The 112,018-nt window shown below is 71.6% G+C and carries 92 protein-coding genes and 2 pseudogenes; 52 read left to right on the forward strand and 42 right to left on the reverse strand.

Annotation, left to right across the window (positions count from 1 at the left end; all coding sequences use genetic code 11):
* Positions 1-379 precede the first annotated feature (379 nt).
* The 3 genes and pseudogenes from ACIQZO_RS33100 to ACIQZO_RS33110 all read right to left on the reverse strand — a co-directional run.
* Positions 380-820: a hypothetical protein gene (locus ACIQZO_RS33100; RefSeq protein ID WP_403633456.1), complete on the reverse strand. Its 441-nt coding sequence runs from the start codon at positions 818-820 to the stop codon at positions 380-382.
* Positions 821-899: 79 nt separating this feature from the next.
* Complete coding sequence (locus ACIQZO_RS33105; protein ID WP_403633459.1) at positions 900-1,466, reverse strand: recombinase family protein; 567 nt, start codon at positions 1,464-1,466, stop codon at positions 900-902.
* A 76-nt stretch (positions 1,467-1,542) separates the two neighbouring features.
* Positions 1,543-1,692 (reverse strand): annotated as a pseudogene (locus tag ACIQZO_RS33110) (1-aminocyclopropane-1-carboxylate deaminase); the annotation flags it as partial.
* Positions 1,693-1,921: 229 nt separating this feature from the next.
* Here ACIQZO_RS33110 and ACIQZO_RS33115 point away from each other — a divergent pair.
* Positions 1,922-2,119 (forward strand): superinfection immunity protein, encoded by a 198-nt coding sequence (locus ACIQZO_RS33115; protein WP_403633462.1) that lies wholly within the window; start codon positions 1,922-1,924, stop codon positions 2,117-2,119.
* Between the two features lie 81 nt (positions 2,120-2,200).
* On the opposite strand, the gene ACIQZO_RS33120 is transcribed toward ACIQZO_RS33115, so the two are convergent.
* The 3 genes from ACIQZO_RS33120 to ACIQZO_RS33130 form a co-directional block, all read right to left on the reverse strand.
* Positions 2,201-2,791: an N-acetylmuramoyl-L-alanine amidase gene (locus ACIQZO_RS33120; protein ID WP_403633464.1), complete on the reverse strand. Its 591-nt coding sequence runs from the start codon at positions 2,789-2,791 to the stop codon at positions 2,201-2,203.
* Positions 2,792-2,919: 128 nt separating this feature from the next.
* Positions 2,920-4,116: a globin domain-containing protein gene (locus ACIQZO_RS33125; RefSeq protein WP_403633467.1), complete on the reverse strand. Its 1,197-nt coding sequence runs from the start codon at positions 4,114-4,116 to the stop codon at positions 2,920-2,922.
* 162 nt (positions 4,117-4,278) lie between these two features.
* On the reverse strand, positions 4,279-4,734 hold the full coding sequence (locus ACIQZO_RS33130) for an RrF2 family transcriptional regulator (protein ID WP_403633469.1): 456 nt from the start codon (positions 4,732-4,734) through the stop codon (positions 4,279-4,281).
* A gap of 236 nt (positions 4,735-4,970) precedes the next feature.
* Here ACIQZO_RS33130 and ACIQZO_RS33135 point away from each other — a divergent pair, with 236 nt between their 5' ends.
* The 4 genes from ACIQZO_RS33135 (at position 4,971) to ACIQZO_RS33150 (ending at position 8,870) form a co-directional block, all read left to right on the forward strand.
* Entirely contained in the window at positions 4,971-6,377 is a 1,407-nt protein-coding gene (locus ACIQZO_RS33135) for a family 2B encapsulin nanocompartment shell protein (protein WP_403633472.1), read from the forward strand.
* A 5-nt stretch (positions 6,378-6,382) separates the two neighbouring features.
* Positions 6,383-7,426 carry a family 2 encapsulin nanocompartment cargo protein polyprenyl transferase gene (locus ACIQZO_RS33140; RefSeq protein ID WP_403633475.1) on the forward strand — a complete coding sequence of 348 codons (1,044 nt, stop codon included), beginning with the start codon at positions 6,383-6,385 and terminating at the stop codon, positions 7,424-7,426.
* Positions 7,427-7,545: 119 nt separating this feature from the next.
* The gene (locus tag ACIQZO_RS33145; protein WP_403633478.1) at positions 7,546-8,148 is read left to right on the forward strand and encodes a GNAT family N-acetyltransferase; all 603 of its coding nucleotides are present in this window, start codon (positions 7,546-7,548) and stop codon (positions 8,146-8,148) included.
* Positions 8,149-8,282: 134 nt separating this feature from the next.
* Positions 8,283-8,870, forward strand: a complete 588-nt coding sequence (locus ACIQZO_RS33150; RefSeq protein ID WP_403633480.1) for a dihydrofolate reductase family protein — start codon at positions 8,283-8,285, stop codon at positions 8,868-8,870.
* A gap of 241 nt (positions 8,871-9,111) precedes the next feature.
* On the opposite strand, the gene snpA is transcribed toward ACIQZO_RS33150, so the two are convergent.
* Complete coding sequence (gene snpA / locus ACIQZO_RS33155) at positions 9,112-9,780, reverse strand: snapalysin (protein ID WP_403633483.1); 669 nt, start codon at positions 9,778-9,780, stop codon at positions 9,112-9,114.
* A gap of 210 nt (positions 9,781-9,990) precedes the next feature.
* Here snpA and ACIQZO_RS33160 point away from each other — a divergent pair, with 210 nt between their 5' ends.
* On the forward strand, positions 9,991-10,926 hold the full coding sequence (locus ACIQZO_RS33160; protein ID WP_403633485.1) for a LysR family transcriptional regulator: 936 nt from the start codon (positions 9,991-9,993) through the stop codon (positions 10,924-10,926).
* A 16-nt stretch (positions 10,927-10,942) separates the two neighbouring features.
* Here the strand turns inward: ACIQZO_RS33160 and ACIQZO_RS33165 are convergent, their stop codons facing one another.
* Positions 10,943-11,752, reverse strand: a complete 810-nt coding sequence (locus ACIQZO_RS33165; protein ID WP_403633670.1) for a hypothetical protein — start codon at positions 11,750-11,752, stop codon at positions 10,943-10,945.
* 154 nt (positions 11,753-11,906) lie between these two features.
* Here ACIQZO_RS33165 and ACIQZO_RS33170 point away from each other — a divergent pair, with 154 nt between their 5' ends.
* Together ACIQZO_RS33170 and ACIQZO_RS33175 are read left to right on the forward strand one after the other, a co-directional pair.
* Positions 11,907-12,875: a DUF4097 family beta strand repeat-containing protein gene (locus tag ACIQZO_RS33170; RefSeq protein ID WP_403633486.1), complete on the forward strand. Its 969-nt coding sequence runs from the start codon at positions 11,907-11,909 to the stop codon at positions 12,873-12,875.
* A gap of 1 nt (position 12,876) precedes the next feature.
* Complete coding sequence (locus ACIQZO_RS33175) at positions 12,877-13,809, forward strand: helix-turn-helix transcriptional regulator (RefSeq protein WP_403633489.1); 933 nt, start codon at positions 12,877-12,879, stop codon at positions 13,807-13,809.
* Between the two features lie 103 nt (positions 13,810-13,912).
* Here the strand turns inward: ACIQZO_RS33175 and ACIQZO_RS33180 are convergent, their stop codons facing one another.
* From ACIQZO_RS33180 to ACIQZO_RS33195, 4 genes are all read right to left on the reverse strand, one after another.
* On the reverse strand, positions 13,913-14,485 hold the full coding sequence (locus ACIQZO_RS33180) for a Clp protease N-terminal domain-containing protein (RefSeq protein ID WP_403633492.1): 573 nt from the start codon (positions 14,483-14,485) through the stop codon (positions 13,913-13,915).
* A complete protein-coding gene (locus ACIQZO_RS33185; protein ID WP_403633495.1) occupies positions 14,485-14,694 on the reverse strand; it encodes a helix-turn-helix domain-containing protein in 210 nt (69 codons plus the stop codon). The genes ACIQZO_RS33180 and ACIQZO_RS33185 overlap by 1 nt, the downstream gene beginning before the upstream one ends.
* Before the next feature lie 73 nt (positions 14,695-14,767).
* Positions 14,768-15,730 carry a zinc-binding dehydrogenase gene (locus ACIQZO_RS33190; RefSeq protein WP_403633498.1) on the reverse strand — a complete coding sequence of 321 codons (963 nt, stop codon included), beginning with the start codon at positions 15,728-15,730 and terminating at the stop codon, positions 14,768-14,770.
* 141 nt (positions 15,731-15,871) lie between these two features.
* On the reverse strand, positions 15,872-17,074 hold the full coding sequence (locus tag ACIQZO_RS33195; RefSeq protein ID WP_403633500.1) for an NADP-dependent malic enzyme: 1,203 nt from the start codon (positions 17,072-17,074) through the stop codon (positions 15,872-15,874).
* A gap of 525 nt (positions 17,075-17,599) precedes the next feature.
* Here ACIQZO_RS33195 and ACIQZO_RS33200 point away from each other — a divergent pair.
* The 3 genes from ACIQZO_RS33200 to ACIQZO_RS33210 are packed head-to-tail and all read left to right on the forward strand — an operon-like array spanning position 17,600 to position 20,307.
* A complete protein-coding gene (locus tag ACIQZO_RS33200; RefSeq protein WP_403633502.1) occupies positions 17,600-18,562 on the forward strand; it encodes an ABC transporter substrate-binding protein in 963 nt (320 codons plus the stop codon).
* A 39-nt stretch (positions 18,563-18,601) separates the two neighbouring features.
* The gene (locus ACIQZO_RS33205; RefSeq protein WP_403633504.1) at positions 18,602-19,543 is read left to right on the forward strand and encodes an ABC transporter permease subunit; all 942 of its coding nucleotides are present in this window, start codon (positions 18,602-18,604) and stop codon (positions 19,541-19,543) included.
* A complete protein-coding gene (locus ACIQZO_RS33210; RefSeq protein WP_403633506.1) occupies positions 19,543-20,307 on the forward strand; it encodes an amino acid ABC transporter ATP-binding protein in 765 nt (254 codons plus the stop codon). The genes ACIQZO_RS33205 and ACIQZO_RS33210 overlap by 1 nt, the downstream gene beginning before the upstream one ends.
* 100 nt (positions 20,308-20,407) lie before the next feature.
* Here the strand turns inward: ACIQZO_RS33210 and ACIQZO_RS33215 are convergent, their stop codons facing one another.
* Positions 20,408-21,205 (reverse strand): methyltransferase domain-containing protein, encoded by a 798-nt coding sequence (locus ACIQZO_RS33215; protein ID WP_403633508.1) that lies wholly within the window; start codon positions 21,203-21,205, stop codon positions 20,408-20,410.
* 82 nt (positions 21,206-21,287) lie between these two features.
* Here ACIQZO_RS33215 and ACIQZO_RS33220 point away from each other — a divergent pair, with 82 nt between their 5' ends.
* Positions 21,288-21,917: a CGNR zinc finger domain-containing protein gene (locus tag ACIQZO_RS33220; protein ID WP_403633511.1), complete on the forward strand. Its 630-nt coding sequence runs from the start codon at positions 21,288-21,290 to the stop codon at positions 21,915-21,917.
* Here the strand turns inward: ACIQZO_RS33220 and sodX are convergent.
* Complete coding sequence (sodX, locus tag ACIQZO_RS33225) at positions 21,821-22,246, reverse strand: nickel-type superoxide dismutase maturation protease (protein ID WP_403633513.1); 426 nt, start codon at positions 22,244-22,246, stop codon at positions 21,821-21,823. The genes ACIQZO_RS33220 and sodX overlap by 97 nt on opposite strands.
* A gap of 171 nt (positions 22,247-22,417) precedes the next feature.
* Here sodX and sodN point away from each other — a divergent pair, with 171 nt between their 5' ends.
* Entirely contained in the window at positions 22,418-22,813 is a 396-nt protein-coding gene (gene sodN, locus ACIQZO_RS33230; RefSeq protein ID WP_030009413.1) for a superoxide dismutase, Ni, read from the forward strand.
* 107 nt (positions 22,814-22,920) lie between these two features.
* Here sodN and ACIQZO_RS33235 read toward each other — a convergent pair whose 3' ends face one another.
* Together ACIQZO_RS33235 and ACIQZO_RS33240 are read right to left on the reverse strand one after the other, a co-directional pair.
* On the reverse strand, positions 22,921-23,499 hold the full coding sequence (locus tag ACIQZO_RS33235) for an HD family hydrolase (protein WP_403633515.1): 579 nt from the start codon (positions 23,497-23,499) through the stop codon (positions 22,921-22,923).
* Positions 23,500-23,511: 12 nt separating this feature from the next.
* Positions 23,512-24,054, reverse strand: coding sequence for a flavoprotein (locus tag ACIQZO_RS33240; RefSeq protein ID WP_403633518.1), 543 nt, complete (start codon positions 24,052-24,054; stop codon positions 23,512-23,514).
* A 99-nt stretch (positions 24,055-24,153) separates the two neighbouring features.
* Here ACIQZO_RS33240 and ACIQZO_RS33245 point away from each other — a divergent pair, with 99 nt between their 5' ends.
* From ACIQZO_RS33245 to ACIQZO_RS33255, 3 genes are all read left to right on the forward strand, one after another.
* Positions 24,154-25,335, forward strand: a complete 1,182-nt coding sequence (locus ACIQZO_RS33245; RefSeq protein WP_403633520.1) for a helix-turn-helix domain-containing protein — start codon at positions 24,154-24,156, stop codon at positions 25,333-25,335.
* A 91-nt stretch (positions 25,336-25,426) separates the two neighbouring features.
* On the forward strand, positions 25,427-25,909 hold the full coding sequence (locus ACIQZO_RS33250) for a hypothetical protein (RefSeq protein ID WP_403633522.1): 483 nt from the start codon (positions 25,427-25,429) through the stop codon (positions 25,907-25,909).
* Complete coding sequence (locus ACIQZO_RS33255; RefSeq protein ID WP_403633525.1) at positions 25,906-26,205, forward strand: hypothetical protein; 300 nt, start codon at positions 25,906-25,908, stop codon at positions 26,203-26,205. The genes ACIQZO_RS33250 and ACIQZO_RS33255 overlap by 4 nt, the downstream gene beginning before the upstream one ends.
* 87 nt (positions 26,206-26,292) lie before the next feature.
* Here the strand turns inward: ACIQZO_RS33255 and ACIQZO_RS33260 are convergent, their stop codons facing one another.
* A complete protein-coding gene (locus ACIQZO_RS33260) occupies positions 26,293-26,487 on the reverse strand; it encodes a DUF6104 family protein (protein ID WP_403633528.1) in 195 nt (64 codons plus the stop codon).
* Between the two features lie 129 nt (positions 26,488-26,616).
* Here ACIQZO_RS33260 and ACIQZO_RS33265 point away from each other — a divergent pair, with 129 nt between their 5' ends.
* The 7 genes from ACIQZO_RS33265 (at position 26,617) to fxsT (ending at position 39,339) form a co-directional block, all read left to right on the forward strand.
* Positions 26,617-28,731: a trypsin-like peptidase domain-containing protein gene (locus tag ACIQZO_RS33265; protein WP_403633530.1), complete on the forward strand. Its 2,115-nt coding sequence runs from the start codon at positions 26,617-26,619 to the stop codon at positions 28,729-28,731.
* 40 nt (positions 28,732-28,771) lie between these two features.
* Complete coding sequence (locus ACIQZO_RS33270) at positions 28,772-29,821, forward strand: AAA family ATPase (RefSeq protein ID WP_403633532.1); 1,050 nt, start codon at positions 28,772-28,774, stop codon at positions 29,819-29,821.
* Between the two features lie 6 nt (positions 29,822-29,827).
* The gene (locus ACIQZO_RS33275; protein ID WP_403633535.1) at positions 29,828-33,115 is read left to right on the forward strand and encodes an SAV_2336 N-terminal domain-related protein; all 3,288 of its coding nucleotides are present in this window, start codon (positions 29,828-29,830) and stop codon (positions 33,113-33,115) included.
* Between the two features lie 99 nt (positions 33,116-33,214).
* On the forward strand, positions 33,215-33,409 hold the full coding sequence (gene fxsA, locus ACIQZO_RS33280; protein WP_403633537.1) for an FxSxx-COOH cyclophane-containing RiPP peptide: 195 nt from the start codon (positions 33,215-33,217) through the stop codon (positions 33,407-33,409).
* Between the two features lie 138 nt (positions 33,410-33,547).
* Positions 33,548-34,960, forward strand: a complete 1,413-nt coding sequence (locus tag ACIQZO_RS33285) for an FxsB family cyclophane-forming radical SAM/SPASM peptide maturase (RefSeq protein ID WP_403633540.1) — start codon at positions 33,548-33,550, stop codon at positions 34,958-34,960.
* A complete protein-coding gene (locus ACIQZO_RS33290; RefSeq protein ID WP_403633542.1) occupies positions 34,957-36,213 on the forward strand; it encodes an aKG-HExxH-type peptide beta-hydroxylase in 1,257 nt (418 codons plus the stop codon). The genes ACIQZO_RS33285 and ACIQZO_RS33290 overlap by 4 nt, the downstream gene beginning before the upstream one ends.
* 63 nt (positions 36,214-36,276) lie before the next feature.
* On the forward strand, positions 36,277-39,339 hold the full coding sequence (gene fxsT / locus ACIQZO_RS33295; RefSeq protein ID WP_403633545.1) for an FxSxx-COOH system tetratricopeptide repeat protein: 3,063 nt from the start codon (positions 36,277-36,279) through the stop codon (positions 39,337-39,339).
* 561 nt (positions 39,340-39,900) lie between these two features.
* On the opposite strand, the gene ACIQZO_RS33300 is transcribed toward fxsT, so the two are convergent.
* The gene (locus ACIQZO_RS33300) at positions 39,901-40,110 is read right to left on the reverse strand and encodes a hypothetical protein (protein ID WP_403633547.1); all 210 of its coding nucleotides are present in this window, start codon (positions 40,108-40,110) and stop codon (positions 39,901-39,903) included.
* Positions 40,103-40,285: a hypothetical protein gene (locus ACIQZO_RS33305; protein WP_403633549.1), complete on the reverse strand. Its 183-nt coding sequence runs from the start codon at positions 40,283-40,285 to the stop codon at positions 40,103-40,105. The genes ACIQZO_RS33300 and ACIQZO_RS33305 overlap by 8 nt, the downstream gene beginning before the upstream one ends.
* A 189-nt stretch (positions 40,286-40,474) precedes the next feature.
* On the opposite strand from ACIQZO_RS33305, the gene ACIQZO_RS33310 reads away from it, so the two are divergent.
* A complete protein-coding gene (locus ACIQZO_RS33310) occupies positions 40,475-41,725 on the forward strand; it encodes a hypothetical protein (RefSeq protein WP_403633550.1) in 1,251 nt (416 codons plus the stop codon).
* 10 nt (positions 41,726-41,735) lie between these two features.
* A complete protein-coding gene (locus ACIQZO_RS33315) occupies positions 41,736-42,290 on the forward strand; it encodes a GNAT family N-acetyltransferase (protein WP_403633552.1) in 555 nt (184 codons plus the stop codon).
* A 68-nt stretch (positions 42,291-42,358) separates the two neighbouring features.
* On the opposite strand, the gene ACIQZO_RS33320 is transcribed toward ACIQZO_RS33315, so the two are convergent.
* The 4 genes from ACIQZO_RS33320 to ACIQZO_RS33335 form a co-directional block, all read right to left on the reverse strand.
* The gene (locus ACIQZO_RS33320; protein ID WP_403633555.1) at positions 42,359-46,270 is read right to left on the reverse strand and encodes a multifunctional oxoglutarate decarboxylase/oxoglutarate dehydrogenase thiamine pyrophosphate-binding subunit/dihydrolipoyllysine-residue succinyltransferase subunit; all 3,912 of its coding nucleotides are present in this window, start codon (positions 46,268-46,270) and stop codon (positions 42,359-42,361) included.
* A gap of 271 nt (positions 46,271-46,541) precedes the next feature.
* Complete coding sequence (locus ACIQZO_RS33325; protein WP_403633673.1) at positions 46,542-47,612, reverse strand: ATP-binding protein; 1,071 nt, start codon at positions 47,610-47,612, stop codon at positions 46,542-46,544.
* Positions 47,613-47,647: 35 nt separating this feature from the next.
* Positions 47,648-48,388, reverse strand: a complete 741-nt coding sequence (locus ACIQZO_RS33330) for a response regulator transcription factor (protein ID WP_403633557.1) — start codon at positions 48,386-48,388, stop codon at positions 47,648-47,650.
* Positions 48,389-48,612: 224 nt separating this feature from the next.
* Complete coding sequence (locus ACIQZO_RS33335; protein WP_403633559.1) at positions 48,613-50,370, reverse strand: glycoside hydrolase family 3 N-terminal domain-containing protein; 1,758 nt, start codon at positions 50,368-50,370, stop codon at positions 48,613-48,615.
* A 140-nt stretch (positions 50,371-50,510) separates the two neighbouring features.
* Between ACIQZO_RS33335 and ACIQZO_RS33340 the strand changes: the two genes are divergently transcribed.
* Positions 50,511-51,200, forward strand: coding sequence for a TetR family transcriptional regulator (locus ACIQZO_RS33340; protein ID WP_403633561.1), 690 nt, complete (start codon positions 50,511-50,513; stop codon positions 51,198-51,200).
* A gap of 40 nt (positions 51,201-51,240) precedes the next feature.
* Here the strand turns inward: ACIQZO_RS33340 and ACIQZO_RS33345 are convergent, their stop codons facing one another.
* Positions 51,241-51,822, reverse strand: coding sequence for a hypothetical protein (locus ACIQZO_RS33345; RefSeq protein WP_403633564.1), 582 nt, complete (start codon positions 51,820-51,822; stop codon positions 51,241-51,243).
* Between the two features lie 36 nt (positions 51,823-51,858).
* Between ACIQZO_RS33345 and ACIQZO_RS33350 the strand changes: the two genes are divergently transcribed.
* The 5 genes from ACIQZO_RS33350 to ACIQZO_RS33370 all read left to right on the forward strand — a co-directional run bounded on the left by ACIQZO_RS33350 (position 51,859) and on the right by ACIQZO_RS33370 (position 58,204).
* Positions 51,859-53,241 (forward strand): hypothetical protein, encoded by a 1,383-nt coding sequence (locus tag ACIQZO_RS33350; RefSeq protein ID WP_403633567.1) that lies wholly within the window; start codon positions 51,859-51,861, stop codon positions 53,239-53,241.
* Between the two features lie 129 nt (positions 53,242-53,370).
* Positions 53,371-54,306 carry a sulfurtransferase gene (locus tag ACIQZO_RS33355; RefSeq protein ID WP_403633570.1) on the forward strand — a complete coding sequence of 312 codons (936 nt, stop codon included), beginning with the start codon at positions 53,371-53,373 and terminating at the stop codon, positions 54,304-54,306.
* A gap of 63 nt (positions 54,307-54,369) precedes the next feature.
* Complete coding sequence (locus ACIQZO_RS33360; protein WP_403633573.1) at positions 54,370-55,134, forward strand: DUF4097 family beta strand repeat-containing protein; 765 nt, start codon at positions 54,370-54,372, stop codon at positions 55,132-55,134.
* Positions 55,135-55,228: 94 nt separating this feature from the next.
* Complete coding sequence (gene lon, locus ACIQZO_RS33365) at positions 55,229-57,634, forward strand: endopeptidase La (RefSeq protein ID WP_403633575.1); 2,406 nt, start codon at positions 55,229-55,231, stop codon at positions 57,632-57,634.
* A 129-nt stretch (positions 57,635-57,763) separates the two neighbouring features.
* Positions 57,764-58,204: a MarR family winged helix-turn-helix transcriptional regulator gene (locus ACIQZO_RS33370; protein ID WP_030013696.1), complete on the forward strand. Its 441-nt coding sequence runs from the start codon at positions 57,764-57,766 to the stop codon at positions 58,202-58,204.
* Between the two features lie 39 nt (positions 58,205-58,243).
* On the opposite strand, the gene ACIQZO_RS33375 is transcribed toward ACIQZO_RS33370, so the two are convergent.
* The gene (locus tag ACIQZO_RS33375) at positions 58,244-59,017 is read right to left on the reverse strand and encodes a protein phosphatase 2C domain-containing protein (protein ID WP_403633577.1); all 774 of its coding nucleotides are present in this window, start codon (positions 59,015-59,017) and stop codon (positions 58,244-58,246) included.
* Positions 59,018-59,414: 397 nt separating this feature from the next.
* Here ACIQZO_RS33375 and ACIQZO_RS33380 point away from each other — a divergent pair, with 397 nt between their 5' ends.
* From ACIQZO_RS33380 to ACIQZO_RS33400, 5 genes are read left to right on the forward strand one after another with little or no spacing between them, the layout of a single operon-like run.
* Positions 59,415-62,450 carry a nitrate- and nitrite sensing domain-containing protein gene (locus ACIQZO_RS33380; protein ID WP_403633580.1) on the forward strand — a complete coding sequence of 1,012 codons (3,036 nt, stop codon included), beginning with the start codon at positions 59,415-59,417 and terminating at the stop codon, positions 62,448-62,450.
* Positions 62,447-62,932: a roadblock/LC7 domain-containing protein gene (locus ACIQZO_RS33385; RefSeq protein WP_403633582.1), complete on the forward strand. Its 486-nt coding sequence runs from the start codon at positions 62,447-62,449 to the stop codon at positions 62,930-62,932. Before ACIQZO_RS33380 ends, ACIQZO_RS33385 begins: the two co-directional genes overlap by 4 nt.
* Positions 62,929-63,318, forward strand: coding sequence for a DUF742 domain-containing protein (locus ACIQZO_RS33390; RefSeq protein WP_403633585.1), 390 nt, complete (start codon positions 62,929-62,931; stop codon positions 63,316-63,318). The genes ACIQZO_RS33385 and ACIQZO_RS33390 overlap by 4 nt, the downstream gene beginning before the upstream one ends.
* A 7-nt stretch (positions 63,319-63,325) precedes the next feature.
* Positions 63,326-63,934, forward strand: a complete 609-nt coding sequence (locus ACIQZO_RS33395) for a GTP-binding protein (RefSeq protein ID WP_403633588.1) — start codon at positions 63,326-63,328, stop codon at positions 63,932-63,934.
* Between the two features lie 26 nt (positions 63,935-63,960).
* A complete protein-coding gene (locus ACIQZO_RS33400) occupies positions 63,961-65,250 on the forward strand; it encodes a styrene monooxygenase/indole monooxygenase family protein (RefSeq protein ID WP_403633590.1) in 1,290 nt (429 codons plus the stop codon).
* Here the strand turns inward: ACIQZO_RS33400 and ACIQZO_RS33405 are convergent.
* The 5 genes and pseudogenes from ACIQZO_RS33405 to ACIQZO_RS33425 all read right to left on the reverse strand — a co-directional run bounded on the left by ACIQZO_RS33405 (position 65,172) and on the right by ACIQZO_RS33425 (position 68,371).
* Positions 65,172-66,359, reverse strand: coding sequence for a C40 family peptidase (locus ACIQZO_RS33405; protein ID WP_403633677.1), 1,188 nt, complete (start codon positions 66,357-66,359; stop codon positions 65,172-65,174). The genes ACIQZO_RS33400 and ACIQZO_RS33405 overlap by 79 nt on opposite strands.
* Positions 66,360-66,538: 179 nt before the next feature.
* Positions 66,539-66,940, reverse strand: a pseudogene (locus ACIQZO_RS33410) (RNA polymerase subunit sigma-24); the annotation flags it as partial.
* A complete protein-coding gene (locus ACIQZO_RS33415; RefSeq protein WP_403633592.1) occupies positions 66,919-67,386 on the reverse strand; it encodes an alpha/beta hydrolase in 468 nt (155 codons plus the stop codon). The gene ACIQZO_RS33415 and the pseudogene ACIQZO_RS33410, both read right to left, overlap by 22 nt.
* A 119-nt stretch (positions 67,387-67,505) precedes the next feature.
* Entirely contained in the window at positions 67,506-67,964 is a 459-nt protein-coding gene (locus tag ACIQZO_RS33420) for an SHOCT domain-containing protein (protein WP_403633594.1), read from the reverse strand.
* Positions 67,964-68,371, reverse strand: coding sequence for a DUF6325 family protein (locus ACIQZO_RS33425; RefSeq protein ID WP_403633597.1), 408 nt, complete (start codon positions 68,369-68,371; stop codon positions 67,964-67,966). Before ACIQZO_RS33425 ends, ACIQZO_RS33420 begins: the two co-directional genes overlap by 1 nt.
* 106 nt (positions 68,372-68,477) lie before the next feature.
* Between ACIQZO_RS33425 and ACIQZO_RS33430 the strand changes: the two genes are divergently transcribed.
* Both ACIQZO_RS33430 and ACIQZO_RS33435 read left to right on the forward strand, forming a co-directional pair.
* Positions 68,478-69,848, forward strand: coding sequence for an FtsW/RodA/SpoVE family cell cycle protein (locus ACIQZO_RS33430; RefSeq protein ID WP_403633599.1), 1,371 nt, complete (start codon positions 68,478-68,480; stop codon positions 69,846-69,848).
* Entirely contained in the window at positions 69,845-71,302 is a 1,458-nt protein-coding gene (locus ACIQZO_RS33435; RefSeq protein ID WP_403633602.1) for a penicillin-binding transpeptidase domain-containing protein, read from the forward strand. Before ACIQZO_RS33430 ends, ACIQZO_RS33435 begins: the two co-directional genes overlap by 4 nt.
* A gap of 108 nt (positions 71,303-71,410) precedes the next feature.
* On the opposite strand, the gene ACIQZO_RS33440 is transcribed toward ACIQZO_RS33435, so the two are convergent.
* Positions 71,411-72,541: a ferritin-like domain-containing protein gene (locus ACIQZO_RS33440; protein WP_403633605.1), complete on the reverse strand. Its 1,131-nt coding sequence runs from the start codon at positions 72,539-72,541 to the stop codon at positions 71,411-71,413.
* Between the two features lie 168 nt (positions 72,542-72,709).
* Between ACIQZO_RS33440 and ACIQZO_RS33445 the strand changes: the two genes are divergently transcribed.
* From ACIQZO_RS33445 to ACIQZO_RS33455, 3 genes are all read left to right on the forward strand, one after another.
* Entirely contained in the window at positions 72,710-73,639 is a 930-nt protein-coding gene (locus ACIQZO_RS33445; protein ID WP_403633608.1) for a diiron oxygenase, read from the forward strand.
* Positions 73,640-73,965: 326 nt separating this feature from the next.
* Positions 73,966-74,679 carry a TetR/AcrR family transcriptional regulator gene (locus ACIQZO_RS33450; RefSeq protein ID WP_403633611.1) on the forward strand — a complete coding sequence of 238 codons (714 nt, stop codon included), beginning with the start codon at positions 73,966-73,968 and terminating at the stop codon, positions 74,677-74,679.
* 10 nt (positions 74,680-74,689) lie between these two features.
* On the forward strand, positions 74,690-74,959 hold the full coding sequence (locus ACIQZO_RS33455) for a hypothetical protein (RefSeq protein WP_403633613.1): 270 nt from the start codon (positions 74,690-74,692) through the stop codon (positions 74,957-74,959).
* A gap of 450 nt (positions 74,960-75,409) precedes the next feature.
* Here the strand turns inward: ACIQZO_RS33455 and ACIQZO_RS33460 are convergent, their stop codons facing one another.
* From ACIQZO_RS33460 to ACIQZO_RS33470, 3 genes are all read right to left on the reverse strand, one after another.
* A complete protein-coding gene (locus ACIQZO_RS33460) occupies positions 75,410-76,576 on the reverse strand; it encodes a histidine kinase dimerization/phospho-acceptor domain-containing protein (RefSeq protein WP_403633616.1) in 1,167 nt (388 codons plus the stop codon).
* Between the two features lie 137 nt (positions 76,577-76,713).
* Positions 76,714-77,463 (reverse strand): hypothetical protein, encoded by a 750-nt coding sequence (locus ACIQZO_RS33465; RefSeq protein WP_403633619.1) that lies wholly within the window; start codon positions 77,461-77,463, stop codon positions 76,714-76,716.
* A gap of 184 nt (positions 77,464-77,647) precedes the next feature.
* Positions 77,648-78,355, reverse strand: coding sequence for a hypothetical protein (locus ACIQZO_RS33470; protein WP_403633622.1), 708 nt, complete (start codon positions 78,353-78,355; stop codon positions 77,648-77,650).
* Between the two features lie 186 nt (positions 78,356-78,541).
* On the opposite strand from ACIQZO_RS33470, the gene ACIQZO_RS33475 reads away from it, so the two are divergent.
* Complete coding sequence (locus ACIQZO_RS33475; RefSeq protein ID WP_403633625.1) at positions 78,542-79,366, forward strand: nuclease-related domain-containing protein; 825 nt, start codon at positions 78,542-78,544, stop codon at positions 79,364-79,366.
* 178 nt (positions 79,367-79,544) lie between these two features.
* Here the strand turns inward: ACIQZO_RS33475 and ACIQZO_RS33480 are convergent, their stop codons facing one another.
* On the reverse strand, positions 79,545-80,699 hold the full coding sequence (locus ACIQZO_RS33480) for a Ku protein (protein ID WP_403633627.1): 1,155 nt from the start codon (positions 80,697-80,699) through the stop codon (positions 79,545-79,547).
* Between the two features lie 31 nt (positions 80,700-80,730).
* Between ACIQZO_RS33480 and ligD the strand changes: the two genes are divergently transcribed.
* Together ligD and ACIQZO_RS33490 are read left to right on the forward strand one after the other, a co-directional pair.
* On the forward strand, positions 80,731-81,627 hold the full coding sequence (ligD, locus tag ACIQZO_RS33485) for a non-homologous end-joining DNA ligase (protein ID WP_403633630.1): 897 nt from the start codon (positions 80,731-80,733) through the stop codon (positions 81,625-81,627).
* Entirely contained in the window at positions 81,627-82,511 is an 885-nt protein-coding gene (locus ACIQZO_RS33490) for an ATP-dependent DNA ligase (protein WP_403633680.1), read from the forward strand. The genes ligD and ACIQZO_RS33490 overlap by 1 nt, the downstream gene beginning before the upstream one ends.
* A gap of 125 nt (positions 82,512-82,636) precedes the next feature.
* Here ACIQZO_RS33490 and ACIQZO_RS33495 read toward each other — a convergent pair whose 3' ends face one another.
* The 3 genes from ACIQZO_RS33495 to ACIQZO_RS33505 form a co-directional block, all read right to left on the reverse strand.
* Entirely contained in the window at positions 82,637-83,032 is a 396-nt protein-coding gene (locus tag ACIQZO_RS33495) for a DUF6479 family protein (protein WP_403633633.1), read from the reverse strand.
* Positions 83,033-83,047: 15 nt separating this feature from the next.
* Positions 83,048-83,698: a hypothetical protein gene (locus tag ACIQZO_RS33500; RefSeq protein ID WP_403633636.1), complete on the reverse strand. Its 651-nt coding sequence runs from the start codon at positions 83,696-83,698 to the stop codon at positions 83,048-83,050.
* A gap of 1,349 nt (positions 83,699-85,047) precedes the next feature.
* Complete coding sequence (locus tag ACIQZO_RS33505) at positions 85,048-86,592, reverse strand: hypothetical protein (RefSeq protein ID WP_403633639.1); 1,545 nt, start codon at positions 86,590-86,592, stop codon at positions 85,048-85,050.
* 118 nt (positions 86,593-86,710) lie between these two features.
* Here ACIQZO_RS33505 and ACIQZO_RS33510 point away from each other — a divergent pair, with 118 nt between their 5' ends.
* A complete protein-coding gene (locus tag ACIQZO_RS33510) occupies positions 86,711-88,069 on the forward strand; it encodes a tyrosine-type recombinase/integrase (RefSeq protein ID WP_403633642.1) in 1,359 nt (452 codons plus the stop codon).
* Between the two features lie 333 nt (positions 88,070-88,402).
* The gene (pglW, locus tag ACIQZO_RS33515) at positions 88,403-92,800 is read left to right on the forward strand and encodes a BREX system serine/threonine kinase PglW (protein ID WP_403633644.1); all 4,398 of its coding nucleotides are present in this window, start codon (positions 88,403-88,405) and stop codon (positions 92,798-92,800) included.
* Positions 92,801-92,825: 25 nt separating this feature from the next.
* Here the strand turns inward: pglW and ACIQZO_RS33520 are convergent, their stop codons facing one another.
* The 3 genes from ACIQZO_RS33520 to ACIQZO_RS33530 are packed head-to-tail and all read right to left on the reverse strand — an operon-like array spanning position 92,826 to position 96,188.
* Positions 92,826-94,283, reverse strand: a complete 1,458-nt coding sequence (locus ACIQZO_RS33520) for a hypothetical protein (RefSeq protein WP_403633646.1) — start codon at positions 94,281-94,283, stop codon at positions 92,826-92,828.
* Complete coding sequence (locus tag ACIQZO_RS33525; protein WP_403633649.1) at positions 94,280-95,665, reverse strand: KGGVGR-motif variant AAA ATPase; 1,386 nt, start codon at positions 95,663-95,665, stop codon at positions 94,280-94,282. The genes ACIQZO_RS33520 and ACIQZO_RS33525 overlap by 4 nt, the downstream gene beginning before the upstream one ends.
* 49 nt (positions 95,666-95,714) lie before the next feature.
* Complete coding sequence (locus ACIQZO_RS33530; protein WP_383900160.1) at positions 95,715-96,188, reverse strand: hypothetical protein; 474 nt, start codon at positions 96,186-96,188, stop codon at positions 95,715-95,717.
* Between the two features lie 160 nt (positions 96,189-96,348).
* Between ACIQZO_RS33530 and pglX the strand changes: the two genes are divergently transcribed.
* The 6 genes from pglX (at position 96,349) to ACIQZO_RS33560 (ending at position 111,510) form a co-directional block, all read left to right on the forward strand.
* Positions 96,349-100,101, forward strand: coding sequence for a BREX-2 system adenine-specific DNA-methyltransferase PglX (gene pglX, locus ACIQZO_RS33535; protein ID WP_403633653.1), 3,753 nt, complete (start codon positions 96,349-96,351; stop codon positions 100,099-100,101).
* Between the two features lie 659 nt (positions 100,102-100,760).
* On the forward strand, positions 100,761-104,693 hold the full coding sequence (locus ACIQZO_RS33540) for a PglY protein (protein ID WP_403633656.1): 3,933 nt from the start codon (positions 100,761-100,763) through the stop codon (positions 104,691-104,693).
* Positions 104,694-104,704: 11 nt separating this feature from the next.
* Complete coding sequence (gene pglZ / locus ACIQZO_RS33545; protein WP_403633658.1) at positions 104,705-107,533, forward strand: BREX-2 system phosphatase PglZ; 2,829 nt, start codon at positions 104,705-104,707, stop codon at positions 107,531-107,533.
* Positions 107,530-108,861, forward strand: a complete 1,332-nt coding sequence (gene brxD / locus ACIQZO_RS33550; RefSeq protein ID WP_383900165.1) for a BREX system ATP-binding protein BrxD — start codon at positions 107,530-107,532, stop codon at positions 108,859-108,861. Before pglZ ends, brxD begins: the two co-directional genes overlap by 4 nt.
* The gene (locus ACIQZO_RS33555) at positions 108,858-111,002 is read left to right on the forward strand and encodes a DEAD/DEAH box helicase (RefSeq protein ID WP_403633662.1); all 2,145 of its coding nucleotides are present in this window, start codon (positions 108,858-108,860) and stop codon (positions 111,000-111,002) included. Before brxD ends, ACIQZO_RS33555 begins: the two co-directional genes overlap by 4 nt.
* Positions 111,003-111,168: 166 nt before the next feature.
* A complete protein-coding gene (locus ACIQZO_RS33560) occupies positions 111,169-111,510 on the forward strand; it encodes a hypothetical protein (protein WP_403633664.1) in 342 nt (113 codons plus the stop codon).
* A gap of 79 nt (positions 111,511-111,589) precedes the next feature.
* On the opposite strand, the gene ACIQZO_RS33565 is transcribed toward ACIQZO_RS33560, so the two are convergent.
* The gene (locus ACIQZO_RS33565) at positions 111,590-111,856 is read right to left on the reverse strand and encodes a transposase (protein ID WP_403633667.1); all 267 of its coding nucleotides are present in this window, start codon (positions 111,854-111,856) and stop codon (positions 111,590-111,592) included.
* Positions 111,857-112,018: the final 162 nt, after the last annotated feature.

Below are 112,018 nucleotides of genomic sequence, written 5' to 3' on the forward strand. Positions count from 1 at the left end.
CACGCTTCCTACGAGCCCTTCACCCGCCCACTCGACCTCCTGGGCATCGCCTGACCAGCACACCTACAAGATTGCTGGACTTTGCAACACCCCTGAGTCGGGAGGCGGGGGAGGTGGCTGCCATGCCTGCCATTGTCGTCGTGCGCCTACGTGGGGTCGCAGGCGGGTCCGGTGACGAAGTGACGGAATGGCGATTAGTTCTGATCAATGCATAGCAACAAAGAAATATCTTATGAGAGGTAACCCGGGCGGTGCGTCATACCGTCACTTCGTCACTCTCGCCGTCGTGGCCGTGCGCCCCTCACAGCCCGCAGAGGACACGAACGGCCCGCCGCTGGGGTTTCCCGGCGGCAGGACGTAAACGGGTCTCATGAGGGCGTCAGTGCCTCTGTGGCTGTGGCTGTGGCGCCAGCGTCGTGGGTCGGGGGTCCTCGCCCACCCAATGGAACCTGAGCCGGGTCAGGACCGGGTCCTTGCAGCCCTGGCCACGGGACGGGAGGAGCGCCACGGAGTGGAGCACGACGCGCAGCAGCATCCGGGCGCGCTCCTGGTCCGCAGCCATCCACGCTTGGTGCAACATCTCGCCGTCCCGCAGGATCGTGATGTCGATGGCGCGGGTCAGTTCGGCCAGTTCCCCTTGAAGGGCGTCCAACTGGCCAGTGATCGCGTCGCGCAACTGGTCGTAGCGCTGCTGACCCTTCAGGCCCTTGAAGCGTCCGTGCACGAAGTGTGCTTCGTCCAGGCTATCCAGCCGGGCCTGAGCGTCGTCTACCGCGAGCGTCAGCTCCGTGCGGCGCACGTCCTTCTCCGGGTCCTCCACGGCCACCAGCGGATGGCCAGATCCACCAAGAGATCGTCGTCGTCCGGCAGGGTGGAGACGCGCGAGATGAAGACGTGCGTCATTGCGTCGTCCGCAGCCTCCACCAACACGGACATGCCCTGGCAGGCGGTCTTGCCCATGTTGATCCGCCGGTAGCAGCGGTACGAGGGGCCGCCCTTGACCATGTCGCCGCAGCCTTGGTCGTCCGGGTGCGAACGCTGGTGTTGTACGACTCGGCGCGCGCCTGTTCGGCCAGCCATGCGAACAGCCCACGGTGCTGCGGCACGGAGCTGTCCAGGCCGTCCATGTGCGCGACCAGCCGGGCGTTGCGGCTCTCGAAGGTGTCCAGCACGTCGCCCACCTGCCGCATCCCGCCACGGCTCAGGCGATCCAGCTTCCACCCCAAGAGGTGACGGACTTCCCCGGCGACCACGGCAGCAATGGCCTTGTCGAACTTCTCGCGCGTGACGCCGGCCTTGAATGCCGAAGCCTCGTCCGTCCAGACCTCCCGGACGGTCAGGCCTTCCCGCTGTGCCCGCTCCCTGAGGTCACGTTCGTGCGCCTTCAAGGTGTCCTTGTTGTCCTGCAAGGTGCTGCGACGCAGGTAGAGGTCACACAACTTGGCCGGGTCGGTCGGTATGCCCATGAGAGTCACCCTAGGTTGGGGTGATCACGGGCCAAACCGACTATTTCTGCTGGTCGGGCCCGCAAACACCAGTGGGTTTACTCTCGGGCAGCTCCGGATGGACGAGGTCGTCCCGCTTGAGCAGGAGCCGTACGCCGTGCCGCGCGAACCTGTCGTCACGGATCTCCGTCAACGGGGACGGCGGTCGCGGCTGCAGGAGTGCGTCAAGGTGCGTCGGGCGGTTCACCCGCCCATTGTGGGCCGCTCCGGCCCGTGACGCCGCACATCGGGGCCGGAGCGCGCGGACGCGGCCCGGGCATCGCGGGTGACGCGCGCGTGATCGGTGACCACCCGCCGGAACAGACAGTGCCCGGTCCGCCCGGCATGCCGCAGAGCCCGGCGGCGAGAGGTTCTTCACGTGCAGTGGGCAATCAGTGATGATGGATCGTCAAATCCGTTGGGCATGGGGGGAATTCATGGGTGCGAGCAGTGATGTGATTCCGTTCGGCGTGGTGGGGCTGTTGGTCATCGTCCTCGCCTATTTCATTCCGACCGCTGTCGCGTTCGGACGAGGGGTGCCCAACAAGGGCTCCGTTCTGGTGGTCAACCTGTTCCTGGGCTGGTCCGTCGTGGGATGGGTGGTCGCGCTCGCCATGGCGGCCCGCAGCAGGTAGCGGTGCTCCGGCGTCGTCCCCGGCGCGGCGGCGGGGACGACGGCCCGGGAGGAGGGCCCGGAGCCGCCGGCCGGCGGCCGGCTACTTCAGGCGCTCGCCGACGCGGGTGCGCATGGCGTCCATGGTGAAGCCCCTCGGGTCGACCTTGCCCGGTTGCCATTCGCGGTGGCCGATCACCGAGCGGGCCGTCCAGCGGTGGTACCGGCAGACGGCCGCCGCGGCGCGGGCGATGGCGTCGAGCTGGACCGCCGGCCAGGGGTCCTCGCCGTCGCCGAGGTTCTCGCACTCGAAGCCGTAGAAGTGGCGGTTGCCGTCGGTGTCCGTCTCGTTGTCCGGCGGGAGCCGCTTCTCGGCGATCACTGCCGCGAGGACGTCGGAGTCGCCGGCTCCCGCGTGGTTGGCGCGGCCGTAGCCGACCAGGTGGACGCGGCCGTCCTTGGCGATCACTCCGTGGCACAGGGGGCCGGGCAGGGCGCTGTGGCCCTCGCGGCAGAGTTCGACGGTGTAGGGGGTGCCGCGGGTGACGGTGTGGTGGATCATCACCCCGTGCACCGGCCCCCAGGGGCCCTTGTGGTTGCGGTTGTGGGTCCGCCAGGCGCCGACTTCGACGACGGTCAGACCCTCGTTCCGCAGTGCGTTGATGAAACGGTCCGCGGACATGGGTGCGGCCATGGCCGCCTCCTTCGTTGCGGTGCGCGACGGACACCGTGTGTGTCCGTATCGTCACCCTCCGGTTTAGTGGAGGTGGCCCTTCCGCGGCTAGTGCATTCGTACGGCGAGCGAGCCGATTCGGCCAGAGGTCAGGCCGATGCGAGCCACAGGTCCGGGCCGAAGACCTCGTAGTGGATGTCGGCGGCCGGCAGGCCCTTGGCGATCAGCTGCTCGCGCACGGACCGCATGAAGGGGAGCGGCCCGCACAGGTAGGCCCGGGTGCCCGGGGCGAGGGGGACGGCCGAGAGGTCCATGCGGCCCTCGCCGTCGCCCGGCTCCGCCGCCTCCTCGTACCAGAAGCGGGCCGAGGCGTCGGCCAGTTTGTGCGTCAGTGCCCGGTGGTCGCCCCGCAGCGGGTGGTCGGCGGGGGAGCGGTCGGCGTGCAGCACGGTCACCGGGGCGGTGTGCCCGGTGTCGGCCAGGTGCTCCAGCATCGAGAGCATCGGGGTGCAGCCGATGCCGGCCGAGGCGAGCAGGACCGGGGCGGCCGAGTCCGCGAGGACCAGGTCGCCGTACGGGGCCGAGATCCGCAGGGTGTCGCCGGTGCGGACGCGGGCGTGCAGATGGTTGGAGACCTCGCCGTCGGGGCCCGCGGCGGCCGGTCCGTGGACCCGCTTGACGGTGATCGCGCGGATGGCGGAGCCGGGCGGGGTGACGAGGCTGTACTGGCGGATCTGGCGGGCGCCGTCCGGGAGTTCGACCTGCACCGAGACGTACTGGCCGGGCCGGTGTGCGGGTGCGGGGGCGCCGTCCGCGGGGGCGATCCGGAAGGTGGCGCAGTCCGCCGTCTCCGTCACCCGGTCGGTGACGGTCCACTCGCGCCACACGTCGCCGGCGACGACCCGCTGCTCGGCGTAGAGGCGCTCCTCCAGGGCGATCAGGGCGTTCGCCATCAGCCAGTAGACCTCGTCCCAGGCTTCGGCGACCTCGGGGGTGACGGCCTCGCCGAGGACCTCGGCGATCGCCGCGAAGAGGTGCTCGTGGACGACGGCGTACTGCTCGCGGGTCACGCCGAGGCTGGCGTGCTTGTGGGCGATGCGGCTGAGCATCACGTCGGGACGGGTGTCCGGGTGGGCGAGGAGGTGGGTCGCGAAGGCGGCGACGGAGCCGGCGAGGGCCTGCTTCTGGAGGCCGGCGTTCTGGTTGCCCCGGTTGAACAGGTCGCGGATCAGCGCCGGGTGGGCCGCGAAGAGCTTGGTGTAGAAGAGCTCGGCTATGTCGCCGATCGCCGCTCCGACGGCGGGCAGGGTGGCTCGTACGGTCGTGCTCGACTTCTCGGACAGCATGCGGAACTCCTCGCGGGATGAGCGTGTGCGCGTGACAGATTGAATTTGCATCTAAGATGCGTATTTTTGATCGAAGAAAGACCGCAGTGGTGCGGACTTCTGTTCGGGCTGCCGCCGGACCGGCTCGGGCGGGCGGCGGTATTCGGCCATCCGGCCCCGGGGTCAGGGGCCGCCCGCCCCCGTCGGCGCCCTGCTCGCAATGCCCAGCAGGAGCGGCCTGGTCGGCGACGCGGCCAGGTCGTTCACCGTCAGCGGGTCCAGCGCGGCGTAGAAGGCCTCCTGGGCCCGGCGCAGCGCGCCGCGCAGGATGCAGGCCCCGCGCAGCGGGCACGGGGTGGTGCCTTCGCAGTCCACGACGTCACCCTCGCCCTCCAGCTCGCGCACCACCGAGCCGACCGGTGCGGCCCGCCCGGCGGCGGTCAGGGCGAGCCCGCCGCCGCGGCCGCGCCGCGCCTCGACCAGGCCGAGGTGCTGCAGCCTGGCGACCACTTTGGCGGTGTGCGTGTAGGGGACCTCCATGGTCGCCGCCACGTCGCGGGTGGTGGGGAGGTCCGTTTCCTCGACGGCCAGGCGCATCAGGACGCGCAGTGCCAGGTCGGTGAATCGGGTCAGCCTCATGGGGTCACCGTAGGGAAAGTGGCATCCCTGATGCAAGTTAAACGGGCGCGAGCGTTGCGCTTGGCCGAAAATGACCGCTCGCGTGGGGCTCGTGAGGCGGGTGGGAGCGGGGAGCGGCCCCAAAGGGTGCCCCGCGCTCGGACGGAGTAGTCCCACCCTTTTGTGTAATGGTCCGACCACGTTCCGTACTGACAGGCTGCACCGGCAGATCCATGGAGTGATCGAAAGGGAAAGACATGTCGGTCCAGGCAGGTTCCGAGTCCGAGGCCCAGACGCCGCAGCGCAGTCTTGGGACGACGGCCGCACGGAACTTGGCAACCACGACCAAGTCCGCGCCGCAGATGCAGGAGATCACCTCCCGGTGGCTCCTGAAGATGCTCCCGTGGGTGTCGGTGCAGGGCGGCACGTACCGCGTCAACCGCAGGCTCAGCTACTCGGTCGGCAACGGCGTCGTGGAGTTCATCAAGACCGGCACCCAGGTCCAGGTCATCCCGGCCGAGCTCGGTGAGCTCCCGCTGCTGCGCGACTACGAGGACCTCGACGTCCTCGGCGAACTCGCCCAGCGGTGCCGGCAGATCGACTTCGAGCCCGGACAGGAGCTCACCTCCTTCGGCAGCCCCGCCGACCAGGTCTTCCTGCTCGCCCACGGCCGCATCGACCAGATCGGCCCCGGCCCCTACGGGGACGACGCCGTCCTGCGGACCGTCGCCGACGGCGCGTACTTCGGCGACGACTCCCTCGTCGATGAAGAATCGATTTGGGAGTACACCGCGCGCGCCGCCACCTCCGGCACCGTGCTCACCCTGTCCCGGCAGGACTTCCAGATCCTCGCCGACCGGGTCGAATCGCTGCGCGCCCACGTGGAGAACGTACGGACCCGGCCCGACCGGGACACCAACAAGTACGGCGAGGCCGCGATCGAGCTCTCCGCCGGCCACCAGGGCGAGGCCGTCCTGCCCGGCACCTTCGTCGACTACGAGGCCCGGCCGCGCGAGTACGAGCTCTCCATCGCGCAAACCGTCCTGCGCGTCCACAGCCGCGTCGCCGATCTCTACAACCACCCGATGAACCAGACCGAGCAGCAGTTGCGGCTCACGGTCGAGGCGCTGCGCGAGCGCCAGGAGCACGAGATGCTCAACAACCGCGATTTCGGCCTGCTCCACAACGCCGACTACGACCAGCGCATCCAGCCGCACGACGGCGCGCCCAGCCCCGACGACATGGACCAGCTGCTCAGCATGCGGCGCGGCTCCAAGCTGTTCCTGGCTCACCCCAAGGCGATCGCCGCCTTCGGCCGCGAGTGCAACAAGCGCGGCATCTACCCGGAGTCGGTGGACATCGGCGGCAACCGGGTGCCGGCCTGGCGCGGGGTGCCGATCTTCCCGAGCAACAAGATCCCGATCAGTGACGCCCGCACCACGTCCATCCTGTGCATGCGCACCGGCGAGGACGAGCAGGGCGTCATCGGGCTCCACCAGCCGGGCATCCCGGACGAGATCGAGCCGAGCCTGTCGGTCCGCTTCATGGGCATCAGTGAGCAGGCGATCATCTCCTACCTGGTCACCGCCTACTTCTCGGCCGCCGTACTGGTGCCGGACGCACTCGGCGTGCTGGAGAACGTCGAGATCGGCCGCTGGCGCTGACGACGGTGAACGCCATCGCGACCGGTGAGGGCCAGGACGCCGCAGCCCTCCTGGAACGGACGAGAGAAACGGTCGACCCGCAGCTGCGCCGCACCGTCGAGAGCCTGCCGGGCTCGATGCGGCGGGTGGCGATGTACCACTTCGGCTGGGAGCACGAGGACGGCAGCCCCGCCGCGGGCGGAGCCGGGAAGGCCATCCGGCCGGCCCTGGTGCTGGCCGCGGCGCAGGCCCTGCGCGACCCCGGGGCGGGGCCGGCCGCGGAGGCCGTACGGGCGGCGGCGGCCGTGGAGCTCGCGCACAACTTCACGCTGCTGCACGACGACATCATCGACAGGGACGTCCAGCGGCGCGGGCGGGCCACGGCCTGGACCGTCTTCGGGACACCGGACGCCATCATCACGGGGGACGCGATGATGGCGCTCGCGCTGCGGCTGCTCGCCGAGGACCCGCATCCGGCCGCGGCGGCGGCCTCGGCCCGGCTCGCGGCCTGCGTCATCGAGCTGTGCGCGGGCCAGCAGGCGGACTGCGCCTTCGAGCAGCGCCCGCACGTCTCGCTCGACGAGTGCCTGGCCATGGCCACCGCCAAGACCGGGGCGCTGCTGGGCTGCGCGTGCGCGCTGGGCGCCCTGTACGCGGGGGCCGGGCCCGACGAGGTCGACGCCATGGACGCCTTCGGTCGGGAGGCCGGGCTGGCCTTCCAGCTGATCGACGACCTGATCGGCATCTGGGGGGACCCGGAGCACACCGGCAAGCCCGCCGGGGCCGACCTGATCGCCCGCAAGAAGTCCCTCCCCGTCGTGGCCGCCCTCACCTCGGGCACCGCGGCGGGCAAGGAGCTGGCCGCGCTGTACGCCGGCCCCATGACCGGGGAACACGTACGCGAGGCGGCCGACGCGGTGGACCGGGCCGGGGGTCGGGACTGGGCGCAGGCCCAGGCCGCGGACCGGATGGGGCGGGCGGTCCAGCAGCTGTCCCGGGCCGTGCCCGACCTCGGGGCGGCGGGCGGGCTGCTGGCGCTCGCGGAGTTCGTGACGCGCCGCACGCGGTGAGGCCGGAGGGTCCGAGGCCTGTTCCGGTACCGCACGGTGCCGGAACGGGCCTTACCGCATTTCCGCGCCAACTCTAGGATCGCTCACGGTTGTTGACACGTGAGTGAAGGGTGTGACCAATGGCGCTGGAGATACGTCAGGCGGATCAGTCGGACCGGGACGCGGTGGCCCGGCTGCTCGACGAGTCCTTCCGTACCGACCCGGTGAGCAGCTGGGTCTTCCCGGACGAGGAGCACCGCGCCGCCGTGCACGGGAAGTTCCTCGGCGTCTTCGTGGACGTGGCGCTGGAGGAGGGCCGGATCGACTACGCCGCGGACGGTTCGGCGGCCGCGCTCTGGCTGCGGATCCCGGCGGGTGACCCGGAGGGGGAGGCCGTCGAGGACGAGGTCCCGGCGCGGATGCGGGCCGTGGCGGATCCGGACAACGAGCGGTGCGAGCTGGTCGGGCGCCTCACGGGCGCGGTGCACCCGACGGCGGAGGAGCACGAGTACCTGCTGATGATCGCGGTCGCCCCGGACCGGCAGGGGCAGGGCCTGGGCGGCGAGTTGATCCGGCCGGTGCTGGAGCGCTGCGACCGCGAGGGGGTGCCGGCGTACCTGGAGGCGAGCAGTGAGCGCAGCAAGGGGCTGTACGAGCGGCTGGGCTGGGAGTGCACGGGGGAGGCGGTGCGGCTCCCCGGGGGGCCGCTGATGTGGCCGATGTGGCGCAAGCCGCGCGGCTGAGAGCAGCGGCTGAGAGCAGCGGAGACGGAGCCGCGGTCCCGCACCGGAGGGAAATCCTTGCGTAAGCACTGCATGTGAAGTACTTTGCTCGACGTGCTCCGGTGCGGCTGCACTGCCCAGTGAAAGAGAATCGCTTGCGCAAGCTCACGTACTTCATCGCCACATCCGTCGACGGGTTCATCGGGGCCCCGAACGGCGACGGCGACTTCTTCTACAGCCAGCTCGACGCCGAGTTCGCCGGTCACCTGGCGGCTGAATACCCCGAGACCATCTCGGCCCAGGGGCGCGTCCACCTGGGCATCGCCGACGCGGCACCCAGGCGCTTCGACGCGGTGATCATGGGGCGCAACACCTACGAGCCGGGTCTGAAGCAGGGCATGACCAGCCCCTACGGCCACCTGCCCGAGCAGTACGTGGTCTCGCGCTCCCTCGCCACCCCGCCGGACCCGCAGGTCCGGCTGATCAGCGGCGACCTCGCGGCCCGGGTCCGCGAGCTGAAGGCCCGCGACGGTCTCGGCATCTGGCTCTGCGGCGGCGCGGACCTCGCCACCCAGCTGATCGACGAGATCGACGAGATCATCGTCAAGACCTACCCCGTTTTCGCGGGCACCGGAATGCCGATGTCCCACGCCGGATTCGGAGTGCGCCCTCTGGAGCTCACCGGGGCAAAGATCTTCGGCGGCGGCCAGGTCATCAGCACGTACACCGTCCTCGGGCGCTGACCCGCCGAACGCACGGAACCGGCCTACCGTGGAGGTATGGCCGGTGAACAGCAGCATCACGCGCACGAGACGGTGGCCCCGCAGGCCGGGCACGAGCAGCAGGCGTGCCCGGCGTGCGGACGCCGCGTCGACACAGTGGTCAGGCGGCGCAAGTCCCTCGGGATCTTCATTCCGGTGTGGAGTCGGGGTCCCTGCCGGAACCCCGACTGCCATGACTACGCGGACCCCGGGGAGAGGTGACTCAGCCCTTGGTGGCGAGATCCTTCGCGCCCAGGCCCGAGGCGAAGCCGTTGGCCCAGAGCTGGTTGACGCGCGCCCGCTCGGCGGAGTTCGGGTTGGCGTTGGTGCACGAGGTGCCCGGGCCGCCGCCCGACATCAGCTCGCTGCACGGGCCCGAGTAGTGGTCCGGCAGACCCAGCACGTGGCCGGTCTCGTGCGCGGTCACCCGGGTGGAGTTGTACTGCTGGTTCTGCCGGTAGTCGAGGAAGATGTAGCCCCGGCCGTGCCCGTCGGTGCTCGCGTACGAGCCGCGTGAGTCGTTGCCCTCGCGGTACGAGAAGTTCCCGCCCGAGGACACCTCCTGCAGCTTGACGTTGGAGACCGACCCGTTCCAGATCTGCGTGGAGCGGGCTATCTGGCTGCGGAAGCTGGGGGCGCTGCGGGTGTTGTACGTGACGGTCACGGCCAGGGCGCCGGGGTTCGCGGCGCGCTGCTCGGCGACCGCGCGCTGCACGGCCTCGAAGAAGGCGGTGTTGGCGGCCGCGTTCTCCGGCGAACGCTCGTACGTGGCGTAGCTGACGGCGTTTCCGGCGGGGGCGGGCGCGGCGGTGGCGGTGGGGACGACACCAAGGGTTGCGGCGAGGCCGAGGCCGACGGTCGTGGCCAGCATGGCCTTACGGGAGTGGCGCATGTGGGGGAGCTCCTACTCGTCCGGTGCGGTGGGGGGTGGGTCTTTCGAACCGGAGTCTGCGGGAGCACGAGTGCCCGGCGGATGATGTCACTGCCCGATAGCGCGGGCCTATCGGCAAGATTTCGGCAGCCCAACTAGCGTGAGAATGGCGGGATTCGGGGGGCTATCGGTGGCTGGTGCGGTCCGTAGGGACCGGCCTACCCTCGGGTCATGGAGCTTGAGGTCAGGCACTTGCGCGCCCTGTGCGCGATCGCCGACGCCGGAAGCCTGCACAAGGCCGCCCGGCAACTCGGCGTGAGCCAGCCCTCCCTGACGACCCAGCTGCGCCGCATCGAACGGGCCCTCGACGGCGAGTTGTTCCTGCGCGAGCGCACCGGCTGCCGGCCCACCCCCTTCGGACGGACCGTCCTCGGCCGGGCCCGCCCGCTGCTCGCCGAGATGGCCGCGCTGGTCGCGGAGGCCCGCGAACTGGCCCACGCCTCCCGGCTGCGCATCGGCTCCACCGCCAGCAGCGCGCTGCCCGGCTGGCTGCGCCGCATCCACCGGCGGCTGCCGGACACCGAGACCTCGCTGGTGGTGGACGTCTCCGCCAACGCGCTGCTCAGGATGGCCGCCGCGGGGCAGCTGGACGTCGCGTTCGTGCACGAGGTGGAGGGCAGCCCGCTGCGGGTGCCGACCGGACTGCAGATCCACGTACTGATGGAGCGGGAACCGCAGTTCGTGTCCATGTCCCGGGACCATCCGGCCGCCGGGCAGGCGGTGGTCTCCTTACGGGACCTGGCCGCCGACCGGTGGATGGTGGACCCCTCGGTCGACGGCGAGTGGGACGGGCTGCGCCGGGTCTTCGCCGGGGCCGGGCTCGACCCGCCGCTCCTGCACGCCGACTACCACACGGCGGCCTCACTGATCATCTCCGGCGAGGCGGTCGCCCCCTGCCAGCCGACCTCCGGGCCGCGCGAGGACATGGCGATCCGGCCGCTCTCGGGGGACCCCCTCGCCGTGCGGCTGCTGCTGGCGACCCGGCCCGGCGCACACGCCGAGGTGTACGAGGACCTGCGCGCGGCCTACCGGGAGGCCGCGCTGCGCACGCCCCCCTACCGGGCCTGGCTCCACCACCACGCGAGCCCCCTGCTGGAGGTGGCGTAACGGCGGACCGTCCGGGTCAGCGCCGCGCGCGGGTCCGGTCGTAGGCCAGTACCCCGGCGCCCTGCGCCAGCAGGAACGCGCCCGCCGCGGCCCAGCCCGCGCTGCGGCGGTGGGCGGCCCAGGCCAGGAGGGGCGCACCGGCCGCCACCTGGGCGGCGCCCAGCAGCCGGGCCCTCGGGCCGCGGATCCACGGACCCAGCGGGCTCCCCTCCGCCGCGTCGAACTCGGCCCGCACCGCGTCGCGCCAGCCCGACCACTCCACCGTCTCGACGCCGGGAGCCATCCGGGCCGCGCCCCGCAGCCGGTCGGCCGGTTCGCCCGGGGTCAGCCCGGCGGGCAGGGTCAGTCCGGCCCGGGTCAGCAGGGCGACCAGGGCGAGCAGCCGGCCCTCCCCGTCGACGGCGGGGTCCGTAGCGGGGCGGGTGAGGCCTTCCAGGTCCGCCAGGTCGAGCACCGGGTCCAGGCCGAGCCGCGCGGACAGGGCCCGCATGGCATCGGGCTCGCCGGCGGGGCGCCCGGCCGCGTCCCATGCGTAGGCGGTGGTGCGCCGGAACCCGCTGGAGAGGGCGAAGCCGGTCCGGCCGTCCTCCCACCACAGGCTCAGCACCGGCCGGTCGGTGCCGATCGCGAGGGCCGAGCCCCAGCCGGCGAGGACCTCCGCCACGCTCTGCGGACCCTCCCGCCACGGCTTGTCCTCGGGGACGAGCACGCTCCATCCGCCTGCCGGGGCGAGCAGCAGGCGGACACGCAACAGGTGTGCCGGGGGTCGGACGGCAAGGGGTTCGGCGCGGCAGAGCAGCAGTCCGCCGGTCACGGTCCGGGAGATTGACATGGGCACACAATAATGCAAAACACCCCAAATGGCGGGGTTTCGGGAGGGCGCTTGACTTCCTTTGACCGCGATATATCGTGTTAACAGAAGACGCGATATGTTGCGTGCGTCGAGCCCGGTCCGTGTACGCACGAGGAGGATCAGCACCATGGCAGAGCAGTCGCCCCAGCCGTCGCCCCAGCCGTCGCCGGCGCCGTCGACGTGGCACTTCGCCGAACCTCGCAAGCTCACCCTCGAGGAGCCGGTCACCGAACTCCGCGTCCGCGTCCTGGGCGGCACGGTCAACGTGGTCGCCGCCGAGGAGGGCCCGGCCCGCCTGGAGGTGACCGAGGTCGACGGACCGCCGCTGTATGTCGTGCAGGACGCCGGCACCCTCACCGTCTCCTACGAGGACATTCCCTGGAACGGCTCGTCGGGACTCAAGGAATGGTTCGAGTCCAAGCCCTGGAAGTCCTGGTCCCGGGTGGCCTCCGGCCGCAAGGCCTGGGAGCGCAGCGCCGCGATCACCCTCACCGTCCCCGCCGGCACCCAGGTCCGCGTGGCGGTCGTCGACGCAGTCTCCTTCGTCTCCGGCATCTCCGGGGGCACCGACGTCAACGGGGTCTCCGGCGACGCCACGCTGGTCGGCCTGTCCGGCCGGGTCAAGGCGCACACCGTCTCCGGCAATGTCGAGGCCCAGTCCGTCACCGGCGACCTCGGCTTCCACTCGGTGTCCGGCGACCTGACCGTCGTGGACGGCGCGGGCGTCACCGTACGGGCCGACTCGGTCAGCGGTGACATGCTCATCGACCTGGACCCCGGCCCGGAGGCCGGCCGTCCCGTGGACATCGCGCTGAACTCCGTCTCCGGCCAGGTCGCGATCCGCCTCCCGCACCCCGCCGACGCCCGCGTCGAGGCCAACACCGCCACCGGTCGCGTCTCCAACGCCTTCGAGGACCTGCGGGTCTCCGGCCAGATGGGCGCCAAGCGGATCACCGGGACCCTCGGCTCCGGGGCGGGCACCCTGCGGGCGACCACGGTCTCCGGCTCGATCGCGCTGCTGCGCCGCCCGCAGGCCGAGGCCGACGCCCCCGCTGCCGCCGACGCCCCGCTCACGCTCGACAAGAAGGTGCTCTGACATGCCGCCCGTCTTCGCCCACGGCCGCCTCCGCCTGTACCTCCTCAAGCTGCTGGACGAGGCCCCGCGCCACGGGTACGAGGTGATCCGCCTGCTGGAGGAGCGCTTCCAGGGCCTGTACGCGCCCTCCGCGGGCACCGTGTACCCGCGGCTGGCGAAGCTGGAGGCCGAAGGCCTGGTCACGCACGCCACCGAGGGCGGGCGCAAGGTGTACTCCATCACCGAGGCGGGTCGCGCGGAGTTGGCCGACCGCGGCGGCGAACTCGCCGACCTGGAACTGGAGATCCGTGATTCGGTCACCGAACTCGCCGCCGAGATCCGCAGCGAGGTCCGGGGCGCGGCGGGTGACCTGCGGCGCGAGATGCGTGCGGCGGCCTCCGCGTCGGCGACCCGGACGACCGAGGAGGAGTCCTGGCAGACCGCCAAGGAGGAGCTGCGCAAGGCGCGGCAGGAGTGGAAGGAACAGGCGCGCCGGGCGAAGGATGAGAGCCGCCGCGCCCGCGAGGAGGCGCAGCAGGCCCGCCGCCAGGCCAAGGAGGCCCAGGAGCGGGCCCGCGAGGAGGTCCAGCGGATCGCGGGCCAGCTGCAGGAGCAGTTCGCCAGGTCCGGCGGTGTCCTGGGCAGCCTGGCCGGGGCCTGGCTCGGCGGTACGCCGGCCGCGGGCCCGGCAGCCGGTGCCGGTGCCTCGGCGAAGGCTGCGGACGCGGAGCGGGCATCGGAGCCGGCTTCGGAGCCGGCTTCGGACTGGGCCGCGGACCTGGCCCCCACCGGTGATCCGGCCCGTGACCTGGACCGGCTGCTCGACCGCTTCCGCGACGAGGTGCGCGATGCGGCCCGGGATCGCGGGGTGACCGCGGCGCAGGTGGCCGAGGCCCGTCGGCACCTGGAGGCGGCCCGCGGCCGGCTGGGAACCGCGTTCGCGGCCAGGCCGTAGTCCGCCCGCGGCGCCGCTGCCGGGGTGCCGCCCCGGATCCCGCGCCCCAAACGCCGGCGAGGCTGGAGAGCGCGGGGCGAGGCTGGATGGGGCGGCGGGGTGGTCAGGCTGCCAGGGTGGTTTCGGCCGTGTTGTAGGTGATGCCGTGGTCCGTCAGGACCTCGGAGACCGTGCCGGGGCGGGAGAGCAGGGCCAGCAGCAGGTGCAGGGTGCCGATGTGGATGTCCTTGCGGCCCAGGGCGATCCGCAGGGACTGCTCCAGCACCTTCTTCGACCCCTCGGTGAAGGGGACGTGGTGGCTGCCGGCGCGGTCGTCCGCGTCCCCGCGTCCCAGGGCCGAGCGGAGCGAGGAGCCCAGGGTCCGCCTGCGGGGCGTCGGCGTCGCGAGGGCGCCCTCGCCGTGGGTCTCCTCGATGCGGGAGACGATCTCGGTGAGGTCGATGCCGAGGCCGGCCAGCGCCTCCTCGTCCGCCCTGGACATTCCGCCCCGCCGGCGGGCCGCCGTGAGATCGGCGGCCACCGCCGCACGGTCCACCCCGAGGGGGTCCAGGGCGCCCAGGGCCAGCAGGGAGAGCAGCAGGTGTTCCTCGGTGACGGTGGCGGCGCCGCTCCGGCGGGCCTCGGTCACGGCCCCGGTCACGGTCGACCGGGCATCGCGGGTGAAGCGTTCGAACATCAGAGCCTCCCGTACTTCTTGTGCACGGCCTGCCGGCTCACGCCCAGCTCGGCCGCGATCTCCTCCCAGGACCACCCCTGCGCGCGGGCGCTGCGTACCTGTACGGCCTCCAGCTGCTCCAGCAGCCTGCGGAGGGCGGACACGGCACGCAGGCCCACGCGCGGGTCGCGGTCACCGGCCCGCTCGGCGAGATCAGTGGCTTCGGTCATGGGTGTCAATGTAGGTTGACGCGGGAGGGTTCGTCAACCCCGGTTGACATTCGGGCGTCAGGACGTCAGGGCGTCAGGGCGTCAGGACGATCTTGCCGAAGAGGTCGCCCGCCTCGAGCTTCTCGAACCCCTCGCGCGCCCGGTCCAGCGGCAGCACCTCGTCGATGACCGGCCGCAGCCCGGTGGTCGCGCAGAAGGCGAGGAGGTCCTCCAGCTCGTCCTTCGAGCCCATCGTCGAACCGACCACCTTCAGCTCCAGGAAGAAGATCCGGGTCAGTTCGGCGTGCGCCGGCCGGTCGCCGCTCGTGGCGCCGGAGATCACCAGGGTGCCGCCGGGGCGCAGAGACTTCACCGAGTGGGACCAGGTCGCGGCGCCCACCGTCTCGATCACGGCGTCCACCCGCTGCGGCAGCCGCGCACCCGGCTCGTACGCCTCCACGGCGCCGAGCTCCACGGCCCGCTTGCGCTTGGCCTCGTCCCGGCTCGTGGCGAAGACCCGCAGGCCGGCCGCCTTGCCGAGGGCGATCGCGGCGGTCGCGACACCGCCGCCGGCGCCCTGCACCAGTACGGAGTCCCCGGGACGGACCCCGGCATTGGTGAACAGCATCCGGTACGCCGTCAGCCAGGCCGTCGGAAGGCAGGCGGCCTCCTCGAAGGTCAGCTCGGCGGGCTTGCGCAGCACGTTCCAGGCGGGGACGGTCACCTGCTCGGCGAAGGTCCCCTGGTAGCGCTCGGTCAGGATCGAGCGGGGCTCGTCCGGGCCGACCCCGTGGCCGCTCTGGCCGATCACGGAGTGCAGGACGACCTCGTTGCCGTCCTGGTCGATCCCGGCGGCGTCGCAGCCGAGGATCATCGGGAGTCTTTCCTCGCCGAGGCCGACCCCGCGCAGCGACCACAGGTCGTGGTGGTTGAGGGAGGCGGCCCTGACGTTCACGGTCACCCAGCCGGGCCGGTCCTCGGGAGCCGGGCGGTCGCCCAGCACAAGGCCGTTCAGGGGCTGGTCACGGTCGATTCGGGCGGCGTAGGCAGCGAACATGCGGCGACGCTACCGCTCGGTAGCCCCGGCATCCACCCCCGTTCCCGTCACACGGCCGTGTCCGCCGTGGGCACCGGGACGTGCAGAGGCCCGACCGGATCGCTCCGGTCGGGCCTCTGTACGTACTGCCCGGGTCCGCGGTCAGACCAGGCGGGCCACGCCGTCGGCCTTGGCCGCGGCGGCGACGGCCGTCGCGACGGCCTCGGCCACGCGCTCGTCGAACGGCGACGGGATCACGTGGTCGGCGGCGAGCTCGTCACCCACGACACCGGCGATGGCGTCGGCGGCGGCGATCTTCATGCCCTCGGTGATCCGGGTGGCGCGCACCTTGAGGGCGCCCGCGAAGATGCCGGGGAACGCCAGCACGTTGTTGATCTGGTTCGGGAAGTCCGAGCGGCCCGTGGCCACGACCGCCGCGTACTTGTGCGCGACGTCCGGGTGGACCTCCGGGTTCGGGTTGGCCATGGCGAAGACGAACGCGTCCTTCGCCATCGAGGCCACCGCCTCCTCCGGGACCGTTCCGCCGGAGACGCCGATGAAGACGTCCGCCCCGTTCAGTGCCGCCTCCAGGGAGCCGGTCTGGCCGGTCCTGTTGGTCAGGCCCGCGATCTCCGCCTTGACGTCCGTCAGGTCGGAGCGGTCCGCGGACACGACGCCCTTGCGGTCGGTGACGCAGACGTCGCCGATGCCCGCGTCCACCAGGATCTTCGCGATGGCGATACCGGCGGCGCCGGCGCCCGAGATCACGGCGCGCAGGTCGCCGAGGGTGCGACCCGTCAGCTTCGCCGCGTTGCGCAGCGCGGCCAGCGTCACGATGGCCGTGCCGTGCTGGTCGTCGTGGAAGATCGGGATGTCCAGCGCCTCCTGGAGGCGGCGCTCGATCTCGAAGCAGCGGGGGGCGGAGATGTCCTCCAGGTTCACCCCGCCGAAGGACGGGGCGAGGCGGATGACCGTCTCGATGATCTCGTCCGTGTCCTTGGTGGCGAGCGCGATCGGCACCGCGTCCACGCCACCGAACTGCTTGAAGAGGATGGCCTTGCCCTCCATGACGGGGAGGGAGGCCTCGGGACCGATGTCACCGAGTCCGAGCACGGCCGTACCGTCGGTGACGACGGCGACCACGTTCGACTTCCAGGTGTACTCGTTCACCAGCTCCGGGTGCTCGGCGATGGCGCTGCACACCTTCGCCACGCCGGGCGTGTACGCGAGGGAAAGGTCATCCTTGTTGGTGACCGGCACTGTGGCCTGGATGGCCATCTTGCCGCCCCGGTGCAGCGCGAACACCGCGTCCGGGTTGTTGTCCGTGACGCTGTCACTGCGAGGGTTGAAGATCTCCGCTGCCACTTCGTGTGACCCCTTAAGTCCTTTGAATCGTTGAGGGTGGCCACTCCTTGTTAAGGGGTGGGCGGGCACCGCGTCCGTACTCCGCGTCAACGGTTGGCCCGTCTCCGCGAAGGGGAGGTCGTACGCGCGGGCGCGCCGCACGCGCGCCCTGAGCCCCGGATGAGGGGTGTAAGGATCTGTTCTACCCGAAGAACGCTCGCCCAGACGAGTCGATTCCCGCTCAACTGTAGGTCCCTTGCCCGGCTTTTGGTGAAAAGTCCAAACCTTGCTGTCCGATGGGCGAGACGGTCCGCAGAAAGTGCGGCAAAAAGGCCAGGTCACGGCAGTATCTGCGGCCTTTAACCCCCTTCTCCGCAGTCCTGTTGGGCTACCCCCATCGCCCGTTATGCGATTTTGACCTGACGGGCACCCTGAATGTCTCAGTCCGAATGGCAAGATGCCGTAATCACACAAGGTCGCGACACTCGATGGTGCGTGTCCGACCGTTTTTCGATGCTTTTCCACCAGCGCCGGAGGAACCAAGCCATGACCGCTAGCACCACCCGTCGTACGACCGCCGCACGGTCCCGGATCGCCGCGGTCGGCGCGATCGCGGTCGCGGGCGCCCTGATCCTCACCGGCTGTGGTGACCAGACGGACAAGGCTTCCAGCACGCCGTCCGGCGCTGCGAACAACAGCAGCGCCCCGCTCTTCTCCAAGCTCCCGAAGAAGATCCAGGACGCCGGTGTCATCAAGGTCGGCACGGACGCCACCTATGCGCCGATGGAGTTCACCGAGGGCGGCAAGATCGTCGGCGTCGACCCCGATGTCGCGGCGGCCCTGAGCAAGCAGCTCGGCGTGCAGTTCAAGTTCGAGTCCGGCACCTTCGACACCCTGATCGGCAGCATGCAGACGGGTCGCAGCGACCTGGTCATGTCCTCGCTCACCGACACCAAGGCCCGTCAGGAGGGCCTGGACGACAAGGGCGCCAAGACCGGTGCCGGTGTCGACTTCGTCGACTACTTCTCCGCCTCGACCGGCATCCTGGTGAAGAAGGGCAACCCCCAGGGCATCAAGACCCTCGACGACCTGTGCGGCAAGACGGTCGCCGTCCAGCGCGGCACCACGTACGAGGAGTCCGCCAAGACCCAGGCCGAGAAGTGCAAGACGGACGGCAAGGGCGAGCTCAAGATCGAGTCCTTCCCGACCGATGCCGAGGCCCAGACCCGTGTGAAGGCCGGTGGCGCCGCCGCCGACCTGAACGACTCCCCGGTCGCCGCGTACATCGCGCAGACCGCGGGTGGCGGCAACGAATTCGAGGCCATTGCCAACCCGACCGACGCCGGTCTCTTCGGCATCGCGGTGGACAAGAAGAACACCGAGCTGCGCGACGCGCTCAAGGAAGCCCTCGACGCGGTCATCAAGGACGGCTCCTACAAGGCCGCCCTGGACAAGTGGAACGCGGGCTCCGGCGCCGTGACCGAGGCCAAGATCAACGCCGGTTCCTGACCTCCGCGTACCACCGCAGCACACTGAAGGGCAGTCACTGTGACTGACAAGCTCGACAAGGTCCCGGACCCGGCGGACACCCCGCCGGCCGGGGCCGTACCCCCCGAGGCGATCCGCGCGATCCCGGTCCGCCACTACGGCCGCTGGATCAGCGCCGTGGTCGTCATCGGCCTGGTCGTGGCGCTCGTCGTCGCCTTCTCGCAGGGCAACGTGCGCTGGGCGACCGTGCCGGAGAAGCTGTTCGACCCGACGATCCTGCGCGGTGTCGTCAACACGGTCTGGATCAGCGTCACCTCGATGGCCCTGGGCCTGGTGCTCGGTGTCCTCTTCGCGGTCATGCGGCTCTCGAAGAACCCGGTGACCAGCACCATCGCCTGGTTCTACATCTGGCTGTTCCGCGGCACCCCGGTGTACGTGCAGCTCCTCATCTGGTTCAACCTCGCCCTGATCTTCCCGCTCCTGAACCTCGGGTTCTACAAGGACGAGATGACGCAGGTCATGACGCCGTTCCTGGCGGCCCTGCTGGGTCTGGGCCTGAACGAGGGCGCCTACATGGCGGAGATCGTCCGCGCCGGCATCCAGTCGGTCGACGAGGGCCAGACCGAGGCCTCGCACGCGCTGGGCATGACCCGGACGCAGACGATGCGCCGTGTCGTGCTGCCGCAGGCCATGCGGGTGATCGTGCCGCCCTCGGGCAACGAGTTCATCAACATGCTCAAAACCTCCTCCCTCGTGGTCGCGGTGCAGTACTTCGACCTGCTGCGCGCGGCCCAGGACATCGCGTCCACGTCGTTCGCGGTGATGGAGATGTTCTTCGTCGCATCGATCTGGTACCTCGCCCTGACCAGCGTGTTCAGCGTCGGCCAGTACTACCTGGAGCGCCGCTACGCCCGTGGCGCGCTGCGGTCCCTGCCGCCGACGCCGCTGCAGAAGATCAAGGCGAAACTGTCCAGCTTCTCGAACCGCAAGGCGGTGGCCTGATGACGACTGCCATGGTGAAGGCCGAGGGCGTCCACAAGTCCTACGGTGCGGCGCACATCCTCAAGGGCATCGACCTGGAGGTCGCTCCGCGTGAGGTGTTCTGCCTGGTCGGTCCGTCCGGCTCGGGCAAGTCGACCTTCCTGCGGTGCATCAACCACCTGGAGCAGGTCAATGCGGGTCGGCTGTATGTCGACGGGCAGCTGGTCGGCTACCGCCAGAAGGGCGACAAGCTCTACGAGCTGAAGGACAGCGAGGTCGCGGCCCAGCGCCGGGACATCGGCATGGTCTTCCAGCGCTTCAACCTGTTCCCGCACATGACGGCCATCGAGAACGTGATGGAAGCCCCCGTCATGGTCAAGGGCGAGTCGAAGTCGGTGGCGCGCGAGCGTGCCGCCAAGCTGCTGGACCGGGTGGGTCTCGGCGACAAGGGCGGGAACTACCCCACCCAGCTCTCCGGCGGTCAGCAGCAGCGTGTGGCGATCGCCCGCGCGCTGGCCATGGAGCCGAAGCTGATGCTCTTCGACGAGCCCACCTCGGCTCTCGACCCTGAGCTGGTGGGTGACGTCCTGGACGTCATGCGCGACCTCGCCGAGTCGGGCATGACCATGATCGTGGTCACCCACGAGATGGGCTTCGCCCGCGAGGTCGGCGACAACCTCGTCTTCATGGACGGTGGCGTCGTCGTCGAGTCCGGCCACCCCCGCGAGGTCCTCGGCAACCCCCAGCACGACCGCACCAAGGCGTTCCTCTCCAAGGTGCTGTAACTCACCGCAGTTGCGCGCACCCGCGGACGGCGAGGGGCGGTACGGGATTCCCGTACCGCCCCTCGGTCGTTTCTCCCGCGGTCCTGACGACCTGAGATTCCTACTTCAGTCCTAGGACCAGCCCGTCCGAGGGGGAGCGCCAGACCGTACGGGCCTCCGCGAAGCCCGCGGCGCGCAGGGTCTCGGTGTGCCAGGCCTCGGAGGGCGTGTCGCCGTCCGCGTGCTCCCCGTAGATCGCGAAGCGCTCCTTCACCTGCTCGGTCAGCGCCGGGTCGGCGCCCGCCAGGTCCCACCACTCGCGCCAGTCCACGGCCCCCGCCGCCTTGGCCCGGTCCATGCCGGCGTGCCGGTGGGTGTGCTCGGCGGCGTCGATGCGCGGGGTGGCCGGGTCGGGCATGTGGTCGGCGTTCATGAACACCCCGCCCGGGGCCAGCAGCGGAGCGAGCTGCCCGTACAGGACGGCCAGGTCCTGGCTCGGCAGCCAGTGCAGGGCGGTGGCCGTCAGGACGGCGTCGTAGGTGGCGTGGGGGAGCGCTGCGGGCCAGTTCGGGTCCTTGAGGTCGGCGGTCACGAAGGTGACCCGCTCGTCCCCCGCGAAGTGCCCCTCGGCGATGGTCAACAGGGCCGGGTCGAGATCGACGCCCGTACTGGTGGCTTCCGGGAACCGCTTGAGGACGCGGTCCGTAATACTTCCCGTACCGCATGCGAGATCCAGCACCCGGGGGGCGGGTCCCACCAGTGCCTCGACCATGTCCAGCATCACCCGGAACCGCTCCTCGCGGTCGGGCATGTACCACTCCTGCTGCCGGTCCCAGCTGTCCTGCCAGGCCTGCCAGTCTGTCGTGCCCGGTGCTCGGCCCGCATCCGCCGCAACCGTTCCGTCCGCCGTATCCGTCATCCCGTACCCCTCCATACGTAATACCCTCGAAGAAGTCTCAGCCGTTACCGGAGACATTAATCCGCAGCCGTAAGGACTACAAGTGGAACTGGCCCATTACTCGGACTTCGCCGTGCGCCTGGTCAACACCGAGGAGCCGGCCCGCAACAAGGACGCGCTCACCTCGGTGGACGCCGTCCGCGACCTGTTCGGCGCCAGTCAGCAGATGGCGCGCCGCGTCACCGACGGTGACGTCACCCGCTTCCGCAACGTCCGCGGCCGGCTGCGCTCCGTCTTCGAGGCCGCCGACGGGGGCGACCACGTCCTCGCGGTCGACCTGCTGAACTCGCTGCTCATGGAGTTCCCCGTCAGCCCCCAGGTCTCGGGCCACGAGACCCTCGACGACGACGGCCGCCCCGACTGGCACATCCACCTCGCCGAGCACCCCTCGAACGCCTCCGCGGGCTACGCCGCCATGGCCGCCATGGGCCTGGCCTTCGCCCTCACCGAGCACGGCCCCGACCGGCTCGGCCTGTGCCAGGCAGCGCCCTGCCGCAACGCCTACCTCGACACCTCCACCAACCGCTCCCGGCGCTACTGCTCCGACCGCTGCGCCACCCGGGCGAACGTGGCCGCCTACCGCGCCCGCAAGCGGCTGGAGGCCGAGGCGTCCGCCCGCAGCGGGCGCAGCGCCGAGACCGCCCAGGACAGCCGGGCCCTCAGCGAACGCTGATCCTCCTCGCGCGGCCGGAAGCGCAGCACCGCCGTCGCCAGCACCAGCTCCCCGGGCACCGGCCCGAAGACGGTGCTGTCGCCGGGCGCCTCGTTGTACGGGTTGTCCCCGAGCACCCACCAGGCACCGCCCGGCCTCCGCTCCACCGCGCGCTTGATCACCAGCAGGTCCTGCTGGAGCGGGTGGCGCAGCACCACGACGCCACCCGGACGGACGGCCGCCCCGTAACGGACCAGCACCTGGTCCCCCTGGTTCAGCGTCGGCGCCATCGACGGCCCCGTCACCTCCACCATCCCGAACTGCTTGCGCGGGCGCCCGATCTCCACCATGCGTGTCCTCCTCGTCACCCCCGCATGCTGCCGCACGGGCCCGTACATTCGCTCACCGGTCCGGCCGCGACCCTGGACTTTTGTCCTAAGCCCATGGGGGCGGCCGCGAAATCCGGTTGTTCAGCGAGTAATCTCCCCCTTGAGAAGACGATCACGAGGAGGACAAACTCCATGCTTTCCCGCCTCTTCGCCCCCAAGGCGAAGGTCTCCGCCCACTGCGATCTTCCGTGCGGCGTGTACGACCCTGCCCAGGCCCGCATCGAGGCCGAGTCCGTCAAGGCCGTGCAGGAGAAGTACCAGGCCAACGAAGACGCCGACTTCCGCGCGCGCGCCATCACCATCAAGGAGCAGCGCGCCGAGCTCGCCAAGCACCACGTCTCGGTGCTGTGGAGCGACTACTTCAAGCCCCCGCACTTCGAGAAGTACCCGCAGCTGCACACCCTGGTCAACGACACCCTGAAGGCCCTCTCGGCCGCCAAGGCGTCGAACGACCCGGCGACCGGCGCGAAGGCTCTTGAGCTCATCGCCGAGATCGACCGCATCTTCTGGGAGACCAAGGCCGCCTGATCTCGGGCGCCCGAGGGATCTCCCCGCGCTGCTGTTCAGAGCGCACATGACACCGGCCCGACCGCTCCGAGCGGCCGGGCCGGTGTCATACGCGGCCGCGTCCGGGGTCAGGCCTTCTCGCCGAGGACGCTGCGCAACCAGTCGAGGGGATCCTGGCCCAGCAGCTCGCCGGCCAGACGCCGGCCGGTCTCCGTCGTGAGGCGGGCCCTGCTGTTGTCGATCCAGCGCTGGGCGCCGGAGTACCCCTGCGCCTTGTACTCGATGCCTTGGAGCATGCACTCCAGCTTGTCCGCGTCGCGTGCGCAGACGGCTTCCGGGGAGTCCTTTGCCTCGTACTCGGCGACGAGTTCCCGGATCACCGAAGCGAGCCCGTCCGGCATGCCGCCGGTCTGATCGGCCGTCACCGCGACCGGGTCGGCACCGGCCGCGTACTTCTTCCCGAGGTGGTTCACGTCCCCGGTGCGGGTCTCCTGGGTGTCGTGCCACACCGCGAGGAAGGCGGCCCGCGCGGGGTCGGCGCCTTCCAGCTTCGCGATGATCGACGCGATGAGCGAGGTCCGCCAGGAGTGCTCGGCCACGCTCTCCGGATCGTTGACGCCGGCCATCCACCAGCCCGTGCGGCGCGTGTGCTTGAGCGTCCCCGCCTCGTAGAGGAACCCGGCTACCGCGGACAGGTCGTCAGCCACTGTGTCTCTCCTTCACGCCTCGGCGACGAGGCGGTCGATCGCGGTCAGGGCGAGATCCCAGGGGTACGCCTCCCGGCGGCCCTGCCCGGGAAGGTTCGGCATGAAGCCGCCCTCGCCGTACAGCACCGTCACCCCCATGTCCCGAAGTTCCTGCACGGACCGGTCGAAGGCCCTGTGCTGTACGTAGGCCGCGTTGACGCACGGCATGACGGCCAGGGGGATCCCCTTGCCGATGCCTTCGGCGACCACGCCGACAATGAAGCGGTCGGTGAGGCCCAGGGCCCACGCGTTGATGGTGTTGAAGGTGGCCGGGGCGACGAGGACGGCGTCCGCCGCAGGCCACACGTCCGGATCCCCCGGCCGTTTGTAGCTGCTGCGGACCGGGTGTCCGGTGAGCGCGGCGAGGCCGTCGAGCCCTCCCCCGAGCCAGTCCGCGGCCGTCGGAGTCAACCCGAGGCAGACGTCCCACCCACGGGACTGCGCCTCCTCGATCACGCGGGCGACATCGAATACCGGCGGAGCGGCCGATCCGAAGAGGTACAAGGTGCGCGTCATGGCTCCCAGTTGACCATAGGCTCGGACATCCGATCCCAGGTGCCCCAAGGGTGGAATGGGTAGTGTCCGGACGACAAGTCAGAAACGGGAGTGTCCGGCATGCCCACTTTCGACGACCATCCAGGATCGCGCATTCGCGCCCGGCGGCGGCTGGCCCGCCTCACGCAGAAGCAGCTGGCTGAGCTGCTTCCGTACTCCTACAGCCTGCTGAACCAGGTGGAGTGCGGTGCCCGGCCCGCGACGGATGCCTTTCTCACCGCGGTCGCCCAAGCCCTGCGGATCGATTCCGCCGTACTGACAGGCCAACCGCACGTCAGCACCATCCAAGGGGACCGCCGAGAAGCGCTCGTGCGGCCCATCCGCGACGCGCTCACTCTCTACGACCTCGGGCATGACCCGGAGGTCACCGCCCGCCCGGTGGGCGACCTCGTAACAGCGGCCGACCGATTGTGTGCGACCGTCCGCGCGACCAAGCTGCGGGAAGCCTCCCGGACTCTTCCCGGGGTGATCGCCGAGCTGACCTCGACCGTATGGTCCGGTCCGTCCACCGAAGCCTGGAAGGCATTGGCATCGGCCTATCGGAGCGCCCACGACGTTGCCGTCAAGCTGGGGTTCTACGACCTCTCCACGGTTGCCCTCGACCGCATGGACTGGGCCGCCGAGCATGCTGCGGACCCGTGCCTCGCGGCCGTGCGGCAGTACAAACGGGCCCTTGTCCACTCGAAGAGCGGCGAGTACCGCACGGGCGAGAGGCTGATCGAGGCAGGACTCCGGATCCTGGAGCAGGCTGAGGAGGGCCGTGAACGCCTCGCAGTGACCGGGCAACTGCACCTAGGTGCCTCCGTCATCGCGGCACGTGCGGGGGATCGGGATGCCGTGGAACGGCACATCGCCGAAGCCCGCACACTTGCCGAGCGAACCGGAGACGCCTCGACGGTGCACTGGCTGTCCTTCGGGCCCATGAACGTCGCGGTGCACGCGATGTCGGCACTCACTCAGATGAGGCAGTACGACGACGCACTCACAGCCGCCCGGAAGATCCGGCCGCCGACGGCCTTCGCGACGAGCCGTCGAGCCCATTTCCTGATCTACCGGGCGCGCGCCGAAATGGAGACGGGGAACGCGACGAGGGCCTTGGCCTCGTTGTCCGAAGCCCGCCACGTCGCCCCTGAACAGACCCGCTACCACCCGAGTACCCAGGAGACGATCCAAGGCCTGGTCCATATGGCTCGGCGGACCCCCGAGGCCCTCAACCACCTCGCTGCCTGGGTGGAAAAGTAGAGCGCTCACACGCTCACACGGTTGTGAGCATTTCGTGCCTTGCCGCTCGCCAGTCTGGTCCCATCACCCGCTGACGACGGTAGGAGCCGCCGTGTCCTGGAAGAAGACGGCCGACTGGTACGCGCGTTGTCTCCCCGATCCCGCGGCGGCGCATACCGCGTGGCGGGAGCACGGGGTCGCCGTGCTGCCGCTCGGCGCTCGGTTCGAAGCCGTACGGGTACCCGACGCCCTCGCGCACGCGGCCGTCGAGAGCTCCGAGGACCGTGTCGTGGACCTCGCGCTCGCGCTGGCCCTGGAGGGGCCCGTCATTCACGACCCGCGCGGTCGCAACCACTACGCGCTCGTCGAACCGGGAACGGCGGAGCGCTGGCGCTCCCGGGAAGCGGTCGAGTGCCTCGGGGACGGGACCCACCTCGGGGTGCCCGACATCGGCCGGGATCGGGCCGCGTCAAAGTGGTCCCTCTACTGGGCCGCAGCCCCCGGCCCGGGGGCGTACTTCTGCCGGGTCGCCGCCGTCCGGCTGCTCGTCCGGGTGGGCGCGGCACGGCTCGCCGAGCCGGATGGGGCGAAGTGACGGGCCTCCCGGAGCGCCTGACGGCCGTGGTGTCCGAGGAGCATCCCCACGGCGTGTGCACACGGGCGAACGTACGGTGCTCCGGGTGCGGCCTGCCGGTCCCGATCGCGACCATGTACGGCGGTCCCATGGGCGACTGCCGGCGCTGCCACTACGCGTGGGGCGTCCACCACGACCCGGTGAGCTGCTGGCGGCCCAGCAGCATGGAGGAGAGCCTCATCGCCCGGGTACGCGAGGTGACGCCACGCCTCGTCGCTGCTCGCGCCCTGCTCGACGACATCGTCGGCAGCCTGTGACCCGCCCGGGTGCGGTGGTGGACAGAACCGGCCAGTAGGGGCGGGGCCCGGGCAGGGCCGAAAGGCCGGTGCCCGGACCCCCGGGGATCACTCGTCGTCCTCGTCCTCGTCCTCGTCGTCGTCCAGCCGGGCCAGCCAGGTGGCCAGGCGTTCCACCGGGACCTCGAAGTCCGGGTTGAGGTCGACGAAGGTGCGCAGCTGCTCGGCGAGCCACTCGAAGGTGACCTCCTCCTCGCCGCGCCTCTTCTCCAGCTCCTCGATGCCGCGATCGGTGAAGTACAAGTCGGGCTCCGTGCCGTGATGGGGGTGTGCAGGGGGTGTTTCCCGCCAGGATAATCCGCCTTAAGGCGAGACCTCCCGCCTGCGCCCTTCCCGGGTCTAGCCTGGATGCCCGACAAACAGGGGGCGCGCATGACGGACGGGCGCACGACCGGGTCCGCGCGCGCCTTCGAGCTCCTCGAGCCTCTCGTTCAGGCCGCGACCGTACGCGTTCACGCCCCTGCGGGAGGGTATGAGAACCCCCGCAGTCATCGGACCGGTCCCACCTGGGGGAGCGGCTTCTTCATCGCTCCCGGGTGGGTCCTGACGTGCGCGCACGTGGTCGGCGAAGGGGGTGCTGCGGTGCGTCTGACGGGGCGCGAGGTCGGCATCACCTTCTCCGCCGGGAGCCTGACCGGGACGGTCACCGGGCGCGTGGAGTGCGTACTGCCCGAGCGGCTGGAGGAGCGGCGTCCCGGACGGCACGCGCTGTGGGACCTGCCCGACCTGGCGCTGGTCAGGGTGCTGGCGCCCGTCTCGCACGCCTGCGTCCGGCTGACCGACCGCTCCCGCCCGCGCTTCGACGAGGTCGCCTACTTCGGCTGCACCGAGGACCTCGGCACCCCCGAGATCACCGGCCGCACCACCCGGCTGCGCGGCACCGCCGGGAACGGCGCGGCCATCCGGCTCGGCGACGACGACGAGATCGAGCCGGGCATGTCCGGCGGGCCCGTCGTGGACCTGGCCCGCGGCGAGGTCGTCGGCGTGCTCAAGGCCCGGAGGCAGAGCGGCGGCGGCGGGCTCGCCGTCTCCGTCGTGCAGCTGCGCACCCTCCCGATGGCCGCTCGGGGCCAGGTCGGGCTGTACCGCCGGATCATGCAGGCGCACGACCTGTACCACTACGACCAGCACCTCAGCGATCTCGACAACCGCCGGACCTGGACGGACGTGCACGGCGAGCTCCCGCCCGAGGAGGGCGACCCGTACGCCGGCCGCGGCCGGCTCACCCCCGGCGAGCGCACCACCCTGTGCGGGCTGCTGGCCGAACTGCCCCCGCCCGGTTCCTCCGAGGTCGTACGGGCCCTGGTCGAGGCGGCGCGCGGCGAGGAGCCGGACCCGCTGCCCCCCGCCCCGCTGAGCTGGCGCGACGGGCTCGGGCTGCTGCACGATCCGCCCGGCGGGACGGGGGAGGCCGCGGCGATGCTGCGGTACGCGACGGACGTGAGCGTCGCCGAGTACCGCGAGCCCGTCACCCCGGGCGCGGACGAGGAACTGTGGGACTGGGTGCGGGCCACGGCCGAGCGACTGTGGCGGCCGCTGCGGAGGGAGCTCGGCGAACGCCGCGAGCGGGGCCTCGCCGATCGGGAGCGGCGCCGGCGGGCCCCGGCCGGGCGGGCGGTGCACGGGAGCGCCCGGCGGGCCGGCGGGCTGCCGTCCGGGGCCTCGGTGCTGCTGGAGGTGTGGGCGCACGGCTGGGAGGACGTCTACGACTGGCGGGTCTCCGTGCTCGCCGGTCCCGCGCACGCGGGGCGGGTGACGCCGGTGGACTCGGGCGTACGGCTCACCCTGGCGGGCCTGCCGGAGGCGTTGCGGGTCCCGCTCGCCGAGGGGTTCCGGCGCTGCGACACCCACGAGGCGGCGGCCCTGCTCGAAGTGGCCGTGGCACCCGAGCTGTTCGGGCTGGCGGTGGACGCGTGGGTGGTGGTGGGCGGCGTACCGCTGGGCGTGCAGCGGCCGGTGGTGCTGCGCCACCCGGCCGGCGCGAGCCAGGGCGGGCCGAACCCCGGCGGGGCGCGGGAGCACCCCGCCGACCGCGAGTGCGCCGACGCCGCCGCCCGTTGGGCCCGGGTGCAGGCGGGACCGCTCCAGGACGAACGGGCCGACTGCGCGGGAGGGCGCCCGCGCACCCCCGCCACCGAGTGGCTGACCGGCCTCCCCGACAACACCGTGCCCGTGCACTGCCGGGCGGCGGACCAGGAGCCCACGCTCGGTTCGCTGCACGCGGTACGGGATGCCGGGTACGGGGTGGCGGTGACCCGGCGGCCCCCGCCGGAGCCGGGGGCCTCGTGCGCGCCCTTCCATCGCGGGCTGCGCGAGGAGCTGGCCGACGCGGGGCGGGCGGAGGTGCTGCCGCTGCGCTTCCAGACCCTGCGGGGGCGTGCGTACGGCGCGGACCCCGACGCCTACTGGGCGACCGGGGCGGGGCTGGTGTGGGAGGACCCGGCGCGGCCGCTGCCCGAGGAAGAGCCGCTGCAGGGCGACCTGTGACGGGGCCGGCCCGGCCGACGCGAGGGAGGGAGCGAGCACCATGAACGACGAGTGGCTCATTTACCGCGGGGTGGGCGAGCCCCACGACGGGATCGACGCGCTGCCCGACCCGCCGCCCTGGCGGGACTTCGACGGCGGTCCGGTGGCGGAGCCGGGCGGTCCGGCGCGCGTCGCCGACGGCAACGTGGCCCGGCGGCTCGGCGCGCACCGGCAGGCCGCCGAGCTGCACCGGCCGGAACCGGAGGAGCTGGAGGCCATCAACGCGGCGCTGTACCTGCGGCGTCCGCTGCTCGTGACCGGCTTTCCCGGAACCGGGAAGTCCACCCTCGCGCATGCCGTCGCCCACGAGTTGAAGCTGGGGCGGGTGCTGCGCTGGCCGGTGGTGTCGAGGACCGTGCTCCAGGACGGGCTGTACCGCTACGACGCCCTGGCCCGGCTCCAGGACGTGCAGATCGCCGCGAGCGGAGGCGGTCCGGCCGCCCCCGGACCCGCCCCCGGAGACGCGGCCGCCCCCGGCACGGTCCCCGGCATCGGGAAGTACATCCGCCTCGGGCCGCTCGGGACCGCCCTGCTGCCCACCGCCCGGCCCCGCGTCCTGCTGATCGACGAGCTCGACAAGAGCGACATAGACCTGCCCAACGACCTGCTGAACGTGCTGGAGGAAGGGGAGTTCGCCCTCCCCGAGCTGGAACGGGTCGCCGATACCGAGCCCGAGGTGCAGGTGCTCACCGACGACGGGACGAAGGTGACCGTCCGCGGCGGCCGCGTCCGCTGCCGGTCCTTCCCCTTCATCATCCTGACCAGCAACGGGGAACGGGACTTCCCCGCCGCCCTGCTGCGCCGCTGTATCCAGCTGGGGCTCGGGCAGCCCGGCGAGAAGCGGCTCGCGACCATGGTCCGCGCCCACCTCGGCGAGGAGGCCGCCCGCCTCGGGGCCGACCTGATCCGCGAGTTCCTCAGCCGCTCCCAGACCGAGCTGGTCGCCGCCGACCAGCTGCTCAACGCCGTCTACCTGACCCATTACGCCGCCCCGCCCACCCGGGAGGACCTCGCCGACCTGCTCATCCAGCGCCTCGACCGTCCCAGGTGATCGGCCGTGGCAGCCGCCGGCGCGCCCGGCGTCCGTGAACTGGCCGCGCTGCTGCGCGCCGCCGGACTCGACCCGTCCGCCGAGGAGATCGCCGACGCGCTGTGGCTGGCCGGGCACATCCGCGGGCCCGGGCCGGCCGCCCCGGGCGACCGGGGGCCGGGCGGCGGCCCGGACTCCGCGGCCGGGGAGCCGCCCACCGAGTCCGCCGAGCCCGTACGGGCGGACGCGGAGGCCGACGACCCGGTCGGGCTGTACGCGCCCGGGGCGGCCCGCGCCGACGGCTCCGACGGGCAACCGGCGGGGGAGTCGCCCGAGGAGTACGGAGTGCCCGTGAGGGTGCCGGGAGCCGCCGCGCTGCCCCGCATCCTCGACATCCAGCGGGCCCTGCGCGCCCTCCAGCGGCACCGCCCGCCCGGCCCGCCCACCCGGCTGGTCATCGACGAGACGGCCACCGCCGAGGCCAGCGCCCGCACCCTCGGACTGGTCATCCCGGTGCTCCGGCCGGAGAGCCGGCGCGAGGCGACCGTACGGCTGGTGATGGACGCGTCCCCGTCGATGGCCGTCTGGCAGGACATGTTCGAGGAACTGCGCTCCGTGTGCGAGCGGTTGGGGGCCTTCCGGGACGTCCAGGTGCACTACCTGCACCGCCTCACCGACGGCACGGCCGCCCTCGGGCGCAGCCCCGCACCCGGCTGCGTACGCGCCTCCGGCCTGCGCTCCGGGGACCAGCTGCGCGACCCCACCGGCCGGGCCCTGACCATGGTGGTCTCCGACTGCGCCGGGCCGCTGTGGCGCGAGGGCACCGCGCAACGGCTGCTGCACCGGTGGGCCGAGTGCACCCCGTGCATGGTCGTGCAGCCGCTCCCGCAGCGGCTGTGGGGGCGCAGCTGGCTGCCCACCGAGCGGGGCACGCTCACCCGGCTGGAGGGCGGCGCGCAGCAGCTCGCCTTCCGGCCCGACCGGCCGCCGCTGCCCGGACGGCCCACGGGCGGGCTGACCGTGCCGGTGCTGCCGCCGAGCCCGACCGCCCTCGGAGCCTGGGCCCGGCTGCTGGCCGGGCTCTCCGCGGGACCGGTACCGGCCGAGGTGGGCCGGGTCCTGGCCGGCCATCCGGCCGCGCCCCTGCCGCCGCCGCGGGCCGTGCGGCCGCCGCGCGAGCTGGTGGCGCGCTTCCGGTCCTCGGCCGCGCCCCGGGCCGTACAGCTCGCCGTGTACCTCTCGGCGGCACCCCTGACCCTGCCCGTGATGCAGCTGGTGCAGCGCACGATGCTGCCGGACTCCGAGCCCTCCGACCTGGCGGAGGTGCTGCTGAGCGGGCTGCTGCGGCGCAGCGGGCACGGGGACGGGCACTGGTACGAGTTCGTCCCCGGAGTGCAGGACGTCCTGCTGGGGCCGCTGGGGCGGGACGAGGCCGCGCTCGTGCTCAAGCACTGCTCCGAGTACGTCCTCGCGCACTTCGGCCGGGGCGTACGGAACTTCCCCGCGCTCGCCGTCTCCCAGCTGACCGGAGTCCCACCGGCGGTGGCCGACCCCGGACCCGAGGACAGCGAGCGGGCGCCCGAGGGCCGCCTCCCGCAGGCCTTTGCGCAGGTTTCGGCCAAAGTCGTACGGCGCTACCTGCCCGGGATGCCGCAGGAGGCCCCGCCCGTACGGGAGCCCGCCCCGGCCCGGATGCCCGCCCGGGCCGGCGCGGTGCGCGCCGCCCGGGACCGGCTCGCGGACGCCGACGCCGACGGGGACGGCGGCGCCCGGGCCCTGTACGAGGCCGTGGCGGTCCTGCGGCGCGCGGTGACGGCCCCGGCCGGGCCCGGGGATCCGCCGGAGGAGGCGGAGACCGAGCTGGCGGGGGCGCTGCTGCGGCTGTGGACGGCCCAGCGGGACCCGGAGCTCCTCGCCGAGGCGGAGCGGGCGGTGACCGGGCTGGGGACGCCGCAGGCGGGCGCGCTGCTCGGCCGGGTGCTGTACGAGCGGGCGCTGGCCTCCGGACCGGACGCGGAGCTGCTGGCCGCGGCGGACATGGAGTTCGCGGCGGCGGGCGCCGCGGCCGACCCCGAGCTGGGGCGGGACTGCGCGGTGCGGCGGGCCGAGACCCTGATCCGGCTGAGCGTGCTGCGGGACGAGCCGGGCGCACTCCGCGAGGCCCGCGCGGCCCTCGAACCCCTGGCGGGCCCCGCACCCGACCCCTCGGGCGCGGCGGACCCCGGCGGGGCCGGGGACAGGGCCGGGGGCAGGGCCGGGGACGGCGGCCCGGGCGCGGCCCCGGCCCCGCACCCCGAGCTGCAACTGGCCCTGGGCCGCGTCCTGCTGGCCCTGCTGCCGCGTACCGCGAACCCGGCCGAGCGCACCGCCCTGGCCGAACAGGCCGCCGCCCGGCTCGCGTCGGCCCTGGCCGCCCCGCTCGCCGCCCGGCCGACCGCCCCCGCCCGGCCCGCCCCGGGCGGCGCGCGGGTACGGGTGGAACTGGCCGACGCGCTGCGCCACCTCCCCGGCCGCCTGGAGGAGGCCGCCGGGCAGCTGGACGCCGCCCTCGCGGAGCCGGGCGGGGACCCGGAGCTGCGGGTCGCCGCCCTGGTGTGCCTGGCGCGGGTGCACCGGGAGCGGTACGCGCGGGACGGCGACCCGGCGGCCCTGGAGGACGCCGCCGAGGCGTACGGCCGGGCCCGGCGGCTGATTCCCCGCGACGCGGAGGCCTTCGCGGAACTGCTGCCCGAGTGGGGCGACGTACTCCTGGACCGGGCCCGGGCCGCGGACGGGCGCCGGTTCACCGGGGCCGCCGTACGCGTCCTGCGCGAGAGCCGGTCCGCGGTCCCGCAGTCGGACCCCGGGGCGGCGCACCGGCTGCAGCGGCTGGCCACCGGGCTCCGGCTGCGGCACACGTACGAGGGCGACCCGGTGGACCTGCGGGAGGCCGAGTACCTGCTGGAACTGGCCGTCCGGAACAGCCGCGGCCCGCTGGAACAGGCCCGGGCCTGGCGGGACCACGGCGACGTCCAGCAGGAGATCCACGGCCACACCCGGGCGCTGGACCGCCTCGACCGGGCGGCCGACTCCTACCGGCGGGCCTGGCGGGCCGCCCTGGAGGCCGACGTGGAGGACCGTGAGGACACCGCCGTCCAGCTGGCCGCCCGGGTCCAGCAGTTGCGCGGGGACGTGCTGGAGCGCCTGGCCCGGCCCCGCGCTGCGCTGGACGCGTACCGCTCGGCGCTGGAGCTCTGGACTCGGACCCGCGAGGGCGCCGCCGGGCGCTCGGAGGCGGTCCGGGCGCGGATCCGGTCCCTGGAGGCCGGGCTCTGATGCGCCCGACCGGGCCGGGGCCGCCGTTTCCACGGACCGGTCGGCGGGAAAAGGGAGTGGACCATCCGATGTGCGACGCGACAGGGGGACCGGCGGCACATGGCGACGAAGCAGCAGGAAGTGGAGGCAGCGACCCCGGGATGTCCGGGGCGGTTGCCGGATCTCTCCGGGCTGGACCTGGAGGCGCTGCGCGGGATCGACCATCCCGTGCTCGCCCGGGTGATCGAGGGCATGGTCGAGCGGGTGAGCCATCCCGCGGAGATCCTCAACGCCTTCGACTCCAGCGTGGCCTGACCGTGCCGTGCCTGATCCGCCCCGACTTGAAAGCGAGTTGACCACTTTCCGCCGTTAGGCGGGACCTTCCCCAGGGCAGGGATGCACCGTCCGCCGGGGTGTCCCCGGGCGGTGCTGGCCGGGGGAGGAGGTGCGGCGATGGGGCGAGCGATCAGGAACGGCTCCCCGCTGCCCCCGCCCGGCAGCCCCACCCCCACCCCGCCCCGATCCGCCGCGGCATCCGGGCCCCCCGACCCCGCAGGGCAGCGCCCTCACCCCGACCCCGCCGTGCTGCACCCCGACCCTGCCGGGCAGCGCTCGCGGCATGCCCGGTACGCGCCCTGGCCGTATACCCGGCTCGACGTGGCCGCTGCCCGGGCCGCCGGGCACCGGCCGCATCCCATCCGGCAGTTCGTCCTCAAGACCCGCAGCCGCTGCAACCTCGCCTGCACCTACTGCTACGTCTACGAGATGGCCGACCAGGGCTGGCGCGACCAGCCGCCCGTCATGACCCCCGCCACCGCCGCCCGCGCCGCGCAGCGGATCGCCGAGCACGCCGCCGCCCACGACCTGCCCCGCGTCGACCTCGTCCTGCACGGCGGCGAGCCTCTGCTCACCTCGCCCGCCCAACTGGCCGCGCCCGTCGACGCCGTACGGGCCGCCGTCGCCGGGGCCGCCCCGCGCACCCGGGTCACCGCCACCGTCCAGACCAACGGCACCCTCCTCACCCGCGGCCGCATCGCCGCCCTGGCCGCGGCCGGGATCCGGGTCGGCGTCAGCCTCGACGGCGGCCTGCCCGCGCACAACGCCCGGCGCGTGGACCACGCCGGACGCCCCGGCTTCGGCGCCGCCGCCCGCGGCCTGCGGCTGCTCGCCCGGCACCCGCAGAGCTACGCCGGGGTGCTCTGCGTCGTCGACCTCGCCCAGGACCCGGTGGAGACCTACGAGTCCCTGCTCTCCTTCGCCCCGCCCAGCATCGGGCTGCTCCTGCCGCTCGCGAACTGGAGCGACCCGCCCCCCGGCCACCATCCGGGCCGGACCCCGTACGCCGACTGGCTCCTCGCCGTCTTCGAGCGCTGGTGGCACGACGGCGTACGGCGCACCCGGATCCGGCTCTTCGAGGAGATCATCGCCCTGTTGCTCGGCCTGCCCACCGCAACCGAGACCCTCGGGCTCACGCCCGCCGCCACCGCCGTGATCGAGACCGACGGCTCCATCGAACAGGCCGATTCGCTGAAATCCGCGTACGAGGGCGCCGCCGCGACCGGAATGACCCTGGACACCCACAGCTTCGACGAGCTCCTCGACCACCCCGGACTGGCCGCCCGCCAGCTCGGGCGGGACGCGCTCGCCGCCCGGTGCCGCGCCTGCGAACTGGTCGAGGTGTGCGGCGGCGGGCACTACCCGCACCGCTACCGGGCCGGCGAGGGCTTCCGCCAGCCGTCCGTGTACTGCGCCGACCTCCAGCCGCTGATCCGGCACATCGCCGCCGCCGTCCAGCGCGCCGCCCCGGCCTCCACCAACCCCCCCGAGGCCGAGCTCCCCGCACACCCCCCGGCGGTCGCCTCATGACCACCGCACTCACCGCCTTCACGGTCTCCTCGCCCGCCCTGCGCGCCCTCGCCTCCACCGAGCCGTCCGTGGAGGGCACCCGCCTGGTCCGCGACGTACGCCGCTCCAAGCGCCTGCTCCTGCTGCGGGCCGTCCTCGACGCCGCCCCCGGAGGCCGGTCCGGGGAGACCGCCGACGCCTGGGCCCTGCTGGAGGAGGCCGAACGGCACGACGCGGGCGCGGTGCGCGACGTACTCCACTACCCGGCCACCGGAGTGTGGGCCGAGGAGACCCTGCGCCGGCTGCACGCCCCGTGCGGCCCCCCGGCGGACCTCGGACACCTCGGGGCGCTCGCCGCAGCAGCCGCCCTGCGCGCCGGGATCGCCTTCACCCACACCCTGCGGCCGCTGCACGGCCGGCTCGTCCTGCCGACCCTCGGACTGCTGCGCCCGGACCGCCCCGGCCCGCTCGCCCTCACCCAGTACTCCTGGGACCCCGACGACCCGGCCACCGTGCCCCTGCACGCCCTGCCCGGGGGCCGCACCGCCCTCGACGACCTCGACCCCTACCGGGTGCCCGGCCCGGCGAAGCCCGCCCCGGTCCGCCCCGCCCGCCGGCTCACCCCCAAGGGCCACAAGCGCTGGGACACCCAGTGGTCCGGCGCGCTCACCCTGCTCGAGCGCTACGACACCCTCCGCGCGGAGGAGACCGTCCAACTGCTGCGCTCCGTCGTACCGCTGGCCGGAGGCTCCCGCTCCAGCGGCGCCACCCTCCCCGCTGCCGCAGGCTCCGTACTGGCCCGTGCGCAGGCGCCGCCCGCGCTCGCCGCGACCCTCGTCCACGAGGTCCAGCACGGCAAACTGACCGCCCTCGCCGACGTGCTGACCCTGCACACCGCCGACCACACGCCCCGCCACTGGGCCCCCTGGCGCAGTGACCCACGTCCCCTGGAGGGGCTGCTGCACGGCGCCTACGCCCACCTGGCCCTCGCCGGGTACTGGCAGCGCGCCGCCCTCTACGGGGCCCGCGGCGCCTGGGCCCAGCACGCCCGGATCCGTGCCCAGGTGGCCGCGGTCCTGCCCGCCCTGCGGGCGCACGAGCGACTGACCTCCGCGGGAAGGGAGTTCACGGATGCGATGGGCGTCGCCGAGCGCGCCATGGACGACCTCCCGCCGCCCGGCGACCAGCACGCCGCGGCCCGCCGGGCCGTCGACCGCGAACGCCGTGCCTGGTGCGAGGCACACCCCGAACTCGCGCCGTTCGCACAAGGCTGACGGACCGTCCGCTGCGGTACCTTTCAAGCCCGTCCACCGCCCGGATTTCAGGGAGACGGCCGCATGACCACCGGTAGTCGGCAGGACCGTGAATCGGCGGCGCAGCAGCCGCCCCAGCCACCCCAGCAGGCGTACCCGCCTCACCTGCCTCACCCGTCTCACGCGCAGCGATTCGTCATCAGCTTCGCGGGGTTCAACCGGCCCTGGGCGGTGTGGATCGCCCACCGCCTGGAGGAGCACGGCCACCGGGTCGCCCTCCAGCGCTGGGACCCGCAGAGCAGCCCCGGCATCGGCCAGGCCCTCGACGACCTGGCCCGCTCCGGCAGCCGGGTCCTCCTCATCCTCAGCGAGCGCTACTTCTCCGCCGGCACCCACGCCGAGGAGGAGTGGAACACCGCCCTGCGCGCGGTCACCGACCGCCACCCCGACCGGTTCGCCGCGGTCTGCCTCACCGACGCCCCGCTGCCCAGCGCCGTCGCCGTACTGGAGAAGACCGACCTGTGGGGCCTGGACGCGTACGAGGCCGAGTACCGGGTGCTGCGCCGCCTGGAGCTGCCCACCGACCGGATCGGCACCGAGACCGGCCGCCGCGGGCCGCGCTTCCCCAACGACCCGCCGGAGATCTGGGGCCGGGTCCCGCGCCGCAACCCGCGTTTCACCGGCCGCAACGACGTCATCGGCACCCTGCGCGAGGCGCTGGCCGAGGCCCCGCCCGGCGCCTCCACGGTCACCCTGCTCGGGCTCTCCGGCGTCGGCAAGACCCAGGTCGCCACCGAGTACGCCTACCGCTTCGCCTCCGAGTACGACGTGGTGTGGTGGGTCCCCGCCGAGGACCGGCCGACCCTGCGCGAGCGCCTCGCCGACCTGGCCCCGGCGCTCGGGCTGCCGCGCGGCGCCGGCAGCTACGGCGAGCAGATCCGGGCCGTCCTCGAAGCGCTGCGGCGCGGGAACCCGTACGGCCGCTGGCTGATCGTCTTCGACGGCTGCGACAACCCGGACGACCTCATCGACCTGCTGCCCTCCGGCGGCGGCGGCGATGTGATCATCACCTCGCGCAACCGCGAATGGGCCGCCCGGCACACCAGCCTCGTCGAGGTCCCGCTCTACGCCCGCCCCGAGTCGATCACCTTCATCCGCCGCCGGGCCCTGCGCCTGACCGCCGCCGAGGCCGACCAGCTCGCCGAGGCCCTGGAGGACTACCCGCTCGCCCTCGACCAGACCGCCGGCTGGCTCGCCGACTCCCCGCTGCCGGTGGGCGACTACCTCGTCCTGCTCCAGCACCGGATGGACTCCCGCCAGGCCGTCGCGGTCTCCGAGGACTACCCCCTGCCCTTCCCCACCGCCCTCGCCATACTGCTCAACAACGTCCGCGAGAACTTCCCCGACGCCCTCGCCCTGCTGCGGCTGTTCGTCTTCTTCGCACCCGGCCCGGTGCCCCTGCGGCTGCTGCGTGAGTTCCCCGCCGACGACGTGCCCGAACAGCTCGCCGGTCTGATCAACGATCAGATCCGGTGGAACGCCGCCCTCAACAAGCTCGTCCAGTTCTCCGTCGTCCGGCTGGAGTACTCCGACCTGGCCGTCGAGGAGGGCGGCGGCGGACTGGAGACCGTACAACTGCACCGCATGGTCCACGGCATCGTCCGCGAGAACCTCTCCCAGGAGGAGGCCGAACCCCTGGCCCGCGCCGTGCGCCAGGTCCTCGCCGCCGCCGACCCCGGCCGGCCCTCCGACTCCCGGCTCTGGCCCCGGTACGCCGAACTCGTCCCGCACCTGGCCACCTCCGGGGTGCTCACCAGCAGCAACCCGCGCATCCAGAACTTCCTGCTGCACTGCCTGCGCTACCTGATCCTCGCCGGGGAATACCGCACCTGCCTGCGCCTCTCCGAGGAGACCGACCTCATCTGGCGGGCGCTGCTCGGCGAGGACCATCCCAAGGTCCGCGAGCTCAGCTACCAGTACGGCGGAGCCCTGCGCAACCTCGGCCTGTTCCGGCGCGCGGAGACCCTCACCCGCTCCCGCGCCGCCCAACTCACCGAGGAGCGCGGCGACCGCGACCTGGAGACCCTGCGCGCGACCAGCTCGTACGGCGGAGTCCTGCTGTGCATCGCGCGCTTCGAACCGGCCCGGGAGATCTTCGAGCACTGCCTGGCCACCTACCGCGAACTCCTCGGCGAGGACGACTCCACCACCCTCGCCGCCCAGAACAACCTGGCCGCCACCTACCGCCTGCTCGGCCGCTACCAGGACGCCTACGACCTCGACCTGGACACCCTGCGCCGCCGCGAACGGGTCCTGCGGACCCATCACATCTCCACCCTGTCCTCCGGGATCGCCTGCGCCATGGGGCTGCGGCTGATGGGCCGCTACCACGAGGCCCAGACCCGGCAGGAACAGGGCGTGAAGATCAACACCCAGGTGCTGGGCCTGGAACACCCGCAGACCCTGCGCGCCGAGCACAACCTCGGGATGTGCCTGCGCCGCTCCGGCGACATCCCCGGCGCGGGCCTGCGGCTGCGGACCGTGTGGGAGCGGGCCACCCGGGTCTTCGGCGTCGACTACCCGTGGACCCTGATGGTCGCCTCCGACTACGCCACCTACCTCAGGGAGTACGGGGACATCGGCGAGGCCCGCCGGATCTCCGACGACGTGGTCCGCGGCTACCAGTCGCAGCTCGGCCTCGCCCACCCGTACAGCATCGGCACGGTCGGCAACCTCGGCCTCGTCCTGCGGGCGCAGGGCGAACGCGCGGCGGCCCTCTCCCTCGCGGAGCAGGCGCTGGTGGGTATGCGGGGCGCACTCGGCGACCGGCACCCGTGGACTCTGGGCTGCGCCCTGAACGCCACCGGGCACCGCAACATCACGGGGCGGCTGGAGGACGCGCTGGACCTCAGCCGGGACACGCTGCGCACGGCCGAGCAGGTGCTCGGCCCGGACCACCCGATGTCCCTGAGCGCCCAGATCGCCCTGGCGGCGGACCTCCGGTCGGTACGGGAACACGAGGAGGCGGCGAAACACGAGGACGCGGGCATCAAGGGCCTCACCCGCACCCTGGGCCCCCAACACGTCCACACGATTTCGGCGAAACAACAGACGAGGCCGTACTGGGACTTCGAACCCCAGCCGTAGTGGGCCCGTGCGGAGCCCTGGGGTACGGGGCCCACGCGCGCGGGGCCTCCACCCCCTGGGCGCCACCACTCCGCGGCGGCGGCTGCCCACCCGCCGCCCTCGGAGCCAGGGTGGGGCCGAAGGCTTGCCGGGCGGGGTCGGTGCCGGTGAACTCCGCCCGGCCGGGCCCGTTCGCGCGGCCGGATCCGGTGGGCGGGAGCCGCTCGGGCGCCATCGGGGAGGCGTACGGGGTTTCCCGTCAGCCTCATCGTCTGTCCGGTCGTGCCGGTCCCTCAAGGGCGCACCTTCGTCGCGTCACTGCGTGATGGCCTTCGGCCACCCTTGACCGACCGACCCGCCCCGGAAATCCGAAGACTGCGGGAAAATCCCCAAAGGAACGGGCCGGGCGTTCTGTTCCAGGGACGGGGACGTCAGAGACCTCCAGCGAGATCGGGCGTGGGGCTCGTTCCCGAGACGGGGCCCATGGGGCCGGCTCTCCGGGTCGGGGGAGCGCGTCCCATCGCTACGCGCTCCTTACGTCTCAGCGTCTCCAGCCCGTCTTGGGCCGTCGGATGGGGTGGGTCATTCGGCCGGCTCGACGTTGCCGACTGCAGTGGTGAACTCGCGGCCGGACGCGGCTCGGATGTAGGCGAGTTCGATCCAGTGTTGGTGGACGGAGTCCGACACGTCCTCATTGATCACGGCCATCAGGACTCCTTCGGCGCCGGACGCGATATCTCGCACACGACGGCGCAGCAAGCGATGCGGGACGTACTCGTACCGGTCAGTCATCGAGGGATCCCTCGAAGGAGGAGACGAAACGCTCCCAGCCGACGAGCGCGCGGTCGAGGAGATCCTCGCTGAGCTCAAGCCTCGGGATGGGCGGGCTGTCGCGAACCTGGGAGGCTACGACCACTTCGGCGTGTTCGTGGACGATCTTTCCCGTCCGGGTGCTGATGTCGTACACGCGAATAGTCATGGGCATGCGCACTCCCGCAGCTCAGGGATGTTGTGAATTCGGCTTGTCCCCAGTGGACCGCTTTAGGGGGCACCACGGGCTGCTGTGGACCGGACATTCGGGCGGACGTTTTCCCGCCCGTGTCCGAGGCCGGATCACTACGGTGAGGTCATGGATCCGCAGCCACGAGGGGGCCACATGAGGGACGGGCTGGCACGCTTGCGGCAAGCCGCCGGCTACACGCAGGAGTCATTCGTCGAGGTGTTCCGGCAGGAATCCGTTCGCCTCGGCATCGCCGCTGCGGTGAGCGCCCGGCAATTGCGGCGGTGGGAGCGCGAGACGCCCCCGCCGTTACCGCATCCGGGGCAGCAGGCCGTCCTCGAAGCGCTCTTCGGCGTACCACTCCGGGAGATGGGGTTCAACGTGCCCGCGCACCGTGAGACGGTCGCGGTGCCGATCAGCGACGCTGGAGGGGTGAAGAGGAGAACCTTCGTCGCGGACGCGGGTGCCCTCGCCGCGGCGGCTCTGATTCCGGCCGCACCAGGGCCCCGCGTCGGTACAGCCGATCTCGGACGGCTGAGGGAACGACTCGACGGGCTCTACCAGACGGACCACACGGCGGGCAGCGTGCCCGCAGGGGCCGAGGCCGGACGCATCGAGCGAGAGATCACGAGTGTTCTCGGGAGCGCCTCGTACACGTCGCGCGTCGGTCGGGAGCTACAAACGATGCTCGCCGAGCTCCACGGGCATCGTGCCTGGTACGGCTACGACGGCGGACGCATCGCTGAAGGACGTGGCGCCTGCTTGGAAGCCCTCGCCGCTGCGCAGTTCGTCGACAACCCACTGCTACAGGTTTCCGTGTTGGAAACCTTCGTGCTTCTCGCGGTCAAGGCAGACCGGTCGTGGGAAGCGGCGAGCGCGGTCGAGAACGCCTACCAGCTTGCGAGTCGAGCGGGTGCTGGCCCGACGGTTCACCTTGTGATCGCGCTACGTGATGCCAACGTCGCCACGCACACAGGGGATCTGTCGAGTGCGCGTCGCGCCCTGACCCGGGCGGTTACCTACCAGGGGCGCGCGGACTCCGATGCGGATGTGCCGAACTGGGCACGGTTCGTGGGGCCGTTCGAGGTCGATTACGCGACGGCGGACATGTACGTGCGCGCTGCTCAGCCCAAGCGCGCAGTGCCGTTCCTGCGGGCGGGGCTGCGCAGCATCGGGAATGGGCTGGCGCGGAACAGCGCCTTGTACCGCGTCAAGCTCGCCGATGTGCTGCTGGCCGCCGGGGAGGTTGAGGAGGCGTGCGCCGAAGTGAACACCGTGCTCGATACCTGGGGCGGTATCGCGTCGCCCCGTCTCCACGGCAAGGTGCGCGACTTCAAGAAAGCGGCCCGGGCGGTCGACAGTTCAACTGCGCGCGCATGCGTAGCGCGCATTCACGAGACCGTGTGAGAGGGGGCTTATGACTGAGCCAGAGGAAGTGTGGGTCGAACGGCTGGACGGGCCGGGTGCCGCGGAGGTCGAGGGTGCCTTTCGAGTGGTCTACGCCGAGGCGTTCGCCGAGCCGCCTTACAACGAGAGCGAGGACGACGTGTCGGCCGCGTTCCGCCGGTTTCGATCGCAGACCTGTAAGGCCACCTTCCGGGGCGCTCTGGCGCGCGGTTCGGGCGGCGAGCCCGTCGGCATCACGTACGGCTATCCGATCGGGCCGCGGACGAGCTGGTGGGGGCAGTTGACCGAGCCCGTGACCGAGGAGATGAGTAGGGAGGACGGTCGGCGGACCTTCGGTCTGATGGAACTCGCTGTGCGTCGCCCGTGGCGCAGGCGGGGCATTGCCCGACGGCTGCACGACACCCTGCTCGACGGAATCGACGCCGAGCGGGTGCTGCTCAACGTTCACCCGGAAGGCACGGCGGCTGTGGCCGCCTATCGGGCTTGGGGGTATCGGAAGGTCGGCGATGCGCGCCCTTGGGGCGGTGCGGACCTGCACGACGTGATGTTGCTGGAACTTCGCTGACCGGCTCGCCGCGAAAAGCCGGAAGGCCCGGCCCCCGAGGGGGCCGGGCCTTCCGCGAGTCGTGAGGCTTACGCCTCGAAGACCTCGTTCAGCAGGAGCTGCTGCTCCGCCTGGTGGCGCTTCGCGGAGCCCACCGCCGGGGACGAGCCGTGCGGGCGCGAGATGCGCCGCAGGCGCTCGCCCGCCGGGACGTCCGCGCCGACCGCCAGGTCGAGGTGGTCGATCAGGTTCAGCGCGATGAACGGCCACGCACCCTGGTTCGCCGGCTCCTCCTGCGCCCAGATGTACTTCGCCGCGTTCGGGAACTTGGCGATCTCCGCCTGGATCTCCGCGCCGGCCAGCGGGTACAGCCGCTCGATGCGGATGATCGCGGTGTCGGTGACGCCGCGCTTCTCGCGCTCGGCCTCCAGGTCGTAGTAGACCTTGCCGGCGCAGAAGACGACCTTGCGGACCGCGTTCGCGTCCACCGTGCTGTCAGCGATGACCGGACGGAACGCTCCGGTGGTGAACTCCTCCGCCTTCGAAGCCGCCGCCTTCAGACGCAGCATCGACTTCGGGGTGAAGACGATGAGCGGCTTGTGGTGCGGGTTGTGGACCTGCCACCGCAGGAGGTGGAAGTAGTTGGAGGGCAGGGTGGGCATGGCCACCGTCATGTTGTCCTGCGCGCACATCTGGAGGAAGCGCTCGGGACGCGCGGACGAGTGGTCCGGGCCCTGGCCCTCGTAGCCGTGCGGGAGGAGCAGCGTGACGCCGGAGGTCTGGCCCCACTTCTGCTCGGCCGAGGAGATGAACTCGTCGACGACGGTCTGCGCGCCGTTGACGAAGTCACCGAACTGGGCCTCCCAGAGGACCAGCGCGTCCGGGCGGGCCAGCGAGTAGCCGTACTCGAAGCCCATGGCCGCGTACTCGGAGAGCAGCGAGTCGTAGACGTTGTAGCGGGCCTGGTCGTCCGACAGGTAGAGGAGCGGCGTGTAGTCCTCGCCCGTCTCCCGGTCGATGAGGACCGCGTGGCGCTGGCCGAAGGTGCCGCGGCGGGAGTCCTGGCCGGACAGCCGGACCGGGGTGCCCTCCATCAGCAGCGAGCCGAAGGCGAGGGTCTCGCCCATGCCCCAGTCGATGGTGCCCTCGTCGATCATCGACGCGCGGCGCTGCAGCTGCGGCAGCAGACGCGGGTGGACGGTGACGCCCTCGGGGATGGTGACCTGGGACTCGGCGATGCGCTTGACGACGTCCTGGGAGATCGCGGTGTTGACGGCGACCGGGAAGTCGGGCTGCGGGGTCGGGGAGGGCGCCGCGACGGCGGGCTGCGTGGCGGCCTCGCGGACCTCCGCGAAGACCTTCTCCAGCTGGCCCTGGAAGTCCTGGAGCGCCTGCTCGGCCTCTTCCAGCGTGATGTCGCCGCGACCGATGAGGGACTCGGTGTAGAGCTTGCGCACCGAGCGCTTCTTGTCGATCAGGTCGTACATCAGCGGCTGCGTGAACGCCGGGTTGTCCGACTCGTTGTGACCGCGGCGGCGGTAGCAGATGAGGTCGATGACGACGTCCTTGTTGAACGCCTGGCGGAACTCGAACGCGAGGCGCGCGACGCGCACCACGGCCTCCGGGTCGTCGCCGTTCACGTGGAAGATCGGCGCCTCGATCATGCGGGCCACGTCGGTCGCGTACATCGAGGAACGCGAGGACTCCGGGGCGGCGGTGAAGCCGACCTGGTTGTTGATGACCACGTGCACGGTGCCGCCGGTGCGGTAGCCGCGCAGCTGCGACATGTTCAGCGTCTCGGCGACGACGCCCTGGCCGGCGAAGGCCGCGTCGCCGTGGAGCGCGAGGGGCAGGACCGTGAAGTCCGTGCCGCCCTTGTTGATGACGTCCTGCTTGGCGCGGACCACGCCCTCCAGGACCGGGTCCACCGCCTCCAGGTGCGAGGGGTTCGCGACGAGCGAGACCTTGATCTGCTCGCCGTCCAGGCCCGTGAAGGTGCCCTCGGCGCCCAGGTGGTACTTGACGTCGCCCGAGCCGTGCATGGACTTCGGGTCGAGGTTGCCCTCGAACTCGCGGAAGATCTGCGCGTACGACTTGCCGACGATGTTCGCCAGGACGTTCAGGCGGCCGCGGTGGGCCATGCCGATCGCGACCTCTTCGAGGCGGGCCTCGGCGGCCGAGTCGATGACGGCGTCGAGCAGCGGGATGACGGACTCGCCGCCCTCCAGGGAGAACCGCTTCTGGCCGACGTACTTCGTCTGCAGGAAGGTCTCGAATGCCTCCGCCGCGTTCAGCCGGCGCAGGATGCGCAACTGCTCCTCACGCTCCGGCTTGGAGTGCGGGCGCTCGATGCGGTCCTGGATCCAGCGGCGCTGCTTCGGGTCCTGGATGTGCATGAACTCGACGCCGGTGGTGCGGCAGTACGAGTCGCGCAGCACGCCGAGGATGTCGCGGAGCTTCATCATCGACTTGCCGGAGAAGCCGCCGACCGCGAACTCGCGCTCCAGGTCCCACAGGGTGAGGCCGTGCTCGGTGATGTCGAGGTCGGGGTGCTTGCGCTGCTTGTACTCCAGCGGGTCGGTGTCGGCCATGACGTGGCCGCGGACCCGGTAGGAGTGGATCAGCTCGAAGACGCGGGCGGCCTTCGTGACGTCGTCGTCGTGCGAGGCGTCGATGTCCCGGTTCCAGCGGACGGGCTCGTACGGGATGCGCAGCGACTCGAAGACGGCGTCGTAGAAGCCGTCCTCGCCGAGCAGCAGGTTCGCGACGATGCGCAGGAACTCGCCGGAGGCCGCGCCCTGGATGACCCGGTGGTCGTAGGTCGAGGTCAGGGTCATGACCTTGGAGATGCCCAGCTTGTTCAGGGTGTCCTGCGAGGTGCCCTGGAACTCGGCGGGGTAGTCCATGGAGCCGACGCCCATGATGACCGACTGTCCGGGCATCAGGCGGGGCACGGAGTGCACGGTGCCCAGGCCGCCGGGGTTGGTCAGCGAGACGGTGACGCCGGTGAAGTCGTCCATCGTCAGCTTGCCGACACGGGCGCGGCGGACGATGTCCTCGTAGGCCTGCCAGAACTCGAAGAAGTTGAGGGTCTCGGCCTTCTTGATGCCGGCGACGACGAGCTGGCGGTCGCCGTTGGGCTTCACCAGGTCGATCGCGAGACCGAAGTTGATGTGCTCCGGCTTGACCAGGGTCGGCTTGCCGTCCTTCTCCGCGAAGGAGTAGTTCATGGCCGGCATGGCCTTGATCGCCTGCACCATCGCGTAGCCGATCAGGTGCGTGAAGGAGATCTTCCCGCCCCGGGCGCGCTTGAGGTGGTTGTTGATGACGATGCGGTTGTCGAACAGCAGCTTCACCGGGACCGCGCGGACGGAGGTGGCCGTCGGCATGTCGAGGGAGGCGTTCATGTTCTTGGCAACGGCAGCCGCCGGGCCGCGGAGCGTCACCAGCTCGGGGCCCGTGGGGGCCTCGGTGGCGGGCGCGGGCTTCTGGGGGGCTACGGCGGAGGGGGCGGGCGCGGCCGGTGCGGCGGCCGGGGCCTGGGAGGTGACAGTCACAGCAGGGGCACCAGAGGGGGTGGCAGGAGCAGGGGCAGGGGCTGGCACAGGCGCAGAAGCGGGCGCGGCGGCAGCCGCTCCAGGGGAGCCGGGGCCCGCACCGGGAGTCTGGGCAGCAGGGGCTGCGGCGCGCGCCGCCCCCGTGACGGCGGCGTCGGTGACCTGGGGCGCCGGGGCGACGGTGGTGGCGGCCTGTGCGGAGGCGCCGTCCGTCGTCGCGGGCTTTGCGGGACCGTCCGACTTCACCGGAGTGACAGCGCCACCCGGCTTGTAGTCGGCGAAGAAGTCCCACCAGGCCCGGTCGACCGAATTCGGGTCCTGGAGGTACTGCTGATAGATCTCGTCGACGAGCCACTCATTGGCACCGAAGCCTGAGGCAGGGTTCTTCCCGCCCTCTGCTGCTTCGGTCGTGGTGCTCGAGTTACTGGGGGACTGTGGCGACACGGCGGCAACCGCCCTCTTCCGCTTCACAAGGTATGGACAGCGGGAATAAAGGCTACGCCTCCTCGACCGCTGCATGCAGGCCGGGCGGGACTTACGTCGTGCAGGTCACACCGAACGGCGGGTTTCATGACGTGGAATGGCGGGAAACCAGCCTGGTTCGGGTAGGCGGCACCGAGGTTGCGGCCCCCTTGGCTTCGCACCCCTGACGGACCCCGGGTACGTGTGGCCGAGATCATGTCCTTCCCACTCGAACCCTACGTCAACCCGGCACCTACGAGCTGCCCGGAAGCGTGACGAGGATGCGGCAGCCGCGTGACGATTCGGCCACTCCGATCCGCCCTCCGTGCAGCTCCACGGCCCAGCGGGCGATCGCGAGGCCCAGTCCGGTGCCCCCGTCGCCGCCGCGCGCGCTGCCCCGGTTGAACCGCTCGAAGACGCGGTGGCGCTCCGCCTCCGGGATGCCGGGGCCCTCGTCCCGCACCTCCAGCGTCAGGCTTCCGGGCGCGTCGCCGGCCCGGGCGCGGACCGTGACCCGGCCGTGCGGAGGGCTGTGTTTGACCGCGTTGTCGATCAGATTTGCTACTACCTGGTGCAGCCGCTCGGCGTCCGCGTGCGCCCACAGCTCGGGCGGGTGGACGTCCAGGTGCAGGTGCACGTCGTTGCGGGTGTGCCCGCCCGAACCGGAGAGCAGTCCCGGCCGGCCGGCGGCCGCGAGCCTCGATTCCTTCAGCACGCCCGACAGGTAGGGCCACACCTCGAAGCGGCGGGCGCGCAGCGGGACGACGCCGTTGTCCACCCGGGACAGGTCCAGCAGGGTCTCCACGAGCCCGCCGAGCCGCTCGGTCTGCTTCAGCATCGTGCGCATGGTCTCGGGATCGGCGGCCGAGACCCCGTCCACGACGTTCTCCAGCACGGCCCGCAGCGCCGCGATGGGCGTGCGCAGCTCGTGCGAGACATTGGCGACGAGCTCCTTGCGGTGCCGGTCCACGGCCTCCAGGTCGTCCGCCATCAGGTTGATGGTGGAGGCCAGGTCGCCGAGCTCGTCGCGGCGACCCGCCCCGCGTACCCGCCGGGTGAAGTCGCCGTGGGATATCGCCCGGGCCACGGTCGTCATGTCGTCCAGTGGCGCCGTCAGGCTGTGCGCCACGAACTGGGTGATCAGCATCGAGGCGATCACCGAGAAGACCGTGATGAAGCGCAGCTCGGTGTCGGTGCGCAGGGCCACCAGCAGCAGGCCGGTCGTGATGAAGACCGAGACCACGACGAGCGTGCCCAGCTTGGTCTTGATCGAGAAGGGTGAGAAGGGCCGCAGCCCTCCCGAGGGCCGCTGCCGCTGGCGCATCGGCTGGCGCATCGGCTGGCGCATGGGCGGGCCGCTCATGCCTGGGCCGGGGTCTCCAGGGCGTACCCGACGCCGTGGACCGTACGGATCCGCTCCGCGCCGATCTTGCGCCGCAAGGCCTTGATGTGGCTGTCGACCGTACGGGTCCCGGACGCGTCGGCCCAGTCCCACACCTCGGCCAGCAGCTGCTCCCGGGAGAGCACCGCCCGCGGGGTGCCGGCCAGGCACACCAGCAGGTCGAACTCGGTCGGGGTCAGGTGCACGTCCTCGGTGTGCACCCGCACCCGCCGCTGCGCGTGGTCGATCTCCAGATCGCCCAGGCGCAGGGTGGCCCCGCGCGGGGTGTGCGCGGCGATCGTGGCCCGCTCCACGCGCCGCAGCAGTACGTGGACCCGGGCGGCCAGCTCGCGCATCGAGAACGGCTTGGTCATGTAGTCGTCCGCGCCGACCCCGAGCCCGACCAGCAGGTCCGTCTCGTCGTCACGCGCGGTGAGCATGAGGACCGGGACCGGCCGCTGGGCCTGGACCCGGCGGCAGACCTCCAGACCGTCGAAGCCGGGCAGCATGATGTCGAGGACCAGCAGCTCGGGCAGCCAGCTCTCGGCCGCGGCGACGGCGGAGGGGCCGTCGCCGGCGGTCTGCACCTGGAAGCCCTCGGCGCGCAGGCGGGCCGCGATGGCCTCGGCGATGGTGTGGTCGTCCTCGACGACCAGCACACGCCGCTGGGCGCCGGGTGTCGCCGCGGCGCCCTGATGGGTGGTGTGTGTGTGTTCCATGTCCGCCCCTGAAGATCCCGCGTGAATGGGGTGCAGCGTAGAGGAGGCGTCGGCCTGCGGCTACGTGGGGTTCGGACATGGCATATGTGCTTGACCACAGTAAACGGAATGTGATGTACCGGGTACCGGTCCCCCCACGGGACCGGCACCCGGCGGGCGAGACCGGTCAGGTGCCTCGCCGTTGAGGCCTTCCGGAGGGCGCTCGCGGAGCGCTCGGAAGGTGCCTAGAGGGTCAGTCCGTGGCCGTGCGGGAAGACCGGATCGAGAGTGTCGTTCGGCACATCCGGCCGGGACGCCTCCACGGCCTTCATCGAGCGCGGGAGCTCGAAGGGGAGGCGGCCCCCGGGGGTGGCGCGGCCGAAGGCGACGTCCAGCAGGGCGGCGTCACAGGCGCCGTAGTCGGCGATCAGGGCCGCCGCGCGCTCGGCGATCTCCGGGATGACCGCGGCCCGCTCCAGATTGATGCAGACCAGCGTGGGCACCAGGTCCAGGAGGGCCAGGATCTCCGTCAGTTCGGGCTCGGCGAAGGCCAGCGAACCGGAGTGGAAGGAGGACTCGAAGATGTTCTCCCGCGGCTCGTACGGGGTCCGCAGCCGCAGCACGGCCACGTCCGCGTCCGCCGGGGCGGCGACGACGTCGCCGTACGCGCCGGCGACGCCCGCGTCCACTCCGCGCAGGTACAGTTTCGGCCGCGCGGCGAGCGGGAGCAGGCCCGAGGGGTTGGTGAGGACGGTGAGCGAGCGGCGCTGGGCCGCGGCCCCGAGGGCCGTGAAGTCGGACCGGCCCACGGTCTCGGCCGCCGCGTCCGGGTCCACGTACGGGTCCTCGAACAGCCCGAGCGTGAACTTCTCCCGCAGCAGGCGGCGTACCGACTCGTCGATCCGGGACTCCGCGACGCGGCCCGAGCGGACCAGCTCCACGACCACCTCGGGGCACTGCTCGCCGCCGAACTGGTCGCAGCCGGCCTCCAGGGCGCGGGCCGTGCGCTCGGCCACGCTCAGGTGCTCCAGGCCCCAGGCGCGCGCCGGGTGCACCTGCCCGAAGATCGTCGCGTCGTTGAGCAGGCCCCAGTCGCTGCAGACGATGCCCTCGAAGCCGAGCTCCTCGCGGAGCAGGCCGGTGACCACGCCCTTGTTGAAGCCGAAGCCGACCTCCTCCCAGTCCGTGCCGATCGGCAGGCCGTAGTACGGCATCATCTGCGCGCATCCGGCGGCGATCGCGGCCCTGAACGGCTCCAGGTGGTGCTCGCGCATCCCGCCCGGGTAAACCTGCTCCTTGCCGTGCGCGAAGTGCGGGTCCTCGCCGTCCTTCTGGGGGCCGCCGCCGGGGAAGTGCTTGACCATCGCGGACACCGACCCGGGCCCGAGGACCGGGCCCTGCAGGCCGCGTACGTACGCCGCCACGAGCTCGCCCGTCAGTCGCACGTCGGAGCCGAAGGTGCCGGACTGGCGGGCCCAGCGGGGTTCGCTGGCCAGGTCGATCTGCGGGTGGAGAGCGACGCGGAAGCCGACGGCGAGGTACTCGCGGCGGACGGTGTCGGCGAACCGCTCGACGAGCTCGGCGTCGCCGATGGCGGCCAGGCCCAGGGCCTCCGGCCAGGCGGAGAAGGCCCCGGCGTTGAAGGAGGCGCCGATGTTGTCGGTGAAGGTGTGGCGCGGGTCGGTGGACAGGGTGACCGGGATGCCGAGGCGGGTGGCCGCGGCCATCTCCTGGACGGCGTTCTGCCACCGGGCCATTGCGCGGGGCCCGTAGGTGCCGAGCAGGTTGAAGTGGGTGAGGAAGCGGTCCTCGACCAGCTCGGGCGTGGTGAAGGGGAGCATCGAGCCGTCGGTCTCGGTGACCGGGGTGCCGTCCGCGTTCATCATCAGCATCGCGTGGAAGAGCTGGCCCGCCTTCTCCTCCAGGGTCATCCGGGCGAGCAGGTCCTCCACGCGGCGGTCGACCGGCAGGGAGGCGTCTCGGTAGTCGGGCGTCGTGTTCATGGCGGGGCTCCTGGCGCGTGACCGGGCGGATCGGCACGGTCAAGGTAGAGCCGAAAACCGCGTACCTGCTAGGTTTTTGAAAAGTGACCTGGGTCACGCCGGCCGGGTGGCCGGAAACAGCGGCCGCTTAGGGTGTCCGCATGGCACAGGACGAGGGGCGGACGGGGCGGACGGGTCGGACCGCCCCGAAGGGATCGGCCCGGGGGACCTACGCGGTCGGCGACGCCCGGCGGCAGAAGATCCTCGACACCGCCGTCGAGCACTTCGCCCAGCGGGGCTTCAACGCCTCCTCGCTGGCCCGGATCGCCGCCGACTGCGGGATCACCCAGGGCGGGCTGCTGCACCACTTCCGCGGCAAGGAGGACCTGCTGCTCTCGGTCCTCGCCCAGAGCGAGCAGCACGATGTGGAGCGGCTGTTCAGTGAGCCCGCCGCGTCGGTCGCCGCCCACTTCGCCACCGTCGTGGACCTCGCCGCCGACAACGCGCGGCGGCCCGGCATCGTCCGGATGTTCAACACCCTGGTCGGCGAGTCCGGCAATCCCGGCCACCCCGCCCACGCGTACTTCACGCAGCGGTACGCCCGGGTGCTCGGCCACACCGTCGACCTGCTGGAGGCCGGCGTCGCCCGCGGCGAACTGCGCCCCGGCACCGACTGCGACGCCGTCGGCCGGGAGACCCTCGCCGTCATGGACGGCCTCCAGATCCAGTGGGTGCTGGCGCCCGCGAACGTGGACATGCCGGCCCGGCTGCGCGGCTTCCTGGACCGCCTGCTGCGGGACATCTCGGTCGCCGGGACGGGCCTGCCGGACGTCCCGCCGGGCGAGGACTAGCCGGTGCCGTGCCGATCGGGCAGGGCCGGCGCAAGGGCCGCTAGGGCGTTTCGCCGTCGCCGGTGAACGAGGGGAGCGCGTCCAGCACCTTCGTCAGGGAGTCCGGCAGCGACCCCTGGTCGCCCGCCACCTCGTGGCCGTCGTGCACGAAGGCGTAGGAGAACCCGTCGTAGATCGTGGGGCCGCCGGTCGCGATCCGGGGAAGCCGGGCGAAGTCCGCCTCCCGCAGGGCGGTGCGCAGGCCCCTGAGCTCCGCCTCGGACAGCTTGCCGGTGCCCGTCGGCCGTGCCCCGGCGTCCAGCCGGGTGAAGGAGCCGTCGCCCTTGACCACGAGGGTGTGGGTCCGCCCCGCGAAGCCGCCGCTCCGCGTGACTCGGACCAGGGTCTCGCCGGGGGCGGGGAGCCGGCCGACCGTGGGGCTCGCGGACGCACCCGTACTCGTGCTCGCGGGCGGGCTCGCACTCGGGTCGGCGGGCGGGCCCGTGCTCGTACGCGCGCTCGCGGCGGGCTCCGTGGAGGCCTTCGGGGGCGCGTCGTCACCGCCCCCGGAACCGGTGGGTCCGCAGCCCGCCAGGACCACCGCGCTCAGCACCGCCGCCGCCACCGCTCTCCACGCGTGCACACCCACCTCCGCAGGGACTCGGGTCCAACCCCGAGTATGGAGTCCGCACACCCGTTCCGACAGCACGCGGAGGCCGCCATCAGCCGGATCGCCCCCTGGCGGCTGCTCCCGCCGCTGATCGCCGTGCTCCTCGGCCTGTGGGGCCTGGAGCGCGGCGCCAGCATGTGGCGCGACGAGTCCGTCACCTGGCAGGTGGCCCACCGGCCGCTGGGCCGGATCGCGGAGCTGCTGGGCGGGGTCGACGCCGTGCACGGCCTGTACTACCTGCTCATGCACGGGGTCTTCCAGGCCTGGGACGGCGGCCTGTGGGCGCTGCGGCTGCCCTCCGTCGCCGCCACCGCCCTCGCGGCCGCCGGGGTGGCCGCGATCGCCCACCGGCTGGTGGGGGAGCGGGCCGCGCTCCTCGCGGGCTGCGTGTACGCCGTACTCCCGCCCGTGCAGATGTACGCCCAGGAAGGGCGGTCGTACGCCTTCGTCGCCGCCGCCGTCGTGTGGGCCACGTACCTGATGCTGTGCGAGCGGTGGGTGGCGTACACCGCGGTGCTGCTGCTCGGCTGCTGGCTGCACGAGTTCGCGGCCCTGGCCCTGCTCGCCCACGCCTTCACCGCCCGGCGCTCGCGCGGCTGGCGGTGGAGCGCGGCGGCCGTGGTCGCCCTGCTGCTGCCGCTGGCCGTGCTGAGCGCCCGGCAGGCCGAGCAGCAGCTCGGCTGGCTCGGGCGCCCGGGCTGGCAGGACTGGGCCGCGTACGCGGTGGTGGCCGCAGCGGCCCTGCTGCTCGCGCGGGGGGCGCCGGGGGACCTCGTACGGGTGGCGCTCCCGCTCGTCCTGCTGCCGCCCGGGCTGCTGATGGTCGTCTCGCTGTTCAACCCCTGGTACGTCGACCGGTACGTGCTCTACGCGCTGGCCGGGCTCGCCCTGCTGGCGGGCGCCCGGCTCGCGACGGCCCGCGGCTGGTGGCCGTGGGTGCTGGCGGGCGCCCTCCTGGCCGGGGCCGGCGTCTGGTCGGTGTGGCTGCGCACGCCGGAGAGCCGCAAGGACGACGCACTCGCGGTGGCCGCCGCCGTCCGCGAACGGGCGCGGCCGGGGGACGCGGTGGTCTTCATGCCCGCGCGCCGGCGCGAGTGGCTGCTGTCCTCCCCGGAGGTCTACGGGGAGCTGCGCGACGTGGCCCTGGACCGCACACCGACGTCCTCGCGCAGCCTCCAGGGCACCGAGCTGCCCCCGGAGCGGATCCGCGCGGCGCTGCTCGACTCGCCCCGGGTGATCGCCCTGCTGGACCCGGCGGGCCAGCCGCTGGACCCGTACCCGAAGGAGGCGGTCAAACGGGAGGAGCTGGCCGCCCGCTTCGACCTGTGCTCGATGACCGGGGTGCGCGGCGCCCGGGTCGCGGTCTACGGCCGCCCGGGCACCTGCCCCTGACCCCCCGGGCCCCGCCCTGGCCCGACCCCCGGCCCGTCCCGACCCCCGGCCCCGCCCCCCCGCCGTCGGAGCGGGTCCTGGCCGCGTCGGAGGATGGGGCGACCTGTGCCGTCGAGCCGGAGGTGCCGCATGACCACGCCCCACCACATGACGCCCGAAGCCCTGCCCGAAGCACGGCCGGAAGGCCTGCCCGAAGCACTGCCCGAAGCACTGCCCGGAGCGCTGCCGGGCCCGCTGGTCGGGGTGGACTGGCTCGCCCGGCGGTTGGGCGCGCCCGGACTCGTCCTCCTCGACGCCTCCGTCGGCGCCCACCGTGGCGCCGGGCACCGGATCCCCGGCGCCCGCCCCTTCGACCTCGACGGGGACCTGTCCGACCACACCGCACCGGCCCCGCACAGCATGCCCGGGGCCCCGGAGTTCACCGAGGCCGTGCGGGCCCTCGGCGTCGAGGACTCGGACACCGTCGTCGTCTACGACGGCGCCGGCCTGTACTCCAGCGCCCGCGCCTGGTGGATGCTGCGCGCCATGGGCTTCGACCGGGCCGCCGTCCTCGACGGGGGACTGCCCGCCTGGACGGCCGCCGGTCTGTCCGTCGAGGCCACCGGCCCCGCGTACGGGGGCCCGCGCGGCTCCTTCACCGCCCGGCCCCGGCCCGGCCTGCTGGTCGACAGCGCCACCGTCCAGCGAGCCCTGGCCGATCCGGCCGCCGCCGTCCTGGACGCCCGCACCCGGGGGCGGTTCGAGGGCACCGCCCCCGAACCCAGGCCGGGCCTGCGCGGCGGCCATATGCCGGGCGCGCTCAACCTGCCGTTCGGCGAACTCCTGGACGGGGCCGGGCTGATGCGCCCCGCCGGGGAACTGCGCGCGGCCTTCCGGGAGCCGGCCGGGGACCGGGAGCGGCTCTACTTCAGCTGCGGCTCCGGGGTGACCGCCTGCGTACTGGCCCTCGGCGCGACCCTCGCCGGGTACCGGGAGCTCGCGGTGTACGACGGTTCCTGGAGCGAGTGGGGCATGCCATCGGAGCTCCCCGTCACGACGAACGGGCAGCGGGCGGGCGGGGGTTAACCCCACCGGGGTCCGGGTACGCGCCCCATCGGCCGGGGGGCCTGCGCCGCCCGAGAATCGGGCATGACCTCACACACCACATCGGTCCGCGTCGCCCGCACCACGATCGCCGCCCTCGGGGCCGGCCTCCTGCTGGCCGGCTGCTCCTTCCCTGACGGTCCGAAGGACGGCGCGCGCAAGACCGCGACCGCCGACGCCACGGTCACCGAGGCGGTCACCGTGGTGCGGGTGACCGGGGCCCGGGCCGGCTCGATCGAGGTCACCCCCGCGAGCGGCCCCGCCGTCACGATCCGCCGCACCGTCCACTACCGCGACGGCGCCGCGCCGACCCCCGGCCAGAAGGTCACCGCCGGCGTACTGACCTTCACCGACGGCTGCTCCGAGAGCTGCTACGTCGACTACCGCCTCGAGGTCCCGGCCGCCGCCACGGTCGAACTGGAGAGCAGCAGCGGCGCCATCACGGTGACGGGCGTGGCGGCGGCCGGGGTGACGGCCGACTCCGGCACGGTGCGGGCCGAGCGGATCGGCGACCCGCTGACGATCCGTACCTCCTCCGGCGACATCACCGCCACCGGCCTGTCCGCCCCGGGCGCCGACGTCCACTCCGACTCGGGCGACGTCCGGCTGGACTTCGCGAAGGCGCCGTCCTCGGTGCTCGCCGAGACCACCTCGGGCAACGTCACCCTGAAGGTTCCCGCGGCCCCGTACCGGCTCGCGGTTTCCACCACCTCCGGCGACCGCGACGTCACCCTCCCCGACGACGCCTCCGCCCCCTCCCGCCTCTCGGCGAAGACCACCTCCGGCGACGTCCGCATCTCCGCCGTCTGACGCGTTCGCCGCGGGCGAACGGCGTGGGGGGAACATCGGGCGACGCACATGCATTGAGTCGGCATAGCTCAACTTCACTGCCGGAGGGAAGATCATGGCTTCGACGTCCGTCACACTCACCCTGCCCGTGCTGCCGCTCGACGACGAGGTCGTGCTGCCCGCAATGGTCGTTCCGCTGGACCTCTCCGACGCGGAGGTGCGCGCCGCCGTGGAGGCCGCGCAGGCCGCCGCCGGGACGAGCGGCAGCGGGAAGCCGCGGGTGCTGCTCGTGCCGCGCATCGACGGGACGTACGCCGCGACCGGTGTGCTCGGGACCGTCGAGCAGGTCGGCCGGCTCTCGGGCGGCGACCCCGGCGCGCTGATCCGCGGCCTCGGCCGGGTCCGTATCGGCGCCGGGACCACCGGCCCCGGCGCCGCGCTCTGGGTCGAGGGCGAGACCGTGGACGAGGCGGTGCCCGATCCGCTGCCCGGAGCGGTCGCCGAGCTCGTCAAGGAGTACAAGGCGCTCGCCACCAGCTGGCTCAAGAAGCGCGGGGCCTGGCAGGTCGTGGACCGGGTCCAGCAGATCGAAGGCGTGTCCGCGCTCGCGGACAACTCCGGGTACTCGCCCTTCCTGACGGTCGGGCAGAAGGTCGAACTGCTGGAGACGGCCGACCCGGTCGCCCGCCTGAAGCTCGCGATCAAGGCCCTCAGCGACCACCTCGCCGAGCAGGACGTGGCCGAGTCCATCGCCAAGGACGTCCAGGACGGCGTCGACAAGCAGCAGCGCGAGTTCCTGCTCCGGCGGCAGCTGGAGGCCGTACGCAAGGAACTGCGCGAGCTGAACGGCGAGCAGGACGGCGAGGAGTCCGACGACTACCGGGCCCGCGTCGAGTCCGCCGACCTCCCCGAGAAGGTACGGGAGGCCGCGCTCAAGGAGGTCGACAAGCTGGAGCGGTCCAGCGACCAGAGCCCCGAGGGCTCCTGGATCCGGACCTGGCTGGACACCGTGCTGGAACTGCCCTGGAACGAGCGCACCGAGGACGCGTACGACATCCGCGGCGCCCGGGCGGTGCTCGACGCCGAGCACGCGGGCCTCAGCGACGTGAAGGACCGCATCACCGAGTACCTCGCCGTCCGCAAGCGGCGCGGCGAGCGCGGCATGGGCGTCATCGGCGGTCGCCGGGGCGGCGCCGTGCTGGCGCTGGTCGGTCCTCCCGGAGTCGGAAAGACCTCGCTCGGTGAAAGCGTGGCGCACGCCATGGGCCGCAAGTTCGTCCGCGTCGCGCTCGGCGGCGTACGGGACGAGGCCGAGATCCGCGGCCACCGCCGGACCTACGTCGGCGCCCTGCCCGGCCGGATCGTCCGGGCCATCAAGGAGGCCGGGTCGATGAACCCGGTGGTCCTCCTCGACGAGATCGACAAGGTGGGCTCCGACTTCCGCGGCGACCCGGCGGCCGCCCTGCTGGAGGTCCTGGACCCGGCGCAGAACCACACCTTCCGCGACCACTACCTGGAGGTGGAACTCGACCTCAGCGACGTCGTCTTCCTGGCCACCGCCAACGTCCTGGAGGCCATCCCCGAGGCCCTGGCCGACCGGATGGAGCTCGTCCGCCTCGACGGGTACACCGAGGACGAGAAGGTCGTCATCGCCCGCGACCACCTGCTGCCCCGCCAGCTGGAGCGCGCCGGGCTCGGCGCCGACGAGGTGGTCCTGGAGGAGGCCGCCCTGCGCAGGCTGGCCGGCGAGTACACCCGCGAGGCGGGCGTACGCACCCTGGAGCGGTCCCTCGCCCGCCTGCTGCGCAAGGTCGCCTCGCAGCACGAGCTGGGGGACCGGGAACTGCCCTTCAGCATCGGCGCGGACGATCTGCGGGGGCTGATCGGGCGCCCGCACCACGTGCCCGAGTCCGCCCAGGACCCGGCCGAGCGGCGCACCGCCGTCCCCGGCGTGGCCACCGGCCTCGCGGTCACCGGCGCGGGCGGCGACGTGCTGTTCGTGGAGGCCTCGCTCGCCGACCCGGAGACGGGCGCGGCCGGCCTGACCCTCACCGGCCAGCTCGGCGACGTCATGAAGGAGTCGGCGCAGATCGCGCTGAGCTTCCTGCGCTCGCACGGCGCGGAACTGGAGCTGCCGGTCGCCGACCTGAAGGACCGGGGCGTGCACATCCACTTCCCGGCGGGCGCCGTGCCCAAGGACGGCCCGAGCGCGGGCATCACGATGACCACCGCACTCGCCTCGCTGCTCTCCGGGCGGCAGGTGCGCACGGACGTGGCCATGACCGGCGAGGTCTCGCTGACCGGGCGGGTCCTGCCGATCGGCGGGGTGAAGCAGAAGCTGCTCGCCGCGCACCGGGCCGGGCTGACCACCGTCATCATCCCGAAGCGCAACGAGGCCGACCTGGACGATGTCCCGGCGGAGGTACTGGCAGGACTGGAGGTGCACCCGGTGACCGACGTGCGCCAGGTCCTGGAGCTCGCCCTGGCCCGCGCGCAGGCTCCGGTCACCGCAGTGGCCTGAGCACCCGACACGCCGACCGCGCACGGCCCGGTGTCCCGCTCCGGCGGGGTACCGGGTCGTCGGCGCACCCGCTGCGAAATACTGGTCCCGCACCCACCGAGGTGCCACACACCATCGAAGGAGCAGGACGTGCACGGGAGCGAAGACCAGGAGTTCCTTGCCCTGGAGCGGGAGCTGTCCGTCTTCCTCCGACGGGCCCGCGCCTCCTCCGGCGAGATGGCCCGCGAGCTCCACCCCGAGCTGGAACCGGCCGCGTACGGGCTCCTCGTACGCCTGGAGGCGGCCGGCCGGCAGCGGGCCACCGAGCTCGCCGCCTACTTCGGGGTCGGCAAGGCCACCATGAGCCGGCAGCTGCGGGCCCTGGAGGTGCTGGGTCTGGTGGCCCGCGAGCCGGACCCCGCCGACGGCCGGGCCTCCCTGGTGGGCCTCACCGAGGAGGGCCGGGAGCGCTTCCTGCGGGTCCGGGGCGCGCGGCGCGAGCAGTACATGCGCAAGCTCGCCGACTGGGACCGCGGCGAGGTGGCGGAACTGGCCCGGCTGCTGAACCAGTTGAACGCGGGCGCGGAGTAGGGAAACGCCCCGTGGTGCGGGGCTGGGCGCCGGGAGCGCTCAGAGCTCCGCGTAGACAGCCGAGGCGTCGTCGTGCCGCTTGTACCGGGCCGACGGACGGGCCGGGTCGGACTCGACGGCGCGCACCCGGTCGATCAGGCCCCGCGCACCCTCTTTCCGCAGCACCGCCAGGCAATCCGCCCAGTCGCCCTCCCCGAAGGTGTCCGTCCACCGGCTCGCCCCGTCCGTGAGCGCGGCCACCGCCCGCACCCGCCCGCGCGGGGTGCGCCCCGTCACCGCCCGGGCCGCCACCGCCGGGTCCGCGGCCGCCGTGAAGAAGCCGCCCTCCGCGTTGCGCAGGGCGTCCGTCGCGGCCACCGAGCCCAGTACCTCCCGCGGGATCCGGTCCAGCCGGTCGTCGAGCACCGCCGTCACCTCGCCCCCGGGTGCCTGCAGGAGCAGTACGGAGTCCGAGAGGACGAGGTGCTCCACGTACCGCGCGTCCCAGCGGACCACGACGACCGTCGCCTGCGGGGTTCGCACGTGAGAAAGGTCACAGGTGTCGCGGTGGGCGTCGGCCGTGGCGCGGACGGACTCGGCCAGAACCTGATCGAGCGGCATGTCCCGCCGCGATCCGGACAGTTCGGTCAATCGGCCGCCGAGCCGGGCCGCGAACCAGGGCACTCCGTGCACGCACCCGTCATCGCCGGCCGGCGGCGTGACGCCGTCCAGAACCACGAGCACGCCGCCGCCCGAAGCGGGGACCGCGGCCGACACCCAGTCCTCATTGGGGCGTTCCTGGTGGCCGGGGGCCGAGGCGAGGTCGATGCGCATACCGGCATTCTGCCGCGCGAGGGGCGGAGAGCGCGGGCAGGTACGTACCAAAACGGAGGCGGATCGGCGCAGCGGGCGCGGAGTTCGCGGACACGGGCCGCGGGGGCCGGGGCGGCGGGCCACCCATGTGGGCGGGCATACTGCCAAAGCCCCTATCGATCTTTCAACCACCTGTCCATGGCGGCGCTCTGACACGGGGTGCCCGAGTTGGTCGGCAACTCATCCGTGATGTTCACTCCTTCGAGTGGCCGGGTGGGCGATGTGCGGCTCTCTCCCCAACACGCTGCAAAGGTCTGAGGCGGTACGAGGGGGCAGGGGGCGTTTACTTGTTGACCGGCCGTTACCTCGGCCACACGAGTAGACGAGCTAGAGCACACGTACAGGATTGCGAGCACCGGTGCAGAAGAAGCGGTCTCGGAAGAACGGCACCGCCGCCGACGGCCCGGCCCCCGCAGGACGCCGCGTCCGCGTGCGCCGCAGGCTGGTCATCGGCGTCGCCGTCGCGGGCCTCACCGTCCTCGCGGCAGGCGCGCCAGCCGTCGTCTCCGCAACGAGAGAACTGAACGACTCCCAGCGCCTGGTCACCCTCGCGGACCAGAGCCGGCAGACCCTCACCCTCGCGCACCTCCTCGCCGACGAGCGCGACACCGTCGTCGAGTACGCCGCGAAGGGCCGCCCCGGCGGCGCCCGGACGCCCGTCCAGGAGCGCACGGCCCGCACCGACCGGCAGCTCGCCGAGGTCCAGGCCGAGGCCGACGAGGCGACCGCCGGCACCCTGGCCCGGGTCCGGGCCGTCCGCGGCGAGGCCGTCGACGGCAAGGGCAGCGCCCTCGCCGCCCACCAGGCCTACGCCGCGGTCATCGCGGAAATCCTCGCGCCGGGCGTCCGGCTCGCCGAACTGACCCCGCCGCGCGCCGAAGCCGCCCTCGTCACCACCCGTCCGCTGGCCCCGCTGGGCCAGGCCGTGGAACAGGCCTCGGCCACCCGTGGACTGCTGCTCGCCGCTCTGGCCGTCCCCCGCGGCGATCAGCCCCCCAACTCGGCCGTGGTCGACGAACTCACCACCGCCGCCCAGCGGGCGCGCGTACGGGAACAGGCCGCCCTCGACGACTTCGCGCGGGCCGCGCGGCCCGAGGTGCGCCAGACCCTGGCCGTCACCGTCACCGGCCCCGAGGTCAAGGCGGCCGACGACTTCCTCAAGCGGCTCACCGACCGGCCCACCCTGAGCACCGCCGACCGCAAGACCGACGGAGCCACCGTGGCCCCGGCGCTCACGGCGCGCATCGACCGCATGCGGACCGTGGAGGCCACCCTCGCGGGTGAACGGGCCACCGCCCTGGCCTCCCTGCGCGACGACGACGTGACCCGGCTCGAAATCATGATCGCCCTGATGGGCGTGCTGTTCGTGGTCGCCGTCGGCATCTCGACCGCCGTTGCGCGCTCCCTCACCCGGCCGCTGTCGGTCCTGCGCCGCGGCGCGCAGCGGCTGGCGACGCCGGAGGGCTCCGTGGAACCGGTGCGCTTCACCGGCCGCAACGACGAGTTCGCCGAGGTCGTGCGCCACCTCAACGCGGTGCGCGACCAGACGGTCTCCCTGCACACCCGGATCGCCGGGCTCGACGCCGACCGCCGCCGGATCATCGGCCGCAACGAGGCCCTCGCCGCCGGCCGGGACGTGCTGGAGGAGGAGCTGACGAAGCTGCGGGCGGGGCTGGAGGAGCACCGGCGCATCATGTCGACGACCTCCGTCTCGCTGTCGCTGCGGACCCTGGGCCTGGTGGAACGCCAGCTCGCGGTCATCGAGGAGCTGGAATCCAAGGAGCAGGACTCCGACCGCCTGGCGACCCTCTTCAAGCTGGACCACCTCGCGACCGTGATGCGCCGCCACAACGAGAACCTGCTGGTCCTCTCCGGGCAGGAGCACGGCCACGGGCAGGGACTGCCGGTGCCGCTCGTCGATGTCATGCGGGCCGCGGTCAGCGAGATCGAGCGCTACGAGCGGGTCGAACTCGCCGCGCTGCCCTCGTACACCCAGATCGCGGGGCACGCGGCCGACGACATCTCGCACGTGCTCGCCGAGCTGCTGGAGAACGCGACCACGTTCTCGCCGCCGGAGGTCAAGGTGAAGGTGTCCGGCTGGCTCCAGGGCTCCGGCGACGTGGTGCTGTCCGTCGTGGACGAGGGCATCGGCGTCACCGGGGACCGCCTGGAGGCGCTGAACACCCGGCTGTCCACGCCCGAGGCCTACGACGAGGAACCCGAGGCGGAACACGGCCTCGGCCTCGGCCTGTACGTGGCCGGGCGGCTCGCCGCCCGGCACGGCGTCACCGCGGAGCTGCGCGCCGGGCGGCACGGCGGGACCGAGGCCCTGGTGGTCGTCCCGGCGACGCTGCTGCCCACCACCCCGGTGGTCTCCCCGGTGCACGTCCTGGCCACGCCGGGCGGACCCGCCCTGCGGCTGCCCGGCGTGATAGCGGAGGCCAACGAGAACACGCTGCCGGCGCGGCGACGGGGCGCGCATGCCGCCCCGGACACGGAGGCGGACGCCGAAGCCGAAGCCGAAGCCAACGCGGGAGCGGGCGCGGAGGCCGAGGTGGTGGCCGAGGCCGCTCCCGTCGAGCCGTCGGTCCCGGCTGCCGCCGAGCCCGAGCCCGAGCCCGATCCGGGGGCGGACCCGGAGCCGGCGCCGGAGCCCGCCGTCGCGGCGGTCCCGATCACCCTGGCCGAGGCACTGGCGGGCCCCGCCGTCGTGGCCGACGCCCCGGCCGAGGCGGACCCGTTCGCCGAGGCGCCCGGGGCCGGTCCGTTCGCCGACGCGCCCGGGGCGGATCCGTTCGCCGACGTGCCCGCCGCGGCCGGACTGCCGCCCGCCGACCAGGTGTTCGTGGCCGCGCCCCCGGCAGGGGACGCGCCCACCCCTGAGGAACAGCTGCTCGCGCGGGTCGTCCCCGACGCCGAGCAGGTCGCCCTCGGGGCGCCGGACCCCGCCGAGGGGATCGGGGCCGCGGCGCACGACGCCGCACCCGTGGCCGACGTACGGGAAACAGAACCGGAGGCGGACCCGCACACCCACGCCCCGGCCGAGGGCAACTGGCTCCCCCGCCAGGGCAGCCACCCTGCCGACCAGGCCGAGGGCGACGGAGCCGTCACCGACAAGGGCCTGCCGAGGCGGACCCCGCGCGCCGTTCCCGCCAAGCGCGACGCCCGTGACGACGGACCGCCCGAGCCGCCGCGCCGGGTCGACGCCGAGGAGTTGCGGCGCCGGCTCGGGGGCTTCTACCAGGGAGCCCAGGACGGCCGGCGCGTCGCCGCCGCCGAACTCGCGCAGGACCAGGCGCTCGACCAAGCCCTCGACCAGGGGCAGCCGCACACGCAGAGGCAGGGCCAGAGCAAGACCGACCGGGGGGACACCGCACAGGAGGCACGCACATGACCGCGCCCAGTACGTACGGACTGAGCATCCAGGCCCGCAACCTGCAGTGGCTGCTGACCGACCTGGTCGAGGAGGTGCCCGGCGTCAACTCCGTCGCCGTCGTCTCCTCGGACGGGCTGCTGCTCCTGTCCTCGGACCCGGGAGCGGGCGCACCCGAGCCACCGGTCGAGCCCCGGGCCAAGGGCCCGCGCGGCGCGTCCGCCGACCTCGCCACCATCGTCTCCGGCCTCGGCAGCCTCACCACGGGCGCCGCCGCGCTCATGGAGACCGGCGCGGTCAAGCAGACGATGGTCGCGATGGAGCACGGCTCCGTCTTCGTGATGGCCATCAGCGACGGCTCGCTGCTGGGCGTGCACGCCACTCCCGACTGCGACATGAGCGTCGTCGCCTACCACATGGCCCTGTTCGTCGGCCGTGCCGGCCATGTCCTGACCCCCGAAGTCCGCAGCGAGCTGCGCCAGTCGATGGAGAACACCCCGTGAGGAGTACGGCCTCCGACCGGCTGCCGATACGCGGCGCCGACCGCCGCCCCGCCCGCGTCCGCCCGTACTCCCTCACGGGCGGCCGGACCCGGTTCACGCAGGTCCTGCTCGTCGAAACGTTCGTGGCCGCCCTGGACACGAAGGTGTCGGAGCCGCAGAAGCCCGACCGCATGCCGGAGATGCCCGCCATCGTCGAGGTCTGCCGCCGCATGCGCACGATCGCCGAGATAGCCGCGCTCCTGGGGCTTCCGCTCGGCGTGGTCCGCGTCCTGGTCAGCGACCTCGCGGACCAGGGCAGGCTCCGCGTCTACGGAACGGGCCACGGCACCGGCCGCCCCGAACGTGCGCTGCTGGAAAGGGTGCTCAGTGGTCTTCGCCGTCTCTGACCATCCCGTGTCCCTGGCGCCGTCGGACGACGACGAACCGGTCCAGGCCTGGCAGTACGACCGCTCCCGCGCACCCGTCGCCGTCAAGGTGCTGGTCGCGGGCGGCTTCGGCGTCGGCAAGACCACCTTCGTCTCCTCGGTCTCCGAGATCACCCCGCTGCGTACCGAGGCGGTGATGACCCGGGCCGGCGCCCCGACGGACGACCTGTCCGGCACCCCGGACAAGAAGACCACCACCGTCGCCATGGACTTCGGCCGCATCACCCTCGACGACGACCTCGTCCTCTACGTGTACGGGACCCCCGGCCAGGAGCGCTTCTGGTTCATGTGGGACGACCTGGTGCGCGGGGCCATCGGCGGTCTCGTCCTGGCCGACACCCGCCGCCTGCGCGACTGCTTCCCGGCCCTCGACTACTTCGAGAGCTGCGGGCTCCCGTACGCCGTCGCCGTCAACCACTTCGACGGTTCGCAGTCGTACGAGCCCGAGGACGTGCGCGAGGCGCTCGGCATCCCGCCCCACGCGCCCGTGGTGATCATGGATGCGAGGCGCCGCGACACGGTGGTCGAATCCCTGCTCGCCCTGGTGGGCCACGCGCTCGACGCCACTCCCGAATAGAGCACCCCCGAACAGAGACGTGAGAGATGCGCAAGATACTCGTCGTGGGAGCCGGCCAGTCCGGTCTCCAGCTCGCACTCGGACTCCAGTCGAAGGGGTACGAGGTCACCCTCATGTCCAACCGGACGGCGGACGAGATCCGCGCCGGGCGGGTCATGTCCACGCAGTGCATGTTCGACACGGCGCTGCAGCACGAGCGGGACCTCCGGATCAACTTCTGGGACCGGCAGGCGCCGAAGATCGAGGGCCTCGGCGTCTCCGTCGCCGCCCCCGATTCCGGCCGGGCCGTCGACTGGCTCGGCACGCTCAAGGGGTTCGCGCAGTCCGTCGACCAGCGCGTGAAGATGGCCGGCTGGCTCGACACCTTCGTGCAGCGGGGCGGGCAGCTGGTCATCCACGGGGCCTCCGTCGCCGACCTCGACTTCTTCTCCCGCACCTATGACCTGGTGCTCGTCGCCGCCGGCAAGGGCGAGCTGGTCTCGATGTTCGAGCGGGACGCGGCGCGTTCCCCCTACGACGCCCCGCAGCGCGCGCTCGCCGTCTCCTACGTGCACGGCCTCGGCCCCCGCCCGGAGCACCCGGAGACGGAGGCGGTCCGCTGCAACCTGGTCCCGGGCGTCGGCGAGCTGTTCGTCATGCCGACCCTGACCACCTCCGGCCGGGCCGACATCCTCTTCTGGGAGGGCGTCCCGGGCGGTCCGGTGGACGCCTTCAAGGGCGTCAAGGACCCGGCGGACCACCTGGCGCTCACGCTGGAGCTGATGGAGACCTTCACGCCGTGGGAGTACGCCCGGGCGACGAACGTGGAGCTGACGGACGCGGGCGCCACGCTCGCCGGGCGCTACGCGCCGGTCGTCCGCAACCCGATCGGGCGCCTGCCCGGCGGGGGCCTGGTGCTGGGCGTCGCGGACGTGGTCGTCGCGAACGACCCGATCACCGGCCAGGGCTCGAACTCCGCCGCGAAGTGCGCCGCCTCGTACCTGTCGTCGATCCTGATGCACGGGGACAAGCCGTTCGACGAGGCGTGGATGAAGGCCACCTTCGACAAGTTCTGGTTCACCACGGGCAAGCCGGTCACCCAGTGGACGAACGCGATGCTGGGCGTCCCGCCGGAGCACGTACTGAACCTGATCGGGGCGGCCGGGCAGCTCCAGCCGGTGGCGAATCGATTCGCCAACGGCTTCGACAACCCGGCCGACTTCGACGCGTACTTCTACGACCCCGAGGACGCGGCCGACTACCTGGCCGAGGTCGCCTCCGCCGCCCCCGCTTCCTCTGCTTCCGCTTCCGCCTCCGGGGCCTCCTCGGCGGAGTAACCGCTGTCGTCCCCCGCCTCCGCCGCCGGTGCCTCCGGCAGCGCGGGCGGGGTGAACTCCGTGAGCGGGGCCCCGTCCGGGTCCGGGCGGACGGCCCCCAGCAGCGGGTTCGCGGCGATCGGCGAGACCTTGACGCGGGCGCCGGGCCGCGGCGCCTGGATCACCTTGCCGTCACCGACGTACAGGCCCACGTGGGTGGCCTTGGGGAAATAGACCACCAGGTCGCCCGGCCGCAGCTCGTCCAGCGGCACCTTCGGCAGCTGCGCCCACTGCTCCTGGCTGGTCCGGGGGATGGAGCGCCCTGCGTGCGCCCAGGCCTGCGAGGTCAGCCCGGAGCAGTCGAAGGACCCCGGCCCCTCGGCGCCCCAGACGTACGGCTTGCCGATCTGGGCCGCCGCATAGGTGAGGGCCGCGCCGCCGGCCGCCGTGGGGGTGCCCGTACGGGTGGGGAGCCGGCCCGAGTCGACCAGGTTCCGCTGCGCCGCGGCGGTGTTCTCGGCCTCCTTCGCGCCGAGCAGGGTCAGCTGATCCGGGGTCAGGGCGGCGAGGACCCGCTCGACCTCCTTGAGCTGCGCCGCGACCTCGTCCTGGTGGAGCTTCTGCCGCGCGGCGAGGGTCCGGCGGGTGTCCAGGGACGTGCGGGCCCGGGCGGCCAGCGCGTCGGCCTCCTTCTCGCCCCGTGCGAGCCGGGCCAGTACGCCAGCGCGCCGCGCGCCCTCGCGGGCGGCGAGCCGGCGCTGGTCCAGGGCCGCCTGAGGGTTCCCGGCGAGCAGCATCCGGGCGTAGGGGGACAGACCCCGGCCACCCTGGTACTGCTCCCGGGCCAGCCGCCCGGCGAGGGCCTTCTCGGAATCCAGGGCCGTACGGGCCCGGCCGAGGTCGGCGGTGCGCAGCCGCTCCTCCGCCCGGCCGGCCCTGAGGGCCACCTCGGTGGAGTTGTACGCCTCGGTGGCCTCCTCGGCCTTCTGGTAAAGGCCCTGAAGGCGGGTGAGCAGTACCCCGACGGACTCCCCTTCGGGGAGCCCCGGTTCGGCACCGGCGTGCGGGACCGGCCCGGCGAGGAGGAGCACTGCGGCGATGCAGGCGGCGCGAAGCGGCCGAGGGGACAGCCGATATGACATGGGATCACCTCCGAGGCGACCGATGCTGCCACGCCCGGTATGACAAATCGCCCAACGGAGTCGGCCGGTCGGCGGGGGCCACCCGGTTGGGGGTGGCCCGCCCCCGTCCCGCCCCCAACCTGCCCCCGCATCGCCGCCCCCGCCGCCCCGCCCTGCCCGCGCCGCGCTTACCGCACCGTGCGCCGCGCCCGCCTGAGCTCGCGGTCGACCGCCCACGCGTCCGCCACCGGGCCGAGGTGGCCGAGCTTGTCCGGGTTGGCCACCGAGCGGATCGTCCGGATCCGGCCGTCCATGACCTCGAAGGACAGGACGTGGAGCACCCTGCCGTCCGCGTCGCGGGAGATCGCGCCCGGCCGGCCGTTCACGTCGTGCGGCTCGCAGGTGACACCGATGCGCGGCATCCAGGGGAAGACCGAGGCGAGCAGGCGGGCCACCTTCTCCGCGCCGGTGATCGCCTTCACCAGCTGCGGGGCCCTGCCGCCGCTGTCCCCGACCAGTTGGACGTCGGCCGCCGGCAGCTCCTGGCGCCCGCCGACGTCTCCGTCCTTCATCGCGTCCAGGAAACGTGTACGAGCCCGGCGTAGCAGTCCTCCACCAATACCGGGTACCGCACCCGCGGCGCGAGCCCGTACTCGACGGAGACGACGGCGATGCCCAGCGGGAGGGCCCATTCGCGCAGCAGCTGGGGGAGTACGCAGGCGGCGTTGCCCAGGACCATTCCGCCGCCGTGCATGTAGTACAGCAGCGGGAGCGGCCCGGTGAGCCCGGCGGGCCGGGCGCTCAGGAGGGTGGCGTCCCGCCCCGCCACCCGCACCTCGGCCACCTCGAAGAGGCCGTCGGCCCGGAGGTCGCGGACCGTCGGCCGGGGCCGGGTCGCGAGGTCACGCCGCTGCACGGCGGCGAGGTTCTCCGGGGTGAGGGGTTCTCGTACCGCGTCCCCCAAGCTCGCGAGCACGACGTTCAGTTCGGGATCGAAAGGGGGTGCGCCCTCCGAGGGCGTATCACCAGCATTCATACGGCGCAGTCAACCAGCCGCGGTGGGGCGAGCCGCCCGGCCGCGTCCGTTCCCGGATGCGCCCCCGCCCCGCCGTACGGGGCTTCGCCGCGGGCCCCGCCGTCCGTCCCGGGCCGCCGTCAGCCGCGCAGCAGCCGGGCCTTGGCCGTCGTGAACTCCTGCGGGGTCAGCAGGCCCTCGCGGGCCAGGCCGGCCAGTTGGGTCAGCTCCGCCACCAGGCCGGCCGAGGGGCCCGTTCCGGACGGCGGGACCGCGGCCGCCGACTCCTGGGCCTGTTCCTGCTCCTGCTCCTGCTCCTGTTCCTGGGAGTGCTCCTGGGCCTGTTCCTGCTCGGGTTCCCGCTCGCGTTCCTGCTCGGGTTCCTGCTCGGGTTCCCGCGCCGCCGCGGCGGGCCAGGGCTCCCGCACGGCCGGCCCCGGGTGCCGCGGCCGCGCCCCGGCCAGGGGTTCGGCGGGGCCCACCGCTCCCGCCGTGTCCTGCGCCGCGCCCGCCGCCCGCGCCAGCAGGCCGCGCAGCAGCGGGCGCCCCGCCGGGCGGTCGGCCGGGCGGACCGTTACTCCCATCGGGCGGATGAACATCAGACCACCCCCGCCCGCGGGTCCGCCGGGACCCGGTCCGGCGGGATGCGGACCGACCCCACGATCCGGCCGCCCGCCGCCCGTACGGCGACCGCCGCGTCCTCGGCCCATACGTGCTCGACCACCAGCAGTAGCGCGCAGCTCCCGCGCTCCAGCAGCCCAGCCGCCTCCTGCACGTCCTCCGGCCCGATCAGCCGCGCCACGTCCCGGCCCGTCAGCAGCCCGTGCAGCTCCACGAATTCGTCGAACTCGGCCGCCAGCACGTCCCCCGACGCCGTCCGCGTCGCCACGATCCCGTCGATCAGCCGGACCACCCCGGTCTTGCGCAGCCCCATCACGGCCTCGACGGCCGGGGCCCGCAGCTGCTCCTCCGGGAAGGCGAGGACGATGAATTCCACAGGTCCCATGCGCCTCGGCTCCTCACTTTCGACACTTCCGACCGTTTTTGACGACTCTTCGGCACACTATGACATAAGCGGACATATCATCCACGCGCTTGCTACGTTTCGGTGTATGAGCGCTCTGACGGCAAAGGTGGCGGAGCCCGCCCCGCCCCCGCCCCCCGGCGCCGGCGCCCCCAAGCGGCGCGGTGTCGAGCTGACGCTCCTCGTCGGCGCCGTCCTGATCTCCGTCCTCGGCCACCTCTACGTCGGCCTCGCGACCACCGGCCGCATCCCCGGCTCCGCCACCCGCTACGCAGCCGGCCTCGGCGCGGCCGCCCTGCTCGCGCACCTCGCCGTCCGGATCCGCGCCCCGTACGCCGATCCCCTCCTGCTCCCGATCGCCGTCCTGCTCAACGGCCTCGGCCTCGTCCTCATCCAGCGGCTCGACGCGACCACCCCCGGGCACCTCACCGCCGGGTACCAACTCCTGTGGTCCGCACTGGGCGTGGCGCTCTTCGTGCTGGTGGTGGCGCTGCTCCGCGACCACCGGGTGCTCCAGCGCTACGCGTACCTCTCGGTCGTCACGGCTCTCGTCCTGATGCTGATCCCCGTCTTCTTCCCGGCGGTCAACGGCGCGCACATCTGGATCCGGTTCGCCGGGTTCTCCTTCCAGCCGGGGGAGTTGGCCAAGATCCTGCTCGCGGTGTTCTTCGCCGCCTACCTCGCCGCGAACCGCACGGCGCTCGCCCTCACCGGCCGCAGGCTCTTCTGGAAGCTCCGGCTCCTCCCCGGTCGGGTCCTCGGCCCGATCCTGGCGATCTGGCTGCTCAGTGTCGGCGTGCTGGTCCTGGAGCGGGATCTGGGGACCTCGCTGCTGTTCTTCGGACTGTTCGTGATCATGCTGTTCACCGCCACCGGCCGGATCGGCTGGATCGCGATCGGACTGCTGCTGGCCGCCCTCGGCGCCTACGCCGTCGGGACCTTCGAGCCGCACGTGAACAGCCGCGTGGACGACTGGCTGAATCCTTTCGCCTCCATCGAGCGCGGCGAGGGCCCCGGCCAGCTCGCCCAGTCCCTCTTCGCCTTCGGCGCCGGAGGCCTGCTCGGCGCCGGGCTCGGCCACGGCCAGTCCTTCCTCATCGGCTTCGCCGCCAAGTCGGACTTCATCCTCGCCACCGCCGGCGAGGAGCTCGGCCTCGTCGGCCTGGCCGCGATCCTGCTCCTCTACGGGCTCCTCGTCGCCCGGGGCTTCCGCGTCGGGCTCGCGCTGCGCGACCCCTTCGGGCGGCTGCTCGCCACCGGGCTCGCCTCGATCGTCGCGCTCCAGGTGTTCGTCATCGCGGGCGGTGTCACCGGCCTGATCCCGCTCACCGGCATGGCCATGCCCTTCCTGGCACAGGGCGGCTCCTCCGTCGTCACCAACTGGATCATCGTCGCCCTGCTCGTCCGGCTCAGCGACAGCGCCCGCAGACCCCGCCCCGAAAAGGAACCGGCCGAGTGATCCGCTACATCCGCTGGTGCGCCTACTTCTGCGCCCTCCTGCTCGTCGCCCTGCTGGTCAACATGGCCCGCGTACAGGTGTGGGAGTCCGCCGCCTACGGCGCGAACCCGGCCAACAAGCGCCCCGCCATCGAGCGCTACGCCGAACCGCGCGGGGACATCCTGGTCGACGGGCGCCCCGTCACCGGATCCCGCGACAGTGGCCAACTGCTGCGCTACGAGCGGACGTACGCGAACGGCCCGCTCTACGCGCCCGTCACCGGCTTCTCCTCCCAGACGTACGGGACCAGCTTCGTGGAGCGCGCCGAGGACGCCGTCCTGTCCGGCACCGACCCGGGGCTCTCGGCCTTCCCGCTCTGGTACGAACTCTCCCGAGGCCGCCCCGCCGGCGGGAACGCCGTCACCACCCTGCGCGCCGCCGTGCAGCAGGCCGCGTACACCGGTCTCGCGGGCAAGCGCGGGGCGGTGGCCGCCGTGGAGCCGGCCACCGGGAAGATCCTCGCCCTGGTCAGCAGCCCCTCCTACGACCCCGCCGTGCTCTCCGGCACGGGTACGAAGGTCAAGGAGGCCTGGACGGCCCTGAACGCGGACCCCGCCCGGCCGATGCTCAACCGGGCGCTGCGCGAGACGTACCCGCCCGGCTCCACCTTCAAGATCGTGACGGCGGCGGCCGCCCTCGACGCGGGCGTGGTCACCGATGTGGACGCGCCGACCCGGACCCCCGACCCCTACCCGCTGCCGGGCACCAGCACCCTGCTGCCGAACGCGGGCACGGGCTGCGAGGACGCCTCGATGGCGGACGCGGTGCAGTGGTCCTGCAACACGGTGATGGCGAAGATCGGCGTACAGGTCGGGCTGCGCGGCATGGTGGAGGCGGCGCGCCGCTTCGGGTTCAACGGTGAGGCGCTGCGGGTGCCCTCGTGGGTGTCCCGGTCGAACTTCGACACCGACATGAGCCAGGACCAGTTGGCCCTGTCCTCAATCGGGCAGTTCAACACGAAGGCCACCCCGCTGCAGATGGCGATGGTGGCGGCGGCGGTCGCGGACGGCGGCGAGGTCAAGTACCCCTACCTGGTGGAACGCACCACCCAGGACGACGGCTCCCAGGTCCGCCGCGGCGACCGGCGCAGCCTCGGCCGGGCGATGAACCCGGCCACCGCCGTCCGGCTGCAGGAGCTGATGGTCAAGGTGGTGGAGAACGGGACGGGACGCAACGCCGCGATTCCCGGCGCGGTGGTCGGCGGCAAGACCGGCACCGCGCAGCACGGGGTGGGCAACGCGGGGACCCCCTACGCCTGGTTCATCTCCTGGGCCAGGGCCGAGGGCGCGGCGCTGCCGCAGGTGGCCGTGGCGGTGGTGGTCGAGGACGCGTCGGCCGACCGGGGCGACATCAGCGGCAACGGCGCGGCGGCGCCGATCGCGCGGGCGGTGATGCAGGCGGCCCTGTCCGGCTGACCCCGCGGCAGGGCGCCCGCGGTACCTGGACGCGCCGCCCGTGGCCCCGTGCCGGCCGTGCTGCCCGCGCCCACGTGCGCCCACGTGTCCACGTGCCCCCGCGCCGCCTCAGGGGGTGCCCTCGCCCTCCCGGACGGTGGCCTCGCCCTCCCGGACGGCGGCCTCGACCTCCGACACCCGGGCCGACTCCTCCGCCGCGAACCGCTCGCGGTCCAGGGCCTCGGCGATCTCCTCGTCCTGGCTCATCAGCAGGTCCAGGTTGGAGTCGCCCATGTCGAAGACGCCCAGGTTCAGGTAGGCCCGCTGGAGCCGTTCGCCCCACAGCCCGATGTCCTTCACACACGGCACGATCCGGCTGAACAGCAGCTTGCGGAACAGGTGCAGGAACTCCGACTGCTCACTGAGCAGTGCCGCCTCCTTGGCCTGAACGCCGAAGTTCTCCAGCACCTCCACCCCGAGCAGCCGGTCCCGCATCAGGTAGCAGCCCTCGATCACGAACTCCTCGCGCTCGCGCAGCTCGGCGTCCGTCAGCTGCTTGTAGTAGTCGCGCAGCGCCATCCGCCCGAAGGCCACGTGCCGGGCCTCGTCCTGCATCACGTACGCCAGGAGCTGCTTGGGCAGCGGCTTGGTGGTCGTGTCGCGGATCATCCCGAAGGCGGCCAGCGCCAGCCCCTCGATGAGCACCTGCATGCCGAGGTAGGGCATGTCCCAGCGGGAGTCGCGCAGGGTATCGCCCAGCAGCCCCCGAAGGCTGTCGTTGATCGGGTACAGCATCCCGACCTTCTCGTGCAGGAAGCGCCCGAAGATTTCGGCGTGCCGGGCCTCGTCCATGGTCTGCGTGGCGGAGTAGAACTTCGCGTCCAGGTCCGGCACCGACTCCACGATGCGCGCCGCGCACACCATCGCGCCCTGCTCGCCGTGCAGGAACTGGCTGAAGTTCCAGGAGGCGTAGTGCCGGCGCAGCTCGCCCCTGTCCTTCTGGGTGAGCTTGGCCCAGTGCCGCGTCCCGTACAGGGGCAGGGCCTCGTCGGGGGTGCCGAGCGGATCGTACGGGTCCACCTCGATGCCCCAGTCGATGCGCTTGCCGCCGTCCCACTGCTTGTCCTTGCCCTTCTGGTAGAGGGCGAGGAGCCGCTCGCGGCCGTCGGCGTACTCCCAGCTGAAACGGGCGGAGCCGGAGGCGGGGACCTGCCAGACCGTCTCGCCCGGGTTCTCGGTGTAGAGCTCGTGCGTCGACACTGACGCCCCCTCGTCTCACGTACTGCCGTGCGGTACCGGACAGTTGGCAGCGTCACACGTTGGTAGACACGGGGTCAACAAGTCGTGCGCGAGGGATTGACGACCTTGCTGACAGGCAGTCTCATAAGAAGTGACCGCCGGTAACTCGACGACGAGGTGTCCGAACCCATGACGACCGTGACCGAACGCGCCGCGCTCAAGGACGCCCTCGGCCTGCTCAAGGACCGCGAGCAGACAGCCGAGCGACTCCTCGAATCCTCGGCCAAGCACTCCTTCGACCCCGACGAGGAACTCGACTGGGACGCCCCGCCGATCGAGGGCAAGTACTACTGGCCGCCGGAACTGCTCTCCCTCTACGACACCCCGCTGTGGAAGAAGATGGGGGAGGAGCAGCGCATCGACCTCTCCCGCCACGAGGCCGCGGCGCTCGGCTCGCTCGGCATCTGGTTCGAGATCATCCTCATGCAGCTGCTGGTCCGGCACATCTACGACAAGTCCCTGACCAGCAATCACGTCCGCTACGCACTCACCGAGATCGCCGACGAGTGCCGCCACTCGATGATGTTCGCCCGCATGATCCAGAAGGCCGACGCCCCCGAGTACCCGGTGTCCCGCCTCAACCACAATCTCGCGCGGATCCTGAAGACCGTCTCCACCACCCCCGGCTCCTTCGCCTGCACCCTCCTCGGCGAGGAGATCCTCGACTGGATGCAGCGCCTGACCTTCCCGGACGAGCGCGTCCAGCCGCTGGTCCGCGGCGTCACCCGGATCCACGTCATCGAGGAGGCCCGGCACGTCCGGTACGCCCGTGAGGAACTGCGCCGCCAGATGCTGACGGCCCCGCGCTGGGAGCAGGAACTCACCCGGATCAGCTGCGGTGAGGCCGCCCGTGTCTTCTCGCTGGCCTTCGTGAACCCCGCCGTCTACGACAACATCGGCCTGGACCGCCGCGAGGCCGTCGCCCAGGTGAAGGCGAGCGGCCACCGCCGCGAGGTCATGCAGAGCGGCGCGAAGCGACTGACCGACTTCCTCGACGACATCGGCGTACTGCGCGGAGTCGGCCGGAAGCTGTGGCAGAGCTCGGGCCTACTGGCGTAGCCCACGCCGGGTCGGCCGGGGCGTTCGGCCGCAGGCCGATCCGAACCGAACACCACCGGGACGACCGGGCCGCCACATGCCCGCACCCGGGCCGACCCCACACCCCGGCCGGGCTCCGAGCCTGGGCCGGTACCGAACAGGACCTGAACCCGGGCCGGTACCGAACAGGACCTGCACCCGGGCCGGTACCGAACAGGACCTGCACCCGGGCCGGTACCGAACACGCTCCGACCCCTGCCCCGACCCCTGACCGGGACCCGAACGCGGATCAGGACTGATCGACGGGACGCCCACTCGCCCGACGCTAGCGGGGCTACCCTGCGGACATGACCGTACGCGCGTACCGCAGGCTGAGCGTCGAGGAGCGGCGAGCCCAACTCCTCGACGCCGCCCTCTCGCTGTTCGCGCACCGGGCACCGGAGGAGGTCTCGCTCGACGACGTCGCCGAGGCCGCCGGGGTCTCGCGCCCGCTCGTCTACCGCTACTTCCCCGGCGGCAAGCAACAGCTCTACGAGGCCGCCCTCCGCTCGGCGGCGGACGTCCTCGAACTGTGCTTCGCCGAACCGCAGGAAGGACCCCTGACCCGGCGCCTGTCCCGGGCCCTGGACCGCTACCTCGCCTTCGTCGACGAACACGACGCCGGCTTCGCGGCCCTCCTGCAGGGCGGCAGCGTCGTCGAGACCTCCCGCACGACGGCGACCGTCGACGGCATCCGCCGGGCCGCCGCCGAGCAGATCCTCTTCCACCTGGGCGTCGAGGCCCCCGGCCCCCGGCTGCGCATGATGGTCCGTACGTGGATCACCGCGGTCGAGGCGGCCTCCCTCATATGGATCGACGAGGGCAAGCAGCCGGAGGTCGACCGCCTCCGGGACTGGCTGCTGGACCAGTTCATCGCCCTGCTGACGGCCACCGCCGCCACCGACCCGGAAACCGCGGACGCCGCCCGGGCCGCCCTCGCCCTCGAGTCGGCGGACGGCCCGGTGGGGGTCCTGGCCCGCCGGGTGATCCCGGTGGTGTCCGAGGCCGCCCACCTGCTGTGACACTGGTGGGGTGAGAAGCCAACCGACCCCGTTCGAGGGCGGCCCCATGGACGGCCGGGTCCTCCCCGTCCTCCTCGGCCCGACCGGACACCCCCCGAAGTGGTACGAGATCCCCGTCCCGGCGCCGGACGGCGGCCCGCCGACGGTACTGCTGTACGAACGTGTCCCCGCGGGGTACTCCAAGCGGCTGGGACTGCAGAAGGGCTGGAAGTACGACTTCCGCCCCTCCGGCACGAAGCCGCGCCCCCGCTGGCCGTGGACGAAGCCCCCGCGTACCTGAAGCAGGAGCCCGCCGCCGGGGCCGGGTATGTGTCGGGGCGCTCCCCGCAGGAAGCCGAACGCACCGCCGCCGCGCCGTGCGACCTCTCGCCACGTCCGGCGTCCGAGGAGACGCCCCGGCGCGCGCCGGGCCCCCACCCGCACAACGCACCGCCGCAACGCCGAGCCCGGTCCCCGGCCCGCACTCCGCACTGCCGCCCCGTCCAGGTGCCACCGGTCCCCGGCCCGCGCCGCGCACCGCCGCCCCCGGCCCGCGCCGCGCACCGCCGCCCCCGGCCCGCGCCGCGCACCGCCGCCCCCGGCCCGCGCCGCGCACCGCCGCCCCCGGGCCTCGTCGGCGAACGCCGAGCCCGCGGCCAGGAGCGCCCTGCGCCTGGACCCCCGGCCCGGCCGCGCCCTCCATTCCGCGCCACCGCCACCGCCACCGCCCCCGCCCCCGCCGAGCCTCCGGCTAGGAACCCGGCAGGGAGAGGACCGCCAGGCCCCCGCCCCCCTCCGCCTCCCGGAACTCCAGCCGCGCCCCGATCACCGCCGCCTGACCCACGGCGATGGTCAGCCCCAGCCCGTGGCCCTTGCCCCCGCTCCGGAAACGCTGCGGGCCGTGCGCCGCCAGGTACTCCGGGAAGCCGTCCCCGTGGTCCCGTACGGTCACCACCGGCCCGTCCACCGTCAGCACCACCGGCGGCCGCCCGTGCTTGTGGGCGTTGGCCACCAGGTTCCCGAGCACCCGCTCCAGCCTGCGCCGGTCCGTCTCCACGTGCGCGTCCCGGACGACCACCACCTCGGTGTCCGCTCCGGACGCCCGCACCACCCGCCGTACCAGCCGCCCCAGCTGGTGCAGATCGCTCTCCACCACCTCGCTGCCCGATTCCAGCCGGGAGATCTCCAGCAGGTCCTCCGTCAGCTGCCGCATCGTCCGCACCCGCTCACGCACCAGCTCCGTCGGCCGGCTCTCGGGCAGCAGCTCCGACGCCGCCTGCAGGCCCGTCAGCGGCGTGCGCAGTTCGTGCGCCACATCCGCGGTGAACCGCCGCTCGCTCTCCAGCTTCGACTGCAGGCTCCCCGCCATCGTGTCCAGGGCCGCCGCCACCGTCGCCACCTCGTCCTGGTGCCGCGAAGGGGTCCGCGTCCGCGGGTCGTTCACCCGCGCGTCGAGGTCGCCCTGGGTGATCCGCCGCGCCACCGTCGCCGTCTGGTGCAGCCGCCGGGTCACGCGGGTCACCGCGAACGCGCCGAAGAGCAGCGTGCCGCCGATCGCCAGCAGCGAGGACCCGATGATCGCGTTGTCCAGCCCGCTGATCGTGCGGGCGCTCTGCCCGTAGTCGACGGCGGCCGCGAGCGCCCGGCCGTCCGCCGGAGCCGCGGCCCACATGGTCGGGCGGCCCCGGTGGTCCGCCACCAGCGTGCCCCGCCGCCCGCTGACGGCGAGGGCCCGCAACTCCGGCGGCAGCCCGACGGGATCCAGCCCGGCGCCGCGCGGCAGGGGCTCGCCGGCCTCGTACGCGCGCGAGACGTCGTTCAGCTTGCCGAGTGCCTTCTCCCGCGCCGTGGCCACCGTCTGCCGGGTCACCTCCACATGCACGAGGGCGCCCAGTACGGCCGCCAGCGAGCAGCACATCACCACGATGAAGCACGCCGACTTCCAGGTCAGCGTGGCCGTCCAGGAGGGCAGCTTCAGCAGATCGCGGAACCTCCGGAGGTTCCGGGATCTCCGGGATCTCGCGGACTTCGGGGACTCCGGGAGCCTCGGCGGCGTCATCGCCGGCCCGGCACGGGAGCGGGCTCCCGGTTCCCGGGGGCCTGCGGATTGCCGGGCACCCGTACGATCTGCTCGCGCGTCGGCAGCATCGTCCGCTGCTTCTCGTCCCAGGACCAGGCGGTGACCAGCTCGTAGCCGTGGTTGCCGCTGGGCACCCGCAGGACCACGTCGCCCCCGGCCAGTTCCACCGAGATGACGGTCTCCGTGGTCGCCATGATCCGGTTGAGCCGCCCGTCGGGGTCCGCCGTGTAGGCACGTACGGACATCATCTTGTCCGGGAACTCGATCCCGACGATCAGTTCGTCCTTGCCGTTGCCCGTGAGGTCCCGGTAGTACGGCTTCTGCACCGGGCACGCCTCCGGATCCTCGTCGTCCCTGGCTTCCTTGTCCGTCGCGCACGCCCGGATCGCGGCCGCTGTCGCGGCCGGCATGCCGTCGGCGCCGACCTCGGTGTTCGGATGGGACCGCAGCTCAGCCTGGACGAGGGCCACCGGGTCGACGGCGTGCACGTCCTCGCCGTGGACGGGCGGGATCCCCTTGATGTACTCGGGCGGGGCCCCACCCGGATCGGCGGGCGGTACGGACGCACCCCGGCGGTCGGGCCACAGGTGTACGGGCCCGCTCGCGGTCGGCGTGGACCCGGCGCTCACCAGCCCGCCCGTGTCCCCGCAACCGGTCAGCAGCGGCACCAGGGCGAGTACCGCGAGCAGCGGGTACGCGGCGATACGCGTGCGCAACCTCTTCACAGCCCCGTGCCCTTCTGCCCGCCGTACGCCCGCGTTCGAAAACGCTCGATCACGTCAACCTTATGCGGAGGTACATACCTTTTACCGCGAGACCTCGGGTGTCCCGGCCGGCAGGGGCGTCCCGGCCGGCTCGGCAGCGTCAGCGGTCCCGGCGGTCTGAGCGGTCTGGGCGGTGCTGGCGGTCTCAGCCGTCGGTGCGCCCGCGGCGCAGCATCGCGAAGCCGAGTCCGGCGGCGCCGACGGCCGCGATACCGCCCGCGGCCGCGATCAAGAGCACGCCCTCGCCCGGACCGTCCGCCAGCGTGCGCAGACGCCGCCCGCCGCCGGAGCCCTCGGCGACGGTGCGGGTGCCCCCGGCCGCCGCCTGCTCCGCAGCCCGCTGATCCTGCGGATCCCGCTGCACCGGCTGTGCCTGCTGAACCGGCCGAGCCTGCTGAACCGAAGCCGGGACGACCTGCCCGCCGTGGGCCCCGTTGCGGGTCCCCGTCTTGTACCCGTCGCCGTTCACGGCGTGACCCGGGCCCCCGGCCGGGGCGTCGCCCACCCAGGAGGTCAGCCGCCCGGTGGAGTCCAGCGCGGCGTGCAGATCGCCGGTGCCACCGAAGCCGGTGACCCCGTCATGGCTGGTCAGGGTGGCGGCCTTGGTGCCGTCGGCGGCGAGGATCTCGGCGTGGTAGCCGCCCAGCGCCGTCCGGTAGACCTTCGCGGTGGACGTCCCGTCCGCCAGCGACAGGCTCTTGACGAGGATCGGCCGCGGGGCGGCGGAGCGCGCGGACGAGGCCGCGGGCACCCCCTCGGCCAGGGCGGCGGCGGTGGGCAGCGCCAGCAGACTTCCCGCGCATGCGGTCACGGCGGCGGCGCGAACGAGAGTGCGGCGGCGGACGGTGCTCACGGAGAAGTCCTTCGGTGCCGGTCGGGGCCTGGTCCATCCAGGTGGGTCAAACCTAGGGCCCGGCCGTTGCGGCAACACCCCGTTCGTGTAACAGCGGAGTCGCAACGTTCCGTCGGAGTCGTTACACATCCGAGGGATTGCCGTGCGGCGCCCCGGCTGCTCCCATGGACGGCGGGGGTGAGGGCGATGCGCGGACTCAAGGTACTGCCGAGCGGCCGGCCCGGCCGCGGCCGGCTGTATGTCAACCTGCCCGACGGGCAGGCGGTGGCCTGGTATGACCGGCAGGCCAACCGGATCAGCGTCCTGGCGGATGACCACCGCGAGGCCGTCCTGGCGGTGCTGCGGCCCTACCTGAGCGGGACGGTCTCGATCGGCCCGCCCCCGGTCCCCACACCAGCTGACCTGCGACGTCTCGCGCTGCGGCCGGACGCGGACCTGGCCCCGAACCGCCCGGGGGAGACCCTGCTGGGCGAACTGGAACACGGCCCGGCGGGCACCAGGGCCCGGCACCGGCTGCGCCAGGAACTGACGGCCCAGCAGCGGATGGGCGACGCCCTCGACGCCCTGGAGCCCGACGGCTGGCGGATCCTGCACTGCGTCCCGCTCCCGGGCCCGGGCCACATCGACCACCTGCTCATCGGACCGGCGGGGATCTTCTGCGTGCGTACGGTCCCGGGCCGCCGCCAGCGCGCGGTGATCGGCGACCTCCTGCTCACCGTGGGCCGCGCCGAACCCCGCCCGGACCCGCGCTGGATCCGCCGCGCGGCGGCCTTCGCGTCGGCGGCCCTGGCGGTGAAGGCGACCCCGGCGCTGGCGGTGGTCGACGCCTCACGGGTCGAGACGGCCCCCACCGTCCGCGACATCCGCATCCTCCAGCCCCCGACCGCCACCCCGCACCTCGCGGCATCCCCGACGACGCTGAAACCCCCTGAGATCGACTCGCTCTTCGCCCGAGCCCGAGACACCACGACCTGGCTCCACCTCACCGATCGCAGCACCGCCGGCGTTTGAGGCGGAACCCGCCCCACCTTCCGGCTCCGCCCCGCCCCGCTTTTCCCAGCCTCGCCGGCGTTCGAGGCGCGGGGTCCGGGGGAGGAGCCCCGGTTTCGGGAAGGGGCGGGTAGGGGAGAGCGCCTCAGGCCCCGCCCGCCCCTCAGGCCCCGCCCGCCCGTCCGGCCCCGCCCGCCCGTCAGGCAGAGGTCCGCTTCCGCGGCGTGGCCGCCTTCTTCGCCGCCGCGCCCGTCTTCTTCGCCGCCGCCGTCTTGGCCGTACTCTTCGTGGCCGCCGCCCTGCCCGTGGCCTTCGACGCACCCGAAGTCGACTTCGCCGCCGCCGACTTGCCCGTGCCCGTGGCCTTCTTCTTCGTAGCGGTGGCCGCTGTCTTCTTCGTCGAAGCCGCCGTCGACTTCTTCCCGCCCACCGCCTTCGGCGCCGCTGCACTCCTGCCCGCACCCGCCCCCGCACGGCCCCCGGCCTTCCGCCGAATCGGCGTCACCTCGCCCTGCGCCCCGCCCTCCGTCCCGCCCTCCGCTCCACCGGAGGCCTCCACCCGGCCGTCCCCCTCCCCTCGGGAAGCCTTCGCCGCCCGCACGCTCTTCTCCAACGCCGCCATCAGGTCGATCACCTGCCCCCCGGCCGGCTCCACGACGGCCTCAGTCGGCTCGAACGCCCCGCCCGACTTGGCGACGATCATCGCCTCCACGGCCTCCCGGTAGTCGTCGTGCAGCGAGGCCATCTCCACTTCCCCCAGCGTCGCCATCAGCGCGTCGGCGAGGTCGAGTTCGGCGTCCCGCACGGACACCGCGGCATCCGGCGCCACCCCCTCCGGCGCCCGGATCTCGTCCGGCCACAACAACCCGTGCATCGCGATCACGTCGTCCACCACGCGCAGCATCCCCAGCCGTTCCCGCCCCCGCAGCGCGTACTTGGCGATCGCGACCTTCCGGCTCCGCTTCAGCGCCTCCCGCAGGAGCGTGTACGGCTTCGCAGCCGTCGCCCCGTTCGCCGCGAGGTAGTACGCCGCGTCCATCTGCAGCGGATCGATCTCCTCCGCCGGTACGAACGACATGATCTCGATCGTCTTCGCGGTCGCCAGCGGCAGCTGCGCCAGATCCTCGTCCGTGATCGGGACGATCGACCCGTCGGCCTCCTCGTAGCCCTTGCCGATCTCGGCGCTCGGCACCTCCTCCCCGTCCAGCTCGCACACCTTGCGGTAGCGGACGCGCCCGCCGTCACTCACGTGGATCTGGCGGAAGGAGATCGAGTGGCTCTCGGTGGCGTTCACGAGCTTGATCGGGATGCTGACCAGGCCGAAGGAGATCGCCCCGTTCCATATGGATCGCACGGTTCCTCCTGTTTCGTGGCAATCTCATCGTATGACGCCGATCACATTGGTGGAGGGCCGGCGCATCGCGCTCAGCAATCTCGACAAGGTCCTGTACCCGGAGACCGGCTTCACCAAGGGCGAGGTGCTCCACTACTACGCCACCGTCGCGGGCCCACTGCTCGCCCACATCCACGACCGACCGGTGTCTTTCCTGCGCTATCCCGACGGCCCGGACGGGCAGCTCTTCTTCACCAAGAACCCGCCGCCCGGCACGCCCGACTGGGTGAAGACCACCCCCGTACCGCGCTCCGAGGACCTGTCCGCCGCCCAGGTGGTCGTCGCCGACCTGGCCACCCTGATGTGGTCCGCCAACCTCGTCGTGGAGTTCCACACCCCCCAGTGGACCGCCGGCCGCCCCGGCCTCGCCGACCGGCTGGTCCTCGACCTCGACCCCGGCCCGCCCGCCACGGTCGTCGAGTGCTGCGCCGCCGCGCTCTGGCTGCGCGAGCGGCTCGCTGCCGACGGGCTGCGCGCCTGCGCCAAGACCTCCGGCTCCAAGGGCATGCACCTGGCCGTGCCGCTGGAGCCGACCCCGTCCGAGCGGGTGTCCGCGTACGCGAAGCAGCTCGCCCAGGAGGCCGAGCGCGAGCTCCCCGACCTCGTGGTGCACCGCATGGCCAAGGCGCTGCGCCCCGGCAAGGTCTTCGTCGACCACAGCCAGAACGCCGCCGCCAAGACCACCGCAGCCCCCTACACCCTGCGCGCACGGCCCCGGCCCACCGCCTCGGCGCCCGTCTCCTGGGCCGAGGTCGAGGCCTGCCGGACCGCGGCCGGCCTGGTCTTCCTCGCCGACGATATCGCACCGCGGCTCGCCCGCCACGGGGACCTCTTCGGCCCGCTGACCGACCCCGAGCGGGCCCGCCCGCTCCCGGGGGTCCGGCCGTGATCCGCGTCGCGCTGGCCGCGCCCGTACGCACCCTGCCGCGCGGGGCGGGACTGGCGTACGAGCCGAAGTTCGACGGCCACCGCCTCCTCGTGCTGCGCTCGGCGACCGACGTGACGCTCCAGGCGCGCTCCGGCCGCATCGTGACCAGCGCGTTCCCCGATCTGGCCGCGGCCGCGCTGCAGTTGCCCGCCGACACCGTGCTCGACGGCGAGGTGGTGGTCTGGCATGCCGGCCGTACGGACTTCGCGCTGGTGCAGCGGCGGGCGGCCGCCACCCCGGCGCGGGCCGCCGTACTCGCGCAGCGCCTGCCGGCCTCGTACGCCGCCTTCGACGTCCTGGAACTGGCCGGGCTGGACCTGCGCGCCCGCCCGTACGAGCGCCGCCGGACCATCCTCGTCGACCTGCTCATGCCGCTCGGGCCGCCGCTCCAGCCGGTGCCGATGACGACCGACCCGGAACTGGCCGCCACCTGGTACGAGACCCTGCCGGCCAGCGGTATCGAGGGCCTCGTCGTCAAACGGCTGGACCAGTCCTACCCGGCCGGGCGGCGGGGCTGGCAGAAGCTGCGGCACACCGACGTCCGGGACGCGGCGGTGGTCGGCTACACCGGCACCCCCCGCCGCCCGCTCGCCCTGGTCCTCGTCCTGCCCGTCGGGGACGAGACCCCGCTGGTGTCGAGCCCGCTGACGGCGGCGCTGCGTGCCGAGGTGGCGGCGGAGGTGGCGGCCCGCGGGGCGGCCGCGCCGTCCCTGGCCACGGTCACCGCCATCGGGTTCGGGGACGTCCCCTTCCGGCCGCTGGACCCACCGCTCACGGCGGAGGTCCGGCACGCGTCGGCCCGGCATCCGCCGCCGGAAGTGCTCCGGCTGCGGACGGACCTCTGACCCGCCCGGGAGGCGCGGGTCAGAGGCTGGTGAACAGCTGGCTCAGGCGTGTTGGGCAGGTGCGAGGCGCGTCGCACGGGCCGGACCGGTCGGACAGGTCAGATCTGTCAGACGGGTCGGACGGGTCAGGAGTGGGCTCCGCGCCCGGCGTCCGGGGGAGCCCCCGGCTGCGGATGCGGCCCCGGGCCCTCCGGCAGCTTGTAGCCGGACTCCCGTTCCGCACGGACCTCGTCCGGGTGGGCGGAGGTGGTGGAGCCGAAGTTCCCGTAGCCCTGCATCTCGTGCGGCCGCAGGCCGCCCTCCGGGATCTCCACCAGGTCCCGCTCCTCGCGGACCTCGTAGACCGCCCCGCCCTCCGGCAGGCGTGGCTGGCTCTCGGCGGTGGGCGGGGGCGGCTCCTTCGCCCGTACCTTCTTGCCCAGAAGGAAGCCGCCCAGCAGGAAGCCGGCGACGAGGATGCCGACGACCAGGAACCAGGCGATGTCGGCGAGGGTCGCGTCCACGCTCAGGGTCGTGTCCATACGGACCAGTTTGGCTCACTCCAGTCCGTTATGCTCCGCTGCGCCCGGATACCTTGGGCCATCCGGGGTAGACGCCCGGGCGAGCGCGCCGAACGAGACGCGAGACGCGAGACGAACGAGACGCGAGACGAGCGAGAGCGAACAGGAGGCAGGCCATGCCCCGCGGATCCTCCCCGAAGCGCGAACGACGTACGAGCACATCAAGGAAGGTCTGGAGCAGCGTGGCGAGCCCGCGGGGAAGGCGAAGGAGATCGCCGCCCCCAGAGCGGCCTCCCAGCCCAGCAGCAACGCCTGCCGCTCGATGATCTCGGCCAGCTCACCGCCGCCGCCGATGACCACGTACGGGGCCGACGGGAACGCCTCGACGAGCACCAGCCCGAACTCCCCGTACAGCGCGTCCCGCCCGGCCCGCCGCGTCGCCGGCAGCTCGCCGGCCCGCAGCCCGGCATCGTCCCGCGGAGCCTCGGCGGCCCGTACGACCTCACTGACGGCCCGGTCGGCGGTCTCGTTCAGCCGGGTCGCCAGCGCCACCCCGACCCCGTCCCCGAGCAGCTCCCACCACTGTGCCGGGATCGAGGCGAGCGGCTGCAGCAACACCTCGGCCTGCCCGCCGCAGGTCAGCTTCGCCGCCACGGCCTCGGCCGCGCGCACCGACACCTCGCACACGGAGGGCCTCCCCGAGCCCGAGGACGTGGACGCCGACAGGATTGAACTCCTCGGCTTTCGCCTGTCGGACCCGCATGCTCCCGACCCCGCCGAGACGAAAGCGGCACTGCGGAGAGCCATGGAAAGAATGGGCCCGCCGCGGATCTACGCGATGGGCCCTGACGGCTCACTGCAAGCGCGACAGCCTCTGACTTCGCGGAGCTTCCCGACCCGCGCCGGGGCCCGGGAGATATCACTCCCAGTGGTCCATGCCGCCCTCTGGACCAGGACAGCGACGCCGACCGGCAACCACCACATCGACACCCCAACCCGCCCCCGCACAACTGACGCGCCACCACGCTGTCCGGCACCTGGGCCGTGGCGAGTTGCCCATGCCGGTCACCACCGAGCGCCTCCCACGGCCCGGGAGGACGCTCACACGTTGTGGAACCAGGCACCAGAGAGAACAGCGAAGCTACCGCTGCACAGCACGGCAGTTGGCTGCGCATACGCGAAGACCCCGTCTCGGCCGAGGCGCTGATGGCGGGGTCTTTGGGTACTTCCTGCGAAGTGCCCCCGGCAGGATTCGAACCTGCGCACACGGCTCCGGAGGCCGTTCGATTGCTAGATGTTTTCGCAGGTCAACGGACTTTCTGACGCCGTGTTAGCCGTGCCGTCCCACACATGTCCCGCGAGATGGAAATGTCCAATTCTGAACCAAATAGCGCTGTTGCGCTTCCTTCGGTGGCCAGGACTCGGGCTCGGGCGGCGGAAACGAGAGCGTGGTGTCACCGAGGTGATGCTATGTCTCGCCGACGTCGAGACCGGTGTGGCGAGCCTCGTAGAGGCGAACGAGAAAATGGCGCTCGGCGTCCGAGCGCCGGGCGAGGACGGTCCCGGGAGGCCGGATCGGCGCGGTCAGGATCGACGAGAAGCGTGCTCCGCGGTCATTCGAGCGCGTGGCGACGCGGACGTAGCCCGTCCAGTGCCCGACACAGGCGTACAGCCTGTCCGTGGGCAGGCCAAGACCCCCACTGCCTCTCGCTCGGTCCGGGCCAGGCCGACGACCTCGTTCCCAGCTTCACCGGGGATTCGGTGGGCCCTGGCAACCACGGGACGGGCGACCGGGAGGCATGGCTGCGCGCCGAGCGGGGTCCGGAGGTCCAGGACCCGTTTCTGCGGCAGGCGGAGCGCACGCGTGTGAGTGTCGTGTGCGACCAGGGAGTCCTCTGTCGTGGTGGGCGTCTTTCGACGGGCGGGCGGGGAGTGTCGGTGGAGTAGCCATCATCCGGAGTATCCCCCGGTTGGGCTAACCGGGGACCCTCGGCTATATTTCCGTCCCGCGCGTCGGAGGTCCCCAGCGCCCTGAATCAGATTGGGCGCTTTCTGCGGATGGGCAGGATGCTCAGGGCCATGACGGTTCCGTCGTCGTGGAACGAGATCGGCCCGTTCCAATTCTGTGCAGCGTGGGCGTTACGGCGTGTGGAGCGGAGTTCGTAGACCGCCTTCCGGTACTCCTCGACCCGGCCGTTCTTGAGTAGTTCGTACAGCCGCGAGTCTATTCCGGAGAATGCCTCGATCCGTACGGTCTTCATGCGGAACACATGGTCGGTGCCGACGAATTTCGTGCCGCCGACCGTGATTTCCGCGTCGTGGTGGCTGGAGGTCGCGGCGAAGGTGGGGACATCGTAATGTTCCCGGCCTTGGCGTGTGGTGAGGTACTGGGCCGTACTCCGGCCTCCGCCTGCGAATGCGGTCAGGCCGGCGGCCCCGGTGCGGGCCAGGAGCTGGCCGAACCAGCCGAGGTTGTCCTCGCCCACCTGGAAACCGTCGGCGTTCCGCGCCCGGTGCCCGTCGAGGGCGGGTATGCGGATGGCGTTGGGATAGGGGATTCCTGCTTTGTCCTTGATCTCCTCGTCGGCGTTTCCGGGGACGCCCGGAATGCGGGGAGGGAGCAGGGCTTCGCCGGGGGATTGCAGGGCGTTGACCACGATCGCGCCCTGGCCCATGAGTTCGGTGGACAGGAGCAGGCAGGGCGTCGTGTTCCACGGGCCGATCTGCATGCCCTCGGCCAGTTCCGTTCCCTTGACCAATTGCTGGATCGTGGTGCTGCGGGTGCGGCCGGACCGCTTGGTCGGCTTCTGATGGTTTCCCCGACAGACCACGAACGTGACTTTCGACGGCTCGCCGGGCTTCCACGCCTCGATGAGATAGTCCGGGCGGGGCCGGGACCCCTTGTCCCGTTGCGCACCGCCCAGGGCCCAGCCGGCTCGCAGAATGGTGCTCGTGTCCACGACCGAGACGACGTGGTCGGGGTAACGGTGGCGCACGATGTGCTCAGCCGCGGCGAGTCCGAAGCCGACGGCCAGTTCCCGGGCTTGCATGGCCTTGTACCAGCGCTCCGGAGTGCGGCCCTTGTCGGTGAGGTCCATGGCGCCGGCGCGATTGCCGTACAGCGCCTCGCAGTACTTCAGGCTGAGCCAGTGTTCCGCGAGCCCACGGCCCATTCCCTGGCCGGCCAGCACGTAGCCGCGCGCGACGGCGTGCAGCACGTGCCAGGGGGGCAGGTCGATGGAACGGCCGCACTCGGCCTGGATGACGGGCCGCAGGTCGGGTTTCCTGCGAACCGCTTCCTGGCCCTTTTCCCGGCGTTGTCTGTCGATGGCCGCCGCCGCGGAATCGACGTGGGTGACGAGTTCCCCTGTCGACCGGATGTGAACGGTCCGCTGGCCGCTGAGTGCGTTCAGAATCTGTCGCGCGGTTCTTGCCATGCATCCCCCACAAGTGTCCGCGTGCCCCTGGCTGGCCGTGAAGGTAGCTCTGACCGCTGGGGCGCATACAAGTGCGCATGGCGCACGACGGAGCGGAACCAGCCACAGCCGAAGCCTGGTGGGATCGGTGACGGCGGATGCCATGTCGAACGTCGGACCATGCGACCGCGTCAACGCGGCGATGTGCGAGTGCCCCCGTGCTGGGGGATGTTCGAGTGGAGGTGCTGGGAAGTCATGATTCCGCCGATCATAGGAGGCGGGCATGGACTCGAACGCGTATGACCTCGTTGCCGCACCGGACCTCGCGGTGCCGCTCCACGGTGAGGGGCGATGGGATAGGGGCAGCGCCGTCGCGGAGATGGCGGGCGAGTTCGGGGCGGAGCTGGTGAGGGCCATCCGCGCGGGTCTTGCCCAGGGGCCCAGTGGCGTTCATCAGCCACGTGGGCTGTCTCAGCTGACGTGGTACGCCTTCGCGGTCGAGTATGCGCGTGCGCATTGGCCCGGCAGGGCGGCGAAGACCAGGGACGAGACCAGCGAGGCCCTGACCACCGTCACCGTGGCGATGTGCTGGGACCTTCCCGCCAGACCGAACGAGGCCCTGTTGCGCCGGGCCCTTCGGCACTGGGCGTTCGTCGTACCCGGGCCGGGCCGGTCGGCGCCGCCGGCGGACGACCGGCTGGTGCTGCAATGGGTGGCGAAGGCGTCCCGCCCACTGGTCGACCTGCACGATCCGATCCTGGCCCGGGACGTCTTGGAGTCGCTGCGCCGGAAACTCGACGGTGGCGAGGCGGCCGTGGAGACGATGCGCCGGAAACGCAAGGTGCTGGTGCATGCCCTGGGCTATGCCATGGAGCGGGGCGAGCTGGGCAGCAATCCGCTGAACAAGGTCCGATGGCGGGTTCCCAAGGCGGCCGTTTCGGTCGATCCGCGGGTGGTTGCCAACCCGTACCAGGCCCGGGAGCTGCTGACCGCGATCTCGTACGTCGGCGGATACCGGCGGGCCCGGGGCCGACGGCTGGTCGGACTGTTCGCGGGCATGTACTACGCGGGCCTGCGCCCAGAGGAAGCGATCGCGGTGGCGCTGCCGGACTGCCGTCTGCCGAGTACCGGCTGGGGGCGGCTGATCGTGCACCGTACTCTGCCGCAGGCGGGCAAGCGATGGACCGACACCGGTGACTACCACGACGAGCGCGGGCTGAAGAACCGGCCGCCCGGCGAGACCCGCGTGGTGCCACTGCCGCCGAAACTGGTGACGCTCTGGCGTGAGAGCGTCACCACGTTCGGCACGGCCGATGACGGCCGGCTGTTCTTCAGCGAACGCGGCGGCATCCTCAGCTACACCGCCTACCACTACGTCTGGCGCGAGGCCCGCGCCCTGGCCCTGTCTCCCGCTCTCGCGTCCACCCCGCTCGCGAAACGGCCCTACGACCTGCGGCACTCGGCCCTGTCCACCTGGCTATGCGCCGGAGCCGACCCTGCCGAAGTCGCCCAGCGGGCCGGGAACAGCGTCGAAGTCCTCCTCACCCGCTACGCGAAGTGCCTCTACGACCGCCAGTCCATCAATAACCAACGCATCGACGAACTCCTCAGTGCCTACGACCGGCCGGCTCACCCGGATTAATAGAGGCAGGACTGAACCCTCGCAGTGGCCTCCGTGGGCACCGTCGCATTTCGGCACCGGCTGACGGCCCTCGGAGCGTACGTTGGCGTAGCCGAGACGGCTGGGTGTAGGCGCGACGCCTTGGGCGTAGGGGAGCCGTCGGCACTCGAAGACGTGAGGGGCGGTCCGCCCGGGATTCGTACAGGTCTGGGAATTCACGCCTCGCGCCCCACGGCGTCCGCGATAGGGTCGACCAGGCATTATGCGCCCCGATCGGCAGGCGACACGCAGGAGGACGGCACAGTGACGGCAGCGGGAGGAGCTTCGGCGTCCGGAGCACCGAAGCCCGGTCCGGTGAGGCCGCCCAGGCAGTGGTCACAGGAGCGCGTCTCCCCGTACCCCTGGGAGCAGGAGGCCCTGGACCATGTACGGCAGCTCATGCCGCACGCCGAGCCCTTCCGCGCCTGGGCCACGTTCTGCTTCACCGCACAGTCCGGCCGTATCAACGAGTGCGACCTGCTGATCGCGGTGCCCGCCGGCCTTTTCCTCGTCGAGATCAAGAGCCACCCGGGACAGCTCCACAACACCGGGTCCACCTGGAACTTCCGAGGTCAGGACCGCACCTGGACGCTCACCAACCCACTGCACTTCACCGACCTGAAGTCCAAGGAGCTGAAGAGTCAACTCCAGTGGGCAGCGCGCAAGTTGGGTATGGGTGAACGCATTGTTCCCCGCATCGAACCCGCCGTGTTCCTCTCCGCGCCGGACCTTCGGAGTCACCTGGACGACGTTCAGCGGATCAAGGTCTACGGCCGTGACGACATCGAAACCGGCCTGAAGCGGATCTGGCAGGACTTCCTCGCGCTGCCGCCCGACCTTCCCGAGCGGCGCATCACTCCAGAGTTCTCCCGCCACACCCTTCCCCAGCTCCTCAAGGTCATCGGCATAAAGCAGTCCACCGCCCACCTCCGGTTCGGCGATGCCTGGAAGATGGAGCCCCACCTCCTGGACGCCGGGCCCTCCTGGGAGGACCGGCTCGCCTCCCGGGACGACGGCATGGTCGAGGAGGAGGGCCGGGTCCGCACGTACCTGGTCAGCCAGATGGCAACCGATGCGGCCCGCAAAGTTACCGAGCGCGCCGCACGCCGCGAGTACCAGGTGCTCCAGGGCATCAACCACCGCGGCATCGTCGACGCCGTCGAATTCCGCGAGCACCTGGGCGGACCGGCGATCCTCTTCCGCCACCGCCAGAGCGACCTGCGGCTCGACCAGTACCTGGACACCTACGGTGGCACCCTCACCCCCGAGGCGCGCCTGGACATGGTCCGCCAGCTCGCCGAGGCCGTCCGCTACGCCCACAGCCGTTCGTTGTACCACCGGGCACTCGCGGCCCGCTCCGTGTACGTCTCCTTCAAGAACGGCGGAGCCCACCCCGAACTGCGGATCACCGACTGGCAGACTGCGGCCCGCGACTTCGACACCAATGCCACCTTCTTCCGCTCGATCGGCGGCTCCGCCCTGGACGCTGCCCTCATCGAGGACGAGGCGCGGGTCTATCTGGCCCCGGAGACCGACCAGCCCTACGCCGACCCCGGCGACCTGGACGTCTTCGGCCTGGGAGCGGTCGCCCACCTGATCCTGACCGGTCAGCCCCCCGCCACTCAGCGCAGTGCCCTGCGCGAGCGGCTGACCACGGACTCCGGCCTGCATCTGTTCGCGGTGGCGGACGGACTGCCCGACGCACTGGACGAACTCGTCTTCCAGGCGACCCGCACCGACGTCAACGACCGCCTCGGCTCGGTCGAGGAATTCCTCGACCACCTCGACGAGGCTGAGCGCGCCATCGTGCTGCCCGACTCCCCGGCCTCCACCGGTGTCGACCCGCTCGAAGCCCTCCCCGGCCAGTCCCTCGACGCCGAGTGGTCGGTACGCCGCGTCCTCGGCACCGGGGCCACCGCCCGCGCCCTGCTCGTCGAGCGGGCGACGGAGGACGAGGACGGCCACATCCAGATCGACGAACACGTCTTCAAGGTGGCGCTCGACGAAGCCCGGGCCGACCGGCTGCGCTCCGAGGCACACGTCCTGGCCACCGTCGGCGGCGGAGCCGTCGTACAGCTGCGCGGGGAGGGCCTGCGGGAGATCGGCGGCCGTACGGTCCTGGAGCTGGAGTATGCGGGGGAGCAGTCCCTCGGCGCGCGGCTCCGGGGCAAGGGGCGACTCACCTACCACGAGCTGGAGCGCTTCTCCGAGGACCTCTTCCATGCCCTCGACCAGCTCGCCGGACACGAGGTGCGCCACCGCGACATCAAGCCGGACAACCTCGGCATCCAGCGGCGCAAGGACCGTACCTGGCAGCTAAAACTCTTCGACTTCTCGCTCACCGATGCCTCCGACCGCGACATCAAGGCCGGCACCCGCAATTACCTCGACCCCTTCCTCGGCTCGATGCGCCGCGCCCATTTCGACGACTACGCCGAGTGGTACGCGGCTGCCGTCACCCTCCATGAGATGGCGAGCGGCGAACGCCCGGTGTGGGGAGACGAGCAGAACGACCCGCTCACCAACGAGTCGACCACCCTGCGTATCGCGGATGAGCTGTTCGAACCCGCCCTGCGGGACGGTCTCACCCGCTTCTTCCAGCGGGCGCTGCACCGCGACACCGAGCAGCGGTTCGACACGCTGACGCAGATGCGCGACGGCTGGCGCGAGGTGTTCCGGGCCGCGGACTCGACCGGCCCCACCACCACTCCCTCCACGGTCGGCACTTCCTCCGACAACCCGGAGGAGGACCGTGACCGGGCCGCAGCCGCAGCCGACGCGACGACGCTCCTCGAAGCAGCAGGTCTGTCCCCCCGGGCGGTCTCGGTCGCCAACGGTCTGGACGCCTACCGGGTCGGCGAGCTGCTGAGCCTCCAGCCGTACGCCATCGCCCGGGCCAGAGGCGCGGGCGCCCTGGTCCGCAAGGAACTGAACCGGCGCCGCAAGCAGTGGGCCTCGGCGCTGCGCACCAGCGGCGAGGAACGGCCCGTCCCCACGGCCCCCGCGCTCACCACTTCCCCGACCGATGCCGATCCGGACCGCATCCTGTCGATCGACGAGATGGCGGCCCTGCTCACCCCCGCCAAGGTGCGCAAGGGCTCCCACCGCGCGGATGTCGTCCGTCTCACCCTGGGGCTCCCGCCCGAGGACGGCGGTCTCTCCCCACTGGGAGCCTGGCCGGTCCAGGCACGTATCGCCGAACACCTGAGCATCAAGCAGCCCCCGGTCTCCCGGCACCACCGCATCGAGATCAAGCAGTGGGTCGAAGCGCCGTGGCTGGCGACGGTACGGGACGAACTGGTCGACATCGTCACGGCGGCCGGACGGGTAATGACCGCTGCCGAGGCCGCCATCGAGCTACGCACCCGACACGGGGCGGGAAACGACACCCCCGTACGCACTCTGGCCAGGTCACTCGCGGTGGTACGGGCAGCCGTCGAGGCCGAGACGGCGGAGAGCGAGGCGACGGCTGCCACGGACGGTACGGGCGACAGCGAAGGAACCCCGCTGCACGAACCCCGGCTCGCGGTGCACCGCCGCGGCGAGGCGATCCTCCTTGCCGCCGAGTCGCTGCCCGGCACCGAGGACCCCAGCCCGAGCGAACTCGCCGACTACGCAACCGCGTTGGGTCAGGCCGCCCACCAGATGGCCCGACGCGACCCCCTGCCGGGCCGCACCGAAATCCTCCGCGAACTGCGCGCCGTTCCCGCGCCCGACGGTTTCGCCCCGCTCGCGGACACCCGCCTGGTGGCCTTGGCCGCCACCGTCGCTCCCCGCACTGCAGCCACCCCCCGCCTGGAGCTGTACCCGCAGGACCTGAGCCTGGAGCGGGCACTGCGCATCTCCCAGGCAGGGGCCGGGGTACGGCACGACCGGGGCATCACGGTCGCCGGCCTGGTGACGCGACTGCGGGCCCGCTTTCCTGACCTCGACCTCCTCGCGGACAGCTCGGAGCCCACCTACGTAGCCTTCCAGGACGCCCTCGAAGCGGCACGTTTCGAGCTGCGGTACGAGCACGAATCTGAGACCTTCTACCCCCGCAGTGCCGAACCCACCGTCGGCCGCACCTCCACCGGCGCCCTGACCAGCTATCTGCCGCCCCGCCCCGTCTCCCGCTCCGAGCGCGAAGACCCGCACGGAGCGATGCGCGCCCGCCTCGCCGAGCGCGCCAGGCGCGGTGGCTTCCTCGCCCTCTCCGTGAAGCGCAACGTGGTCAACGGGACGGCCGAGGCCGTCGCGGCGGCGTTCGCCCCCGAGGGCGTCACGACGGTCGACGTGTCGGACATGTTCCTGGGCACCCTGCGCGAGCTGGCCGAGGAGAAGGGCCATGACTGGGAGAAGTTCCTGCGCGCCGACGCCAACTCGGCTCCTGGCCGCATCAAGCCGGGCCTCGCCTCGTTCGCCCGCGTCGTCTGGCAGCGTATGGAGGACGCCCTCCTGGAACAGGCCGCGCAGCCCCGCACGATCCTCTTCCTCCACGACGCTGGCCTGGTCGCCCGCTACTGGGACGAAGGCGGCCACGGCTTCCTCACCCGCCTCCAGAACGCGGCCCGCCGCCCGGAGCGGGCCCCGCACGGCCTGTGGCTGCTGTGCCCGGTCGAAACTCGCTCGCAGCAGCAGCTCCGGCTGGACGGGCGGACGGTCGAGGTGATCGGCGGGGACGGGGAGCGGGAGCATCTGGAGGCGGAGTTCATGGGGGCGCTTGGGGGGTGAGGGGCCCGGGCGGGCGCTCCCACGCTCAGGACGAGGGGCTGCGCTTCACCCCGCCCTTGCGGCCGATGTCGAAGGCGAGCCGGTAGATGTCCGGCAGGTCGACCGCGCCGCTCGTACGGAAGGTGATCACACCCAGCAGCCGCAGCTCCTCCAGAAGCGCGACCGGATTGTCGCTGCGGGGTCCGCTTCCCGCCTTTTCGTGCTCCAGCACCTCACGGAGCTTGGCTGAGAAGCCCTGCTGGCTCCATGCGTACTGAACAGCGGAGGGCTCCATCGGCACCTGGCTCCCGGAGAGCAGCGCGACGCACAGAGCGGCCCAGCCCAGGTCGTCCTCCAGCTCCCGTACGCGGACCTTGGCCGCGTGGCTGAGGCTCTCGCGGATGGCGTCGTAGTGCAGGGGCACGGGGTGTCCGGCCCACCTGCTCTCGGTGAGCTGGGCAGCCTTGCGCAGAGTGGACAGCAACGTGCGCGGACTGATCCGGCCTCGCCCGTCCTGAAGGTGATTGGGCACCCAGGTGTAGCTGTGCCCCTTGCGCCGGTCGGTGCCCATGAAGGGGCCGGCCAGGCTGATGAAGACCTGCTCCTGTTCCTTTTCGTCGGCGAGCACTTCGGGCGGAGCGGTGAACCGGCCCCCTTCCTCCCGCCATTGCCCGGTGTCGGCCCGAAACGCTTCGGCCTGTCCGGAAGCGTGGTTCCCGAGCTGATGGAACAGCAGCCCGTACAGGTTCTCCCGGCTCCAGTTCAGGTCGGCGGCGTTCGCGTCGAGCTTGGAGGCGTCCGCGAAGTTCCGGGGAGCACTGTCGTACATGTCGGGCCGTACGAAGATCTTGGCGCGCAGCGTGCTCGTGGAGAGCCGCAGTTCCAACGCGACCTCGAACAGCCCCGACAGCAGCAGGTCGACCTGCTGGCGTTCCTTGTGCAGGTGCTCCAGGGCATCGAAGAGGAGGATCAGGGTCTTGCCCTGCTCCCGGTATTCGCGGTCCACGCGGCGGAGGGCGGTCTCGTACGCGTCCCCATGGCTCGCGGCCCAGCGGATGCGCTCCAGCCAGCTGTCCATGGCGAGCACCTGCGGCACCTTCAACGCCATGAGCACCACCGCGGACCACAGGTCCTTCGGTTGGAGGTCGTCCTTCTTGCCGAAGTGCTGCACGAGGTCGGCGATGGCCCGCTTGCCGGGGAACACGGGCTCGTCTCCGCCCTTGGGGCCGAACGCCGTGACGACTTCTGTATGGCTGAGGCGCGGCATGTGGTACGAGCGGGCGGCTACGTCCCGCAGCACCGGGTCGGTCAATGCCTTCGCCCAGTAAGTCTTGCCGGTGCCGCGTGCCCCGCGCACCACGGTGACGTCCGGCGCCAGCGCCTCCCGGTGGGACGAAGGTGTGAACATCGTCCGCAAGTCCGGGGTGCTGGTGTCGGCGTCGGGGGCGCGGTGGAGGGCCTCGATGAGGAGGTTCCGGTTGGCCAGGGTCGTCGGGTCGGTCATGACTTGTCCTTGTACGAGTCCTGCACCAGTTGCTCCACCGCACCCAGGAAGTCCCGGTAGGCGGCCCGGACGAACGGCAGCTTCGTCCAGCCGGAGCTGCGTTGCGGATCGAGCCCCACCAGGTCGTTGCCGAACAGGATAGGGAGGGGGGCGTACGGGGCGTCGTCCACACGGCCCTCGTCCGGCAGGAACGGCTCGGGAGTGTCGTCGTCGGGAAGGTCATACAGGGTGTCCATGAAGGCGTCGTACGCGTGCCTGCGCAGCGCGTTCAGCCGCTCGGAATCCCCCGCGGAGTGGAACATGGCCGCCACGATGCTGATCCGGTCCCGCATCGCACGGGCCAGAGCCGGCTGCCGCTGCCATTGCTTGAAGAGCATCCTGTATCCCTCCCAGGTGGAGGGGTTGTCGACCGCGAAGAGCAGCGCCCGGTCACAGAGCCGGGTGAGGACGACCGCCGCGATGTCGTGGATACCGGCCCGGCTGTCGAGCAGCACCACATCGGGCCTGCGGCCCCTCTGCTCGGCCGTCTGCTCCTCGCACGCGCTGATCGCGTCCTCCAGCCGCTGGGCGAAGGAGCGGCTCTCGCCACCGGCTGCGGCGGGTGGAAGGTCGGTGTAGATACGGTTGAGCTTGGCGAGGTAGTCGTACGGCGGCTCTTCCTCGCCCCTCCTTTTGCGCGGGGTACCGGAGGCCGAGGCCAGCCAGATCTCGCCGTTGCCGTCCTTCGGCGTGAGTGAGGACTTGGCGAGCAGCTTCAGTCCCTCCGCATTGCCGACCGCGGACTCCGTCAGGTGGTCCACGATGCCGTGCTCGGAACCGGCCTCGGGGTCGGCGAGCAGATTGGAGATGCCGGGGGACTCCAGGTCGAGGTCCACGACGAGGACACAGCGGCCCTGCTCGGCGAGATGCTGGGCGAGTATTGCGGTGGCAGTGGAGCGGCCCACGCCGCCCTTGAACCCGTACAGAGCGATACGGGTCCAGGGCCTGCGGGAGTCCGCCTCCTGGTCGACACCGGGCGCGGACCAGTCCGCGCCGACGACGGTCCGCTCTAGGATGCTGACCCGGCCTGCTCCGTGCTCCTCGCGCGGCGACAGCACCACCAGCTCGGGAGCGGCGAAGAACATGTCCGCCGAGAACATGGCCGAGGCCGTCTGCACCGGTTCGTGTGCGGCGAACGGCCCCAGCTGGTTCCTGCACTCCGCACGGAGCAGGGTGAGTAGGTCGGAGTTAGGAGCGAGTTCGTCGTGCCGGTCATCGATGAGCAGGGTGGAGCGGCCGGACAGGTCCCTGATGAGCACCACGTCGTGCCCCTGGCTGGCGGCAACACCGGCGAGCTTGCACGCCCGTTCCCACGCGGCGTCGAATCGGACGGGTGTGGTCATGGGGTTTGGGTCGCTTCCTGGGTCGAGGAGTGGGTTTCGGGGTTCGGCATCATTTCGCCGACTCGTAGGCCTCGATCAGTGCGAGGGCGGTCGCCATGTGGCGGGGGAGTCGTTGCGGATCAAGGCTGTCGCCGTCACAGTAACGATGGGCGACGTCCCATTCGTCGGATGGTGCGCTGAAGGGGTTCTGGGCGGGTATCCGCTGGCGGATCAGACTGCCCCGGTGGCCCGACGCGATGAGCTGGAGCTGATCCCACACCTCAGGCATGTGCCGGTGCTTCGTCTGCTTGTCGTTCGCGGTCTTCTGGGTGTATGGGATGCCGTACGCGCTGTCCTGCTTCGCACCGAAGAAGTCCATCAGCATGGCCTTGACGACGCACTCGGCAGCCAGCCCCGCGAGGTGATCGGCCGGCCCGGGAAGAACGGGGGCCTTCTCGGACAGCCGTAGCGCAGCCTTGTAGTGATCGTGTCCCGCCTTGAGGAAGGTGTGCGGGGCGGGCTGAGGTGGAGTGGAGGCCGTCACGACGATCACTTTAACGGCGGGGTCAGGCGCGGCACGAGGCCTTTCCGTGAACGGGAGAGGCGCTGGACCGATAACGGTGCTGGCAGGATTGAAGGACCTGGCTGCGGGACTCGCGACGGGTGAGGACGCGGTGTGGTGCAGTGGGAGAAGGAAGCGAACAGTGACAGCGGCGACGACTGATACGTACAGGGAAGGTCTGGTCAAGGACCTGAAGCGGCAGGTGCTCGACCTGGAGGACGACCTGCGCGAGCGCAGCGACTCCGTGGAGGAGTTCAGGGACCGTCTCCAGGAAGAGTACCGGCAGGCCAAGGAGGCTAAGCGGATCGCGGCCCCCTACTCCGCCTGGCGCGACGAGCGAGTCACGCAGGCCGCCGCCGCGTGGGTGCTGGCTTGCGTCTTCGTCCGCTTCTGCGAGGACAACCGCCTCATCGAGGAACCCTTCATCGCGGGCCCCGGCGAACGCCTGGCCGAGGCGGAGGCCCGGCACGAGGCCTTCTTCCGCGAGAACCCGCGCCTCAACGACCGCGACTGGCTGATCGAGGCTTTCCACCACCTCACCGGTACCAATGCGACCGTCGCCGGCCTCTTCGACGAGAACCACAACCCCCTCTGGGGCCTCACCCCCAGCTACGACGCCGCCACCCGCCTCCTCCTCTTCTGGCGACGCTGGGGCGCGGCGGGTGAGATCCGCCACGACTTTACCGACCCCGAGTGGGACACCCGCTTCCTCGGCGACCTCTACCAAGAGCTGAGCGAGCACGCCCGCAAGACGTACGCACTACTCCAGACCCCGGAATTCGTCGAGGAGTTCATCCTCGACCTCACCTTGGAACCAGCGATCGAGGAATACGGCCTCAACGCCGCACGGGAGGATCCGAACGACCCGAACGGCGACCCCCTGCGCGGCCTGCGCACCATCGACCCCGCGTGCGGCTCCGGCCACTTCCTGCTCGGCATCTTCCACCGCCTTTTCGACAAATGGCGCATCTCGGAACCGGGTACGGACACCTGGACCCTGGTCCGCCGCTCCCTGGACTCCGTCCACGGCTGCGACAAGAACCCGTTCGCGGCGAGCATCGCCCGCTTCCGCCTGCTGGTCGCAGCGATGCGGGTGGCGGGAGCGGAGCGGTTGGCGGATACGCCGCCGTTCCCGATCAACGTGGCGGTCGGTGACTCGCTGCTGCACGGGCGGGGTGCGGCAGGCATCCAAACGGACCTGGACACGCTGTTCGCGGAAGCGGTTGTGGGGAGGGAGGACGGGGAGGCATACGCGTACTCGACGGAAGACGTGTGGGAGTACGCGAGGAAGTCCGACTTGCTGGGGCGGGGGTCGTATCACGTGGTGGTGGGGAATCCGCCGTACATCACGGTGAAGGACAAGCAGGAGAACGAGAATTACCGGAAGGCGTACAAGGATGTGTGTGCGGGGGCTTATGCGTTGTCCGTACCGTTTGCGCAGCGGCTTTTCGACCTGGCGGTGAGAGGGCCGGGCGGGCGGCTCGGTGGGGGTGGGTTTGTCGGCCAGATCACGGCGAACTCGTTCATGAAGCGGGAGTTCGGAAAGAAACTGATCGAGGTCTTCTTCCGAAACAGAGCTGAACTCTCGCATGTGATTGATACGTCGGGGGCGTACATCCCCGGGCATGGTACGCCGACGGTGATTTTGGTGGGGCGGAACCGAGTGCCTAGCCCGGAGAGAGCGTTGCGTGCGGTGCTAGGTGTACGGGGGGAGCCTTCGCAGCCGGTGAATGCGGCAGAGGGTGCCGTGTGGCGGGCGATTGTGGAGCAAGTGGGGCGGCCGGGGAGTGAGTCCGGCTGGGTGTCGGTGGAGGACGCAGACCGAGGGGGCTTCGCTAAGTATCCGTGGTCGCTGGCTGGTGGCGGCGCCGGGAGCGTCTTTGCCGTGATCGACGCAGGGCGGGCCAGGCTTTCAGACTGGGAAGCCGATCTCGGGTTCGTGAGCATCACGGGTGACGATGATTCCTTCGTAGTGCCGCGGCATGTTGCTGCGCGGGACGAAGGGCTCATCAGTCGCCCCCTTGTGTCCGGCGAGACGGTTCGGGACTACAGGGTGCTCGACAGGGAGGAGGTGCTTTGGCCATACAGCCAGAAGCTGAATCCGATTGACCTTCCCGGCGACTCCCCAATGATTCGCCGTCTATGGTTGACACGTAGTTATCTCCAAGCGCGCAAGCGATTCGGTATTGCGGTCCAAGATATTGATGGAATTAATTGGACCGAGTTCCGGGAATTTTACTCTCGCCGCCTTACCCCTCCTATCTTTCTTACATACCCGTTCGTCTCCACGCATAATCACTTCTCCCTCAATCGGCGAGAGGTGGCGTGCATTAGAACGGCTCCCGTTATTAAATTGCCAGAAGGGTGGAGTGAGGATCGCTATTTGGAATTGCTGGGAGTGCTTAACTCTTCTACGGCTTGCTTTTGGTTGAAGCAGGTCAGTCACGACAAGGGGAGTCAGTCGGGTACTGGTGGGTTCATGCATGACGAGTGGGAAAGGTTCTATGAATTCACCGGAACCAAGATTCAAGAGTTCCCGCTGCCAGGGAAATTGCCGCTCGATATCGGACGCGCTCTAGACCTCTTGGCGCAAGAAGTGGCAGTCAATGAACCAGATGTTGTCGCTGCGCGGAAGACTCCGTTCAGGGTCAATCTGAACGAGGCGCAGCGAGCCAGTGAGGCTGCCAAGGGGCGGCTGGTCGCCCTACAGGAAGAGCTCGACTGGACGGTCTACGGTCTCTACGGCTTGCTGAACCCGGACGAGGTGGATCGAGTCACCCTTCCGAAAACCTGCGCCGTGCCTGAAGTCGCTTTGGGTGAACGAGCTTTCGAGATCGTGCTTGCCCGACTCGTCGCTGAGCGAAAGGCGAAGACCGTCTGGTTTGACCGTCATGATGCGACCTCAATCCTGGAAATTCCTTCCCATTGGTCGGATGAGTACAAAGCTGTGGTGCAAGCACGAATTGACATCATTTCCTCCCGATCCAAGGATATCGGGTTGATCGAGCGGCCCGAATGTAAGCGGCGATGGGCTGCCGAGGCATGGGGAAAGAAGGAGCGTGTGGCCCTGCGGTCCTGGATGCTCGATCGCTGTGAGAACGTCGACTTGTGGTACGAGCTGCGAGATGGAATGAAGCAGCCACGCGCGATGACGGTCAACTACCTCGCTGACCGGATGAGTTCGGACACGGATTTTCTTTCTGTCGCTGCCCTCTATGCCGCGGACCATCTCGGTATGCCGGATCTGCCGCTTGCGCAGGTTTTGTCCGAGGTGATTGCCGATGAGCATGTGCCGTATCTCGCGGCAATGCGTTACAAGGATTCCGGGCTGCGTATTCGTGCTCAGTGGGAGCAGGTCTGGAAGGATCAGCGCGCGCAGGACCGAGGAGAAGAGCGCGAGATTGATCTGCCGAGCAAGTACAAGACCTCCGACTTCCTGCGGACCTCCTACTGGGCGAACCGGGGCAAGCTCGACGTTCCCAAGGAGCGGTTCATCTCGTACCCCGAAGCAAGTCCGGACGGTGACTCGACGTTGCTGCTCGGCTGGGCCGGGTGGGACCACAAAGATCAGGCACAGGCGCTGATTCAGGTCATCGAGGCGCGGACCAAGGGTGAAGGCTGGGCCGCGGAGCGGATCGCTCCGCTCCTTGCGGGCCTGCGTGAAGTCATGCCGTGGGTTAAGCAGTGGCACAGCAAGCCGGATGCGGACTGGGACGACATGGCGCCGGCCGAGGAGTTGGAGGCCGAGTTCCAGAAGCTTCTGCGCACACATTCCGTGGGTGAGGCGCAGATGGAGGCGTGGCGGCCGGTGAAGAAGACTCGGGGGAAGAAGGCCGCTCAGCCGAGAAAGCAGAAGGAGGGGGCTATGGAGCAGGGAGAGTTGTCCGAGGAGTAGAGGTGTGTCGGGTGAGGCGGTGCGTGGGCCGCGTCACCCTCGTGTTGCTCGGTGGGTCAGCAGTCGGCGTTGGACGCGTACGCGGTGAAGGCGGGCCAAGCGCTGAGCGAGACTGTGAAGGGCCGGAGATCGGTGTCTTTCGAATCGCGGACGTGGATCGCGGGCCGACCTCGATGCAGTTGTCGCCGTCCCCGTAGTCCTCGGCCATCCGGGTCAGCTTTCCCGCAGCGTCCGGCCGTTCCGTCCTCCAGCATGTCAGGCGTCCGCTGATCCGGCCCCCAGTTGGCGGCTGCCCTGGGCCGCCCCTGGGGCCTTCCCACCGTTATGACCTTCCCACCCGTACCCCACCCTCTGGCGGGGGACCGGATGCAGCCGCCCCATCAGCGGGCCGCGCGCGATCTTCCTCACTCAGGGGCCAGGGCGGGCACGGTGCGGGTAGGGCGAGAGTCGGCCACCACTCTGGGCCAGGGGTGACGACGCACAGTGATCTGAGGGGCGGAAGCGCGTCGCGTGGTCGCTCAGAGCAAGAGGCCGGGGCGGAGAGTAGGCGCGAGCCCGGCTCCATGCCCGTGCCACCTGGCAAGATTGGCGACGGTGCGCCGCACGCTGCGCCTCACCTGTCCAGCCGTGGCCCAGCCGAGTGAGGGAATGATCGCCTGATGCCGACCAGAGAGCTCGTCCTGCGCGATGTCATCGACATCAAGGAAGACGTACACGCGGGCGATTTCAAGATCGACCTCTCTGAGGGTTTCAACGCGACCGAGGCGCGGGTGGCGGAGTACGTCGTCACCGAGCAGCTCCAGAAGCAGTTCCGCAAGGCGCTCGGGCTCGTGGCCGCTGCGGTGCGCAGCGGAGATTCGCATGCCGCCTACCTGCACGGCTCGTTCGGTGCCGGTAAGAGCCACTTCCTGACCGTGCTGCACGCGGCGCTCAACAATCACTCGGCGGCCCGGAACAAGCCGCGCCTGGCCGAGGTCATGGCCGAGCACCAGGACTGGCTGCCGCAGAGCAAGTTCCTCATGGTGCCCTACCACCTCGTGGGTTCCACCGACCTGGACTCCGCTCTGCTCAGCGGCTATGTGCACACGGTAAAGGCCCTTCACCCCGAGGCGTCGACACCTGCCGTGTACCGGGCGGACGCACTGCTCGCGGACGCACGGCGGCAGCGCGAGTTCCTCTCGGACGACGCGAAGTTCAGGCAGTGGCTGGGTGTGGACGCCTTGGCGGCCCCGGCCGCCCGGGCCGCTGAGGACGAGGACGATGTACCCCCCATCGACGCGGGTCCGGGCAGCGCTCCCGCTGCGGACGGCTGGACTACTGCCGACCTGGATGCCGCGTTCGCGGCGCACGCCGACGACGAGTCCCGCAACCGCCTCGTATCGGCGCTGCTGAGCGGCCCCATGGCGTCGTACTCCCAGGCTGCCCGGGGCGACAAGGACTCCTTCATCCCGCTGGAGAACGGCCTCAAGGTCATCTCCCAGCACGCCAAGGGTCTCGGCTACGACGGCGTCGTACTCTTCCTGGACGAGCTGATTCTCTGGCTCCAGGCGCACATGGGCGACCAGGACTTCGTCCGCGACCAGGTGCAGCGTCTGGTCAAGCTGATCGAGTCCGCCGATCCGGGTCGGCCGGCGCCGATCATCTCCTTCATCTCCCGCCAGCGCGACCTCTCCCAGCTGATCGGCTCGGACGTGGCGGGCGCCGAGGTACAGAACCTCCAGAGCCAGATCGAGTACCTGGCGGGGCGGATCGACGTGGTCGAGCTGGAGGACAGCAACCTCGTCGAGATCATCAAGCACCGCGTGCTCGCTCCCCGGGCCGGTATGGAGAGCGCACGCGACGATGCCTTCAAGATCGTCGAGTCCTCCAAGGACGAGGTGCGGCAGGTGCTGCTCGACGCCCAGGGTCGTACCGAAGCCGACTGGGACGACTTCCGCACGCTGTACCCGCTCTCGCCCGCCCTCCTCAACGTCCTGGTCGACCTCTCGGGCGCGCTCCAGCGCGAGCGGACCGGTCTCAAGCTCGTCCAGGAACTGCTGCGCCGACGCCAGGACGACCTCAAGCTCGGTGAGCTCATCCCGATAGGGGATCTGTGGGACGTCATCGCGGCACGTACCGGCGAGGCGTTCACGGCGAAGCTGCGCCAGGAGTCGGAGATCGCGCACCGCTTCCACGACCGGGTCAGCGAGCACCTGCTGAAGAAGTACGGGTCGAAGGACGACAAGCGGTTCCAGACCGACGACCGGCTCGTCAAGACGCTGCTGCTCGCCGCCCTCGCCCCGCACGTCCCCGCCCTGTCCCGGCTCACCGGGGGCAGGCTCGCGGCCCTGAACCACGGCACGATCCGTACCCGGGTCGGTGACGCGGGATCGGTCGCGGTCAACCGGCTCAAGGAGCTCCAGTCGGAGGGCTTCGACGGCGAGCTGCGCAGCGAGGGTGACCACTCCGATCCGGTGTTCCACCTCCACCTCTCCGACCTCGATGTCGAACCGCTCCTCGAAGAGGTGCAGGGCGTGGCCGATCAGGACGGCTACCGACGGCAGTGGATCAAGGACCAGCTGTGGGCGGCCTTCGGCGTCACGGACACCCAGGCGTTCGTCAGCGAGCGGGAGGTGGTCTGGCGGGGCACCAAGCGCACCGTCGAGTTCGTCTTCGGCAACGTCCGCGACCCGCACCTTCCCGACGAGGCGTTCAAGCCGCAGATGGCCGCGAACGTCAGGCTCGTCTTCGACTATCCCTTCGATGACGGCGACCATTCGCCGATGGACGACGTGCAGCGGGTCGACCGGATGAAGCGGGCAGGGAAGACCGCGCCCACCGTCGTCTGGCTGGCCGACTTCCTCTCCGAGCAGAAGAGCCGCAACCTCGGCCGCCTCCTGAAGATCAACTACTTGCTGGAGCGGGACCGCCTCGACGAGCACACCGCCACCCGCCCCGCCGAGGAACGCGTCCAGATCCGCAACCAGCTCAAGGCGTCGCGGGACAGCCTCACCGCTCAGCTCGTCGACGCCCTCCAGCAGGTGTACGGCATCGCGCGTGCGGAGGCGGGCACCGTGGGAGCGGAAGTCCCCGAAAGGAAGCACCTGTTGGCGCTCCAGCCGGGCTTTACGCAGATTCGTCCGGCAGCCGCCGTCAGCTTCGAGGGCAACCTCTTCCTGATCGCTGACGGCATCCTCGCGGCGCTCCACCCCAAGCACCCGGACTTCGACCCCCGGCTTACCCGTAAGCCCATCACCAAGGGCGACCTCAAGACGGCCCTGACGTGGATCAACAGGGCCATGGAGGACGGCTCCCGCCGGGTGGTCGTCGATGGCCACCAGCTGGCCACCGTACGGAAGATCGTCCATGGCCTGGGCCTCGGCGAGGTGCACGACGGGCCGCTCAATGTCACCAACGACTGGCGCCTGAGGATCAACAAGAAGGCGGCGGAGAACCCCGACACCGGCACCGACCTGTCGGTCGACGAGATCCGGACCTGGATCGAGGAACTCGGCTACACCGGCCTCGACACCAACGTCAGCAACCTGATCATCGCGACCTACGCCCTGCTCGACGACCGCACCTGGGTCTTCCAGACCACCCCCCTCGCCCAGGCGCCCGACCTCGACCGGATCGGCCCCGGGTACGGGCTGCGGGCTGTGGAGCTCCCCAGTGACGAGGAGTTCGCCGTCGCGCTGAGCCGGGCGGGGAAGATCTTCGGCGTGACGGCCTCGCGCATCCTCTTCGCCCGTAACGTCAGCAACCTGGCGGAACGGGTCCGCGAGGTCGCCGACGCCCACCGGGCCGCCGTTGGTGACGTACGCACTCTGCTGCAGAACAACGCCCCGCGTCTCGCCTTGGCGGGAGCCGCCGGTGCGGACGCCCCCCGGACGAAGTCCATGAAGGCCGCCGCAGATCTCGTCGCCCGTCTCCTGAGGACCGGTGAACCAGCCGCCCTGGTGCGGGAATTGGCGTCTGCCACGTACGACGTGCAGGATACGGAGATCGCAGCCGCCCTCACGCACGCTCCCGAGGTCCTGGCTGCCCTCCGCATCCCGGACTGGGCCGACGACCTCGACACAGTCCGTGAACTCGCGCACCGTGATGACAGCGTGGGCGATCGGGCGAGCCGCATCTGGAACCAGGTGCACCGCACGGCCAACGACCACGAAGAGGCGGCCTCGCTCGCTCCCGTACTCGACGGCCTGCGGGATCAGGTACGGGTCCTGCTGCGCGAGGTCAACCGGCTCGCTCAGGCAGCGCAGCCGGCCCCGGCCCCGACGCCTGAGCCCGCACCCACCGCAGAGAACATCAGCTTCACCGAGCACGGCAACCCGCGCCTCCCGACAACTCCCGTCACGCTCCCGCAGGACGAGCCCGAAGCCGTCCACCCGGTCCGGCCCAAGAGCCCCGGCCCGGCGCACGTCATCGAGGCCACCCGCCTCGAAGCGACCTTCGCGGCCACGGTCGCCGGTATCGGGGATGAGATCCGCGGCTACCTCGCCGAGCACCCGCACGCCCGGATCAAGGTCAGCTGGCACCCGGTCGACAGTGAGACTCCGCGATCCTCCGAGACCCCGCACTCCGTCGACGGGGAAGGGACCGAAGACTGATGGCGCCCGCCGTGCCCAAAGTGGGCCGCCGCACCGTCGAGGCACTCCTGGCGACCAACGCGGCCAGTCTGCGCGAGCGCAGCCTCGTGCTGGTTCACGGCCAGTACGTCCCGGGGGCGCCGACCCGGTTCACCGCCACCGTGCAGGACGAGCAGGGGCGCGTAAACCTCCGCGTGCACGTACGGGACGAAGCCTCCGTCCTCGGTGTGATGTCCGCGTGGCAGGACCACAAGCGCGAGGCCGCCCCCGGCGACGTCCTCGTGGTGACCACCGGCGTCGACGACGAGCAGCTCGGCTGGGACCTGCGTGGTCGGGCCGTGCGCCGCCGCACCCTCACCGTCGAGAACGCCGAAGTCGTCACCCAGCGATTCGGCGCCACGGCTCTGGACGTACGGATGTACGGGCAGAACTGGCTCCTCGAAGCCCTCATCGACGCCGAGCCCGCCGATGCGGGAGGCTGGCCGCGCATCGGTGGCCTGCTGACCCTGGATACCGCGCTGCGTGCCCTGGCTGTGCAGCGGCTGGGCCTCGGTGGGACAGCATCCGGCTCCTCTGGTGCGCCGGCCCAGCAGCCCACTCTGGACACCGATACCCTGCTGGCCTGGTCCCGCACCCCGGCGGGCCCCGCGCGCTTCGCCGAACTCCCTGCCGTCGAACGCGGCGAGCTGAAGAAGTGGCTGGGGGAGAGCGCGGGACCCGCAGCCACGGTGCTGCTCTCCCTCGCCGAAGTCGAACTCGGCCACGATGCCATGGCCCTCGGCGTCCTCGCCGCCGCCCTGCGCGACCCCGCTGCCGACCCCGACACCGCACTGGCGATCGGCGGCCTCTTCGGCCAGGTGATGCCCCGCAGAGCCGCGCTCAACGCCTTCACCGACGCGGTCGAGGGCACCCTCACACGCTGGATCGCCCAGGCGAGGAGCAGCCCCTCCACCCGGCAGGAGGTCTTTGCCGTACTCGACCGGGCAGACGCCCTGGCGGAGACCTCAGGACTTACCGACGCCCTCGCCGGCAGCCGTTTCCTGCCGACCGGGTTCGCTGCGCAACTGCGCCGGACCGTGGCGGAAGCCCGCCGTTCCTCCGTAGCGGGAGAGGCGGCCCTGGCGGAACTGTCAGGGCACGGCCTGGCCTCGCTCCACCAAGAGCGGGTACGTGTGGCGGAGATGGCCGTACGGACGGCGCGCTGGCTGGAACAGGCCGAACCCTCCGTGCCCACGGTGGCCGACGGCGTCCGCTGCCACGCCACCGACTGGGGCTGGGTCGACCGGGCCCTCACCCTCCTGTGGGCGGGCGACCCCGGGGGCGACAGGGCGACCGGCCAAGAACTGCTTGCACTGTATGAGCAGGGGCGCGCCCGCCGTCGGCGCATCGACGAACAGTTCGCCAAACGCCTCGCGGCCTGGTCCGCGCACGCCACCGCGGCCCACCCCAACGGCGCACTGGTGATCGAGAACGTTCTGGACACCGTCGTACGCCCTCTGACCGGCGTGGGCGCACCGCTGATCGTCGTCCTCGACGGCATGAGCAGTGCGGTCGCGACCCAGTTCGGCGAGGAAGTGGAACGGGAGGGCTGGCGGGAGATCCTGCCACGCCTGCCGGAAGGCGGGCGTGCGGGACGCCTCGCAGCCGTCTCCATGCTGCCCTCCCTCACCCGTGTGAGCCGCGTCTCCCTGCTGTGCGGTGCGCCTGCCCAGGGCGGGCAGTCCGTCGAGACCGCAGGGTTCGCCGCCTTCTGGAAGCGGCGGCGTCAAGAAGCCGTGCTCTTCCACAAGGGGGACGTCGCCGGCGGGGCCGGTCACGCCCTCGCGCACGAGCTGATGTCCGCGCTCGCCTCCGACGCGGTGGTCGGCGTCGTCCTCAACACCATTGACGACGCCCTCGACAACGGTCAGGAGGGGAGGGGCACGGAGTGGAAGATCGGCGACATCACCCACCTGCGCGAGCTCCTCGCCGCGGCCCGAGGGTACGGACGCCCGGTCGTCCTGGTCGCCGATCACGGGCACGTCCTGGAACGCGGCAGCCGCAGCGAGGGGCCTGTGGCCACCGACGCCGCGGCCACTTCGGCGCGCTGGCGCACCGGTGTGCGGGCAGCAGAAGGAGAGGTCATGCTGCAGGGCCCCCGAGTGCTGGTGGAAGGGGGCGGAGCCCTCGTCGCTCCGTGGCGGGAGGACATTCGCTACACCGGACGCAAGGCCGGGTACCACGGGGGTGCCTCGCTCGCCGAAATGACCGTTCCGGTGCTCGCCCTCGTCGCGGCGGCCGAACAGATGCCCAAGGGCTGGGAAGGGCTGCCACGCGAGAAGTCGGCCCCCGGCTGGTGGCAGGCGCCGCAACCGGGCTCCGAAGTTGCGGAAGGCTTCCTGCCGGTGGGGGAGAACATCCCTGCTCCAGCAGCGCAGCCACGAAGCGCGCAGGTCCTGGGCGGGCCCCCCGCGCAGTCGACTGCTTCGACCGCGCCGGCGACCTCCGTACCGCAACCGGCCGTGCCGGAGACGGCAGTGCCGCAGGCTCCGGACTCGTTGGGCCGCCAGGTGGTCGCGAGCGAGGTGTACGCGGCCCAGAAGGAGTACGTCCGCAAAGTCCCCGAAGCCAAGGTCGTCGCCACAGTCGTCGACGCCCTCGTGGCGGCGGGCGGCACTATGTCCCCGGCAGCCCTCGCGGCCGCGATCTCCGCGACAGGGCGGGTTCGGCGCAACATTGAGGGCTTCGTCGCCACCGTCCAGCGGCTGCTGAACGTCGAGGGTTATGCGGTCCTCGGTTTCATCGAGGGCGGCCACGCGGTGAAGCTCGACATCCTGCTGCTGCGCGAGCAGTTCCTGCCGAAGCCCAAGGAGCAGGCATGACCCACCCCGCCCCGGTGAGCGTCGCCCGACGCCGAGAAGTCATCGACGCGCTGCGGCGGGGAACCGTACCCCAGGCGGGCCTGGACCTGTTTGCGGTGGGGCTCGGCCGCTTCGAGAACGCCCTCGACGAGGACCTCGCCACCGTCGCCCGGGGCGGTGCGGCCTTCCACGCCATTCGTGGCGACTACGGCTCGGGCAAGACCTTCTTCGCCCGCTGGCTTGCCGAACGCGCTAAGCGGGTCGGACTCGCCACCGCAGAGGTGCAGATCTCCGAGACCGAAACCCCCCTGCACCGCCTCGAAACGGTCTACCGCCGCCTCACCGAACGGCTGACGACAGCCACGCACCAGCCCAGCGCACTACGGGCGGTCATCGACTCGTGGTTCTACACGCTGGAGGAAGAAGTCCTCGACGGCGGGGAGACGGACGAGGAGGACGAAGAGGCCATCTCCGAAGCGGTGGACGCCCTCATGGAGCGGCGCCTCGCCGATGTCGCCCGTACTACCCCGGCATTCGCCGCTGCTCTGCGCGGCTACCGCAGGGCAGCCGTGGCAGGGGACGGCGCGACCGCGGAGGCACTGATCGCCTGGCTCGGCGGACAGAAATCCGTGGCCGCATCGGCTCGCCGTTCGGCGGGAGTGCGCGGGGACCTCGACCACTTCGCAGCCCTCGGCTTCCTGCAAGGGCTGCTCACCGTCCTGCGAGACTGCGGACACCCGGGGCTCCTCCTCGTACTCGACGAGATCGAGACCTTGCAGCGGGTCCGCGGCGATGTCAGGGAGAAGGGCCTCAACGCACTGCGGCAACTCCTTGACGAGATCGACGCAGGCCGGTTCCCCGGGCTCTTCCTCGTCATCACAGGCACCCCGGCGTTCTACGACGGACAGCAGGGTGCGCAACGCCTGCCACCCCTCGCCCAGCGCCTGGCCACGGACTTCACCACCGAACCGCGCTTCGACTCACCGCGCGCCGTACAACTGCGCCTCCAGGGCTTCGACCTGCCCCGGCTCGGCGAATTGGGCACCACCGTCCGCGACCTCTACCAGGAGGCCGCAGCACACCCCGACCGGGTGGCGGCACGCGTCGGCGACCGGTACATCAACGAACTCGCCACCGCCGTCACCGGCGGACTCGGCGGCCAAGTGGGAGTCGCCCCAAGGGTCTTCCTGCGTAAACTCGTCGCCGATGTCCTCGACCGCGTCGACGAGTTCGAGGACTTCGACCCACGCGAGCACTACGCCCTCACGGTCACGGACACCGAACTCACCGAGGTGGAGCGCAACGCTGCTGCCGGTGACGCCGGCGACATCGCCCTGGAGCTGCCATGAGAGAGTCCGACGGGACGGAGCAGCTGGAACCGGCGCTGGTCCATCACATCGTCAACACTTTGGGCTGGAGGGGCCTGCGTCCGCTCCAGGAGCAGGCCGTGGAACCCCTCGTCGCGGGCGAGGACGCCGTGCTCCTCGCGCCCACCGCCGGAGGAAAGACCGAAGCCGCCTGCTTCCCCCTGCTATCGAGGATGCACAGCGCACCGTGGACCGGCACATCGGTGCTGTACGTCTGTCCCCTCAAGGCGTTGCTGAACAACCTGCTGCCGAGAATCGAGACGTACACCTCCTGGCTCGGCCGCACCGCAGCGCTCTGGCACGGGGACACCCCTTCCGGCGTTCGCAAGCGCATCCTCGTGGCACGCCCCGACGTGCTGCTCACCACCCCGGAATCGCTGGAAGCGATGCTGGTGAGCGTCAACGTCGATCACACCTCGTTTTTCTCCGGTCTCCGTGCTGTGGTGGTGGACGAGGTCCATGCCTTCGCGGGCGACGACCGCGGCTGGCACCTGCTGGCCGTCCTGGAACGACTCCAGAAGGTGGTGAAGCGACCCGTGCAACGGGTCGGCCTCTCCGCGACGGTCGGCAACCCCGAGGACCTGCTCACCTGGCTTCAGGGATCTGGCGCAGGCCGTCGCCCCGGCCGAGTCGTCGCCCCGCACCTCAGCCCGTCCAGTGCCGTTGGCCCGGCTACCTCCCCGCCACCGGGCGACATCCAACTCGACTACGTCGGATCGCTCGAAAATGCGGCCACCGTCATCAGCGCACTGCACCGCGGCGAGAAACGACTGGTCTTCTGTGAATCGAGGCGTCTGGTAGAAGAACTGGGGGCAGAACTGCGCTCCCGGGGAGTCACGACCTTCCTTTCCCACGCATCACTCTCGCTCGACGAACGCAGACGCGCCGAAACCGCGTTCGCGGAAGAGCGGGACTGTGTGATTGTCTCCACCAGCACCCTCGAACTCGGCATCGACGTAGGTGACTTGGACCGGATCATCCAGATTGACGCCCCTTCCTCGGTAGCCTCGTTCCTCCAGCGCATCGGTCGCACCGGACGCCGGCCAGGGACCTCACGCAACTGTCTCTTCCTCGCCCTCGACGAAGCAGGCCTGCTGAGCGCGGCAGGGCTGCTGCTCCAGTGGTCGCGAGGCTGGGTCGAACCGGTGGTGGCGCCACCCGAACCACGGCACATCGTGGCCCAGCAGCTGCTCGCCCTCTGTCTCCAGGAAGGCAGCGTCGGCGGCAATCTCTGGCAAGAATGGTGGAACGGTCTTGGCCCCTTCGGCCGACCCGCAGAACCAATCCTCAAGTACCTCGTGGCGGAGGGCTACCTCGACCAGGACGGGGGCCTGCTCTTCATCGGCCCGGAAGCCGAGCGGCGCTTCGGCCACCGGCACTTCATGAACCTCACCGCCGTATTCACCGCCCCGCCCCAGTTCACGGTCCTGCAGGGCCGCACCGAGATCGGCCGCACCGACCCCAGCCTCCTCACCGAGCAGATTACGGGCCCTCGCCGTCTCCTGCTCGCAGGCCGGAACTGGCAGGTCACCTACATCGACTGGCAACGCAAACGCTGCTTCGTCGAGCCGGCCGACAGCGGCGGCAAAGCCAAGTGGAGCGGGGCAGGCTTCGGCCGGGGAGCCTCCTACGAGCTCGTGCGCGCGGTGCGTGAGGTGCTGCTGGGGGCCGTCCCACCCGTGAACCTGACCAAAAGAGCTCAGGGCTGCCTGGAGGAAGCACGGGAACATTTCATGGAACGGGTTCACCCTGGGGGCACCCTGATCGTGCGCGAACACGAGAAGGCAGGTCAGCTGCGCTGGTGGACGTGGGCCGGACATCGGGCGAATGCCACCCTGGCCGCGACCCTCGACAGCGTTACGGTGCCAGGGCAGCGGATCAATGACCACTGGGTGCGCCTCCGGGACGATCTCACCCCAGGGGACTGGAAGCACGCTCGCGAGGGCGCAGCGGACCGGCTGGCACTGCCCGACATCGATGAAAAGGCCGTACGGGGCCTGAAATTCGGGGACGCTCTACCGCCCCGGCTCGCCGAGGCCACGCTGGCGATCAGGCTTGCGGACCTGACGTCCGCAGCTGCTGTGCTGTCCGAGCAGGCGCGCTTCACGGGAAAGGCCGCATGAGGGCGTGATAGCTGTCGACGGTCGCGTAATTCGGCTCTGTCGGGGATCTTGTGATGTCGCAGGGTCACGGGTCGAGCAGTACATGTTTGTGTAGGAGGTCGAGGTCTCCGCGTCCTGCAGGGCCAGGCCGACGAGGATGTCGGTCCGGGATGAGAACGTCTTCTGTGTGGCTGACACAGACGAAGCAGAAAACGACGTTGAGCATGCCGTCATCGCTCACTACCGGCTGGCCGACGCTGGCCTCGGCGATCCAACCCAGTGGGAGGCCGTCCGCCAGGCCCAGTCCCTCCTGACCGAGGCGATCGAGCAAGCCGACGTCGGCGAGTTCGACGGGAACGAGTACGGAGGCGGCGAGGTCGCCCTCTACGCCTACGGGTCGGACGCCGACGCACTCTTCGCCGTCATGGCGCCCATCCTGAACGACCTGCCGTTCCGCCCAGCGCACGTCGTCCTGCGCTACGGCTCCGTCGACGACCCATCGGCAGCGGAGCGTCGCGTCGACCTCTGACGAGACGAGTCATCAGCCCCCAGCGGTACGGGCCTCTGGAAAATCGGGCTCTGACAGGGATCTTGTGGATGTCGCAGGGTCATGGGCTGAGGAGTACGCGTTGGCGTAGGAGGTCGAGGTTGGCCCGGCCGTAGCCCATGCGTTTGAGGAGCTTGACGCGTGTGACGTGGCCCTCGACCTGGCCCGAGCTCCATGCTGTGGAGAGCCCGGCTGTGACCGCGTCGAAGTCGCGCCGCAGGCCGTTGACCAGGGAGTGCAGTGCTGGGAGGTCGTCGGCCAGGACGCTGTCTATCCACTTGGCCGTTCGCTTGATCGACTCGATGACAACACCGGACAGATGCGGCAACAACCGCCCCAACGCCCCTGAAACGCACACCCGAAGACTGCCCAGCTCAACCCTGCGACATCACAAGATCCCCGACTGTGAGGATGAGGCTGCACCGCTCGGGGGGTCTGACCCAATCCCCGATTGACGCTTCGGTTGTCCTCGCTCTGAATCGTCGGCCTC

The sequence above is a fragment of the Streptomyces sp. NPDC097617 genome, from assembly GCF_044761485.1.
Classification (GTDB): domain Bacteria; phylum Actinomycetota; class Actinomycetes; order Streptomycetales; family Streptomycetaceae; genus Streptomyces.

Excerpts from the sequence above, each read along its gene's own strand:
- ACIQZO_RS33105 (WP_403633459.1), bottom strand. The coding sequence starts at position 1,466 with ATGGGCATACCGACCGACCCGGCCAAGTTGTGTGACCTCTACCTGCGT.
- ACIQZO_RS33115 (WP_403633462.1), top strand. The coding sequence starts at position 1,922 with ATGGGTGCGAGCAGTGATGTGATTCCGTTCGGCGTGGTGGGGCTGTTG.
- ACIQZO_RS33120 (WP_403633464.1), bottom strand. The coding sequence starts at position 2,791 with ATGGCCGCACCCATGTCCGCGGACCGTTTCATCAACGCACTGCGGAAC.
- ACIQZO_RS33125 (WP_403633467.1), bottom strand. The coding sequence starts at position 4,116 with ATGCTGTCCGAGAAGTCGAGCACGACCGTACGAGCCACCCTGCCCGCC.
- ACIQZO_RS33130 (WP_403633469.1), bottom strand. The coding sequence starts at position 4,734 with ATGAGGCTGACCCGATTCACCGACCTGGCACTGCGCGTCCTGATGCGC.
- ACIQZO_RS33135 (WP_403633472.1), top strand. The coding sequence starts at position 4,971 with ATGTCGGTCCAGGCAGGTTCCGAGTCCGAGGCCCAGACGCCGCAGCGC.
- ACIQZO_RS33145 (WP_403633478.1), top strand. The coding sequence starts at position 7,546 with ATGGCGCTGGAGATACGTCAGGCGGATCAGTCGGACCGGGACGCGGTG.
- snpA (WP_403633483.1), bottom strand. The coding sequence starts at position 9,780 with ATGCGCCACTCCCGTAAGGCCATGCTGGCCACGACCGTCGGCCTCGGC.
- ACIQZO_RS33160 (WP_403633485.1), top strand. The coding sequence starts at position 9,991 with ATGGAGCTTGAGGTCAGGCACTTGCGCGCCCTGTGCGCGATCGCCGAC.
- ACIQZO_RS33170 (WP_403633486.1), top strand. The coding sequence starts at position 11,907 with ATGGCAGAGCAGTCGCCCCAGCCGTCGCCCCAGCCGTCGCCGGCGCCG.
- ACIQZO_RS33175 (WP_403633489.1), top strand. The coding sequence starts at position 12,877 with ATGCCGCCCGTCTTCGCCCACGGCCGCCTCCGCCTGTACCTCCTCAAG.
- ACIQZO_RS33180 (WP_403633492.1), bottom strand. The coding sequence starts at position 14,485 with ATGTTCGAACGCTTCACCCGCGATGCCCGGTCGACCGTGACCGGGGCC.
- ACIQZO_RS33185 (WP_403633495.1), bottom strand. The coding sequence starts at position 14,694 with ATGACCGAAGCCACTGATCTCGCCGAGCGGGCCGGTGACCGCGACCCG.
- ACIQZO_RS33190 (WP_403633498.1), bottom strand. The coding sequence starts at position 15,730 with ATGTTCGCTGCCTACGCCGCCCGAATCGACCGTGACCAGCCCCTGAAC.
- ACIQZO_RS33200 (WP_403633502.1), top strand. The coding sequence starts at position 17,600 with ATGACCGCTAGCACCACCCGTCGTACGACCGCCGCACGGTCCCGGATC.
- ACIQZO_RS33210 (WP_403633506.1), top strand. The coding sequence starts at position 19,543 with ATGACGACTGCCATGGTGAAGGCCGAGGGCGTCCACAAGTCCTACGGT.
- ACIQZO_RS33215 (WP_403633508.1), bottom strand. The coding sequence starts at position 21,205 with ATGACGGATACGGCGGACGGAACGGTTGCGGCGGATGCGGGCCGAGCA.
- sodX (WP_403633513.1), bottom strand. The coding sequence starts at position 22,246 with ATGGTGGAGATCGGGCGCCCGCGCAAGCAGTTCGGGATGGTGGAGGTG.
- sodN (WP_030009413.1), top strand. The coding sequence starts at position 22,418 with ATGCTTTCCCGCCTCTTCGCCCCCAAGGCGAAGGTCTCCGCCCACTGC.
- ACIQZO_RS33240 (WP_403633518.1), bottom strand. The coding sequence starts at position 24,054 with ATGACGCGCACCTTGTACCTCTTCGGATCGGCCGCTCCGCCGGTATTC.
- ACIQZO_RS33245 (WP_403633520.1), top strand. The coding sequence starts at position 24,154 with ATGCCCACTTTCGACGACCATCCAGGATCGCGCATTCGCGCCCGGCGG.
- ACIQZO_RS33265 (WP_403633530.1), top strand. The coding sequence starts at position 26,617 with ATGACGGACGGGCGCACGACCGGGTCCGCGCGCGCCTTCGAGCTCCTC.
- ACIQZO_RS33270 (WP_403633532.1), top strand. The coding sequence starts at position 28,772 with ATGAACGACGAGTGGCTCATTTACCGCGGGGTGGGCGAGCCCCACGAC.
- fxsA (WP_403633537.1), top strand. The coding sequence starts at position 33,215 with ATGGCGACGAAGCAGCAGGAAGTGGAGGCAGCGACCCCGGGATGTCCG.
- ACIQZO_RS33285 (WP_403633540.1), top strand. The coding sequence starts at position 33,548 with ATGGGGCGAGCGATCAGGAACGGCTCCCCGCTGCCCCCGCCCGGCAGC.
- ACIQZO_RS33290 (WP_403633542.1), top strand. The coding sequence starts at position 34,957 with ATGACCACCGCACTCACCGCCTTCACGGTCTCCTCGCCCGCCCTGCGC.
- fxsT (WP_403633545.1), top strand. The coding sequence starts at position 36,277 with ATGACCACCGGTAGTCGGCAGGACCGTGAATCGGCGGCGCAGCAGCCG.
- ACIQZO_RS33300 (WP_403633547.1), bottom strand. The coding sequence starts at position 40,110 with ATGACTGACCGGTACGAGTACGTCCCGCATCGCTTGCTGCGCCGTCGT.
- ACIQZO_RS33310 (WP_403633550.1), top strand. The coding sequence starts at position 40,475 with ATGAGGGACGGGCTGGCACGCTTGCGGCAAGCCGCCGGCTACACGCAG.
- ACIQZO_RS33315 (WP_403633552.1), top strand. The coding sequence starts at position 41,736 with ATGACTGAGCCAGAGGAAGTGTGGGTCGAACGGCTGGACGGGCCGGGT.
- ACIQZO_RS33325 (WP_403633673.1), bottom strand. The coding sequence starts at position 47,612 with ATGCGCCAGCGGCAGCGGCCCTCGGGAGGGCTGCGGCCCTTCTCACCC.
- ACIQZO_RS33330 (WP_403633557.1), bottom strand. The coding sequence starts at position 48,388 with ATGGAACACACACACACCACCCATCAGGGCGCCGCGGCGACACCCGGC.
- ACIQZO_RS33335 (WP_403633559.1), bottom strand. The coding sequence starts at position 50,370 with ATGAACACGACGCCCGACTACCGAGACGCCTCCCTGCCGGTCGACCGC.
- ACIQZO_RS33340 (WP_403633561.1), top strand. The coding sequence starts at position 50,511 with ATGGCACAGGACGAGGGGCGGACGGGGCGGACGGGTCGGACCGCCCCG.
- ACIQZO_RS33350 (WP_403633567.1), top strand. The coding sequence starts at position 51,859 with ATGGAGTCCGCACACCCGTTCCGACAGCACGCGGAGGCCGCCATCAGC.
- ACIQZO_RS33355 (WP_403633570.1), top strand. The coding sequence starts at position 53,371 with ATGACCACGCCCCACCACATGACGCCCGAAGCCCTGCCCGAAGCACGG.
- ACIQZO_RS33360 (WP_403633573.1), top strand. The coding sequence starts at position 54,370 with ATGACCTCACACACCACATCGGTCCGCGTCGCCCGCACCACGATCGCC.
- lon (WP_403633575.1), top strand. The coding sequence starts at position 55,229 with ATGGCTTCGACGTCCGTCACACTCACCCTGCCCGTGCTGCCGCTCGAC.
- ACIQZO_RS33375 (WP_403633577.1), bottom strand. The coding sequence starts at position 59,017 with ATGCGCATCGACCTCGCCTCGGCCCCCGGCCACCAGGAACGCCCCAAT.
- ACIQZO_RS33385 (WP_403633582.1), top strand. The coding sequence starts at position 62,447 with ATGACCGCGCCCAGTACGTACGGACTGAGCATCCAGGCCCGCAACCTG.
- ACIQZO_RS33400 (WP_403633590.1), top strand. The coding sequence starts at position 63,961 with ATGCGCAAGATACTCGTCGTGGGAGCCGGCCAGTCCGGTCTCCAGCTC.
- ACIQZO_RS33415 (WP_403633592.1), bottom strand. The coding sequence starts at position 67,386 with ATGAATGCTGGTGATACGCCCTCGGAGGGCGCACCCCCTTTCGATCCC.
- ACIQZO_RS33420 (WP_403633594.1), bottom strand. The coding sequence starts at position 67,964 with ATGTTCATCCGCCCGATGGGAGTAACGGTCCGCCCGGCCGACCGCCCG.
- ACIQZO_RS33425 (WP_403633597.1), bottom strand. The coding sequence starts at position 68,371 with ATGGGACCTGTGGAATTCATCGTCCTCGCCTTCCCGGAGGAGCAGCTG.
- ACIQZO_RS33430 (WP_403633599.1), top strand. The coding sequence starts at position 68,478 with ATGAGCGCTCTGACGGCAAAGGTGGCGGAGCCCGCCCCGCCCCCGCCC.
- ACIQZO_RS33445 (WP_403633608.1), top strand. The coding sequence starts at position 72,710 with ATGACGACCGTGACCGAACGCGCCGCGCTCAAGGACGCCCTCGGCCTG.
- ACIQZO_RS33450 (WP_403633611.1), top strand. The coding sequence starts at position 73,966 with ATGACCGTACGCGCGTACCGCAGGCTGAGCGTCGAGGAGCGGCGAGCC.
- ACIQZO_RS33460 (WP_403633616.1), bottom strand. The coding sequence starts at position 76,576 with ATGTGCTGCTCGCTGGCGGCCGTACTGGGCGCCCTCGTGCATGTGGAG.
- ACIQZO_RS33475 (WP_403633625.1), top strand. The coding sequence starts at position 78,542 with ATGCGCGGACTCAAGGTACTGCCGAGCGGCCGGCCCGGCCGCGGCCGG.
- ligD (WP_403633630.1), top strand. The coding sequence starts at position 80,731 with ATGACGCCGATCACATTGGTGGAGGGCCGGCGCATCGCGCTCAGCAAT.
- ACIQZO_RS33495 (WP_403633633.1), bottom strand. The coding sequence starts at position 83,032 with ATGGACACGACCCTGAGCGTGGACGCGACCCTCGCCGACATCGCCTGG.
- ACIQZO_RS33505 (WP_403633639.1), bottom strand. The coding sequence starts at position 86,592 with ATGGCATCCGCCGTCACCGATCCCACCAGGCTTCGGCTGTGGCTGGTT.
- ACIQZO_RS33510 (WP_403633642.1), top strand. The coding sequence starts at position 86,711 with ATGGACTCGAACGCGTATGACCTCGTTGCCGCACCGGACCTCGCGGTG.
- ACIQZO_RS33520 (WP_403633646.1), bottom strand. The coding sequence starts at position 94,283 with ATGACCGACCCGACGACCCTGGCCAACCGGAACCTCCTCATCGAGGCC.
- ACIQZO_RS33525 (WP_403633649.1), bottom strand. The coding sequence starts at position 95,665 with ATGACCACACCCGTCCGATTCGACGCCGCGTGGGAACGGGCGTGCAAG.
- ACIQZO_RS33540 (WP_403633656.1), top strand. The coding sequence starts at position 100,761 with ATGCCGACCAGAGAGCTCGTCCTGCGCGATGTCATCGACATCAAGGAA.
- brxD (WP_383900165.1), top strand. The coding sequence starts at position 107,530 with ATGACCCACCCCGCCCCGGTGAGCGTCGCCCGACGCCGAGAAGTCATC.
- ACIQZO_RS33555 (WP_403633662.1), top strand. The coding sequence starts at position 108,858 with ATGAGAGAGTCCGACGGGACGGAGCAGCTGGAACCGGCGCTGGTCCAT.